Source organism: Pseudomonas sp. MEJ086 (assembly GCF_030209025.1).
GTDB classification, from domain to species: Bacteria; Pseudomonadota; Gammaproteobacteria; order Pseudomonadales; family Pseudomonadaceae; genus Aquipseudomonas; species Aquipseudomonas fulva_A.
In genome coordinates this window covers 57490-169926 of record NZ_JARVSV010000003.1, presented here as the reverse complement: position 1 = coordinate 169926, position 112437 = coordinate 57490, and the positions used below count along the sequence as shown (strand labels likewise).

The 112437-nt window shown below is 62.9% G+C and carries 107 protein-coding genes, 1 tRNA gene, 1 pseudogene and 1 riboswitch (2 of these 110 cut by a window edge); of the genes and pseudogenes, 63 read left to right on the top strand and 46 right to left on the bottom strand.

All coding sequences use genetic code 11. From position 1 onward, the window contains the following. From QRN22_RS01715 to rpoS, 3 genes are all read left to right on the top strand, one after another. Window positions 1–785 carry the 3' portion of a polyprenyl-phosphate transporter gene (locus QRN22_RS01715; protein WP_042555200.1) on the top strand. 145 nt of this gene lie to the left of the window's left edge, so only the last 785 of its 930 coding nucleotides appear in the window; the start codon falls outside the window, past its left edge; it ends in the stop codon at window positions 783–785. 91 nt (window positions 786–876) lie between these two features. Further along, a complete protein-coding gene (locus QRN22_RS01710; RefSeq protein ID WP_082045847.1) occupies window positions 877–1695 on the top strand; it encodes a peptidoglycan DD-metalloendopeptidase family protein in 819 nt (272 codons plus the stop codon). A gap of 108 nt (window positions 1696–1803) precedes the next feature. Continuing rightward, window positions 1804–2814, top strand: a complete 1011-nt coding sequence (gene rpoS, locus QRN22_RS01705; RefSeq protein WP_042555202.1) for an RNA polymerase sigma factor RpoS — start codon at window positions 1804–1806, stop codon at window positions 2812–2814. 155 nt (window positions 2815–2969) lie between these two features. On the opposite strand, the gene mqo is transcribed toward rpoS, so the two are convergent. Beyond that, window positions 2970–4472, bottom strand: coding sequence for a malate dehydrogenase (quinone) (gene mqo, locus QRN22_RS01700; protein WP_042555203.1), 1503 nt, complete (start codon window positions 4470–4472; stop codon window positions 2970–2972). An 826-nt stretch (window positions 4473–5298) separates the two neighbouring features. Here mqo and QRN22_RS01695 point away from each other — a divergent pair. Next, on the top strand, window positions 5299–5883 hold the full coding sequence (locus QRN22_RS01695; RefSeq protein WP_042555205.1) for a YajG family lipoprotein: 585 nt from the start codon (window positions 5299–5301) through the stop codon (window positions 5881–5883). 73 nt (window positions 5884–5956) lie between these two features. Here the strand turns inward: QRN22_RS01695 and QRN22_RS01690 are convergent, their stop codons facing one another. Then, entirely contained in the window at window positions 5957–7123 is a 1167-nt protein-coding gene (locus tag QRN22_RS01690) for a 1-acyl-sn-glycerol-3-phosphate acyltransferase (RefSeq protein ID WP_042555206.1), read from the bottom strand. 149 nt (window positions 7124–7272) lie between these two features. On the opposite strand from QRN22_RS01690, the gene QRN22_RS01685 reads away from it, so the two are divergent. From QRN22_RS01685 to QRN22_RS01665, 5 genes are all read left to right on the top strand, one after another. Beyond that, window positions 7273–7455, top strand: coding sequence for a CPXCG motif-containing cysteine-rich protein (locus QRN22_RS01685; protein WP_042555207.1), 183 nt, complete (start codon window positions 7273–7275; stop codon window positions 7453–7455). Next, window positions 7455–7715: a putative signal transducing protein gene (locus tag QRN22_RS01680; RefSeq protein WP_042555208.1), complete on the top strand. Its 261-nt coding sequence runs from the start codon at window positions 7455–7457 to the stop codon at window positions 7713–7715. The genes QRN22_RS01685 and QRN22_RS01680 overlap by 1 nt, the downstream gene beginning before the upstream one ends. A 37-nt stretch (window positions 7716–7752) precedes the next feature. Next, window positions 7753–8370 carry an SOS response-associated peptidase gene (locus QRN22_RS01675; RefSeq protein ID WP_042555209.1) on the top strand — a complete coding sequence of 206 codons (618 nt, stop codon included), beginning with the start codon at window positions 7753–7755 and terminating at the stop codon, window positions 8368–8370. Window positions 8371–8437: 67 nt separating this feature from the next. Next, entirely contained in the window at window positions 8438–9253 is an 816-nt protein-coding gene (locus QRN22_RS01670; RefSeq protein ID WP_042555210.1) for a M48 family metallopeptidase, read from the top strand. Between the two features lie 60 nt (window positions 9254–9313). Beyond that, window positions 9314–10312, top strand: a complete 999-nt coding sequence (locus QRN22_RS01665) for an NAD-dependent epimerase/dehydratase family protein (RefSeq protein WP_042555211.1) — start codon at window positions 9314–9316, stop codon at window positions 10310–10312. A gap of 53 nt (window positions 10313–10365) precedes the next feature. Here QRN22_RS01665 and QRN22_RS01660 read toward each other — a convergent pair whose 3' ends face one another. The 3 genes from QRN22_RS01660 to QRN22_RS01650 form a co-directional block, all read right to left on the bottom strand. Beyond that, window positions 10366–10953, bottom strand: a complete 588-nt coding sequence (locus QRN22_RS01660) for a TMEM165/GDT1 family protein (protein WP_179540002.1) — start codon at window positions 10951–10953, stop codon at window positions 10366–10368. A gap of 90 nt (window positions 10954–11043) precedes the next feature. Beyond that, window positions 11044–11198, bottom strand: a riboswitch (yybP-ykoY riboswitch). 61 nt (window positions 11199–11259) lie between these two features. Further along, window positions 11260–12258, bottom strand: a complete 999-nt coding sequence (locus QRN22_RS01655) for a methyltransferase (RefSeq protein ID WP_042555213.1) — start codon at window positions 12256–12258, stop codon at window positions 11260–11262. Between the two features lie 84 nt (window positions 12259–12342). Next, window positions 12343–13308: a 2-hydroxyacid dehydrogenase gene (locus tag QRN22_RS01650; RefSeq protein ID WP_042555214.1), complete on the bottom strand. Its 966-nt coding sequence runs from the start codon at window positions 13306–13308 to the stop codon at window positions 12343–12345. Between the two features lie 143 nt (window positions 13309–13451). On the opposite strand from QRN22_RS01650, the gene QRN22_RS01645 reads away from it, so the two are divergent. Continuing rightward, window positions 13452–14081, top strand: a complete 630-nt coding sequence (locus QRN22_RS01645; protein ID WP_042555215.1) for a LysE family transporter — start codon at window positions 13452–13454, stop codon at window positions 14079–14081. A gap of 32 nt (window positions 14082–14113) precedes the next feature. Here the strand turns inward: QRN22_RS01645 and QRN22_RS01640 are convergent, their stop codons facing one another. Beyond that, window positions 14114–15289, bottom strand: a complete 1176-nt coding sequence (locus tag QRN22_RS01640; RefSeq protein WP_042555216.1) for an acetyl-CoA C-acyltransferase — start codon at window positions 15287–15289, stop codon at window positions 14114–14116. A gap of 168 nt (window positions 15290–15457) precedes the next feature. Here QRN22_RS01640 and QRN22_RS01635 point away from each other — a divergent pair, with 168 nt between their 5' ends. The 7 genes from QRN22_RS01635 to QRN22_RS01605 all read left to right on the top strand — a co-directional run bounded on the left by QRN22_RS01635 (window position 15458) and on the right by QRN22_RS01605 (window position 26676). Further along, window positions 15458–17140: a fatty acid--CoA ligase gene (locus QRN22_RS01635; RefSeq protein ID WP_042555217.1), complete on the top strand. Its 1683-nt coding sequence runs from the start codon at window positions 15458–15460 to the stop codon at window positions 17138–17140. Window positions 17141–17366: 226 nt separating this feature from the next. Continuing rightward, on the top strand, window positions 17367–19337 hold the full coding sequence (locus QRN22_RS01630) for a DUF1302 domain-containing protein (RefSeq protein ID WP_042555218.1): 1971 nt from the start codon (window positions 17367–17369) through the stop codon (window positions 19335–19337). 28 nt (window positions 19338–19365) lie between these two features. Next, the gene (locus QRN22_RS01625; protein ID WP_042555219.1) at window positions 19366–20733 is read left to right on the top strand and encodes a DUF1329 domain-containing protein; all 1368 of its coding nucleotides are present in this window, start codon (window positions 19366–19368) and stop codon (window positions 20731–20733) included. Between the two features lie 213 nt (window positions 20734–20946). Continuing rightward, the gene (locus QRN22_RS01620; RefSeq protein WP_052493832.1) at window positions 20947–23655 is read left to right on the top strand and encodes a winged helix-turn-helix domain-containing protein; all 2709 of its coding nucleotides are present in this window, start codon (window positions 20947–20949) and stop codon (window positions 23653–23655) included. Window positions 23656–23733: 78 nt separating this feature from the next. Further along, window positions 23734–24378, top strand: coding sequence for an MBL fold metallo-hydrolase (locus QRN22_RS01615; RefSeq protein ID WP_042555220.1), 645 nt, complete (start codon window positions 23734–23736; stop codon window positions 24376–24378). 126 nt (window positions 24379–24504) lie between these two features. Next, window positions 24505–25161: a YiaD family glycine zipper/OmpA-like lipoprotein gene (locus QRN22_RS01610; RefSeq protein ID WP_042555221.1), complete on the top strand. Its 657-nt coding sequence runs from the start codon at window positions 24505–24507 to the stop codon at window positions 25159–25161. Between the two features lie 192 nt (window positions 25162–25353). Beyond that, a complete protein-coding gene (locus QRN22_RS01605) occupies window positions 25354–26676 on the top strand; it encodes a GGDEF domain-containing response regulator (RefSeq protein WP_231570200.1) in 1323 nt (440 codons plus the stop codon). Window positions 26677–26680: 4 nt separating this feature from the next. Here the strand turns inward: QRN22_RS01605 and yihG are convergent, their stop codons facing one another. The 4 genes from yihG to QRN22_RS26505 form a co-directional block, all read right to left on the bottom strand. Continuing rightward, on the bottom strand, window positions 26681–27580 hold the full coding sequence (yihG, locus tag QRN22_RS01600; RefSeq protein ID WP_042555222.1) for a 1-acylglycerol-3-phosphate O-acyltransferase, YihG family: 900 nt from the start codon (window positions 27578–27580) through the stop codon (window positions 26681–26683). A 135-nt stretch (window positions 27581–27715) separates the two neighbouring features. Beyond that, complete coding sequence (gene pta, locus QRN22_RS01595; protein ID WP_042555223.1) at window positions 27716–29809, bottom strand: phosphate acetyltransferase; 2094 nt, start codon at window positions 29807–29809, stop codon at window positions 27716–27718. 13 nt (window positions 29810–29822) lie between these two features. Beyond that, window positions 29823–31007 (bottom strand): acetate kinase, encoded by a 1185-nt coding sequence (locus tag QRN22_RS01590; protein ID WP_042555224.1) that lies wholly within the window; start codon window positions 31005–31007, stop codon window positions 29823–29825. Next, window positions 31008–31172: a DUF3565 domain-containing protein gene (locus QRN22_RS26505; RefSeq protein WP_413694640.1), complete on the bottom strand. Its 165-nt coding sequence runs from the start codon at window positions 31170–31172 to the stop codon at window positions 31008–31010. A gap of 138 nt (window positions 31173–31310) precedes the next feature. Here QRN22_RS26505 and QRN22_RS01580 point away from each other — a divergent pair, with 138 nt between their 5' ends. Next, entirely contained in the window at window positions 31311–31796 is a 486-nt protein-coding gene (locus tag QRN22_RS01580; RefSeq protein WP_042555353.1) for an FKBP-type peptidyl-prolyl cis-trans isomerase, read from the top strand. A gap of 137 nt (window positions 31797–31933) precedes the next feature. Then, on the top strand, window positions 31934–32416 hold the full coding sequence (locus QRN22_RS01575; protein ID WP_042555225.1) for a glutathione peroxidase: 483 nt from the start codon (window positions 31934–31936) through the stop codon (window positions 32414–32416). A 58-nt stretch (window positions 32417–32474) separates the two neighbouring features. On the opposite strand, the gene QRN22_RS01570 is transcribed toward QRN22_RS01575, so the two are convergent. Continuing rightward, complete coding sequence (locus tag QRN22_RS01570) at window positions 32475–33680, bottom strand: glycosyltransferase family 4 protein (protein WP_042555354.1); 1206 nt, start codon at window positions 33678–33680, stop codon at window positions 32475–32477. Window positions 33681–33719: 39 nt separating this feature from the next. Beyond that, window positions 33720–34487, bottom strand: a complete 768-nt coding sequence (gene cysZ / locus QRN22_RS01565; RefSeq protein ID WP_042555226.1) for a sulfate transporter CysZ — start codon at window positions 34485–34487, stop codon at window positions 33720–33722. A gap of 243 nt (window positions 34488–34730) precedes the next feature. Between cysZ and trxB the strand changes: the two genes are divergently transcribed. After that, window positions 34731–35678: a thioredoxin-disulfide reductase gene (gene trxB, locus QRN22_RS01560; RefSeq protein ID WP_042555227.1), complete on the top strand. Its 948-nt coding sequence runs from the start codon at window positions 34731–34733 to the stop codon at window positions 35676–35678. A 95-nt stretch (window positions 35679–35773) separates the two neighbouring features. On the opposite strand, the gene QRN22_RS01555 is transcribed toward trxB, so the two are convergent. The 5 genes from QRN22_RS01555 to metG form a co-directional block, all read right to left on the bottom strand. Next, entirely contained in the window at window positions 35774–35953 is a 180-nt protein-coding gene (locus QRN22_RS01555) for a PA3496 family putative envelope integrity protein (RefSeq protein ID WP_042555228.1), read from the bottom strand. Between the two features lie 107 nt (window positions 35954–36060). After that, on the bottom strand, window positions 36061–36699 hold the full coding sequence (gene nth, locus QRN22_RS01550) for an endonuclease III (RefSeq protein ID WP_042555229.1): 639 nt from the start codon (window positions 36697–36699) through the stop codon (window positions 36061–36063). Between the two features lie 31 nt (window positions 36700–36730). Next, a complete protein-coding gene (locus QRN22_RS01545; protein WP_042555355.1) occupies window positions 36731–38071 on the bottom strand; it encodes an RnfABCDGE type electron transport complex subunit B in 1341 nt (446 codons plus the stop codon). A 166-nt stretch (window positions 38072–38237) separates the two neighbouring features. Beyond that, complete coding sequence (locus QRN22_RS01540; RefSeq protein ID WP_042555230.1) at window positions 38238–39041, bottom strand: DUF4349 domain-containing protein; 804 nt, start codon at window positions 39039–39041, stop codon at window positions 38238–38240. 244 nt (window positions 39042–39285) lie between these two features. Further along, complete coding sequence (gene metG / locus QRN22_RS01535) at window positions 39286–41328, bottom strand: methionine--tRNA ligase (RefSeq protein ID WP_042555231.1); 2043 nt, start codon at window positions 41326–41328, stop codon at window positions 39286–39288. Window positions 41329–41480: 152 nt separating this feature from the next. Between metG and QRN22_RS01530 the strand changes: the two genes are divergently transcribed. Both QRN22_RS01530 and apbC read left to right on the top strand, forming a co-directional pair. Next, window positions 41481–42173, top strand: a complete 693-nt coding sequence (locus tag QRN22_RS01530; RefSeq protein WP_042555232.1) for a YiaD family glycine zipper/OmpA-like lipoprotein — start codon at window positions 41481–41483, stop codon at window positions 42171–42173. A gap of 95 nt (window positions 42174–42268) precedes the next feature. Next, window positions 42269–43363: an iron-sulfur cluster carrier protein ApbC gene (gene apbC, locus QRN22_RS01525; RefSeq protein WP_042555233.1), complete on the top strand. Its 1095-nt coding sequence runs from the start codon at window positions 42269–42271 to the stop codon at window positions 43361–43363. 91 nt (window positions 43364–43454) lie between these two features. Here the strand turns inward: apbC and QRN22_RS01520 are convergent, their stop codons facing one another. Continuing rightward, entirely contained in the window at window positions 43455–43664 is a 210-nt protein-coding gene (locus QRN22_RS01520; protein WP_042555234.1) for a cold-shock protein, read from the bottom strand. A 328-nt stretch (window positions 43665–43992) separates the two neighbouring features. Here QRN22_RS01520 and dcd point away from each other — a divergent pair, with 328 nt between their 5' ends. Further along, window positions 43993–44559 carry a dCTP deaminase gene (gene dcd / locus QRN22_RS01515; RefSeq protein WP_042555235.1) on the top strand — a complete coding sequence of 189 codons (567 nt, stop codon included), beginning with the start codon at window positions 43993–43995 and terminating at the stop codon, window positions 44557–44559. A gap of 287 nt (window positions 44560–44846) precedes the next feature. Beyond that, window positions 44847–45074 (top strand): hypothetical protein, encoded by a 228-nt coding sequence (locus QRN22_RS01510; protein WP_042555236.1) that lies wholly within the window; start codon window positions 44847–44849, stop codon window positions 45072–45074. Between the two features lie 18 nt (window positions 45075–45092). On the opposite strand, the gene QRN22_RS01505 is transcribed toward QRN22_RS01510, so the two are convergent. The 12 genes from QRN22_RS01505 to QRN22_RS01450 all read right to left on the bottom strand — a co-directional run bounded on the left by QRN22_RS01505 (window position 45093) and on the right by QRN22_RS01450 (window position 59267). Further along, entirely contained in the window at window positions 45093–45947 is an 855-nt protein-coding gene (locus QRN22_RS01505) for an ABC transporter ATP-binding protein (protein ID WP_042555237.1), read from the bottom strand. A gap of 11 nt (window positions 45948–45958) precedes the next feature. Next, the gene (ntrB, locus tag QRN22_RS01500; RefSeq protein WP_042555238.1) at window positions 45959–46804 is read right to left on the bottom strand and encodes a nitrate ABC transporter permease; all 846 of its coding nucleotides are present in this window, start codon (window positions 46802–46804) and stop codon (window positions 45959–45961) included. Window positions 46805–46819: 15 nt separating this feature from the next. After that, window positions 46820–48151, bottom strand: coding sequence for a CmpA/NrtA family ABC transporter substrate-binding protein (locus QRN22_RS01495; protein ID WP_042555239.1), 1332 nt, complete (start codon window positions 48149–48151; stop codon window positions 46820–46822). Window positions 48152–48364: 213 nt separating this feature from the next. Further along, window positions 48365–48598, bottom strand: coding sequence for a hypothetical protein (locus QRN22_RS01490; RefSeq protein ID WP_156152755.1), 234 nt, complete (start codon window positions 48596–48598; stop codon window positions 48365–48367). A gap of 228 nt (window positions 48599–48826) precedes the next feature. After that, a complete protein-coding gene (locus QRN22_RS01485; protein ID WP_042555240.1) occupies window positions 48827–50134 on the bottom strand; it encodes a nitrate regulatory protein in 1308 nt (435 codons plus the stop codon). Window positions 50135–50215: 81 nt separating this feature from the next. Further along, window positions 50216–50962 carry a uroporphyrinogen-III C-methyltransferase gene (gene cobA / locus QRN22_RS01480; protein ID WP_042555241.1) on the bottom strand — a complete coding sequence of 249 codons (747 nt, stop codon included), beginning with the start codon at window positions 50960–50962 and terminating at the stop codon, window positions 50216–50218. Window positions 50963–51059: 97 nt separating this feature from the next. Then, window positions 51060–53813 (bottom strand): nitrate reductase, encoded by a 2754-nt coding sequence (locus QRN22_RS01475; RefSeq protein WP_042555242.1) that lies wholly within the window; start codon window positions 53811–53813, stop codon window positions 51060–51062. Beyond that, the gene (locus QRN22_RS01470) at window positions 53813–55078 is read right to left on the bottom strand and encodes an NAD(P)/FAD-dependent oxidoreductase (protein WP_156152756.1); all 1266 of its coding nucleotides are present in this window, start codon (window positions 55076–55078) and stop codon (window positions 53813–53815) included. Before QRN22_RS01470 ends, QRN22_RS01475 begins: the two co-directional genes overlap by 1 nt. A 375-nt stretch (window positions 55079–55453) precedes the next feature. After that, entirely contained in the window at window positions 55454–57985 is a 2532-nt protein-coding gene (locus QRN22_RS01465; protein ID WP_042555243.1) for a penicillin acylase family protein, read from the bottom strand. A 129-nt stretch (window positions 57986–58114) separates the two neighbouring features. Further along, complete coding sequence (locus tag QRN22_RS01460; protein ID WP_042555244.1) at window positions 58115–58567, bottom strand: DUF2489 domain-containing protein; 453 nt, start codon at window positions 58565–58567, stop codon at window positions 58115–58117. Beyond that, the gene (locus QRN22_RS01455; protein ID WP_042555245.1) at window positions 58557–58763 is read right to left on the bottom strand and encodes an SEC-C metal-binding domain-containing protein; all 207 of its coding nucleotides are present in this window, start codon (window positions 58761–58763) and stop codon (window positions 58557–58559) included. Before QRN22_RS01455 ends, QRN22_RS01460 begins: the two co-directional genes overlap by 11 nt. A gap of 6 nt (window positions 58764–58769) precedes the next feature. Further along, entirely contained in the window at window positions 58770–59267 is a 498-nt protein-coding gene (locus tag QRN22_RS01450) for an LEA/WHy family protein (RefSeq protein WP_042555246.1), read from the bottom strand. A 276-nt stretch (window positions 59268–59543) separates the two neighbouring features. Here QRN22_RS01450 and QRN22_RS01445 point away from each other — a divergent pair, with 276 nt between their 5' ends. Further along, window positions 59544–60089, top strand: coding sequence for a hypothetical protein (locus tag QRN22_RS01445; RefSeq protein ID WP_042555247.1), 546 nt, complete (start codon window positions 59544–59546; stop codon window positions 60087–60089). A gap of 8 nt (window positions 60090–60097) precedes the next feature. Here QRN22_RS01445 and QRN22_RS01440 read toward each other — a convergent pair whose 3' ends face one another. Together QRN22_RS01440 and QRN22_RS01435 are read right to left on the bottom strand one after the other, a co-directional pair. Next, on the bottom strand, window positions 60098–60580 hold the full coding sequence (locus QRN22_RS01440) for a YchJ family protein (protein ID WP_042555248.1): 483 nt from the start codon (window positions 60578–60580) through the stop codon (window positions 60098–60100). A gap of 2 nt (window positions 60581–60582) precedes the next feature. Then, a complete protein-coding gene (locus QRN22_RS01435) occupies window positions 60583–61080 on the bottom strand; it encodes a DUF6231 family protein (RefSeq protein ID WP_042555249.1) in 498 nt (165 codons plus the stop codon). A 442-nt stretch (window positions 61081–61522) separates the two neighbouring features. Here QRN22_RS01435 and QRN22_RS01430 point away from each other — a divergent pair. The 3 genes and pseudogenes from QRN22_RS01430 to QRN22_RS01420 all read left to right on the top strand — a co-directional run. Then, window positions 61523–61879 (top strand): annotated as a pseudogene (locus QRN22_RS01430) (OmpA family protein); the annotation flags it as partial. 152 nt (window positions 61880–62031) lie between these two features. After that, window positions 62032–62331 (top strand): DUF1145 domain-containing protein, encoded by a 300-nt coding sequence (locus tag QRN22_RS01425; RefSeq protein ID WP_042555251.1) that lies wholly within the window; start codon window positions 62032–62034, stop codon window positions 62329–62331. Beyond that, complete coding sequence (locus QRN22_RS01420) at window positions 62324–63088, top strand: hypothetical protein (RefSeq protein WP_042555252.1); 765 nt, start codon at window positions 62324–62326, stop codon at window positions 63086–63088. The genes QRN22_RS01425 and QRN22_RS01420 overlap by 8 nt, the downstream gene beginning before the upstream one ends. 7 nt (window positions 63089–63095) lie before the next feature. On the opposite strand, the gene QRN22_RS01415 is transcribed toward QRN22_RS01420, so the two are convergent. Then, a complete protein-coding gene (locus QRN22_RS01415) occupies window positions 63096–63560 on the bottom strand; it encodes a CopD family protein (RefSeq protein WP_042555253.1) in 465 nt (154 codons plus the stop codon). Window positions 63561–63834: 274 nt separating this feature from the next. Here QRN22_RS01415 and dinG point away from each other — a divergent pair, with 274 nt between their 5' ends. The 16 genes from dinG to QRN22_RS01335 all read left to right on the top strand — a co-directional run bounded on the left by dinG (window position 63835) and on the right by QRN22_RS01335 (window position 82830). Further along, window positions 63835–65979: an ATP-dependent DNA helicase DinG gene (dinG, locus tag QRN22_RS01410; RefSeq protein WP_042555254.1), complete on the top strand. Its 2145-nt coding sequence runs from the start codon at window positions 63835–63837 to the stop codon at window positions 65977–65979. A 312-nt stretch (window positions 65980–66291) separates the two neighbouring features. Further along, window positions 66292–68535, top strand: coding sequence for a hypothetical protein (locus QRN22_RS01405; protein WP_042555357.1), 2244 nt, complete (start codon window positions 66292–66294; stop codon window positions 68533–68535). A 48-nt stretch (window positions 68536–68583) separates the two neighbouring features. Further along, a complete protein-coding gene (locus tag QRN22_RS01400; protein ID WP_042555255.1) occupies window positions 68584–69729 on the top strand; it encodes an EstA family serine hydrolase in 1146 nt (381 codons plus the stop codon). A gap of 90 nt (window positions 69730–69819) precedes the next feature. Next, window positions 69820–70665 carry an OmpA family protein gene (locus QRN22_RS01395; protein ID WP_042555256.1) on the top strand — a complete coding sequence of 282 codons (846 nt, stop codon included), beginning with the start codon at window positions 69820–69822 and terminating at the stop codon, window positions 70663–70665. A gap of 48 nt (window positions 70666–70713) precedes the next feature. Continuing rightward, on the top strand, window positions 70714–71361 hold the full coding sequence (pdxH, locus tag QRN22_RS01390; protein WP_042555257.1) for a pyridoxamine 5'-phosphate oxidase: 648 nt from the start codon (window positions 70714–70716) through the stop codon (window positions 71359–71361). A gap of 95 nt (window positions 71362–71456) precedes the next feature. Next, window positions 71457–72563 carry a sugar diacid recognition domain-containing protein gene (locus QRN22_RS01385; RefSeq protein WP_042555258.1) on the top strand — a complete coding sequence of 369 codons (1107 nt, stop codon included), beginning with the start codon at window positions 71457–71459 and terminating at the stop codon, window positions 72561–72563. Between the two features lie 147 nt (window positions 72564–72710). Further along, the gene (locus tag QRN22_RS01380) at window positions 72711–74069 is read left to right on the top strand and encodes a GntP family permease (RefSeq protein WP_042555259.1); all 1359 of its coding nucleotides are present in this window, start codon (window positions 72711–72713) and stop codon (window positions 74067–74069) included. Between the two features lie 137 nt (window positions 74070–74206). Continuing rightward, on the top strand, window positions 74207–75349 hold the full coding sequence (locus tag QRN22_RS01375) for a glycerate kinase (protein ID WP_042555260.1): 1143 nt from the start codon (window positions 74207–74209) through the stop codon (window positions 75347–75349). A 197-nt stretch (window positions 75350–75546) separates the two neighbouring features. Continuing rightward, the gene (locus tag QRN22_RS01370) at window positions 75547–76011 is read left to right on the top strand and encodes an outer membrane lipoprotein (protein WP_042555261.1); all 465 of its coding nucleotides are present in this window, start codon (window positions 75547–75549) and stop codon (window positions 76009–76011) included. 497 nt (window positions 76012–76508) lie between these two features. Next, on the top strand, window positions 76509–79301 hold the full coding sequence (locus QRN22_RS01365) for a monovalent cation/H+ antiporter subunit A (protein ID WP_042555262.1): 2793 nt from the start codon (window positions 76509–76511) through the stop codon (window positions 79299–79301). Beyond that, window positions 79301–79627 carry a Na+/H+ antiporter subunit C gene (locus QRN22_RS01360; RefSeq protein ID WP_042555263.1) on the top strand — a complete coding sequence of 109 codons (327 nt, stop codon included), beginning with the start codon at window positions 79301–79303 and terminating at the stop codon, window positions 79625–79627. The genes QRN22_RS01365 and QRN22_RS01360 overlap by 1 nt, the downstream gene beginning before the upstream one ends. Next, window positions 79627–81129: a monovalent cation/H+ antiporter subunit D gene (locus tag QRN22_RS01355; RefSeq protein ID WP_042555264.1), complete on the top strand. Its 1503-nt coding sequence runs from the start codon at window positions 79627–79629 to the stop codon at window positions 81127–81129. The genes QRN22_RS01360 and QRN22_RS01355 overlap by 1 nt, the downstream gene beginning before the upstream one ends. After that, the gene (locus QRN22_RS01350) at window positions 81126–81629 is read left to right on the top strand and encodes a Na+/H+ antiporter subunit E (protein WP_042555265.1); all 504 of its coding nucleotides are present in this window, start codon (window positions 81126–81128) and stop codon (window positions 81627–81629) included. Before QRN22_RS01355 ends, QRN22_RS01350 begins: the two co-directional genes overlap by 4 nt. Continuing rightward, window positions 81614–81883: a K+/H+ antiporter subunit F gene (locus QRN22_RS01345; protein ID WP_042555266.1), complete on the top strand. Its 270-nt coding sequence runs from the start codon at window positions 81614–81616 to the stop codon at window positions 81881–81883. The genes QRN22_RS01350 and QRN22_RS01345 overlap by 16 nt, the downstream gene beginning before the upstream one ends. A 13-nt stretch (window positions 81884–81896) precedes the next feature. Further along, window positions 81897–82229: a Na+/H+ antiporter subunit G gene (locus QRN22_RS01340; protein ID WP_042555267.1), complete on the top strand. Its 333-nt coding sequence runs from the start codon at window positions 81897–81899 to the stop codon at window positions 82227–82229. 94 nt (window positions 82230–82323) lie between these two features. Continuing rightward, window positions 82324–82830, top strand: coding sequence for a GNAT family N-acetyltransferase (locus QRN22_RS01335; RefSeq protein ID WP_042555268.1), 507 nt, complete (start codon window positions 82324–82326; stop codon window positions 82828–82830). Here the strand turns inward: QRN22_RS01335 and QRN22_RS01330 are convergent. Continuing rightward, window positions 82827–84437, bottom strand: a complete 1611-nt coding sequence (locus QRN22_RS01330) for an NAD(P)/FAD-dependent oxidoreductase (protein ID WP_042555269.1) — start codon at window positions 84435–84437, stop codon at window positions 82827–82829. The genes QRN22_RS01335 and QRN22_RS01330 overlap by 4 nt on opposite strands. Before the next feature lie 289 nt (window positions 84438–84726). On the opposite strand from QRN22_RS01330, the gene QRN22_RS01325 reads away from it, so the two are divergent. Beyond that, entirely contained in the window at window positions 84727–85617 is an 891-nt protein-coding gene (locus QRN22_RS01325) for a universal stress protein (RefSeq protein WP_042555270.1), read from the top strand. Here the strand turns inward: QRN22_RS01325 and rlmF are convergent, their stop codons facing one another. Continuing rightward, window positions 85618–86595, bottom strand: a complete 978-nt coding sequence (gene rlmF, locus QRN22_RS01320; protein ID WP_042555271.1) for a 23S rRNA (adenine(1618)-N(6))-methyltransferase RlmF — start codon at window positions 86593–86595, stop codon at window positions 85618–85620. A 196-nt stretch (window positions 86596–86791) separates the two neighbouring features. Here rlmF and QRN22_RS01315 point away from each other — a divergent pair, with 196 nt between their 5' ends. Then, window positions 86792–87259 (top strand): bacteriohemerythrin, encoded by a 468-nt coding sequence (locus QRN22_RS01315; RefSeq protein ID WP_042555272.1) that lies wholly within the window; start codon window positions 86792–86794, stop codon window positions 87257–87259. A 148-nt stretch (window positions 87260–87407) separates the two neighbouring features. On the opposite strand, the gene QRN22_RS01310 is transcribed toward QRN22_RS01315, so the two are convergent. The 7 genes from QRN22_RS01310 to QRN22_RS01280 form a co-directional block, all read right to left on the bottom strand. Beyond that, a complete protein-coding gene (locus QRN22_RS01310) occupies window positions 87408–89237 on the bottom strand; it encodes an SLC13 family permease (RefSeq protein WP_042555273.1) in 1830 nt (609 codons plus the stop codon). 78 nt (window positions 89238–89315) lie between these two features. Further along, a complete protein-coding gene (locus QRN22_RS01305; RefSeq protein ID WP_042555358.1) occupies window positions 89316–89612 on the bottom strand; it encodes a winged helix-turn-helix domain-containing protein in 297 nt (98 codons plus the stop codon). Window positions 89613–89902: 290 nt separating this feature from the next. After that, window positions 89903–92734, bottom strand: a complete 2832-nt coding sequence (locus QRN22_RS01300; protein WP_042555274.1) for a valine--tRNA ligase — start codon at window positions 92732–92734, stop codon at window positions 89903–89905. A gap of 144 nt (window positions 92735–92878) precedes the next feature. Beyond that, window positions 92879–93295: a hypothetical protein gene (locus QRN22_RS01295; RefSeq protein ID WP_042555275.1), complete on the bottom strand. Its 417-nt coding sequence runs from the start codon at window positions 93293–93295 to the stop codon at window positions 92879–92881. Window positions 93296–93303: 8 nt separating this feature from the next. Next, window positions 93304–93723 (bottom strand): DNA polymerase III subunit chi, encoded by a 420-nt coding sequence (locus QRN22_RS01290; protein ID WP_042555276.1) that lies wholly within the window; start codon window positions 93721–93723, stop codon window positions 93304–93306. Between the two features lie 67 nt (window positions 93724–93790). Next, window positions 93791–95290, bottom strand: a complete 1500-nt coding sequence (locus tag QRN22_RS01285) for a leucyl aminopeptidase (RefSeq protein ID WP_042555277.1) — start codon at window positions 95288–95290, stop codon at window positions 93791–93793. Between the two features lie 280 nt (window positions 95291–95570). Beyond that, window positions 95571–95735 (bottom strand): hypothetical protein, encoded by a 165-nt coding sequence (locus QRN22_RS01280; RefSeq protein ID WP_156152757.1) that lies wholly within the window; start codon window positions 95733–95735, stop codon window positions 95571–95573. On the opposite strand from QRN22_RS01280, the gene QRN22_RS01275 reads away from it, so the two are divergent. The 3 genes from QRN22_RS01275 to lptG all read left to right on the top strand — a co-directional run bounded on the left by QRN22_RS01275 (window position 95734) and on the right by lptG (window position 98654). Beyond that, window positions 95734–96168: a GNAT family N-acetyltransferase gene (locus QRN22_RS01275; RefSeq protein WP_082045842.1), complete on the top strand. Its 435-nt coding sequence runs from the start codon at window positions 95734–95736 to the stop codon at window positions 96166–96168. The two genes, QRN22_RS01280 and QRN22_RS01275, sit on opposite strands and share 2 nt — an antisense overlap. Before the next feature lie 319 nt (window positions 96169–96487). After that, a complete protein-coding gene (gene lptF, locus QRN22_RS01270; protein WP_042555280.1) occupies window positions 96488–97600 on the top strand; it encodes an LPS export ABC transporter permease LptF in 1113 nt (370 codons plus the stop codon). Then, window positions 97593–98654, top strand: coding sequence for an LPS export ABC transporter permease LptG (gene lptG, locus QRN22_RS01265; protein ID WP_042555281.1), 1062 nt, complete (start codon window positions 97593–97595; stop codon window positions 98652–98654). The genes lptF and lptG overlap by 8 nt, the downstream gene beginning before the upstream one ends. A gap of 111 nt (window positions 98655–98765) precedes the next feature. Here the strand turns inward: lptG and QRN22_RS01260 are convergent, their stop codons facing one another. The 3 genes from QRN22_RS01260 to QRN22_RS01250 form a co-directional block, all read right to left on the bottom strand. Then, window positions 98766–99260, bottom strand: a complete 495-nt coding sequence (locus tag QRN22_RS01260; RefSeq protein ID WP_042555282.1) for an RDD family protein — start codon at window positions 99258–99260, stop codon at window positions 98766–98768. A gap of 91 nt (window positions 99261–99351) precedes the next feature. Further along, window positions 99352–99564 carry a cold-shock protein gene (locus tag QRN22_RS01255; protein ID WP_010486675.1) on the bottom strand — a complete coding sequence of 71 codons (213 nt, stop codon included), beginning with the start codon at window positions 99562–99564 and terminating at the stop codon, window positions 99352–99354. Between the two features lie 346 nt (window positions 99565–99910). Then, window positions 99911–99995, bottom strand: a tRNA-Leu gene (locus QRN22_RS01250). Between the two features lie 113 nt (window positions 99996–100108). On the opposite strand from QRN22_RS01250, the gene queA reads away from it, so the two are divergent. From queA to QRN22_RS01220, 6 genes are all read left to right on the top strand, one after another. Beyond that, window positions 100109–101158 (top strand): tRNA preQ1(34) S-adenosylmethionine ribosyltransferase-isomerase QueA, encoded by a 1050-nt coding sequence (gene queA, locus QRN22_RS01245; protein ID WP_042555359.1) that lies wholly within the window; start codon window positions 100109–100111, stop codon window positions 101156–101158. A gap of 14 nt (window positions 101159–101172) precedes the next feature. Continuing rightward, the gene (gene tgt, locus QRN22_RS01240; protein ID WP_197077041.1) at window positions 101173–102288 is read left to right on the top strand and encodes a tRNA guanosine(34) transglycosylase Tgt; all 1116 of its coding nucleotides are present in this window, start codon (window positions 101173–101175) and stop codon (window positions 102286–102288) included. 39 nt (window positions 102289–102327) lie between these two features. Continuing rightward, window positions 102328–102663 carry a preprotein translocase subunit YajC gene (gene yajC, locus QRN22_RS01235; protein WP_042555284.1) on the top strand — a complete coding sequence of 112 codons (336 nt, stop codon included), beginning with the start codon at window positions 102328–102330 and terminating at the stop codon, window positions 102661–102663. 213 nt (window positions 102664–102876) lie between these two features. Continuing rightward, a complete protein-coding gene (gene secD, locus QRN22_RS01230; protein WP_042555285.1) occupies window positions 102877–104745 on the top strand; it encodes a protein translocase subunit SecD in 1869 nt (622 codons plus the stop codon). Window positions 104746–104754: 9 nt separating this feature from the next. Continuing rightward, the gene (gene secF / locus QRN22_RS01225; protein ID WP_042555286.1) at window positions 104755–105675 is read left to right on the top strand and encodes a protein translocase subunit SecF; all 921 of its coding nucleotides are present in this window, start codon (window positions 104755–104757) and stop codon (window positions 105673–105675) included. A gap of 125 nt (window positions 105676–105800) precedes the next feature. Continuing rightward, window positions 105801–106346 carry a glycine zipper 2TM domain-containing protein gene (locus QRN22_RS01220; protein ID WP_042555287.1) on the top strand — a complete coding sequence of 182 codons (546 nt, stop codon included), beginning with the start codon at window positions 105801–105803 and terminating at the stop codon, window positions 106344–106346. 97 nt (window positions 106347–106443) lie between these two features. On the opposite strand, the gene suhB is transcribed toward QRN22_RS01220, so the two are convergent. Further along, window positions 106444–107259 carry a type III secretion system regulator SuhB gene (suhB, locus tag QRN22_RS01215; RefSeq protein ID WP_042555288.1) on the bottom strand — a complete coding sequence of 272 codons (816 nt, stop codon included), beginning with the start codon at window positions 107257–107259 and terminating at the stop codon, window positions 106444–106446. Window positions 107260–107387: 128 nt separating this feature from the next. Between suhB and trmJ the strand changes: the two genes are divergently transcribed. The 8 genes from trmJ to hscA form a co-directional block, all read left to right on the top strand. Continuing rightward, window positions 107388–108182: a tRNA (cytosine(32)/uridine(32)-2'-O)-methyltransferase TrmJ gene (gene trmJ, locus QRN22_RS01210; RefSeq protein ID WP_042555289.1), complete on the top strand. Its 795-nt coding sequence runs from the start codon at window positions 107388–107390 to the stop codon at window positions 108180–108182. Then, the gene (cysE, locus tag QRN22_RS01205) at window positions 108175–108954 is read left to right on the top strand and encodes a serine O-acetyltransferase (protein WP_042555290.1); all 780 of its coding nucleotides are present in this window, start codon (window positions 108175–108177) and stop codon (window positions 108952–108954) included. Before trmJ ends, cysE begins: the two co-directional genes overlap by 8 nt. Window positions 108955–109102: 148 nt before the next feature. Next, entirely contained in the window at window positions 109103–109600 is a 498-nt protein-coding gene (gene iscR / locus QRN22_RS01200; RefSeq protein WP_042555291.1) for a Fe-S cluster assembly transcriptional regulator IscR, read from the top strand. 43 nt (window positions 109601–109643) lie between these two features. Further along, window positions 109644–110858, top strand: coding sequence for an IscS subfamily cysteine desulfurase (locus tag QRN22_RS01195; RefSeq protein WP_042555292.1), 1215 nt, complete (start codon window positions 109644–109646; stop codon window positions 110856–110858). A gap of 42 nt (window positions 110859–110900) precedes the next feature. Next, window positions 110901–111287, top strand: a complete 387-nt coding sequence (iscU, locus tag QRN22_RS01190; protein WP_002552476.1) for a Fe-S cluster assembly scaffold IscU — start codon at window positions 110901–110903, stop codon at window positions 111285–111287. 12 nt (window positions 111288–111299) lie between these two features. Then, window positions 111300–111623 (top strand): iron-sulfur cluster assembly protein IscA, encoded by a 324-nt coding sequence (iscA, locus tag QRN22_RS01185; protein WP_042555293.1) that lies wholly within the window; start codon window positions 111300–111302, stop codon window positions 111621–111623. Continuing rightward, window positions 111623–112150: a co-chaperone HscB gene (gene hscB / locus QRN22_RS01180; RefSeq protein WP_042555294.1), complete on the top strand. Its 528-nt coding sequence runs from the start codon at window positions 111623–111625 to the stop codon at window positions 112148–112150. Before iscA ends, hscB begins: the two co-directional genes overlap by 1 nt. A gap of 54 nt (window positions 112151–112204) precedes the next feature. Next, a protein-coding gene (gene hscA, locus QRN22_RS01175; protein WP_042555295.1) for a Fe-S protein assembly chaperone HscA crosses the window boundary here: on the top strand, window positions 112205–112437 show its beginning. The gene runs 1633 nt beyond the window's last position; 233 of the gene's 1866 nt are visible here — the first part of the coding sequence; its start codon is at window positions 112205–112207; the stop codon falls past the right edge of the window.

The following is a 112437-nucleotide window of genomic DNA, read 5'->3' as shown; positions in this document are numbered from 1 at the left end:
TCCTGCTGTTCTTCCGCGGGCGCGTCAAGGATGCCTGGCAGGCTTGCAACGCCAGCTTTCTGCTGGTCGTCATGCTCGGTATCCTCAGCAGCATCTTCACCCTGGCACGGGCGATCAGTTTCCTGATGAGCGAGCACCCGGTACCGCTGTGGGCGTTCTTCTTCGGTCTTGTGCTGGTTTCCGTGTACCTGGTGGGGCGCGAAGTGAGTGCCTGGCGCGCCAATCGGCTGGTCGGTTTCGCAGTGGGGCTGGCGTTCGCGCTGTGGATCACGCTCGCTGTGCCCATGCAGCTCTCCGCTGACCCACTGATGCTGTTCATCGCCGGCGCCATCGCCATCAGCGCGATGATTCTGCCGGGCATCTCTGGGAGCTTCATCCTGGTGTTGCTGGGGCTTTACCCGGTGGTGCTGGGTGCCGTGAAGAATTTCGATCTGGCGGTACTGGCGATATTTTCTGCCGGTTGCGTGCTGGGCCTGCTGACCTTTTCCAAGGCACTGAGCTGGCTGCTGGCGCATATGCGCGACCTGACCATGGCGTTTCTCGCTGGCCTGATGCTGGGTTCGCTGGTCAAGGTATGGCCCTGGAAGCAGACGCTTACATGGCAAATCAACCGTCATGGTGAATCGTTTCCTCTGGAACAGGTCAATCTACTGCCGTGGCAGTTCTCTGATGTCAGTGGCGAAGACGCACAACTGCTGCTGGCCATTGCCCTGAGCTGTTTTGCCATCGTATTGGTGCTGGGTGTGGAATGGCTGGCGCGCCGCCGCCAGTTGCAAGAAGTCTGACGTTTCGGCGTTCGTTACGGGTCGCTCGAGGCCGTCTGCAAGGGAGATACGGGTGAGTTTCACAGCCAATCAAGGGCGCTTTTGCTCGGGCATGCTACGCAATGTGCTGGTTCTGGCCGTGTTGAGCACGGTACTGGCAGGTTGTGCCAGCTCGCACTCCGGTAATGTGCAGGTAGTGGACCGCAACAACGCTGCCGCGCAGCGCCAGCCGGTGACGTCTGGTCAATACCGCGTGCAACGAGGAGACACACTTTACTCCATCGCCTTTCGCTACGGCTGGGACTGGAAAGCGCTGGCCGCCCACAACGCCATCGCCGCTCCCTACATGATCCGGGTTGGCCAGGTTATTCGCTTCGGCTCAGGCAGTTCGAGCAGGCCGGTAGCGACCTCGTCCCCTTCTGCCAGCACACCTGTAGTGACTACGCCAAGTCGGCCAACCACGCCGGTTCAGGCGCCTCCGGCAAGAACCACCACACAGCCTTCGACGCCGGTCGTCGTGACCCCGGCAACCACGCCCGTGGAGCCTGTTCAGCGTTCGGCGACGGGGTGGGCATGGCCTGCCAGTGGTGCGATTATCGGACGTTTTTCCTCAAACGGTAGTTTGAATAAAGGCATTGATATCGCAGGTGAATTGGGACAGCCTGTCCTTGCTGCGTCTGGTGGATCCGTTGTCTACGCCGGGAGTGGGTTACGGGGCTACGGTGAATTGGTGATCATCAAACACAGCGATACCTACGTGAGTGCCTACGGTCACAACCGAAGGCTGTTGGTACGTGAGGGGCAGCAGGTCAAAGTCGGGCAACAGATTGCCGAGATGGGTTCCACAGGAACTGACCGGGTGAAGCTTCACTTCGAGATTCGCCGCCAGGGTAAGCCTGTAGATCCAATGCAATACCTGCCACGTCGTTGATCTGTCGCTCGTTCGCCCCTCATGTGGGATGGACGGGCTCGGATGTTGCCAAGGATAACGGCGCATCGGGGCTTGCTGGTCGAACTCAGCAAGGGACGGAAGAATAAAATGGCACTCAAGACCAAAGAAGCGCCGGAGTTTGACATCGACGATGAAGTGCTCCTGATGGAGCCCGACATCGATCTTGACGATGGGGCAGGCGAGCAGGCTGGTACCAAGACCACTGCGCGCGCCAAAGCCAAGCCATCCACCGGCAGCAAGCAACACAAGTACATCGACTACACCCGGGCGCTAGACGCCACTCAGCTTTACCTCAACGAAATCGGTTTTTCCCCCCTGCTTACCCCGGAAGAGGAAGTGTTCTTCGCGCGTCTGGCGCAGAAGGGCGATCCTGCCGGTCGTAAGCGCATGATCGAGAGCAACCTGCGGCTGGTGGTCAAGATCGCCAGGCGCTACGTCAACCGCGGGCTCTCGCTGCTGGACCTGATCGAAGAGGGCAACCTCGGTTTGATCAGGGCCGTCGAGAAATTCGATCCCGAGCGTGGTTTCCGTTTTTCCACCTACGCCACTTGGTGGATTCGGCAGACCATCGAACGGGCGATCATGAACCAGACCCGCACCATTCGCCTGCCCATTCATGTGGTCAAGGAGCTCAATGTCTACCTGCGCGCAGCGCGGGAATTGACCCAGAAGCTCGATCACGAACCGTCCCCCGAAGAAATCGCCAACCTGCTGGAAAAGCCGGTGGGCGAGGTCAAACGCATGCTCGGGCTGAATGAGCGGGTATCGTCCGTTGACGTGTCGCTTGGCCCAGACTCCGACAAGACGCTGCTCGATACGCTCACCGATGATCGGCCCACCGATCCCTGTGAGTTGCTGCAGGACGACGATTTGTCCCAAAGCATCGATCAATGGCTCTCGGAACTGACCGACAAGCAGCGTGAGGTGGTGGTGCGCCGTTTCGGTCTGCGTGGTCATGAGAGCTGTACGCTCGAGGAGGTAGGTCAGGAGATTGGCCTGACCCGTGAGCGCGTTCGGCAGATCCAGGTGGAGGCGCTGAAGCGCCTGCGCGAGATACTCGAGAAGAACGGCCTTTCCGCCGATTCTCTGTTCCAGTAAACCCCGGCCTGCCAGGCCTTGTGCCAGTCAGCTCTGCTGACTGGCTTTTTATTGGGCGCGTGATTCCGGCAAACCGGTTCGCAGCGCGTCCTGCTCGCTCGGTGAGCAAAAAAAACGGCGCCCATGTGGGCGCCGTCTCGCTTTCCTGTGTCCGATCAGAGCGGCTGCGTTTCCTTTAGCTGCAGCAGGGCATCCGAGTGCGATTGCACGGCACGATATTGCTCTGCATCGCTGCTCAGTACCGCAGAAGGTGCTGGGAACATCTCGTGCAGCTTGCTGCTCCACTCGGCTGATGCCGCCTTTTCGGGGAAGCAGCGGCGAATCAGGTCGAGCATGATCGAGACCGTTACCGAGGCGCCTGGCGAGGCACCCAGCAGGGCGGCGATGGAACCGTCCTTGGCTGCCACCAGCTCGGTACCGAACTGCAGAATGCCGCCTTTCTTGGTGTCCTTCTTGATGATCTGCACGCGCTGGCCGGCGATCTCCAGGCGCCAGTCACTGGCCTTGGCTTGCGGATAGAAGCCGCGCAGCGTATTGAGGCGCTGATCCTGGGATTGCATCACTTCCTTGACCAGATAACGGGTCAGGTCGAAGTTGTCGCGAGCCACTGCCAGCATCGGGCCGATGTTGTTGAGGCGTACCGACATGGGCAGGTCGAGGAACGAGCCCTTCTTCAGGAACTTGGTGGTGAAGCCGGCGTAAGGTCCGAACAGCAGGGATTTCTTGCCGTCGACGACGCGGGTATCCAGATGCGGCACCGACATGGGTGGCGAGCCCACTTCGGCCTGGCTGTACACCTTGGCCTGGTGCTGGTTGACCACTTCCGGGTTGTCGCAGCGCAGCCACTGGCCGCTGACCGGGAAGCCGCCAAAGCCCTTGCCTTCCGGAATGCCCGACATCTGCAGCAGGGGCAGGGCACCGCCCCCGGCACCGAGGAACACGAAGCGGGCCTGGATCTCGCGGTGATTACCGCTCTTCGGGTCCTTGGTGCTTACGCGCCAGCCGTGCTCGTTGCGGGTCAGGTCCGTGACGCGCTGGTTGCAGGTCACGCGAGCGTTGCTCTGCTGCACCAGGTAGTCCAGCAAGCTCTTGGTCAGCGCGCCGAAGTTGACGTCGGTACCGTTGGCCACGCGGGTCGCTGCAATCGGCTCGCCGGGATCGCGGCCTGGCATCATCAGTGGCATCCACTGGGCCATGGTGTCGCGGTCTTCGCTGTACACCATGTCTTCGAAGGCATGGTGCACACGCAGTGCCTCGAAGCGTTTCTTCAGGTAGTCGATGCCTTTCTGACCGCGAACGAAGCTGAGGTGTGGGACCGAGTTGATGAAGGTCTTCGGCGAGCCGAAGGTGCCTTTCTTGACCAGGTAAGCCCAGAACTGCTTGGATTCCTCGAACTGGGCGTTGATGCTCACCGCCTTCTTGATATCGATGGAACCGTCAGCCGACTCGGGGGTGTAGTTGAGCTCGCACAGGCCGGCGTGGCCAGTGCCTGCGTTATTCCAGGGGTTGGAGCTTTCAACTGCACCGGCGTCCATCGCTTCCACGACTTCCAGCTTGATGCCCGGATCGAGTTCCTTGAGCAGCACGGCCAGCGTCGCGCTCATGATGCCGGCTCCGACCAGCACTACATCTACAGCTTCGTAATCGTTCTGCGCCATTACCACATCTCCAAAAAATCAGCTTCCAATCGATGGCCTTCGGCCTGGGCGTAGATGCGCCTGTCAGCGGTTGCAGAGCTGTCCTGGGGATCCGGGTGACGGGAGGGGGTCGCCTTGTCCTGCCGCAAGATGATTCATATGTTCGCCACACTCTTGTGAAGTTATTGAAACCGTTTTTTCACGTTCTTTTGGAACGCGAACCTCAAAAGTTCATGTGCCTGTTGGGCCATCCTCGGCGGCAGATGTTCCGCGAAAACGCGGTAATCGCTGCATGGAGCGAGGAAGGCTGTCGATATCGAGCAGCACGAAGTGGGCGACTCTCTGTGGCGTTGCCGATGGCTCGAAGTGCATCAGCGGTACGGCGAGGCCGATCAGGAGGCGTCCTTATAATCGGGGCGCGATTATAAGGCGAAAGCGAGAGAATTGATCAGCTGCGTGTGACTTTTATTGAACGCGCAGTTCTGCCTGCAAACGCCCGGATGTGCGTTCAGCGGGAGGTGAAGGCGCTTTCCGGGAGCGCGGAGCCGAGCCAGGCGAGGCGTTGCTCGTTGACCTCGTGCCAGCTTGCAGGCCCCGGAGCATGGGCGCTCTGGCGAAATGCGCGGCATATGCCGTGTTCATCGACGCAGGCGAAAATCCGAGGGCGTGGTGGCAGTGCAGCCTTTTTCAGTAGTGCGCGCATCAAACAAACTTCCATCGTGCAAAGCGACCAAAGTCTTATACCGCTGGCATGTGACGAGCACATGACCGGAACCGCGTTCACCCATTGCAGGTCGATTCGTTATACTTCGCGACGCCTTATGCGCCCCTCCATGGAGAACCGAGTATGAATCGCCTGTTGTTTGGTCTGGTTGCCGCTCTCAGTCTGGCTCTTGTCGGTTGTGCCCACAGCCCGCAGCAAATCAGCCCGCAACCCAAGCTCATCGGATCATTGACCCCCGTTGGCCAGGGCCAGCCCGTGGTCGTACGCGTCGTTGACGGCCGTCCATCCCCGGTTCTGGGGACCCGTGGCGGTCTTTACCCGGAAACCAGCGCCATCAGCGTCGCTGGCCAGGACGTACTGCCCAAGCTGCAGGCTCAAGCCGAAGCCGCAGTGCGTTTGCTGGGCTTCACGCCTTCGGCCAACGCCTATAACGCGCCGCAACTGACCCTGACCCTGGCCGAGCTGAAGTATCAGTCGCCCAAGGAAGGTCTGTACGTCACCGAAGCCGACATGACCGCCACCTTCCGCGCCGACGTGCAGAACAGCAACCGCCGTTACAGCGGCCGCTACGGTGCTTCCCTGAACCAGCGCTTCGGCATGGCGCCGAATCAGGAAACCAACACCAAGCTGGTCAGTGACGTGTTGAGCGATGCCCTGACCCGCACCTTCAAGGATCCGACGCTGTCGCAGATTCTCAGCGGTCAGTAGATCGATCACGCAGTACGAAGAAGCCCCGACATGTCGGGGCTTCTTCATTTCTGAGCAAGCAGATTCCGCGTTATCAGAGTGGCAGGCCAGCCTTGATGCGGTACTGGTTGCGCACCGGCATGGCGTACTGCTGCACCAGATAGGGCTGCTGTTCGCTCGGGCATTTGCCCAGGCGCTGCTGCCATTGCTCCCTGGCGGCGGCCAGCTCGGCGGCGTCGAACAGCGTCTCGGCCGCGGGAACATCGAGTTGTGCATCGCGCTCGTTCCACATCGCATACGCCAGGTAGTGCACGGGAAACAGGCGATAGCCGGTGAGAATGTGCGCATCGGTGATGGCGGCCAACTGCTTGGCGTCTTCGAAGCCGCTGGTTAGCGGGTCGCCGAAATGCACGTGTACGCGCCCTTTGTAGCCGGTGATGCCCAAGGCGATGCTCTTGTCGTCTTCACCCGGCTGTTTGGTGTAGCTGCCGGTCGTCGCACGGGTATAGAGCTCACGGGCCTTGGCGAGGTCGCAGGGATCATATTCATAGCTGATCGACACCGGAGTCAGCTTGAGGCTGCCGATGACCTCGGCGAACGGCTCGTCCTTGCGGCTCATGTGAAACATCTTGAGGATCGCCGAATCGGTACGGTCGTCGCCGTCTTTCGCGCGACCTTCGGCCTGGGCGATCCAGATCGATTCGCCGTCGTGGCGAATCGAGTGGCTGATATAGGCCGACAGCAATTGGTAGGCTGCCAGCTTCTCGCGGCGGCCGCTGATCGAGCGGTGTACGATGAAGCTCTTGTTCAGGCGCATCAGATCGCTGACGAAGGGCTTCTGCAGCAGGTTGTCGCCGATGGCGATACGTGGCGTCTGCAGCCCGGCGTGATACACCGCGTAATTGACGAAGGCCGGATCCATGACGATGTCACGGTGGTTGGCCAGGAACAGATAGGCGCTGCCTGCCTTGAGGGTTTCCACCCCGGAGTAGGTCACGCCATCGGTGGCTTTCTCGACGGTGCGGTCGACGTAGGGCTCGATGGTGTCCTGCAGGGCTCTCACCGAATCGATGCCTCGCAACCGCGAACGCAGTCGGTGAGCTATAAGAGGTTTGAGCAGCCAGCCGAATGGCCCCGCAAGACGCGGGAAACGAAACTGGGTAAGGATGTCGAGGAACGCATCGTCGGCCAACAGGCGCGCCAGAACCGCTGGAATTTCCGCGTCGGCGTAGGGTCGGATGCTATCGAATTCGCCCATCATGATCTCTTGTGATTGTCGCTGCGATTGAGAGGTTGAGCGCCCCGTCGAGGAGAGCCGCCGCCGTTCGGGCCCGCGAGCACGACGACAGCCGACCCGAGAGGCAGCAATAGACCGCCCATTATACCCTGCAAGTCACATGGAGGCGCCCTATGCTGGAAACCCAGGACTATCAATGCCCGTATTGCGGTGAGCCGGTCGAGGCCGTGTTGGACCTGTCGGCCGGTGATCAGCAGTACATCGAGGACTGCCCAGTGTGCTGCCGGCCAATCGTGTTTTCGCTCAATACCGATGGTGTGGAGTGGCAACTGGACGTAAGGGGGGAGAATGACTGATGAAGCGGATCTACGAGCCCCAGGACCTTATGGAGGGTGAGTTGTTGAAAGGCATGCTCGCCAGCGAGGGCATTCAGGCGCATCTGGTCGGTGGCCACCTGGTTGGCGCGGTGGGCGAGCTGCCGGCCTGTGGTCTGCTGGGTATGCTGGTCGAGGATGATGATTGCGAGCGCGCCCGCCAGTTGATCGCCGAGTACAATGGTGCGCAACCGCTGCCCGGTGACGAGCCGGATAACTTCCAGGGTGTGTTGCTGTGCTGATGCAGTCGCGCGTCCCTCCTTCCTGATCGGGTCACCCATGAGTGGACGCTTCGCCCTGTTTCGCTGGACGCCTGCTTTTACGGCGCAGGCCGGTTTTCCCGCTGATCAACAGCCTCACTGGAATCTGGCGCCCGGCGCTCAGGTGCTCCTGCAGCGTGCCGATGGCGAGCAGCGTTCGCTGGCGCGGGCGCGCTGGGGGCTGACACCGCCCTGGTTCACCGACCTGTCGAAGACGCCAGCCCACGCGCGTGCCGAGACGCTGGTCGATCAGCCCATGTTTCGCGACGGCTTTCGCCTGCGGCGCGGGTTGATCCCGGCCAACGGTTTCTACGAGTGGCGCGGTGCCGCCCGCAAACGCCCCTACTGGTTGAGCGGCCAGGACTCACTTCTTTACTTCGCGGCCATCTGGGAAGCCTATCCGGTCGACGGGCATGTCTACCTCAGCACTGCCATGGTCACTCAGGCCGCTGCCACGCTGCGTCGCCCGCTGATTCTGAATGCGCAGGATCAGCAGCGCTGGCTGGCTGCGGATACACCGCTGGAGGAGCTGAAGGCGCTGCTCGTCGGGGCACCGCAGCCCCTGCGGGAACGGGTATTGAGCAACCTGGTCAATGATCCGAAGCTCGACGGGCCGGAGTGTCTGACCCCCGCCTGACCGCTCGGCTTGCGAGCACCTCTAACAGCCCCTAGCATACGTCGCTCAGTTCTCAGGGAGATCCAGCATGAAATCGTCGTTGTCTTTCACCACTCTGGCAGCGGCATTGCTGTTGGCAGGATGCCAGGCCGTCAATACCACCAGCGGTGGAGCGGTCGGCGTCGAGCGCAAACAGTACATGTTCAGTGCGCTGTCGACCGATGAAGTCAACCAGATGTATGCCCAGTCCTATCAGGCAACGCTCAAGGAAGCCTCCACCAAGGGCGTGCTGGACAAGAACAGCGCGGATGCCAAGCGCCTGCAGCGTATCGCCGACCGGTTGATCAAGCAGGCGCCACTGTTCCGGCCCGATGCCGCTCAGTGGCAGTGGGAGGTCAACCTGATCGACAGCCCGGAACTGAACGCCAACTGCGGCCCGGGCGGCAAGATCATTTTTTACACCGGCATCATCCAGAAACTGAAACTCACCGATGACGAAATCGCCGCGGTAATGGGCCACGAAATCGCCCACGCCCTGCGCGAGCATGGCCGTGAGGCGATGTCCAAGGCCTATGGTGTGAACCTGGCCAAGCAGGGAGCCGCTGCGCTGTTGGGTGTGACACCGGACAAGATGGCCCTGGCCGATGCCGCGGTGAACTACGGCATGACCCTGCCCAACAGCCGCAGCAACGAGAACGAAGCCGACCTGATCGGTCTGGAGCTCTCGGCACGTGGCGGTTTCAACCCGAATGCGGCGGTTACCCTGTGGGAGAAAATGGCCAAGGCCAGCGAGGGTTCGCCACCTGAGTTCATGAGCACTCACCCCGCGTCTTCGAGCCGCATCGCATCCCTGCAGGCCGCCATTCCGAAGGTGATGCCGCTGTATCAGCAAGCGAAGAAGTGATCTGGACAGCGTGCGTGATCGTCCTGGGCTAGCCGTTTTTCGGCTGCGCGGGAGTCGTTCGTGAAAATTGCCGTCGTCGGCGCGTCGGGCCTGCTCGGCCATCACGCGGCGCGCGCGGTCAAGGCTGCCGGGCATCAGCTGGTACTGGTCCATCGTCTGTCTTCGCGCATCGAGCGCCTGGCCTATCTCGGTGCAGAATGCCGGGCAGCCGAGCTGCTCGATCAGCGGGCTCTGACCAGGGCCCTGCAGGGCGTAGACGGCGTGATTTTCTGCGCTGGCTATTATCCGCAGCGGCCCCGCCACTGGCAGGACGAGGTCGCCAGCGCGCTCGATCAGACCCAGCGTTTCTACAACGCCTGCCAGGCTGCCGAGGTGACGCGCATCGTCTACGTCGGCTCGGCCATCGCGCTGCCTCGGCACCCATCGGGGCAGCCTGGGCATGAGGGGCTGTTCTACGACGAAATGCCGCGCTCGCGTAATGCCTACCTTTTGTCCAAATGGGCGCTGGACCAGCAGGCCCGTGAGCAGGCGCGTGCCGGGCTGCCGGTGGTGATCGCGATTCCCGGCCTGTGTATCGGTGAGCTGGATGCCGGGCCAAGCAGCGGGCGGCTGATCACTGCCATCGACAGCGGCGAGATGCGCGGCTACGTGCCGGGTCAACGCAATCTGATCGATGCCAGCGAAGCGGGGCGTGGCTTGCTGTTGGCTCTGGAGCATGGCCGTGTGGGGGAACGCTACCTGATCACCGGCGAGAACATTCCGATGGCCGATCTGGTCGGGCGTATCGCCGAGCGGCTGGGTGTCGCCGTGCCGGCAGAGTTGTCACTGAACAAGGCCAACGGTCTGGCGGCATGGGGCAGGTTGCGTCATCGCCTCACCGGCGCCTGGCCGTGGCTCGATGAGACGGCCATCGCGCTGATGTCCGGAAGCCAGTTCCTCGACGGGCGCAAGGCCCGTGAAGAACTGGGTTTCGTTGCCCGCCAGTCGGTGGACGATACCTTGCAGCGCAGCATTCAGTGGTTCGCCGAGAACGGCTATCTGCGCCGTCGCCCGGCTTAGGGGCTGTTGACCTTTCGGCGCCGCCGCGGTGAAGCGTCAGCAGGCCTCGGCGATCACTTGCCGACGAGGCCGCTCAGCAGTAGTGCCTGATAGGCCGCATAGAGCGCCAGCGCCGCGAAGGCGGTGGCGGCCAGCCGACGGATCAGGGTGAGGGGCAGGCGATCAGCGGCGAAGTTGCCAGCCAGTACCACCGGCACGTTGGCGATCAGCATGCCCAGGGTGGTGCCGATGACCACCATGATGAAGTGTGGGTACTGGGCGGCGAGCATCACGGTCGCTACCTGGGTCTTGTCGCCCATTTCGGCCAGGAAGAAGGCGATCAGGGTGGTCAGGAATGGGCCGTAGCGTCTCAGGTTGGAGCTTTCGTCATCGTCGAGCTTGTCCGGAATCAGCGTCCACAGCGCCACGATGATGAACGAGGCGGCGAGTATCCAGCTGAGCAGCGCGGGCGAGAGCAGCCCCGCTACCCAGTTACCGACCGCGCCAGCCACCAGGTGGTTGGCCAGCGTGGCAACCACCATGCCCCAGATGATCGGCCACGGCCTGCGGAAGCGCGCGGCCAGCAGCAACGCGAGCAGCTGCGTCTTATCGCCGATTTCCGCCAGGGCGACGATCAGGGTGGGAACGAAAAGAGATTCCAGCATCAGGTTTCCTAAAGGGGCGGGTAGACACGGCTATGACACGTACAACCTTCCCGCCCCGGGTAAGGTGTTCGTGTCATAGGTCTTGTCAAACCCTGCGCGGCACTCGTGCTTGCTGTGGCCGAGTTGCGCAGACCCGTCTTGGCGGGTCTTGGGTCGCACGCACCATGGTCAACCGACCAAGTATGTTGATGCATGCCGGGCGAGCTGGCGCTCGCGGGAGACTACTCCCCTAGGACGCGCGCATTCTGCCCAAGTGGGGCGCTTTGGGCAAGGCCTGCGCCGTTGTGCCGCAGGCCCGATGCGTCAGCGGCTGAGCGCCTGGTAGATGCGGAAGCCCTCGGCATCGGCCAGGGTGTGGCAGGTGCCGATATGCTGTTCGATCAGGGGCGGGTATTTGAGGAAACGGTTGGCCACCAGGCGAATCTGCCCACCCTTGCGCAGATGCTTGCCGGCCTGGCGCAACAAGTCCTCGCTGGCCTGATAGTGGGTGTGCACGCCCTGGTGGAAGGGCGGGTTGCTGAGGATCGCGCTCAACTCCGAGGGCGCCGCGGCGATGCCATCACCGCTGATGACGTCGGCTTCCAGGCCGTTCGCGGCAAGGGTCAGGCGGCTGCTGGCGACGGCGAACGCATCGACGTCCAGCAGGGTGACGTGGCTGTGCGGATAGCGGCGCTTGAGCACCGCGCCGAGTACGCCGGCGCCACAGCCGAAGTCCAGCAGATGACCGCTCGGCAGCTCCCCCAGATGGTCGAGCAGCAGGGCGCTGCCGATATCCAGCCGGCCGTGACTGAACACGCCTGGAAGGGTGATCACCTCGAGCGGGCCGTCATCGAGCGGCAGTGTGTAGCGCTGCGCCAGTGCGCAGAGGTCCGGGGTGGCAGGGGCCTGATCCACGCGCACTTGCCAGAGCTGGCAATGACGTGCGCTGTCGAGCTTGCGCGGCGTGCCATAAGCGGCCATCTGTTTGGCCGCACGCTCGACACCTGCGCGCTTCTCACCGACCAGATAGAGCACGCCGCCTGGCAGGCGGGCCGCCAGAGCGTCGAGCAGGTAACCGGTCAGCTCGCGGGACTTGGGCAGAAACAGCACGGCAGAGTCGAAGCTGGCCTGCGGCGGGGCCACGCCAAACGAGCTGCGTTCGGCGAAGCGCGCTTCGAGTCGGCCGTGGTCGCCGGCGTGCCAACTCCAGCCAAGGGCGTGTGGCAGTTGTCCGAGTAGGTCATCGGCCGGGAGCCCTGCGAGCAGCATCGGGCCGTTGAACAGCTCGGCCTGACGCAGCAGCACTTCACTTCGCGGATCCATGAGATCTCCCCCGGCAAAAGCGCGAAGGGTAGGGGCGCCAGCTTCAAGCTGCAAGCCCAAAGCCGACGGAGAACGGAAGAGCCCTCAGTTCACCTGACGTATTGCCTGGCCTGACAGAAAGCCTGCGGCATTTTCCGCCAGTTGCCCGACGATCCGCTGGCGCGCCTCGCGACTGCCCCAGGCGCTGTGCGGGGTGACGATCAGGCGAGGAATGTCGGCAGCCAGCAGCGGGTTGCCATCGCGGGGTGGTTCCTGGGTCAGCACATCGGTGGCCGCGCCGCCGAGCTTGCCGGCACGCAGGGCATCGGCCAGGGCCTGCTCGTCGATGAGGCCCCCACGCGCGGTATTGATCACGAAAGCGCCGGGCTTGAGCAGGCCCAGTTCGCGGGCGGTGATCAGGTTGCGGGTCTGCTCGGTCAGCGGGCAATGCAGGGTCAGTGCGTCGACCTGGGGCAGCAGCTCATCGAGCGGCAGGCGATCCGCCCGCGGTGGGCGGCCTGGCAGTTGCCCGTAGAGCACGCGCATGCCGAAGGCTTCGGCCAGCCGGGCGACGGCGCCCCCCAGTTCACCGTGGCCGAGCATACCCAGGGTCTTGCCTTCGAGCTCGACGATCGGGTGGTCGAGCAGGCAGAACATCGGCGATTGCTGCCAGCGACCGGCGCGGATGTCACGCTGGTACTCCGCCAGGCTGGTGGCCAGGGCGAGTAGCAGGGTGAGGGTGTGCTGCGCGACCGAGGGGGTGCCGTAGCCCTGGCAGTTGCAGACGGCGACGCCACGGCTGCGGGCGGCATCCAGGTCGACATTGTTGGTGCCGGTGGCGCTTACCAGTACCAGTTGGAGATCCGGGCAGGCGCCGAGCACCGAGGCGTCGATCACTGCCTTGTTGACGATGGCCACGCGGGCGCCCTGCAGTCGTTCGATGACCTGTTCCGAGGTACTCCGCTCGTGGAGCACCAGCTCGGCGAACTGCTCGTGCATTGGAGTCATGTCCAGATCGCCCAGATCGAGGGAGCGATAGTCGAGAAATACTGCGCGGCCGGTTTTACTCATCAGCTGTACCTTTCTGGCGTTCTTGTCGGGAGGTAAAGTGCAGCCTATCAGAACCTCTACGCCACTGGCGGCGGCTTGACCCCCGAGGGCCACGACTGGACCGCCGAGTGCCGAACACCGTTTGAAGCCGATGCGGAGCCGTTATGTACTGGATGGAATTCTTCACCGTTGCCCTGATCCACCTGCTGGCAGTGGCCAGCCCCGGGCCGGACTTCGCCATCGTGGTGCGCGAGAGCGTCGCGCACGGACGCCGCACGGGTGTGTTCTGCGCGCTGGGCGTGGGCATGGGGATCTTCGTTCACGTGGCATATTCGCTGCTGGGTATCGGCCTGATCGTTTCCCAGTCCATCGTACTGTTCAATGCCTTGAAGTGGCTGGCAGCCGCCTATCTGCTGTACATCGGCTTCAAGGCACTGCGCGCCAGGCCGGCCACTGCGGCTGCCGCCCGGAACCAGGCTCCAGCGCTTGCGCGCACGCGCCGCGGGGCCTTCGTCACGGGCTTCGTCACCAATGGCCTGAACCCCAAGGCAACGCTGTTCTTCCTGTCGCTGTTCACCGTGGTGATCAACCCCCACACGCCGCTGCTGGTTCAGGGCGGTTACGGCGTTTACCTGGCAGTGGCAACCGCATCGTGGTTCTGCCTGGTGGCCATGCTCTTCAGCCACCAGCGGGTGCGTGATGGTTTTGCCCGCATGGGGCACTGGTTCGATCGCCTGATGGGCGCGGTGCTGGTCGGCCTGGGTATCAAGCTGGCCTTCACCGAGCTGAAGTGAGGAGCACGGGAGTGCTCCTGCTTCACTGAGCGTCAGATGATTTCCACGGCGATTGCCGTCGCCTCGCCACCGCCAATGCACAGCGAGGCGATGCCACGCGTGCCGCCGGTCTGGCGCAGCGCGTTGATCAGCGTGATGATGATCCGCGAGCCGGTCGAACCCACCGGGTGACCCTGGGCGCAGGCGCCGCCGTATATGTTCACCTTGTCGTGATCGAGGCCGTGTTCGCGGATGGCCAGCATGCTGACCATGGCGAAGGCTTCGTTGATTTCGAACAGATCGACCTCATCCTTGCGCCAGCCGACCTTGCGCAGCAGGTTGCCGATGGCGCCGATCGGGGCAAGGGTGAACTCGCTGGGATCCTGGCTTTGCGTGGCGTGCGCGACGATTCGTGCCAGCGGTTTGAGGCCGCGCGCCGTGGCCTGTTCGGCACTCATCAGCAGCAGCGCGCTGGCACCATCGGAGATCGAACTGGCGTTGGCCGCGGTAATGCTGCCGTCCTTGCCAAAGGCTGGCTTAAGAGCAGGAATACGGTCGATCCTGGCACTCAGGGGCTGCTCGTCTTCACTCACCCGTACGTCGCCCTGGCGGGTGCTCAGGGTGACGGGCACGATCTCGTCGGCCAGCAGCCCTGTGGCCATGGCATGCTGCGCGCGGCGCAGCGATTCGATGGCATAGGCATCCATGGCTTCGCGGGTGATGCCATGGCTGTCTGCGGTTTCCTGAGCGAAAGAGCCCATCAGACGGCCCGTGCGGGCATCCTCCAGGCCATCGAAGAACATGTGATCCTTGACTTCGCCATGGCCCATGCGCAGGCCTCCACGGGCCTTCGGCAGGAGGTACGGGGCGTTGGACATGCTTTCCATGCCGCCGGCGATCATCACCTCGTTGCTGCCAGCCTTGATCAGATCGTGGGCCAGCATCACGGCTTTCATGCCCGAGCCACAAAGCTTGTTGAGGGTGGTGCAGCCTGTGGCACTGGGCAGCCCGGCGGCCAGGGATGCCTGGCGGGCCGGCCCCTGCTTGAGCCCCGCGGGCAGAACGCAGCCCATGATCACTTCCTGCACATCGGCCGGCGCTATACCTGCCTTGGCTACCGCGGCGCGAATCGCCGCAGCCCCCAGTTCAACGGCGCTGAGTGTCGACAGGCTGCCCTGAAAACCACCCATGGGCGTACGAGCGCCGCTGACGATGACGATCTCTGACATGCTCTACCTCGTTCTTGTTGGTTATGGCGAAACCTGCATGGCGGTTCCAGCATGACGGCAGAATCATCCTTTCGGCTGATTGAACGGGCGCGCGCCCGCGCTACCGTCGGCCAGAGTGCCAAGACACTCAGGCTTCGCTACCAACAATAGTCCAGAACAGGTGAGCCCATGCTGCAGACCCGCATCATTCCTCCCGCTGCCAATGCCCATCAATACCCACTGCTGATCAAGCACCTGCTGCTCTCCGGCTGTCGCTACGAGAAAACCCGCGAGATCGTCTACCGGGACACCCTGCGCTACAGCTACGCGACCTTCGCCGAGCGGGTGGCTCGCCTGGCCAACGTGCTTGCTCAGGCAGGGGTCAAGGCCGGGGACACGGTAGCGGTCATGGACTGGGACAGCCATCGTTATCTGGAGTGCATGTTCGCGGTGCCGATGATCGGTGCGGTGCTGCATACCATCAACATCCGTCTGTCACCCGAGCAGATCCTTTACACCATGAACCACGCCGATGACCGCTTCGTGCTGGTCAACAGTGATTTCGTGGCGCTTTATCAGGGCATTGCCGATCAGCTCACCGGTGTCACCGGTACGCTGCTGCTGACCGACGCTGACGATTGCCGTGCAGCGCTTCCCAACCTGCTCGGCGAGTACGAGAGCCTGCTCGCGGCAGCCAGCCCGATATACGAGTTCGCCGACTTCGACGAGAACTCCGTGGCCACAACCTTCTACACCACGGGGACCACCGGCAACCCCAAGGGCGTGTACTTCACCCATCGGCAACTGGTGCTGCACACCCTGTCCATGGCCTGCACGGTCGGCAGCCTGGACAGCATCCGCCTGATGGGCAGCGACGATGTCTACATGCCGATCACGCCGATGTTCCACGTGCATGCCTGGGGCGTGCCCTATGTCGCCACCCTGCTGGGGGTCAAGCAGGTCTATCCGGGTCGTTACGAGCCGGAAATGCTCTGCAAGCTGATCAAGGGCGAGCGGGTGACCTTCTCCCACTGCGTGCCGACCATCCTGCAGATGCTGCTCGGCGCCCCGGGTGCCCAGGGATACGATTTCAAGGGGTTGAAGATCATCATCGGGGGCAGCGCCCTGAATCGCACCCTCTACGATGCGGCCAAGGCCAGCGGCATCCAGCTCACGGCAGCCTATGGCATGTCGGAAACCTGCCCGCTGATTTCCTGTGGTTACCTCAACGAGGAGTTGCTGGCGGGCAGTGAGGACGAGCGCATCACCTACCGCATCAAGGCGGGTATTCCAGTCCCACTGGTCGAGGCGGCGATCATGGACGCCGACGGCCAGCAGTTACCAGCCGATGGCGAAACCCAGGGTGAACTGGTGTTGCGCTCCCCCTGGCTGACCCAGGGCTATTACCGCGAACCGGACAAGAGCGAGGAGCTGTGGGCTCATGGCTGGCTGCACACCGGCGATGTGGCGACTCTGGACGCCATGGGCTTCATCGAGATTCGTGACCGCATCAAGGATGTGATCAAGACCGGTGGCGAGTGGATATCTTCCCTGGAACTGGAAGACCTGATCAGCCGTCATCCCGCAGTGCGTGAAGTCGCGGTGGTTGGCGTGGCCGATCCGCAGTGGGGCGAGCGCCCGTTCGCGTTGGTGGTGGCGAAGGAGGGGCAGGAGATGGACGCGAGGATTCTCAAGGAGCACCTCAAGCCTTTCGTCGAGCAGGGCCACATCAACAAGTGGGCCATTCCCACTCAGATCGCCCTTGTTACCGAAGTTCCCAAGACCAGTGTGGGCAAGCTGGACAAAAAGCGCATTCGCGTCGACATCGCGCAGTGGCAGGCGGCAGGAAGTGGGTTTCTGTCGACCCTGTAAGGCACGAATTTCAACGGCGAAAATGTGACTGATCAGTCAAACAAGCGTTTGGCTTGCTAATTGCTGGATTCGAGCCATTCTTGGCTTGTCACGGATGGGACTGATCCGTCGAAACCTGCGAGCCAGAGTGTCTCGAGCACTGTAAATCACTCTTTCGGGTGATCACCCGGCAAGGCTCGCTGGCTATAGTCAATCAGCCATAACAAAAACAAATGGAGTAGCGTCGATGACCAACACAACAAGGCCGTTCTGGCGTCTGGCAAAACTGCCGCTGGCCGTCAGCCTCGCATCAGCTCTCGCCAGCCCGGCATTCGCCGTCAATTTCAATATCGGGGAGATCGAAGGACAATTCGATTCGTCGCTGTCGGTAGGGGCCAGTTGGTCGACGTCCAAAGCTGACAAGAATCTGATCGGTGTCAACAACGGTGGTTACGGGCTTTCGCAAACCACTGACGATGGCCGGTTGAACTTCAAGCGTGGCGAGACCTTCTCGAAGATCTTCAAAGGTATCCACGATCTCGAACTCAAGTATGGGGATACTGGTGTTTTCGTACGTGGCAAGTATTGGTACGACTTCGAACTCAAGGACGAGGGTCGCGAGTTCAAGGACATCAGTGATTCCAACCGCAAGGAAGGCGCCAAGTCTTCTGGCGGCGAGCTGCTCGATGCATTCGTCTACCACAATTACAGCATCGCCGATCAGCCCGGTACCGTGCGTCTGGGCAAGCAGGTAGTCAGCTGGGGCGAAAGTACCTTCATCCAGAACAGCATCAATGCGATCAACCCGGTAGACGTCGCTGCGTTCCGCCGTCCCGGTGCCGAGGTCAAGGAGGGGCTGATTCCGGTCAACATGTTCTACGTGTCGCAAAGCCTGACCGATAATCTGTCTGCGGAGTTCTTCTATCAGCTGGAGTGGGACCAGACCGTCGTCGACAACTGCGGCACCTTCTTCTCGCAGCCTGACGTTTACGCGGATGGCTGTAGCGACAACCTGGCCGTTCTCAGTCCTGCCCTCGGGGCGCTGTCAGGGTTCGGTGCCGCGGCTGGCGCAGGCTATCGCACCACCTCCGAAGGGGTGATCGTTCCTCGCGGTGCCGACAGAGATGCCCGTGACGATGGTCAGTTCGGCCTCGCGCTGCGTTGGTACGCGCAGGAGCTGGATACCGAGTTCGGTGCCTATTTCATGAATTATCACAGCCGTGCGCCGATCTTCAGCGGACAGGCAGCTTCCGCAGCAACAGTAGCTGCTGCACGGTCAGCGCCTACCGGGCTGGCTACTTCATTGATATCGGCCCGCTGTGCGACGCTCGGGGCTACATGCGCTACGCCAGGAGGGTTGGCCGCGGTCAGGAATGCCGTGCTTTCCAGCGCCCAATTCCAGACTGCCGCTACAGGTCTGGCGTCTGCTGCGATTGCGGGCAATAGCCGTTACTTCATCGAATATCCTGAAGATATCCGTCTTTATGGGTTGAGCTTCTCCACCACGTTGCCGACAGGCACCGCTTGGAGTGGTGAAATCAGTTACCGGCCGAATGCCCCCGTACAAATCAACTCGACCGACATTCTCTTTGGTGGTTTGACCCTTATCGACCCATCCGTGTCGCCGATCCAGGCAGTCGCGGGGCAGGACAGTCACGGTTACCGCCGCAAGGAAATCACCCAGCTGCAAACCACGTTCACTCACTTCTTCGACCAGGTCATGGGTGCAGCCCGTATGACCGTCGTCGGTGAAGTGGGCTGGACGCACGTCGGCGGCCTGGAGAGTGTTTCGGAAATCCGCTACGGCCGCGATCCCGTATTCGGCCCAGGCCCATTGGCGGGCGGGCGTTGCCAGTCGCTCAACGCTAGCACCATCGGTGCAGGCGATGCGCGGAACGTCAGCCGCTACTGCGAAAACGATGGTTTCACCACCTCCGATTCGTGGGGCTATCGCATGCGGGCCATCTGGGATTACAACGATGCATTCGCCGGCGTGAACCTCAAGCCCAACGTGGCCTGGTCCCATGACGTGAAGGGTTATTCCCCAGGCCCAGGTGCCAACTTCGAAGAAGGCCGCAAGGCCGTCAGCCTGGGCGTCGATGCCGAGTACCAGAACACCTACACGGCCAGCCTCGCCTACACCAACTTCTTCGGTGGTGACTATAGCGTGCAGGACGATCGCGACTTCGTCGCCCTCAGCTTCGGCATGAACTTCTAAGCGCCCGTATTCATAGGAAAATGCATTTATGAACACAACGAAAAGACTGTTGCAGACCGGCGCTCTGACCTTGTCGCTGCTGGCCTGCAGCGTGATGGCGGCGGTATCTTCGGATGAGGCCGCCAAGCTGGGTAATACCCTGACGCCGATTGGTGCGGAGAAAGCAGGCAATGCCGATGGCAGCATTCCCGCCTGGACCGGTGGTTTGCCGATCAATGCCGGGGCTGTGGATGGTGGTGGTTTCCTGGCCGATCCATTCCCCAACGAGAAGCCGCTGTTCACCATCACCGCGCAGAACGTCGAGCAGTACAAGGACAAGCTCACGCCGGGCCAGTACGCGATGTTCAAGCGTTACCCGGAAACCTACCGGATGCCGGTATTCCCAACCCACCGTACGGCGAATCTGCCGGATAACATCACCGCCGCAGCCAAACTCAATGCCACCAACACCAAGCTGATTCAGGGCGGTGAAGGTCTGGAGAATTTCCAGCTGGCCAACCCCTTCCCGATTCCCAAGGACGGCCTGGAAGCGATCTGGAACCACATCACCCGCTACCGTGGCGCCAGCGTTCGACGCCACGTCGTACAGGTGACGCCGCAGGCCAATGGCTCGTTCAGCCCGGTCAGCCTGGAAGAGGAGTTCGCCTTCCGCGGGATGATGAAGGACGTCGATACCAGCAAACCCAGCAATATCCTGTTCTACTTCAAGCAGCGGGTAACGGCGCCTTCGCGCCTGGCCGGCAACGTGCTGCTGGTGCATGAGACGATCGATCAGGTGAAGGAGCCGCGCATGGCGTGGTTGTACAACGCCGGTCAGCGCCGCGTGCGTCGTGCGCCGCAGGTGTCCTACGATGGCCCGGGTACCGCAGCCGATGGCCTGCGTACCTCGGATAACCTGGACATGTACAACGGTTCGCCGGATCGCTATGACTGGCAGTTGCTGGGCAAGAAGGAAATCTACATCCCCTACAACAGCTACCGCATCGATTCGCCGAAACTGAAGTACAGCGATATCGTCAAGGCTGGGCACTTGAACCCGGATCTGACCCGTTATGAGCTGCACCGCGTCTGGCACGTGACCGCTACCCTCAAGCAGGGCGAGCGTCACATCTATGCCAAGCGTGACTTCTATCTTGACGAGGATACCTGGCAGGCCTCTGCTATCGACCACTACGACGGTCGCGGTACCCTGTGGCGTGTAGCCGAAGCCCACGCGCAGTACTACTACGACAAGCAGGTACCTTGGTACGCGGTGGAAGTCATCCACGATCTGCTGTCCGGTCGTTACCTCGCTCTGGGTCTGAAGAACGAAGAGAAGCGTGCTTACGAGTTCGACTATCCGGCCAAGGAAAGCGATTACACCCCGGCAGCCCTGCGTCAGTCCGGCGTTCGCTGATCAGCGCATGCAGGAGAGAGAACCGGCCTCAGGGCCGGTTTTTTCTTGCCTGTAGAAACGCTCGATCGTATTCGGGGGAGACCTGCGAGCCTGTGCATGCCGGACGCATCCTGAATCATCCAGAGCGGTTATGGAGGCTTCTAAAGCGCCGGGTTACCGACTAGGCTCACCAGTCACTCTGCCCACTTCGCTGCGCCGTTCAAGATTCTGCTGATGATCGACCCTTCTCCTTCACTGCGTGCCGCTCCCATCGTCGTATCGGGCGAGGGCTGCGGGCATTTCTTTCGGCCACCTCTGCCGCAGGGCTACATAAAACGGCCACGTCTCTGTGAGCGGCTGCTACACGGCCTGGGCGGGCGTCTGCTGTTCATCGGCGCACCTGCCGGTTTCGGCAAGAGCTCCTTGGCCATCGAGTTCTGCGAAGGCCTGCCGGCAGGCTGGCAGAGCCTGTGGCTGGGGTTGGCCAGCCGCGACAGCGATCCTGGCCGCTTTCTGGAGCGGCTTCTGGCCGGGCTGCAATCCTGTTATCCCGGCCTGGCGAGCGAGGCTGCCGGCGTGCTCAAGCTGCGCCAACGTCACCAACCGTTCGCCTTCGAAGCCTGGCTGGGCGAGTTGCTCGACGAACTGGGTGAGCGCCTGGATACCGCCAGGCCGTTACTCGTCGTCCTCGACGACTACCACTTGGCGCAGGGCGCGGTACTCGACGGTTGCCTGCAGTTCCTGCTCAATCACTTGCCTGCTGGGTTGATACTTCTGGTCACCAGCCGTCAGCGCCCTGACTGGCATCTCGCGCGTCTTCGTTTGTCACGGCAACTGCTGGAACTGCAGGAGCAGGACTTGCGTCTCGACGAGCGAGAGGTCGAGACGCTGCTGCGTGAGCGGGGTGTGAGGCTGACTGCCGCCGAGCTGGCGGAATTGCGCCTGCGCAGCGAGGGCTGGGTGGCCGGTCTGCGTCTCTGGCTACTGGCGGCCGAAGAGGGTGGGGCGGTGCGTGGGCAGGCAGGTCTGCAGGGCGCTCAGGGGTTGATTCGCGACTATCTGCTCGAGGAGGTGATCGGCCGCCAGCCACAAGCGGTACAGGCATTTCTCTACGAGACGGCAGGCCAGGAACGTATCTGTGCAGAGCTGTGCGATGCCCTGCGCGATGCACGGGACAGCAGCGAAATTCTCCGTCACCTGCAGGCCCATCAGGTCTTTCTGGTGCCCCTCGACAGCCAGGGCCGCTGGTTTCGTTATCACCATCTTTTCTCCGATCTGTTGCGTGCCCGCTCTGAACCGGCCCTGGCCAATGGTCGACATCTGCGTGCCAGCAACTGGTTCGCTGCCCAGGGTTCGATCGGCGAGGCGGTCGAGCATGCCCTGCGTGCCGGGCAGCCAGGCGTTGCCGCACAACTGGTTCAGAACCTCTCCGAGGAACAACTGCTCGGTGAGCAGGACTTCGCCGCCTTGCTGCGCTGGAAAGCCAACCTGCCGGACAGCCTGCTGGTCAGTACGCCACGGTTGATAGCCCTGTACGGCTGGGCACTGGTGCTGGCCTGCCAGCTGGATGCCGCCGAAGATCTGATCGGGCAACTGCAGCGCTTTCTGCCAGCGCCCGATGCTGAACAGCAGCGCAACCTGATCGCGCAATGGCTGGCGCTCAGCGGGGTCATCGCGCGTGGGCGGGGTGACAGTGACAGGGCTCGACGTCACTGCGAGGCGGCTTTGCAGGATCTGCCCCTGGAACGTTATGGGCAGCGGCTGCTGTGCCTGTCCACGCTGGGCAATCTGGCCATTAGTCAGAACGACATCTGGCAGGCTCGAGCGATCAACCGCAACGCCCTGGAGCTGGCGCAGCGGGTCGGCAATCCATTGTTCGAGGCCCTGGTGCATCACGACCGGGCGCGCAGCCTGCAGGCCCGCGGCGAAGTGTCCCGGGCGCTTGGCGAAGTCGAGATCGGCCTTGCCAGGTTGCGCGGCTTGCCGGGGGATGCTTACGCCACCCGGGCACGTTTACGGCTTTATGGCGGGTATCTGCTGACCGTGCGCCTGCAGCCACAGGATGCTCGAGAGCAGTTGCGCGCCGGTATCAGCGAGGCGCGTGCCTGTCGTGACCTGGGCGTGCTGCTCGGGCATTGCTGCCTGGCCGCGCTGGACGGCCGAGAAGGCCGCTTCGCCGAAGCATTCGCCGAACTGGCCGAGGCCGAGCGGCTGATGCACATGTGGGATGTGCCGGCGGTGTATTACCTGGCGATCATCACCCTGAGCAAATGCGAACTCTGGCTGCTTCAGGGCCAGACCGAGCTGGCTGCGGTCTGGCTGCAGCGCCTGGCCGAAACCTACGGTGGAGAACAGGCTGCGGCAGCGCCGGAGTTCCAGCCTCAGTTGCACCTGCATATCGCCTTGCTGCAAGGCGTTCTGGCAACCACCCAGGGCCGTGCAGAGGCGGCCGAGCGATTCTTTTCCGGGCTGACGAAAACCGGCATCGATAGCCTGCCAGGGACGACGGCACGGGTGCAGATGATCCTGCTGTTGCGGCGTGCCGGCCGCGAGCATGAGGCACGCATGCAACTGCGAGGTTGTGTGCAGGCATTGGCAGGTGGTGCGCTGCTGCCGTTTCGGCAACTGCTGGAACAGGAACCGCAATGGCTTGGCGAGCGCCTGCGCGAGTACCCGAACTGCCCGCTGTGCCTGTCGCTGCTGGAGCAGTTGCCCGCTGCGGTGGTTCTGCCCACCGCGTGTTGCGAAGGGCTGAGCACTCGCGAGCTGGCGGTACTGCAACTGATCGCGCAGGGGTGTTCCAACCAGCAGATCAGCGAGCGGCTGTTCATTTCCCTGCACACGGTGAAAACCCACGCACGCCATATCAATGGCAAGCTCAACGTGCAGCGCCGCACCGAGGCCGTGGCCCGAGCACAGGTGCTGGGGCTGCTGAATTCCTGACCACCGGCTGCAAGCGTGAAGCCCCGCTTTACGGCTAGAATCCGCCCTTGGCCCGCCACCCGCTTTACAGGAACGCCCATGCAAGCTTCACGACCTAGCCTGATCCGCGAAACCTTCCCCGTCGGCCCGTTGCAGTGCAACTGCACGATCATCGGTGATCCTTTGACCGGCAAGGCCATAGTCGTCGATCCGGGCGGCAATCCGGAGTTGATCATGGCGCGCCTGGAAGTGCTGGGCCTGAAAGTGGTGAGCATCATCCATACCCATGCGCACCTCGATCACTTTCTCGCCTCCGGACAGATGAAAGAAAAGACCGGTGCAACCCTGCACCTGCACAAGGACGATCAGTTTCTCTGGGACAACCTGGAGATGCAGTGCCAGATGTTCGGCGTGCCCTACACGCCCGTACCTGCGCCTGACCAGTGGCTGGCCGATGACGAGGCGCTCGCCTGCGGCTGTGGCGTGGCGCTGCATACGCCGGGTCATACACCGGGTTCGATGAGCTTCTGGTTTCCGGAGGCCAAGTTGCTGATTGCCGGCGATACGCTGTTTCGCCGGGGCATCGGGCGGACCGATCTGTGGGGCGGTGACTATGCCACCATCGAACGCTCGATCAAGCAGCGATTGTATCGCCTGGACGAGGAGGCGACCGTGGTCACCGGCCATGGCGCGGACACCCGGCTGGGCGACGAGATGCGCGAGAACCCCTTCGTGCGGGCTTGAAAAACAAGTCGTTACAGATTTTTCCCTTTGCAGTTGTTAGGCTGCGTCAGGAACTTGGCGCTTTTCCGTGGTTCGAAGCCGCGGGCCAAGCCTGACATCTACACGCAACGACACAAGGGAATCATCATGAACAACTGCCGCTCTCTGATGGCTGCTATCGCTGTATTGGCCATTCTCTCCGGCTGTACGGCCAACCCCTATACCGGCGAAAGCCAGGCCGGCAAGGCTGGGATCTATGGCGGCGTTGGTGCCCTGGCAGGCGCTGCTGTCGGTGCCGCGACCTCGAGCAAGAAGGATCGCAAGAAAGGTGCGCTGATCGGAGCTGCCGTCGGTGGCGCGGCGGGCGGTGGCTACGGTTACTACGTCGATACTCAGGAAGCCAAGCTGCGTCAGCAGTTGCAAGGCACAGGCGTTCAGGTGCAGCGCAACGGCAACGACCTGACGCTGATCATGCCGGGCAATATCACGTTCGCCAGCAACTCGGCGGACATTTCCAGCAGCTTCTACCCGACGCTGAATTCGCTGGTGCTGACCTTCAAGGAATTCAACAAGAACGGCGTGAATATCGTCGGTCATACCGATAGCACCGGTTCTGCCGATCTCAACCAGAACCTGTCTACCCGCCGTGCCCAGAGCGTTGCCTCGTACCTGTCGGCCAATGGTGTCGACTCGTCGCGCATCTCCTCTTACGGAGCCGGCCCCAACCAGCCTATCGCCAGCAATGCCAATGAAGCTGGCCGCGCGCAGAATCGCCGGGTGGAGATCAATCTGCGTCCGCTGTAAGAACCCAAGGCTCATCAGAAACCCCGCCCCGGCGGGGTTTTTTGATGCCTGTGATTCTGCAGGCTGGCACGTGGCTATGTGGCCGGGCAAGGCTAGACTGGTGAGAGGAATGGTCGAACCCGGCGCGAGCTTGTCGATGCCGTCAGGCGTCGAAGCTCGCTGCGGGACGCAGTCATGGGCATGGAGGTAGGTGTGCAGGATCAGGATAAGACGCTGGGAATCCTCGTCGTCGATGACCGCTGGGACAACCTGGAGGACATGCAGGAGCTGCTGGAGGATATTGGCCGGCCGGTGCACTGCCTCGACTCCGGCGCCAAGGCCCTGGAATTTCTGGCACAGGGGCAGGTGGGGCTGGTGCTGCTCGATGTGCAGATGCCACGCATGGACGGTTTCGAGGTGGCTCGACGCATGCGCGATGATCCGCGTACGCGCTTCACGCCGATCATCTTCATCTCCGGGATGATCCAGACCGATGACGTCCTCAGTCAGGGCTACGGCGCCGGTGCGGTGGATTTCATTTCCAAGCCGGTGCAGCCGGCGATCCTGCTGCACAAGGTGCGCGCGCTGCTCGAGCGTGAGCAGTATCGCAGCGGCCTGTTGCGCCTCAGCCAGCAACTGGAGCGCGAGCGCGCCTTCAATGCTTCGATTCTCGACAACACCGCCGAAGGCATCATGGTGGTGGGCGACGATGGGCGCGTGCGCTTCGCTAACCCGGCGATCGCCAGAATGCTCGGTTGTCAGGACGCCGAGCTGGCCGGCAGCGAGCTGCTGACCTGGATCGATACGCCCCGCGAGGAACGCTGGCAAGCGTCGAGCTTCTACCAGCATTGGCTGCGTCGGGAGAACCTGCGTCTGCACGATGCCAACCTGCGTACCCGGGATGGACAGCGTGTGCCGGTAGCGCTGTCTTGCTCGCCGCTGCCCGATGAGCAGAACGCGATGATTCTGCTTGCGCTGGACATGTCGGTGGTTCGCGACCTGCATCAACAGCTCGAGTCGCTGGCCATCACGGATGCGCTGACGGGATTACTCAACCGGCGCGGTTTTCTTCAGGAGCTGCAGGCTGCGATCTCGCGCAACGAGCGCACCGGTCAGAAGGCCGCGTTGCTCTACCTCGATCTGGATGGCTTCAAGCACATCAACGACACCCTGGGGCACGAGATGGGCGATCAGGTACTGCGCTGGGTCAGTGTGCAGCTCAAGACCTGCCTGAGGCCCTACGACCATCTGGCGCGCATCGGGGGCGACGAGTTCACGGTGATCATCGACAGCCTGGGCAGTCCGGCCGATGCCGCGTCAGTGGCGGAGAAACTGATCGAGCAGGTCTCCAGTGAGCAGCGTTTCCAGGGCGAGTCGTTCAGTCTGGGCGTCAGCATCGGTATCGCCTTGCTGCCCGCCGATGGCAAGACCATCGAAGAGGTGCTGCGCGCCGCCGATACCGCGATGTACGCGGCCAAGCGCGGCGGGCGGCGGCAGTTCTGCTTTTACGGTGCCGAGCTGCAGCCGCTGAGCTGACGGCTCAGGGATGCTGCTGGTGCAGCCGTTCCAGCTGGACGTCCTTGTCGTGCCAGAGCGCGTTGATCCATTGCTGGAATTCCTTGCGATAGGCTTCGTCCTGATCATAGGCGCGACCGATGAAGTGCGTGGGGATCGGTAGCTGCTCGATGAGTACCACCACTTCTTCCAGCTGGCCACTCAGCAGCGCCCAGAATCCTGGGCTGCCCTTGGGATAATGCAGGGTGACGTTGATGATGCCGTGCAGTTGCTCGCCCATGGCATCGAGTACGAAGGCCAGGCCACCCGCCTTGGGCTTCAACAGATAACGGTAGGGGGACTGCTGTTCTCGGTGCTTGGCCGGCGTCAGCCGCGTGCCTTCGACGAAGTTGAAGATGCCGACAGGGTTGTGTCGGAATTTGGCGCAGGTACGCCGGGTGGTCTGCAGGTCCTTGCCTTTCTTCTCCGGGTGCCTGGCCAGGTATTCCTTGGAGTAGCGCTTCATGAACGGGAAACCCAGCGCCCACCAGCACAGCCCGATTACCGGTACCCAGATCAACTCCTGCTTGAGGAAGAACTTCAGCGGGCGGATTCGTCTGTTGAACAGGTACTGCAGCACCAGAATATCCACCCAGCTCTGATGGTTGCTGGTCACCAGGTAGGAGTGCTGATAGTCGAAGCCCTGTGCCCCCTGGACGTGCCAGCGGGTGTTGCCCAGCACCTGCATCCAGACCTTGTTGCAGCTGATCCAGCCTTCCTGGATGAAGGCCATCGACCGGTCGCAGGCCCGCTGCACGACAGCCAATGGCAGGAGGATGCGCAGCAGGGTGACGGCAAACAAAGGCCAGCACCAGAACAGTGTGTTGACGGCCAGCAGGACACTGCCCAGCAGACCGAGCAGGGGGGCAGGCAGAAAATGCAGCATGGATGCGCGGACCTCGTGCAGGTTGAGCCGCGGCCATGGCTCGGCGGCAATTGCCGCACAGGTTAACGATTGGTGATGGAACTGCAAGCCGATCCGAGCGCGAACCGCATTGGCTGCGCTCGAACTGGCGGAGCCTCACTGGCGCATGTTGGCGGCCTGAATCGCGGTGAGCGCGATGGTGAAGACGATATCGTCGACCAGCGCTCCGCGGGACAGGTCGTTCACCGGCTTGCGCAGGCCCTGCAGCATGGGGCCGACGCTGATGCAGTCGGCGCTGCGTTGAACGGCCTTGTAAGTGGTGTTGCCGGTATTCAGGTCCGGGAATATGAACACCGTGGCGCGGCCGGCCACCGGGCTGTTGGGCGCCTTCTGCCGGCCCACGCTTTCGATGGCGGCGGCGTCGTACTGCAAGGGGCCATCGAGGAGCAGATCCGGGTTGGCCTTGCGCGCCAGACGGGTCGCCTCGCGGACCTTCTCCACTTCCTCACCGCTGCCGGAGTCGCCGGTGGAGTAGCTGAGCATGGCCACGCGCGGTGGAATACCGAAGGCCTGTGCCGAACTGGCGCTCTGCAGGGCGATTTCGGCCAGTTGTTCTGCGTTGGGGTCCGGATTGACCGCGCAATCACCGTAGACCAGAACCTGATCAGGCAGCAGCATGAAGAACACCGAAGACACCAGGTTGTAGCCCGGTGCGGTCTTGATCAACTGCAGCGCCGGGCGGATGGTATTGGCCGTTGTGTGCACCGCGCCGGACACCAGGCCGTCGACCTCGTCCAGGGCCAGCATCATGGTACCCAGCACCACGGTGTCTTCGAGCTGAGCGCTGGCCATGGGGGCGTTGAGGCCCTTGCCCTTACGCAGCTCGACCATCGGCTCGACATAACGCTCGCGGATCAGATCCGGGTCGAGAATCTCCAGGCCCGGTGGCAGCTCGATGCCCTGAGCCTGCGCCACTGCATGCACTTCTTCGGGTTTGGCCAGCAGCACGCAGCGGGCGATGCCGCGTGCCTGACAGATGGCCGCGGCCTGCACGGTGCGCGGCTCGGCGCCTTCGGGCAGGACGATGCGCTTGTTGGCTGCCTTGGCCTGTTGCACCAGCTGGTAGCGAAACGCGGGGGGCGACAGGCGCAGTTCACGGGGGCTGCCGCAGCGGGCGGCAAGCCAGTCGTGGTCGAGGTGGCTGGCAACGAAGTCGGCGACCTTCTCGGCACGCTCCTTGTCGTCGACCGGAATTTCCTTGTTCAGCCGGTTGAGGTTGGTGGCGGTATCGTAGGAGCCGGTACTTACGGTCATCACCGGCAGGCCGCTCTGCAGCGCGCCACGGCATAGCTCCATGATGCGTGGGTCAGGGGCGAAGTCACTGCACAGCAACAGGCCGGCCAGCGGCATGCCGTTCATGGCCGCCAGGCTGGCCGCGAGAATGATGTCGTCACGATCGCCTGGCGTCACCACTAGCGTGCCGGGCTTGAGCAACTGCACGGTGTTGGCCACGGCGCGGGCGCAGAGCACGATTTTCAGCATGCGGCGCTGTTCGTAGTCACCGGCGTTCAGCACACGGGCGCCGAGCAGTTCGGCGATATCGCGGGTGCGCGGTGCATTCAATTCGTCGAGCCAGGGAATGCAGCCGAGCAGGCGGAATTCCGGATGACGCAGCAGCGAGGAGTGCTCGCGCAGGCGTGCAGCGAACGCTTCCAGACCGTCGTCACTGCGGATCTTGTTGAGGATCACCCCGAGTACTTTGGGGTCTTTCGGCCCGCCGAACTGCTGGGCCTGGATTTCCACGCGGTCGCACAGCTCGCTGAGGCTTTCCTGCTCTGGGGCGGAGACCAGAATCACGTCGGCATCCAGGCTCTTGGCCAGATGGAAGTTGACCCGTGCCGCGTAGCTGGCCTGGCGGGTTGGCACCATGCCTTCGACGATCACCACGTCCTTGTCCTTGGCGGCCTCCTGATAGAGGCTGATGATTTCCTCGAGCAACTCGTCCAGGTCGCCATCGCCCAGGCGGCGCTCGACGTGAGCGAGCGCCAGCGGCTTGGGCGAGTGCAGGCCATGGGTGCGAGCGACCAGTTCGCTGGAGCGCTCGGGACCGGCGTCGCCCTGGTGTGGCTGGGCGATCGGCTTGAAGAAACCGACCTTGAGACCGGCCCTTTCCAGGGCGCCTACCAGGCCCAGGCTGATGGAGGTGAGGCCGACCCCGAAGCCGGTCGGGGAAATGAAGAAGGTGTGCATGGGGTTCTCCGTGTCAGTCGAGCAGCGCCAGTGTGTCGAGGGCGATCTGTCGCTCTTCGTTGGTGGGCACCACCAGCACCCGAATATGGTCTTGCGCATGGATAGGCCCGCTGACGCCACGCAGGCAGCGCGCGTTGGCCGTGGCGTCCAGTTTCAGGCCGAGCAGGCTCAGGTGGGCGACCGTCTTGCTGCGGATCAGTGGCGAGTTTTCGCCGATGCCGCCGGTGAAGATCAGCCCGTCCAGACGCGGCAGGGCGCAGCTCATGGCCGCCAGGGACTTGGCCAGCCGGTAGCAGAACACCTCGATGGCCAGGGTCGCGCCGGCATGCCCTTCTTCACGGGCCTGTTCGAGGCTGCGCATGTCGTTGGAGAGGCCGGACAGACCGAGCAGGCCGCTGTCGTGGTTGAGCATGCGATCGATCTGCTCCAGGCTCCAGCCCAGGGTGCGCGAGAGGTGGCTGTGCAGGTTGGGGTCAACGTCACCGCTGCGGGTGCCCATCACCAGCCCCTCCAGTGGGGTCAGCCCCATGCTGGTATCGCGGCTCTGGCCGTTGACCACGGCGCAGGTCGAACAGCCATTGCCCAGGTGGGCGACCAGCCATGCGCTGTCGTCGATGGGCAGGCCGGTCAGCTCGGCAGCGCGGGCGCTGACGAAGCGGTGGCTGGTGCCGTGGAAACCGTAGCGGCGTACGCCGTGGTCGCGGTACAGATGTTCCGGCACGGCGTAGCGGTAGGCATGCTCGGGCAGGCTCTGGTGAAAGGCGGTGTCGAACACCGCGACCTGAGGCAGTTGTGGGTACAGCGCCAGCGCGGCTTCGATGCCTAGCAGGCCCGCAGGGTTGTGCAGTGGCGCCAGGGGTGCCACCGCACGGATCGCCGCGATCACTTCATCGTCCAAGCGCTGGGCGCTGGTGAAGTGTTCGCCACCATGCACCACCCGGTGGCCGATGCCATGCAGATGGCCGCCGGTGGCTTCCTGCACCCGCGCAAGCAGGTGGGCGAGGGCTGCACGGTGATCGTCACCGGCAATCGCCTGACTGTGCTTGATGCCATCGCGCTGCCAGTGCAGAACGGCATCTGCGCTACCGAGACGTTCGGCCAGGCCGCTGATGGCGAACTGGGTCTGGTCGGGATCGACCAGCGCGAACTTGATGGAGGAGCTACCGCAGTTGATCACCAGAATATTGCGTGCGGGCATTCAGAAGTCCTTAGGCGTTTCGGCTAGCGCTGCGACACACCAGCCACAGGTGAAGTTCGTGCCGATACGTGTGCGCCGTTGCACGGCATCGAGCACCCAGGCGCGATTTTGCCAGGGAGGCTGATGGCGCAGGTGTTGAGTATGGCCACAAGATAAGACAGCCACCCAGTGACCGTCATGATCCTGCTCAAAACCGACCAGGGTAATGCCCGATGCGGCCCGCCCGTCTGGGGTTGGGTCGCTTTCGCATCGTCCCTTGGTTACAATCTCACGTTCATTTTCCTCGAGCAAAAGGTTCGCCCCATGCAGATCGCCGCCAACAAGGCCGTTTCCATCGACTATACCCTGACCAACGATGCCGGTGAGGTAATCGATAGTTCCGCTGGCGGCGCGCCGCTGGTTTACCTGCACGGCGCTGGCAACATCATCGTCGGTCTCGAGAAGGCACTGGTCGGCAAGCAGGCCGGTGACGAAGTCAATGTCTCCGTCGAGCCTGAAGAAGCCTACGGCGAATACAGCGCTGAGCTGGTCGCCACCCTGAACCGCTCGATGTTCGAAGGCGTCGACGAACTGGAGGTCGGCATGCAGTTCCACGCATCCGGCCCGGACGGCGGCATGCAGATCGTCACCATCCGTGAGCTGGACGGCGACGACGTGATCGTCGACGGCAACCACCCGCTGGCCGGCCAGCGCCTGACCTTCGCGGTCAAGGTCGTCGACGTGCGTGATGCCAGCGCCGAAGAAGTCGCCCACGGTCACGTGCACGGCGAAGGTGGTCACCACCACTGATCCGTATGTCGGCAGTCGATCTTTCGCTGCTGGCCGCTGGTCACCCCTGACTGCTAAGCTGCAGTCACGAAAAGGCGCCTTTTTCGGCGCCTTTTTCGTCTCTTCTTCATCCGTATTAGCGTTACCCGGAGCACACCATGAGCGCCTTTCACGACCTGACACTGCACGCACTGGATGGCCAGGAGCTGCCTTTGGCTCCGCTCAAGGGCAAAGTCGTGCTGGTGGTCAATGTGGCCTCGAAGTGCGGGCTTACGCCGCAGTATGCGGGGCTGGAGCGCTTGCAGCAGGCGTATGCAGCCCAGGGTTTCAGTGTACTGGGTGTGCCGTGCAATCAGTTCGCGGGCCAGGAGCCGGACAGTGAGTCGGCGATCGCGCAGTTCTGCAGCCTGAACTACGGGGTCACCTTTCCGCTGAGCAGCAAGCTCGAAGTCAACGGCAGTAGCCGCCATCCTCTGTATCGACTGCTGGCCGGCGAGGGCGCCGAGTTTCCCGGTGACATCACCTGGAACTTCGAGAAGTTTCTGGTCGGCCAGGATGGTCGCGTGCTGGCGCGCTTCTCGCCGCGCACCGCTCCGGATGATCCTGCCCTGATCCAGGCCATCGAGAAAGCGCTGGCCTGAATGACACAGGCCGCCGATCAGGCGGCCTGTCTCGTATGCGGCCCCAGCTTGGGCTGGCTTAATGCGCCCGCTTCGTCTCGATCGCTACCGCGGCGGTACGCGCAGCGCTTTGCCTGTCGTCGCCATGGATCGCGCCGTGCAGGTGGTTTTCGAACTCTTCGATGATCGATGCCCAGCTCTGTCTGGCCGCGTGACGGCGCGCATTGAGACGTACCCGGCGCAGGTTCTCCCTGTCTTCGATCAACCAGTTGGCGGCTTCGATGAAGGTACGCTGGTCATCGGCGCTGGCCAGCATGCCGGAGTGGCCGTGCTCGACGTGTTGAGCGGCTGCCGCTTGATCGAAGGCGACTACCCCCAGCCCTGCTGCCATGGCCTCGAGCAACACATTGCCGAACGTCTCCGAGAGGCTGGGAAACAGGAACAGATCGCCGCTGGCGTAGTGCTCGGCCAGGGTTTCGCCACGCTGTATGCCGCAGAACAGCGCATCCGGCAGTTGCCGCTGCAGGCTGTCGCGCTGCGGGCCGTCACCCACCACGATCAGCTTGAGCCGCTGCCCTGCACGTTGTCGCTGCAGGGCCTGGAAGGTGCTCACCAGCAGATCCAGATTCTTTTCCGCAGCCAGCCGGCCGACGTGCAGCACGGCGATATCCTGCTCATCGAGGCCCCAACTGCGGCGTAATTCGTCACTGCGCCGGGCCGGGTTGAACAGGTGGGCATCGACGCCACGGGCAAGCAGTTCCAGGCGCTCGAAACCGCGACGCTGCAGTTCGCAGCGCTGGCTGAGGCTAGGCACCAGGGTCATGCGTGAGGCGTTGTGAAACCAGCGCAGGTAGTTGGTCAGCAGCCGGGTCAGCAAGGTGATGCCGTAATGCCCGGTGTATTGCTGAAAGTTGGTGTGAAAGCCGCTGATCACCGGGATGCGCAGGCGCCGAGCGGCTCTCAGGGCGGACAAGCCCAGCGGCCCTTCGGTGGCGATGTAGAGCACATCCGGGCGCTGCCTGCGCCACAGGCGCAGCAGCTTGTGACGTGCCGACTGGCCCCATTGCAGGCCCCGGTAGCCGGGTAGCGGCCAGCCGCGGGTGAGCAGCAGGTCGTCATCGTTGATCGCGGTTGCATCGGCGGCCTGTCGGGGCCGGATCAGTTGCAGGCGATGACCGCGCGCGCGCAACCCGGTGACCAGATGGCCGAGGGTATTGGCCACCCCATTGATTTCCGGGCTGAAGGTTTCGCTGACCAGGGCGATGAATAGCGGGGGAGTGCTCATGACAGCAGTCTGGGCCGCTGTCATGTAGCGTTTGTGACATCAGTGTGGCGTTTTCGTGACAGCCCGCGCGCCATCGCTGACGCCGCCCTCGCGCACCCAGAACAGGGTCGCGCCTGCAACGGCGGCGGGCATCATCAGGATATTGACGAAGGGAATCAGCAGCGCGGCATAGGTGATGCCGCCGAAACCCAGTGACTGCCAGCGTTTCTCACGCAGCCAGGCGAGCATGTCCTGCCAGCTCACCTTGTTGTTGTCCGCCGGGTAATCGATGTACTGGATGGCCATCATCCACACGCCGAACAGCAGCCACAGCGGCGCGGCCACCAAGTTGACCACCGGGATGAAGGAGAGGACCAGCAGGCCCAGCGCCCGGGGCAGGAAGTACGCCAGCTTGCGCGCCTCGCGGCCCAGGGTGCGCGGTACCATGGCAAGCAGCTCGGCCCAACTGAACGGCGGGAAATTGTCCTCGCCACGTACCACCACCTCGACCTTCTCGGCGAGAAAGCCATTGAACGGTGCCGCGACGATATTGGCCAGCATGGTGAAGGTGAAGAACACCATCAGCACCACCAGAACCACGAACAGCGGCCAGAGAATGTACTGCAGGAAGCTCAGCCAGTTGGGCAGGCTCGGCATGAAGGCGTCTACCCAGCCGCTGAACTGCTGAATGGCGAAGCCGATCATCAGGCTGAACAGGAGCAGGTTGATCGCCAGGGGCAGCAGCACGAACAGTCGCAGGCCGGGGCTCAATACCAGCTTCAGGCCCTCGCTGAGGTATTGCGGGCCGGACAGCACGGGGGCGCGCATGACAATGTCTCCAGAAAATGAACGTCGCGCGACCTTACCCATTTTGCCGCCCCTGGGAAAGCGCGACGGCGTTACCACCGGCGTCATAGGCCACGGCTATGCGCGGGATTGGCAAAGGACATTTCCGTCCCTGTCCAGGTGGCCCGTAGTCTTCTCGCATCCCTTTGCGGAGCCACTTCTGGCAGATTCCTGCCCGTTGCCGAAGGCTCCCTTTCCCGGCAGATGTGCCGTGAGGAGTTTGCGATGTCCAGTGTGCGCCATGCGCGTGTGATCATTCTCGGGTCCGGCCCTGCCGGTTACAGCGCGGCGGTGTATGCCGCCCGTGCCAATCTCAGGCCACTGCTGATCACCGGGTTGCAGGCCGGCGGCCAACTGACCACTACCACGGAAGTGGACAACTGGCCCGGCGATGCCCATGGCCTGACCGGTCCGGATCTGATGCAGCGCATGCAGATCCACGCCGAGCGGTTCGAGACCGAAGTCGTCTACGACCATATCCAGGCGGTTGATCTGGCTGCGCGACCTTTCACCCTGGTTGGCGACAGCGTGTCCTACATGTGCGATGCACTGATCATCGCTACGGGAGCGAGCGCCCGTTATCTGGGGCTGGCCAGCGAGCAGGCGTTCATGGGCAAGGGCGTATCCGCCTGTGCCACGTGCGACGGTTTCTTCTACCGCAATCGCGAGGTCGCGGTGGTTGGCGGTGGCAATACGGCCGTGGAGGAAGCGTTGTACCTGGCCAATATCGCCAGTCGGGTGACGCTGATTCACCGGCGCGATGGCTTCCGGGCGGAAAAGATCCTGCAGGACAAACTGCAGGCTCGGGTTGCCGAGGGGCGCATCGTGCTGGCACTGAATGCCGAGGTGGATGAGGTGCTCGGTGATGCGTCGGGCGTTACCGGGGTGCGCTTGCGCGAGCGCGAAGGTGGCACCCGGGACTTGCAGGTGGACGGGCTGTTCGTGGCCATAGGGCACACGCCGAACACCGCACTCTTCGACGGTCAGTTGGCGCTCCGAGAGGGGTATCTGCAGGTCAATGGCGGCCGTGACGGCAATGTCACCGCCACCAGCATCGCTGGGGTATTCGCCGCCGGTGACGTAGCGGACAGCGTTTACCGGCAGGCCATTACCTCGGCGGGGGCTGGTTGCATGGCGGCTCTGGACGTGGAACGCTATCTGGATGGGCTCTGATCGTCGAAACTAGGCCGCATCGCTCCGGACGAGCGCTGAACGAAAATGCCCGTATCGATCGATACGGGCATCTTTTATCCGGCTCCGATACGGGTTTACAGATCGAAATCGTATTCGGCCAACTGCTTGTGCAGGCGTCGCTCCTCGAGAAAGTTGTCGATGATGCGTCGCTTGGTCAGGTTGGTTTTCGCCACTTCCACGGGCGCTTCGCTGTTGTCCGTTTCGTCACTGACGAAGTCGTCTTCCAGTTCCAGGTCTTCTTTGCCGTTGCTCATGCGCTTCACTCCCGGCTACAGGGGCCATTTGCCGACCTTATAAGGGCAAACGTGAAGCGAGTAAAAAAGATTTTTTCAATCGACTCATACAAGAACTGTATGAAGCCTCAATCGTCGGAGGTTTTCAGTTTGTATTCGCACAGGTCCTCGATCCGGCAACTGCCGCAGCGCGGCTTGCGCGCCTGGCAAACGTAGCGTCCGTGCAGGATCAACCAGTGGTGGGCATCGAGGAGGAAATCCCTGGGTACGAACTTCAGCAGTTTCTTCTCCACCTCCACCACATTCTTGCCTGGAGCGATGCCGGTGCGATTGCTGACCCGGAAAATGTGCGTGTCCACCGCCATGGTCAACTGCCGAAAAGCGGTATTGAGCACCACGTTGGCGGTCTTGCGACCGACGCCTGGCAGCGCCTCCAGCGCTTCACGGGATTGCGGAACCTGGCTGCCGTGCAGCTCGACGAGCATGCGGCAGGTCTCGATGACGTTTTTGGCCTTGCTGTTGTACAGGCCGATGGTCTTGATGTATTCGCTGAGCCCTTCGACGCCCAGGGCCAGAATCGCTTCCGGGGTATTGGCCACCGGATAGAGTTTGGCGGTGGCCTTGTTGACCCCGACATCGGTGGCCTGAGCGGACAGAATCACCGCGATCAGCAGTTCGAAGGGTGTGCTGTAGGCCAGCTCGGTCTTCGGCTCCGGGTTGTCTTCGTGCAGGCGGCGGAAGATTTCAAGGCGTTTGGCGGCGTTCATCGTCAGGGCGGTTCACGGTAGTCGGCGCGCTCTAGGTGGCGCTGATATGCGCTTGCAGCCGGCGTTCGGCGACGGCAAGGCGTTCGAGTGCTGCATTCAGGGTGTCGCTTTCGGTGTCAGCGCTGCGTTGCAGTCTGCTCAGGTCGGCACGGGCGTAGGCCAGGTCGGTTTTCAGCTGGCGCAGTTCGGCGCTCACGCCGGCCTTGTCGACCAGTACGCGCTGGGGCGCGGGTTTGCCACAGCGCTGCTCGGCATCGTGCAGCGCCTGTTGCGCCGCGGCGTAGTCTGCCCGCAAGGTACTCAGCAGGGCGTCATCGACGCCTCGACGTTCGCCGGACTGCAGCGCTGCGCGGCGGTTGGCGACTTCGATCTTGGCCTGTTTCAGCGCCTGCTCCCCGGCATCGGATGTCTTGTCGGAGGGGGTGGGCAGTCGCTCGTCCAACTGCCGTTGTGCCTTCTCGGCTGCCTGGCGCAGTGTATCGAGCTGTCGTCGCTGGTGGGCATCGGGCGCTTCGCCAAAGGCCTTGAGTGCTTTCTGCAACTGCGCACGGCTCATCGCCGCATCGATCTTCGCCCGTTTCAACGCGCCATCGTCGCTGGCTGCCGCGACTGTGAGCGCTGATGGCACGGCGTGCTGAGCGACCTGGAGTGCCGCTGCGGCTTGCTCGCTGGCATGTTGCAGGGCATCGAGCTGCGCCGTGAACGGTGAGTCGGGGTGCATGGCCACCTGCTTGCGGATCTTCTCGTAGGCGACCTTGGCCATCGACGCTTCGATTTTCAGACGCTTGAGGCGTGCGGCCTGATCGTCATCGCTGGTGGCACGGCTAACCGCAGTTTCCGCCTGGGCGCGCGCGACCGGTGTGCTGCGTGCCGCGCGGCGGCGGGCATCGTCGCGGGCCTGGCGGGCCAGGCGTGCCTGATGGCGAGCACGAAACTGGTCGGCACGTTCGCGCTGAATGCTCGCCTGCGGCGCAGTCAGGGTGATCAGGTCGATGCAGTCCACCGGGCAGGGCGCGATGCACAGTTCGCAACCCGTGCATTCGTCGCTGATCACCGTATGCATCAGCTTGGCGGCGCCGACGATGGCATCCACCGGGCAGGCCTGGATGCATTTGGTGCAGCCGATGCACTCGGCTTCGCGGATCACCGCGATCTGCGCGGGTGTCGCCGGTAGCGCCAGTGGCAATTCCGGAACCTGCAGCAGGTTGGCCAGTGCGTGGATGGTGGCGGTGCCACCTGGCGGACACTTGTTGATCGCTTCGCCTGCAGCGATGCCCTCGGCATAAGGCTGGCAGCCCGGGTGGCCGCATTTACCGCATTGCGTCTGCGGTAGCAGGGCGTCTATGGCCGCGATGCGCAGGGCGTTGCTCATGGTCGAGGCACGCGGCGTCGCTCGCACGGGGTCGGCCCGTGGGAGCGCATGCAGGAAAGGTCGCGAGATTCGATCATGGGTGTTGCTGGTCTGGCTGAAACGTTGGCCGTGCATTATCCGGCATGCGCCGCGCCCGGTACAGCAGCACGGCGTCGCCTGGGCTCACTCAGACCTTGTTTCGGGCGCGGCTGGCCTTGCGCCACAGCCAGCGGACCAGCAGGGCCAGCGGGAACAGGATGATCACGAAGGGAATGCCGTAGCCGAGCAGCTTGAGGGCTTCCGTAGCGCCTTCGGTGGCGTTGTCGAGCATGCCGCCAGCGGCTTCGCCAATACGTGCCAGGCGGCCGATCGGTTCGCCCTCGGTACTGAAACTCAGGGTCAGCAGGTTGGTGGTAAGACGGCGCTGCTGCTGGGCAGACTGCTGGGCCGCGCCCGCCAGCTGCACCTCCACCTCGGCCAGTTCCCGGGCCAGGGCGAGCATGTCGCTGACGCTGAGGTCTCCACGGGCCTGATACTGCAGCAGGGTTTTCTGCTGGCGTTCCAGGCGCTGGCGTTGCTGCTCGGTATCGCTGACGGCCTGGGCGAGGTCCTCGGCACGGGTGTGACGGCTCTGCAGCTCGCCGCCTTCGCCGGCAAAACCAACCAGCGGCTCGACGCCCGCCGGAGCGATGCGCACGGTAATGCTGGCTGCCTGGTAGTGGCCCTGGCTCTGCTCGATGGCCAGCAGGTCGCACTGGCCGAAGCGCTGGCTGCTGCACGCTTCACGCACGGCCGCCAGGCGCGGTTCGACCTGCTCGACGGGGAGGCGAATGCCCACGCTGTGCTCGTAGGCGAGGAACGCGCCCAGCTGCGCGGTTTCACCCAATAGCGCCGCGCCAGCGGGCGAGCGGCTGTCGCCGGACGGCGAGCAACCGCCGAACAACAGCAGCGAGGCGAAGAGGGCGAGCAGTGGGGGACGATTGAGAAACATCCTTGTACCTCGAGAGCTGTTGACGGTGTTGCTCCGCGCCTGCCAGGGCAGCATCAAGGCGGAGGTGGGGCGCATTCCGATCGTTGCTCACGCTCTGCGTGGCAATGCCTCTCGGATGCACTATGTCCGATACTCAGTACATAAGGTGGATCGTGGCGCGTAGCTGAGGCTTTACCCAGCCACAATCTCGCGGTCAAAGCGGTGGATGAAAAGAGCGTCATCCACCCTACGGCCACTAATGCGCTTACTTGACGCGCTGACCCGGCTTGGCGCCGCTGTCCGGGCTGAGCAGGTAGATTTCTTCGCCGCCAGGGCCTGCAGCCAGCACCATGCCTTCCGACACGCCGAACTTCATCTTGCGTGCGGCCAGGTTGGCCACGTACAGCGTCAGGCGACCTTCGAGCTTGCTTGGGTCCGGATAAGCGCTCTTGATGCCGGAAAACACGTTGCGCTTCTCGTCACCGATATCCAGGGTGAGGCGCAGCAGCTTGTCGGCACCTTCCACGAACTCGCACTTCTCGATCAGCGCGATACGCAGGTCGACCGCCGCGAAGGCGTCGAAGGCGATTTCGGCGGCCAGCGGATCCTTCGTCAGTTCGCCATTGCCTCGGGGAGCGTCCTGCTGGGCGGCGGCGGCCAGGTCTTCCTTGGAGGCTTCGACCATGGCGTCGACCTTGGCCGCTTCGATGCGGCTGAGCAGTGGGGTGAACGGATTCAACTGATGATCGGCCAGTGGCGTGGCCAGGTCATCCCAGGCCAGCGGTGCGACGTTGAGGAAGGCTTCGGCATCGCGCGCCAAATGCGGCAGCACCGGCTTGAGGAAGATCACCAGTTGACGGAACAGGTTGACGCCCAAAGAACAGACCGCCTGCACCTCGTCGGCCTTGCCTTCCTGCTTGGCCAGCGACCATGGCGCCTTGTCGGCGATCCAGGCATTGGCCCGGTCGGCCAGGGCCATGATTTCACGCATGGCGCGAGCGAAGTCGCGGCTCTCGTAGGCTTCGGCGATGCTCGGTGCGGCGCTCTGGAAAGCATTCCACAGCTCAGGTTCGGGGTTGGCCGCCAGCAGCACGCCGGCATTGCCCTTGTGGATGAAACCGGCGCAACGGCTGGCGATGTTGACCACCTTGCCGACCAGGTCCGAATTGACCTTCTGGATGAAGTCCTCGAGGTTCAGGTCGAGGTCATCGACGCCACGCCCGAGCTTGGCCGCGTAGTAGTAGCGCAGATATTCCGGGTTGAGGTGATCCAGATAGGTGCGCGCCTTGATGAAGGTGCCGCGCGACTTGGACATCTTCTGTCCGTTCACGGTCAGGTAGCCGTGCACGTTGATGGCGGTCGGTTTGCGGTAGCCGGCACCTTCGAGCATGGCAGGCCAGAACAGGGCGTGGAAGTTGACGATGTCCTTGCCGATGAAGTGATACACCTCGGCGTTGGAATCCTTCTTCCAGAACGCGTCGAAATCCAGTTCCGGGCGACGTGCGCAGAGGTTCTTGAAGCTGGCCATGTAGCCGATCGGCGCATCCAGCCAGACGTAGAAATACTTGCCCGGCTCGTCGGGAATCTCGAAGCCGAAGTAGGGTGCATCACGGCTGATGTCCCACTCGTGCAGGCCGCCATCGAGCCATTCGGCGAGCTTGTTGGCGACCGAGTCCTGCAGCGTGCCGCTACGCGTCCATTTCTGCAGCATGTCCTGGAACTGCGGCAGCTTGAAGAAGAAATGCTTGGAGTCCTTGAGCACCGGCACCGCACCGGAAATAGCCGAACGCGGGTCTTTCAGTTCGGTGGGCTCGTAGGTGGCCCCGCATTTTTCGCAGTTGTCGCCGTACTGGTCGGGTGTCGCGCATTTCGGGCAGGTGCCCTTGATGAAGCGATCGGCCAGGAACATGCCTTTTTCCGGGTCGAAATACTGGGTCACCGAGCGAGTGGCAATGTGGCCATTGTCACGCAGCGCCTTGTAGATCGACTCCGACAGCTCGCGGTTTTCCGGCGAGTGGGTGGAGTGGAAGTTGTCGAACTCCACCAGAAAGTCGGCGAAGTCACCGCTGTGCTCGGCCTTGACGCCGTCGATCAGCTGTTCGGCGGTGATGCCTTCCTTTTCTGCACGCAGCATGATGGCCGAGCCGTGGGCATCGTCCGCGCAGACGTAGATGCACTGGTTGCCGCGCAGTTTCTGGTAGCGCACCCACATGTCGGTCTGGATGTACTCGAGCATGTGGCCAAGGTGGATCGAACCGTTGGCGTAGGGCAGGGCGCTGGTAACGAGAATCTGGCGAGCTTGGGACATTGTCAGGCTGTCATCGGGTGAAGGGAGGTCGGTCACTATAAAGTAACCGGGCGCGTTCCGGCCAGCGGGCAAATAGCGCTGACATCGACTTGAATTTAGAGGCGTAAGCGGGTTCCAACGGGAACCTTCCGCTCCCAGCAAGGAGATGAACCATGCCTGCAGTTTTACGTCCGCTCGCCTGTGCCACCGCTCTGGCCCTGTTGGTTGGCTGTGCCTCGAACAACCCCTACGACAACGCCGGTGGTGGCGCAGCCAGCGGCGGTGGCCACCGTACCGCCACCTACGGCGGCCTGGCGGCGCTTGCCGGTGCGGCGGTCGGCGCTGCAATCAGCCACGATGACCGCGGCAAGGGCGCGGCCATTGGTGCCGTACTCGCCGGTGCTGCGGGTGCCAGCTATGGCTACTACGCCGACCGTCAGGAAGCCGAACTGCGCCGCAGCATGGAGGGCACCGGTGTGGAGGTGCAGCGTCAGGGGGATGACATCAAGCTGATCATGCCCGGCAATATCACCTTCGCCACGGACTCCGCGGATATCGCGCCCAGCTTCTATGCACCGCTGAACAACCTGGCGACCTCGTTCCAGCAGTTCCAGAACAACAGCATCGAGATCGTCGGTTACACCGACAGCACCGGTTCACGTCAGCACAACATGGCGCTGTCCCAGCGTCGTGCGCAGAGCGTGACCAGCTACCTGACCGCCCAGGGCATCGACGGCAGCCGCCTGTCCAGCCGCGGTGCCGGCCCGGACCAGCCGATCGCCGACAACGCCACTGCCGATGGGCGTGCGCAGAACCGTCGCGTCGAGGCGAATCTCAAGCCGCTGCCCGGTCAGCCCGTGCAATGAGCATCGCAGGCTGGGGGCCTGCGGGTCTCCGGTCTGCATCTGGCTTGTAGCTCGGGTAGGATAGGCGTCTTTTCCTGCCATCTCCGGAGCCAAGCATGAGCGCTGATATCCGCGCCGCGGTCGAAGCCGTGTTGCGCCAGTACACCGATCCCCATCTCGATCAGGATCCGCTCAGCGCCGGTTGCGTGCGCGCCATCGACGTCATGGGCGACCAGGTCAGCGTGAAGCTCGAGCTGGGCTACGCTGCTGCGCTGTTCAAGCAGGGCTGGGCGCAGTTGCTGCAACTCGCCATCGAGAATATCGAAGGTGTACGCAGCGCCAGCGTAACGGTGAACTGCGTGATCGCCGCCCACAAGGCGCAGGCTCAGGTGCCGGCCCTGGCCAACGTCAAGAACGTCATCGCCGTGGCGTCCGGCAAGGGTGGGGTGGGCAAGTCCACCACCGCTGCCAACCTGGCCCTGGCATTGGCACGCGAGGGCGCACGGGTGGGCATTCTCGATGCGGATATCTATGGGCCCAGCCAGGGCATCATGTTCGGCATTGCCGAAGGCACGCGGCCTCAGGTCCGTGAGCAGAAGTGGTTCGTGCCGCTCGAAGCCCATGGCGTGCAGGTGATGTCCATGGCTTTTCTCACCGACGACAACACGCCCGTGGTGTGGCGCGGGCCGATGGTCTCTGGCGCGTTGCTGCAGTTGGTCACCCAGACAGCCTGGGATGACCTCGATTATCTGATCATCGACATGCCGCCCGGCACTGGAGATATCCACCTGACCCTGGCGCAGAAAGTCCCGGTGGCGGGGGCGGTCATCGTCACCACGCCGCAGGATCTGGCCCTGCTCGACGCCCGCAAGGGCGTCGAGATGTTCCGCAAGGTGAACATTCCGGTGCTGGGCGTCGTGGAGAACATGGCCGTGCACATCTGTTCCAGCTGCGGCCATGCCGAGCATCTGTTCGGTGAAGGGGGGGGCGAGAAGCTGGCTGCCCAGTTCGGCGTCGATCTGCTGGCCTCCATGCCACTGTCCATGGCCATTCGCATGCAGGCCGACGGCGGCAAACCGACGACCATCGCCGATCCGGAAAGCCAGATCGCCATGCTCTACCAGCAGGTAGCCCGTCAGGTCGGTGCGCGTATCGCCTCGAGTGCGGCGACGGCGCAGGTTATGCCGACCATCGTCATCGCTGACGATTGAAAACCGCTGCGCGCCCGCCTGGCGGTCGCGCAGGTAAATTGCAGACATAAAAAAACCCCGCCGAAGCGGGGTTTTTTATAGAAAGAGCAGGTTAGATAACCTGAACTTCCTCAGCTTGCATGCCTTTCTGACCACGGGTGGCCACGAAGGAAACTTGCTGGCCTTCTTTCAGGCTCTTGAAGCCATCGCTCTGGATAGCTTTGAAGTGTACGAACAGGTCGTCACCGGATTGCGGAGTGATGAAGCCGTAGCCTTTCTCATCGTTGAACCACTTAACGGTGCCATTCTGACGATTGGACATGTGATGTCTCCTAATATCTAAATAAATAACAGCCCTGGAATAGGACCAGGCCGGGACTGAGTGCAACGAGTACTAGGAGTCGGACGATGTTTGGATCGAAATCTAGGCATCATGTAGCGATTCGCGGTGACACATGCAGCACAGTGGGGTCACCATACCCGCTTTTTTCGGGAAGTGCGAATGGTCTGTAAGTCTTTCTGCGATTTCCTTGCATTCTCCTCGTTGGCTTATAGCCGAAACGCTGTGTCAAGAGGCTTTGAACCCGAACCTTCAGCCCGGTAAGATGCGCTCACTTTTTCACCGAACAGACCTTCAGGACGCCCCCGCCATGAGCATCAAATCAGACAAGTGGATTCGCCGCATGGCCCAGGAACACGGCATGATCGAGCCGTTCGTCGAGCGCCAGGTGCGTAGCGAAGGCGGTCAGCAACTGATCTCCTACGGTGTGTCGAGCTACGGCTACGACGTGCGCTGCGCCGATGAATTCAAGGTCTTCACGAATATCAACTCCGCCACAGTCGACCCGAAGAATTTCGATGAGAAAAGCTTCGTCGATATCAAGAGTGACGTGTGCATCATCCCGCCGAACTCGTTCGCCCTGGCTCGTACCGTGGAGTTCTTCCGTATTCCTCGCAACGTGCTGACCATCTGCCTGGGCAAGAGCACCTACGCGCGCTGCGGCATCATCGTCAACGTCACGCCGCTGGAGCCGGAATGGGAAGGGCACGTGACTCTGGAGTTTTCCAACACCACCACACTGCCCGCGAAGATCTATGCCAACGAGGGCGTTGCGCAGATGCTGTTCCTCGAGTCCGACGAGGCCTGTGAGGTGTCGTACAAGGACCGTGGCGGCAAGTATCAGGGGCAGCGCGGGGTCACCCTGCCCAGGGCCTGATACGGCCTCTGCGGCGCGCTGCCAAGAAACCGGGATTTTCCCGGTTTTTTTGTGCGCAGCGTTTACACGATGCTCAAGATCTTGACGGCGTGGGGTCAAATCGCAGGCAAAAAAATGGGCGCTTCATGCGCCCGGAGAAATCAATCGATGCCTAGTTTCTGAGTGGATGCGCCCTATGAAGTTCCAAAGGATTTATAGGGCGAACTGTTCACGGGTGGCAGGTCTACATGGTTATCAAGGCGCGCGACTTCGCGTGCCAGCAACAATGCCACCGCTGGAGACACACTATGAGTCAATGGAATATCGCCTACAGCAGAGATGAGGCGGCAGAAGTCCTCAAGGTCAAATCGAAAGACAAACCCAGTCTGGAACAAGCCGTGATCTGGCTGCTGGAGTGGGCCGAAGAGAATCTGGAGCGCCTCGAACCGAAGGAGCAGCCCCGTGAGGAGCAGACTCCCGCAGTTCGCCTGGAGGAGCGCTTCGGCATCACCATCACCGGCATCGCCCGAGACTGACGACCATGCGGCTCGGGCTCAGGCGCGAGCGCGCTCCTTGCTCGCCGGCTCTGCAACGGAGGCGGAGCGGCGTGCATTCATGGGTTCGACCTTGCGCTGCTTCTCGTGCAGGAAACTCAGCACCGCATGGCGATAGGCGTTGTAACGCGGATCGTCCGCCAGTGCGATGCGATCACGGGGCCGCGGCAGATCGATGGTGAGGATCTCGCCGATGGTCGCCGACGGGCCGTTGGTCATCATCACGATGCGATCGGAGAGCAGCACCGCCTCGTCGACGTCGTGGGTGATCATCATCACCGTATTGTGCAACTCGCTCTGGATACGCATCACCTCGTCCTGCAGATGGGCGCGGGTCAACGCATCGAGTGCGCCGAAGGGTTCATCGAGCAGCAACACCTTGGGTTCCATGGCCAGCGCGCGGGCGATGCCGACGCGCTGTTTCATGCCACCGGAAATTTCGTTGGGCCGCTTGTGTAGGGCGTGGCCCATGCTTACCAGTTCCAGGTGATGCAGCGTCCAGTCACGGCGCTCGGCCTTGCTCTTGGTGCGCTTGAAGACCTTGTCGACGGCCAGGGCGACGTTTTCCTGCACCGTCAGCCAGGGCAGCAGCGAGTGGTTCTGGAACACCAGGCTACGATCCGGGCCGGGGCCGCGAACTTCTCTGCCATCCAGAATCACCGCACCGCTGCTGGAGTCGGTCAGGCCGGCTACGATGTTCAGCACCGTCGACTTGCCGCAACCGGAGTGGCCGATGATGGAGATGTACTCGCCGCGCTCGACGTTGAGGTTGATCTGGTTCAGCACATGGGACGTGACGCCGTCACGCTCGAAGTACTTTTCCACGTTTTCGATGCTCAGGTAGTGCTTGCTCATATCCGTATTCCTCAGGCCGATGTGCCGCGGGTGATGCGATTGCCGACGAACAGCACCAGGCGATCAAGCAGGAAGCCGACCACGCCGACGTAGACCAGGGCGAGAATGATGTCGCTGATGCGCGAGGCGTTCCACGCGTCCCAGATGAAGAAGCCGATACCCACGCCCCCGATCAGCATCTCTGCAGCGATGATCGCCAGCCAGGACAGCCCCACGCCGATGCGCAGCCCGGAGAAGATGTAGGGCGCGGCGGCGGGCAACATGATCTTCTGGAAGTACTCCACGCCATTGAGGCGCAGCACCTTGGCGACGTTGCGGTAGTCCTCGGGGATATTGCGGATGCCCACCGAGGTGTTGATGATGATCGGCCAGATGGCGGTGATGAAAATCACGAACAGGGCCGACGGGTGACTGTCCTTGAAACCGGCCAGCGAAAGCGGCAACCAGGCCAGCGGCGGGACGGTACGCAGGATCTGGAACAGCGGATCGAGGCCGCGCATGGCCCAGGTCGACTGGCCGACCAGCACCCCCAGGGCGACGCCGACGACCACCGCCAGGGCATAGCCGTAGGCTACGCGCTCGAGGCTGGCGAGCAACTGCCAGGCCATGCCGACGTCGGTGCCGCCATTGTCATAGAACGGATTGACGATCAGCTCCCAGGTGTCTTCGATGACTTGGCTGGGCGGCGGCAGCGAAGCATTGGCGCCGCTGCATAGCAATTGCCAGATCAGCAGCAGTGCCGCGGTGATCACCAGAGGCGGCAGCACCGATTGCATCAGCGTGGTCGACAGCCGTTTCAGCCAGCTTGGAGCGATGACACCAGCCGGCAGGGCCAGCGATTTTACGGGCGCATTCATGGGGCGGTTCTCCGGTTAGGCCTTCAGGGACAGGCTGTCGAGATAGGCTTGCGGGTTCTGCGGGTCGAAGGTCTTGCCGTCGAAGAAGGTCTCGACGCCGCGCGATTTGGATGGCGGAATCTGCTCGGCAGGCACCGCGAGCTCGGCGGCAGCCTGGCGCCAGATGTCTTCGCGATTGACGGTGTCGACCAGTGCCTGGCTGTCGAAATCCTTCGGCAGGTAGCCCCAGCGTTTGTTTTCGGTCAGGAACCACAGGTCGTGGCTCTGGAAAGGATAGGAGGCGAACTCGCTCCAGAAGCGCATCACGTGCGGGCTGTTTTCCACCACGCGGCCGTTGCCGTAGTCGATGTTGCCTTGCAGGCGTGCCAGCAGATCCTTGGCAGGAGCGCCGATCCAGCGGCGCTTGGCACAGATCTCGGCGACCTGCTCCTTGTTCTCCGCCGCTTCGCAGAACATCTGCGCTTCCATCACCGCCTTGAGCAGCGCACGGGTAGCGTTGGGGTTGGCGTCGACGTAATCGGCGCGCAGCGACAGGGACTTTTCCGGGTGATTGGCCCACAGTTCGCCAGTGGTGACCGCGCTGTAGCCGATGCCCTGGTTGATCAGCTGCGCGTTCCAAGGCTCACCGACGCAGAAGGCGTCCATGCTGCCGACCTTCATGTTGGCGACCATTTGCGGTGGCGGGATCACCACCGTCGGCAGATCCTTGTTGGGCTCGATGCCGCCAGCGGCCATCCAGTAGCGCAACCACAGGTCGTGGGTGCCGCCGGGAAAGGTCATGGCCGCGGCGATTTTCTGGCCCTTGGCAAGTTTGGCGGCGACGGCCTGCTTGAAGGCGCTGGCGTCGGTGCCGAGTTTGAGCTCCTGGTATTCCTTGCTGATGGAAATGCCCTGACCGTTGAGGTTCAGGCGCGCCAGCACATACATCGGCAATGGGGTGTTGTTGGTGGTGACCTTGCCGGCGGCCATCAGATAGGGCATCGGCGTGAGGATATGGGCACCATCAATGCCACCACTGCCGGCGCCAAGCACCAGATTGTCGCGAGTGGTGCCCCACGACGATTGCTTGAGGACTTCCACGCCGGTCATCCCGTGCTTGGCGAACAGGCCCAGTTCATCGGCCACGAACAGCGGTGCGGCGTCGGTCAGGGCGATGAAGCCGAGCTTGGCCTTGGTGGTCTCCAGACCATCGCTGCCGGCAGCCCATACCGCGCTGCTCAGCCCCGCCGGCAGCAGGCTCATCAGCGCACCGCCACCAAGCAGACCCATGGACTGCTTGAGAAAGGTACGGCGCGGCTGGCTGGTGCTGTCGTCGATGCTCGGCAATGTACGTGGCTTGTCGTCCATATCGTTTTCCCCAAAAGGCACGCATAAAAAAACGGCGTCACTCTCATGGCAGCGCTCGGGCTGCAACGAGGGTGGACGCCGTTGTCCAGAATTCGGATTGTGGAGGGGCAGTGCCTGCCTCACTCATGATGGACTTAGCAGGTTGCATGCCAGACATCCTGTCGCCTGATTCGACGGCGAGGCGATCGCCGCCGTGCAGCATACATCGATGCGTTAACTGCTTGAGAAGGAAGGCTTTTCGAAGCGCGTCCGACACGCGTCGACCATCCGCGAGCCAAGCGGGCGACATTTGCCGCCGCACAGCAGCAGGGCGCGATGTCCCTTCAGTGCGCGCAGCAGGTGCATGGCGAGTTCGTTTTTGGGCATCGGGAGAATGCGGTCGAGCGAGGCGATACTGAGGGTGGAGTTCGAACTGGGTGCTGGCGGTTCAGCGACAACTGCTTTCACGGGCGGGAATCGCTGCGCTATCTCCGTGTATCAAAAAACGCTTGTTTCGATGGGTCGACATCAAAAGCAGACATTGTTGCCTTACCTGTGGGAACGGGCGTCCCCGCCCGCTCCCACAGAGACTGCACCGATGATCGCTGCAGCCATTGCACATGGCTGCAGCGTCGAAAGATCGTGAATAGATTCGAGCAGGGATGGCGAGCGATGCCTGGCAGGCAAGCGCTCCACTCAGCCGCGCTTGCCCTTGTCTGCGCGCGGATTTTCCTGGGCCTTGCGGGCGGCGAAGGCGAGCAGGCTCTGGGCCACGTCGACCAGCCGCATGCTGCGTTCCATGGCGGATTGGCGCAGGCGTGCGTAGGCATCTTCTTCACTGAGCCGGTAATCGTTCATCAGCAGCTTCTTGGCACGCTCGATCAGCTTGCGTTCGTTGAGGGTCTCGCGGGTTTCCTTGAGCTCGTCGCTGACCCGCTGCAGACGCTGGTTCTGCTCGTGCAGCAGGTCGAGCACCGAGCGGGCCAAGTGGTTGCCCACCGAATCCTGAGGCGCACTGTCCAGCGTGCTGCTGTGCACGCTGAACAGCAGCGCTTGATCGCTGCCGACATCCATCTGCGCCAGACGTTTGAGCAGCGTGCGATGGTTGTCCAGGTCTGCATGGGCCTCGGCGATACTGCTACGGCAATGCTCCAGCAGGCGATTGGCGAGGTGGTTTTCCACCTCCTTCATGGCATCGATGCGCCGGGTATTGAGTTCGAACCACAGCTCACAGAGGCTCGGATCCACCGTGGCATTGGCCGACGTACGCTTGGCGATGCCGCGCAGGCTGATCACCTGAGCGACGGTGTCGCCACCGTGAATCTGCTGCCAGAGCGCCACTGCTTCGGTATCGGCGAACTCGCCGAACACATCGAAGCAGCGCTCCTGGCCGTCTTCGAGATGCTGCAGGCGCTCCTGCAACTCGGCATCGAAATGCCCGCGCGAGAAGCCTTCGACGCCGGCGGCGCGCTCCTGGCCGGCCAGCTCCTTGCCCTGCATGAAGTTGAACATGGCTACCAGCAGCCGGGTGATGCCTGGATCGACAGCGGTATCGGCGGCTTCGAAGACCACGGCCAGCAAGCCGCCGATCAGCCGTGTGAAGGCCTGGGTGGCCAGGCGTGGCGTGGGCTCCAGTTCACGGATACGACGCCGCAATCCGGGCAGTTCGTCCAGGCCATGCAATACATAGGCGATGCGGTTGAACAGACGGGCACGGTCCGCGGCATTGGCCTGGGCGGTATCCATGGCCATGAAGCATTCGTGTACCTGGCGCTCTACGGCGGCTGATTCGGCACTGTGTGCATCAAGTTGGTGCAGGTAATGGCTCGACTGGTTGCCGAGATAGATGTTGGAGTAGCCCCGTTCCTTCTGCAGGTGGTGCACCAACTGGCTGATATGGGTCACCAGTTGGCAGGTGAAGGACAGGCTTTCCAGGCCCTGCAGCTCGCAACGGCGGGCGGCGAGCATGAAACGCAGGGCGGCAGGCATGGTGGTGTCAGGCATGAGGGCAGTCTTTCAGGCAGTACGGTTGAACTAAAACAGTGCAAATAGCAGTCCAGTTGCCTTTGCCGGACTGCTTTTGGCTCAGGCGCTGCGCATCTCCAGTTCTCTGGCGGCGTCCATGGCGGCGCCGACCACGTCGCCAATCACCAGAATGGCCGGGCTTTTCAGCCTGAACGCCAAGGCGGCGTCGGCCATCTCCAGCAGGGTGCTGCGGCATTCGCGTTGATCCGGCAGCGAGGCGTTCTCGATCATCGCCACGGCGGTATGCGCCGCCATGCCTGCCTCGAGCAGATGCTGGCGGGTATCGGCCAGGGTGGCGATGCCCATGTACACCACCAGCGTCGTGCCGCTGTCGGCCAGCGCCTGCCAGTTGGGCGAGCTGCCATCCTGAGTGTGTGCGGTCACCAGGGTGACGCCGCGGGCGACACCGCGCAGCGTCAGGGAGATACCGCAGCGGGTCGCCGCGGCCAGGCCGGCGGTGATGCCGTTGACGATCTCGCAGTGCACGCCGCGGGCGGCCAGCCAGTCGGCCTCTTCGCCACCACGACCGAAGATGCACGGGTCACCCCCCTTGAGGCGTGCGACCACCTTGCCCTGGCGGGCATAGCGCAGCATCAGGCGATGGATGAAGGCCTGGGGCGTTGAGCGGCAGCCTCCGCGCTTGCCCACGCGGATCACCCGGGCACCGGGGCAGTGCTCCAGCACCTGCGGGTTGACCAGGTCATCGATCAGCACCACGTCGGCCAGGCCGAGGGCACGCACCGCCTTGAGGGTGAGCAGTTCCGGGTCGCCTGGGCCGGCGCCGATCAGCCAAACGCTTGGGTTCATCACGGTAATCCTTCTCTGTAGGGGCTGTTGACGTTTCCGCACGGCAACGCGGCTCGCGCTGAAACGTCAACAGACCCTAGGTTCAACCCAGTCTTCGCTAGGCTTCGATGGTCTGTAGCGCCAGCAGACGCTTGATTTCAGGTACGCAGGAGCCGCACTGGGTGCCGCAGCCGAGATTCTGTTTGAGCGCGATCAGGTCGCAGCCGCGCTCGATGCCCTCGCGCACTGCCGCCTCGCTGACGTTCATGCAGGTGCACAGGGTCTTGCCGGTCTGCGGGCGAGTCTGGCCGGGCGGGCTCTGCATTGGCGCCAGCAGCCAGCGGCGCAGCCCCAGGCCGCTGTCGTCATCGAGCGAGGTCTGATTTTGCCAGAGGTCGCGCAGCCAGCCACGAGCCAGGGTTTCACCGCTCAGGGAGAAGCCTGTCAGGCGACCGCCGTCGATACGCACGCGCTTGTGAATGGGCTGGCGGCCAGGGTCGCCACGAGGGTCGTCGTAGCGGATCACCGGTCCTTCGGCCAGGCCCAGTTGTTCCTGAAGCAGCTCGAGCAGCCCGGCATCGGGCGCATGATGGTGGGCGACGCGCATCACCAGTGCCGAGGTCTCGCGGCCGGCCAGGCCGAAGCTGGCGTAGGCGAAGGTTTCGCACAGCGGGCGCAGGGCTTGCAGGCGTTGCTGAACATCACCTTCGATCAGCGCGTGGAAGCTCCAGGGCAGGTCGATGGGCTGCACGTCGATGCCGGCGTGTTTCAGCTCCGGCTGCTTCGATAGCGGATCGAACGCCGGCAGGGTCAGGACATTGACGCCCAGGCCCTTGAGAAAGCGATCTCCCCAGTGCATGGGCAGGAACGCCTGGCCCTGTTGCAGACTGGCGTCGGTCTGTACGCGCACCACCAGTGTGCCGCGGCGGCTGCGCACTTCGACCAGTTGGCCGTTCTGCAGGTGCCGTTGCGCCATGTCGTGCGGGTGCAGATCGAGCAACGGTTCCTCGACATGGGCGAATAGCCGTGCCGCGGTGCCGGTACGGCTCATGCCATGCCACTGATCGCGCAGGCGCCCGGTGTTGAGCGTCAGCGGGTAGTGCCTGTCGCGTTGCTCTTTGGCCGGCTGGTAGGCCTCGGCGATGAAACGTGCGCGGCCGTTGGCGCTCGGAAAACGGCCGTCGCCATAGAGGCGCGGCGTGCCGCTCTGCGCACCTTCGGGAAAGGGCCATTGCTGCGGGCCACGTGCTTCCAGCAGCGCGTAGTCGAGGCCGCAGAGATCCAGATCTCGACCGCGTGTCAGGACCTTGTATTCCTCGAACAGCTGCTCGCACTTCTCGAAGGCGAAATGCCCGGACGGCACGCCCGGCAGGCGGGTTTCCAGGCGCCTGGCGAAGTCGCAGGTGATCGACCAGTCGGCCCGCGCCTCACCAGGTGCCGGTACGGCACGGCGCACGCGACTGACGCGGCGCTCGGAGTTGGTCACCGTGCCCTCCTTCTCGCCCCAGCTGGCGGCCGGCAACAGCAGGTCGGCGTAGCGGCAGGTTTCGGTGGTGAAGAAAGCCTCCTGCACGACCACGAAAGGGCAGTCGCTCAGGGCCTTGTGAATGCTGTGCTGGTCCGGCATGGACTGGGCCGGGTTGGTGCAGGCGATCCACAGCGCCTTGATCTTGCCGCTGCCCACTGCCTCGAACAGCTCGATGGCGCTGAGGCCAGGGGTTTCCGGCAGAGCGTCGACGCCCCAGTAAGCGGCCACTTCGGCGCGGTGTTCCGGGTTGGCGGCTTCACGGTGACCGGGCAGCAGATTGGACAGGCTACCGGTTTCCCGACCGCCCATGGCATTGGGCTGGCCGGTAAGGGAAAAGGGCCCGCTGCCGATCTTGCCGATCTGCCCGGTGGCCAGGTGCAGGTTGATGATCGCGGCGTTCTTTGCGGTGCCGGCGGTGGACTGATTGACGCCCATGCACCACAGCGACAGAAAACGCGGCGAGCTGCCGATCCAGTCCGCACAGCGGCGCAAATCCGCTTCGCTGATTGCGCAGAGCTGGGCGACGCGCGCAGGCTCGTAGTCGGCGACCAACGCGTGTAGCGCCTCGAAGCCTTCGGTGTGCGCCTCGATGAAAGCGTGGTCGATACGCCCCTGTTCCAGCAGCAGGTGCAGCACGCCGTGCAGGAGCGCCACATCGCTGCCGGGCGCGATGGCCAGGTGCAGGTCGGCGAGGTCGCAGGTGTCGGTGCGCCGCGGGTCGACGACGATCACCTTCATCTGCGGGTTTGCTGCCTTGGCCGCCTCCAGACGGCGAAACAGGATCGGGTGGGCATAGGCCATGTTGCTGCCGATGATCAGTAGCGTGTCGGCCTGCTCGATGTCTTCGTACGAGCAGGGCGGCGCATCGGCACCCAGGCTGCGCTTGTAGCCGACCACGGCCGACGACATGCACAGGCGTGAATTGCTGTCGATATTGTTGGTGCCGACCAGCGCGCGGGCCAGCTTGTTGAAGGCGTAGTAGTCCTCGGTCAGCAACTGCCCGGAGATATAGAACGCGACGCTGTCCGGGCCGTGCTGGCGAATCGTTTCGGCGAACACATCGGCAGCATGATCGAGGGCGCTGTCCCAGTCGGTACGAACACGACCCAGCCCTTTGCCGAGGCGCAGTTCGGGGTACAGGGCGCGGGCGGCGAGATCGCCGGTCAGGTGCAGCGATGCGCCCTTGCTGCACAGCTTGCCGAAGTTCGCCGGGTGCGCGGGATCGCCGCTGACGCCAAGAATGCGCTCGCCGTCGTGCTCGATCAGCACGCCGCAGCCGACGCCGCAATAACAGCAGGTCGACGCGCTGGTGCGTGTCACGCCGCTGAGTTCCTGAACACCCATCAGGCCGCTCCCTGCAGGAGAATCGGATCGGTGCTGCAGGTGGATGACAGGCTGCTCACCGCATCCTCGCCGAACATCAGCATGTCGCGGATATCCGCCACCTGGCGACCTTCGCGGATCAGTTGCAGATACCAGGCGCCATCGGCGGTATCGCCATACAGGCAGGCGCCGACCAGCACGTCGTTCTTCAGCACCAGTTTGCGATAGCTGCCAGTGATCGGGTCGTCGAGAACGATACTCTGCGTCCCTGGGCCGCCAGCGAAGTCACCTGCGGAGAACAGGTCGATACCGGTGACCTTTAGCTTGGTGGCGGTCAGCGAGCCGAGATAGCGGCGAAAGCCCTGCATGGCCAGGTGGCTGGCACATACTCGCGCCTGTTCGAACAATGGTGCCACCAGGCCGTAGGCGACGCCGCGGTGGCTGACGCACTCGCCGACGGCGTAGACCCGGGGGTCGAAGCTCTGCAGCGTATCGTTGACCAGAATACCGCGCGCGCAGGGCAGGCCTGCGTGCTGGGCCAGTTCGATGTTGGGGCGAATACCGGCGGCCATCACCACCAGGTCGGCGGGCAGTTGTTCACCATCGCTGAAGCGCACGGCGCTGACCCGGCCGCTGTCGGTGCCGATCAGCTCGGCGGTCTGCTTGCCCAGGGCGAAGTGCAGGCCGCGTCGTTCCAAGGCGCTCTGCAGCAGCCTGCCAGCACGCTCGTCGAGCTGGCGTTCCAGCAGGGTAGCGCCGTTGTGTACCACGCTCACATCCATGCCACGCAGCTTGAGGCCATGTGCCGCCTCCAGACCGAGCAGGCCGCCGCCGATGACCACCGCACGACGGTGCAGGTTGGCGCTGTCGAGCATGCAGCGGGTGTCGGCGATATCCCGGTAGCCGATCACGCCTGCCAGACCATTGCCCGGTATCGGCAGGATGAATGGCCGCGAGCCGGTGGCGATCAACAGTCGGTCATAATCGGCACTGCTGCCATCATCGGCGATCACCCGGCGGTGCACCCGGTCGATTTCCACCACCTTGCGGCCCAGCAGCAGATGGATGCCGTGCTCGGTGTACCAGCTCAATTCGTTGAGCACGATGTCATCGAAGGTCTGTTCGCCCGCTAGCACCGGTGAGAGCAGGATGCGGTTGTAGTTGGGGTGCGGCTCGGCGCCGAACACGGTGATGTCGTAGAGGTCGGGAGCGATCTTGAGCAGTTCTTCCAGCGTGCGTACGCCGGCCATGCCATTGCCGATCATCACCAGTTTCAATCGTTTCATCCGCTACCTCCGTGGCCCTGAGTGAATCGCGGCAAACAAAAAAAGGCGTCCTGCACCGTAGTGCAAGGACGCCTTTGTCCGATCCCGATTCGTTTCGGGGAGCCCTGCCGGCTACCGGCGTGCTCTATGTCTGCAGGGACATGAGCAGGGAGTGTGCCAATTGCCCGGGAACGGCGCGGCAGAGTGGTACCGCAAGCAGGAAATGGCTCCGTGAGTCAGCGGCGCGAAGCCGCAACCCCGCGTCGCCCAGTTCCTGGCCGTGATTGGGCGGGGCAGGGCGCAGCCAGCATCCTGTCCCGCTGGCTACGCCTGATCGACCCTATGGTGAGGGCTATCTCTGCGCGTTGTTGGTGCGTTGCGCACCTGGTTTGTGCGTCAAGGCGTCAGCAGCAGGCGTTTGCTGCCGTAGGTCTTCTCCAGATTCTGCTGCTGCACGGGGAAACTCAGGTACTTGGCCCGCCGCCAGGCATCGATGCCGTCGGCATAGTGCGGGCTGGCCGGGTTGCCCGATTGCCCGGAGCTGTTCAGGCCGATCATCGGTTCCTCGCGACCGAAGTCGACGATCATCCGCATGCTCGGGATCAGCCAGGTATCGAAGTCCTGACCCCAGTTGTAGGCCGAGACGTTCAACGTGCTGTGATCACCGCCGGCCGGGTAGGGGCCGCGGTCCAGATAGCCCTTCAGGGAGCCGATGCTGGCGCGCTGACCGGCGCCGAGGTAGGGCGCCATCTGCGTGCTACCGCTCAGCCACTCGTAAGTGTGCAGCTTGCCCCATTGCCAGGCGGTGCGTTCAGCGCCCAGGCGCTGCTCGAGCAGCTCGATGCTGGCCGCCAGGCTGCGGGCGAGAATCGCCGGTTTGTCTTCCTTCTGCGGAGTACGCACGTCGTCCCAGAACGGGCTGTCTTCACGGCCGAGCAGGTGATCGGCCTGGGCCGAATAGGAGAGGTTGGCGGTATCGACCAGCGCCTTCCAGGCCTTCGAGGTTTCCGGGCCGAGTTCGTCGAGGAAGATCTGCCGCGCGCTTTCGTGCAGGAAGGCGCCATACACGGCTGCGTCCGCGGAGGTCGCGGAGAGCTTGCCGTCGAAGGCCATCAAGCGGCTCAGGGCTTCACGGGCCTTGCCACGCTGTGCCTCTGGCAGGCGGTCGATGGCCTGGCGCAGTGGTGCGGCCATGTTCTGCGCTTCGAACATGTTCTGCAGCTTGGCGACGAAAGGCGAGGTCTGATCGTATTGCATGGCAATCATGCTTTGCGTGTCATGGCGACCGCTGCCGGCCAACTGCGCGATGCGCTCGTAGCGCTCCGGGGCGTACCAGGAGTTGGAAAGCTGCATGCCATAACCGCGAGGCACGCTGCGCTGATTGGCGCTACCCAGCCAGCCTTGCTGCGGGTCCTGGTCGTAAGGATGGAGCATCGGGTCGGCGAAGCCATCCCACTCGTAGCGGCTGTCCCAGCCCGGCGATGGCACCAGGCCCTGGCCGCCGCGGCGGTTGGGGAAGCGCCCGGTGACCTGCCAGCCGATATGCTCGGCATCGGCGAACACCAGGTTCAGTGGCATGGCACGGATTTCCCGGGCTGCCTCGAAGGCCTGTTCCACCGACTGCGCGCGCGACAGATCGAAGAAGGCGTCGAGGCTGGCGTCGTCTTCGAACTGGGTGGTCTGCAGCGCCAGGCCGTAACCACTCTGCAACTGCAGGGGTTGCAGCGGATGCTTGCGCTCGCCCAGCACGCTGTTGAGCAGCGCGCCGTGACGGGTTTCGTAGAGTGTTTCGCGAATCGGTTTCTGACCCTTGATGAAGAAGGTTTCCTGGCGCTCCTGAGCTGGCTGCCATTTGCCATCGGCGAGATACAGAAGGCGATTGCCTTCACGCTTGACCTGTTCGAGGAACAGGTCCTGGTTGTCGCCCATCACCATGGTCATGCCCCAGGCGAGCTTGCCGTTGAAACCGGCAACCACGGCGGGTATGCCCGCGACCGTCACGCCCGATGCCTGGAATTTCGGCGCACGAATCTGCACGAAGCTCCATACCGAGGGCAGCTCGATCGGCAGATGGGTGTCGTTGGCCAGCAGGCTCTTGCCGCTGCGACTGCGCGAGGGCGCGATGGCCCAGTTGTTCGAGGCGGCGACGCCGAGCATGTGCCGCTCGGACACCTGAGCGGCAGCGCTCTTCACCGCCTGAAGGCCGGGAATGTTGCCGCCGAGAGCAAGGCCCTTGAGTTTTTCGGCTTCCTCGAACGGTAATGGCTCGTCCGGGTAGGTCGGCAGCAGCCAGGCCAGTTTGTCCGCGCCGACTTTCTGGGTCAGGGTCAGGGCCGCGATCTCTTCCTGCAGGTTCACCGAGAGGCCGAAGTTGAGCAGGCAGAAGATCATCACCGAATCTTCGGGCTTCCAGTAAGGCGGCCGGTAGCCGGCTTCGGCCAGGTCCATCGGCAGCTTGTCACGATAGCGGAACAGGTAGGCGTTGACGCCACGGGCATAGACTTCGAAGAACGCCTTCATCCGCGGCGAGGCATTCTTGTAGAGCACCTCGGCGCTCTTCTTGAGGTTCACCGCGCGCATGAAACGGTCCATTTCCAGCACGCCAGGGCCGGCCATTTCCGCCAGGCGACCCTCGGCCATCAGACGCAGACTGACCATCTGGCTGAGGCGATCGCTGGCGTGTACGTAGCCGAGGGTGAACAGGGCGTCGTGAAAGGTATGGGTCTCGATCAGCGGCATGCCCAGCGGGTTGCGGCGTACCGAGGCGGTTTGCGCCAGCCCCTGGACACGGAAGGAACCCTGATCCGGGTGCACGCTGTTGCGGTAGCGGCTATCGAGCAGAGACTGGCAGCCGCTCAGCGCGACCAGGCCGGTAACGAGGCCGGCGAGGCCAAAGGTGGCGAGAGGACGGAAAGCGCGCGGCAGCATGCGGCGGACTCCTGGCGGAAAATGGCGGTGGTGGGCGGGTGCCCGGATGCGAATGGCGCTAAAGGTAGAGAGCGGCATGGCGCCTGGCAAGTGGCGCCGTGATCGGAGCGACGGTCGTCGCCCCATGGGTTATGGGCGCGCGCTCAGTCCGTCGTCGAGCAGCCAGCGGGCAGCCTCTCGGGCTTGCTGGTCGTGAGCCTGGGCCAGCTCGGCGAAACGGCTCTCGTGCTGGCGCCGTTCGGCCCGACTCAGGGCTTTCCAGTCGGCGTGGGTGGGCACGTGTGCAGTCGCCTGGTAAAGCTGCTGAAAGACTTGGGTCTGGGGCGTCAGGCTCAGTGTGGAGTCGTAATTGTCGAGCAGCACCTTGATGCGAATCGCGCCTTCTATCAGCGGCACCTGCCCGTCGAGCAGACAACTGGCCAGCACCCGTAAATCATCGTGCAGACGCTGGCGCTGGGCGTGGCGAGCATCGCTCTGCAGGCGTTGCCTGGCCCAGACCCGACGCCACAGATGGGCGGCGTACAGCGTCAGGGCGACGACGATCAGCGTCGCGAACAGGATCAGCAGGTGATCAGGCCCCATGGCACTTCTTGAATTTCTTTTCGCTGCCGCACGGGCAGGGATCGTTGCGACCAACGTCCTTCAGGGTGTTGCGTACCGGCTCCTGAGGTGCGTGGTTGCAGTGCGGGCCGTGCACATGGCCGTGATGATCGTGGCCATGATCATGGTCGTGATCGTGGTTGCAGTCAGGGCCGTGGACGTGGGGTTGCTGGGTCATGCGAGGTTACTCCGGAAGATATTCACCGGGAATTATCTCGCCATTGCGTGCCATGTGCACGCGGCGCCCGAAGAATAATCCGGTTTTCACTTCACCCTGCAGGCGATAGCTGATGGGCTGGTCCGGCTGTTCGAGCAACTTGACCACCTGACGCACGTGGCGCCACAGGTTGGTACGTACGGGAACGTCGAATTCGGTATGACCATTGGCGGGCACGGTGAACCAGACTTCCGATTCACCCTCGGCGAGCTTCACGTCGTTGAGGTGCACCACGTAGTTGAGGCCACGCACTGGCAGGCTGACGTCGTTGGGGTTGTCGATCCGGAAGCGCAGGACGAAGCGCTGCTCCAGCAGCTTGGCCCTTACCACGTCGACATTCACGAGACGAACGTCGGGATCTTCGAAATCGTCCGAAAGCCAGGTCGAGCAACCGCTCAAGACCGAGCACAGACCAAGAAACACCAGTAGGCTAAGAATTCTTATCATTTGCGCCTGAGAAAACATTTCATACTCCGTTCGAGGCCTCAGTGTAACAAGAGACGGCTTGGCTGCCCTAGGGGCTGTTAACATTTCCGCGCAACCTGGGTGGCCCCAGGCCGAAGCGCCAAGCAGACGCTCGCCGCCGTCATCGCATTTCGAGCGCTTTGCCAGGAGCGCAGCGAGGAAATGCCGACGGACTCTCGTGTGCTCGCAAAAAGCTGCGTCATACTGGCCTGCATGCATTTAGGTTTTATTGCTGTGGCCAAAGCAGCACACGAAATGACAAAAAGGAGCGTGGTGATGGCGCGATACGAAGTCGCATTTTCCGGTGAGCTGGTGCCCGGTGCCCAGCTGGAAACCGTACAGGCCAACCTGGCCAAGCTGTTCCAGGCCGATGCCCAGCGTATCGCTCAGCTGTTTTCCGGGCGGCGGGTGGTGATCAAGAACAATCTGGACGAAGCCGCTGCCGAGAAGTACCGCAGTACCCTGGAGCGCGCCGGGGCGCGTGTCGAAGTGATCGATACCGAGCCGGAAATCATCGAAGAGATCGAACTGGCGCCGCCACCACCGGCCCAGCCGATCACTGCGCCAGCCAGTCAGCCGCAGCCGGGGCGCCTGCAGGTGGCGCCGCGTGATGAATACATGGCGGCCTTTGCCGATGTCGATGCGCCGGATTTCGGCGTTGCCGCGTTGGGTGCGGATCTACAGGATGCGCCAGTCGAGGTGGCCGAGCCCGTGCTGGACTTGTCACAATTCAGCCTCGCCCCGGTGGGCAGCGACATGGGCCAGGCGAAGGCTCAGCCCGCAGCAGCGGCGCCGGATACCTCGCACCTCAAGCTGGTGTGAAGTCGTAGCTATAGATAGCCCGCGCAGCACTTCTTGAACTTCTGCCCACTGGCGCATGGGCAGGGGTCGTTGCGCCCGGCCTGCAGGCCTACGGTCGGGTCGATGAAGTACCAGCGGCCCTGATTCTGCACGAAAGCGGAGCGTTCACGGTGGCTGTGCTCGCCGGCTGCGTCGTGCCAGCGGGCGATGAAGGTCACCCTGGCATGTTCGGGCTGACCACCCAGCAACTCCGAGTGCTCGACCTCCAGGCCCAGCCAGGTGCTTTGCAGGCTCCAGGCGCGGATGCCTTCGACGTCGAGTTTCGCCTGCTGGGCGGGCAGCGAAGTCGCCACCAGATAATCGATATTGCCAAGCACGTAAGCGCTGTAACGCGAGCGCATTAGGCTCTGCGCGCAGGGAGCAGGCACGCCGTCGTGATAACGGCCGCAGCAATCCAGCAGAGAGTCGCCGCTACCGCAGGGGCAGCCAGTTTGCGGGGCTCCGGTTTCCATACTTACCACCAGTACTTGCCGAAATTTTCCGGATTGGCCCAGAACTTGGCGTTCAGCCAGTCGGGTGCCTGTTTGTACTCGAGCAGGTCATAGGTGAACAGACTGAGAACCTGCTCTTCCCTCGCGAAGCGCTCGCTGACATGCAGGGCGAGGGCGAAGAAGTCGGTGTCTTTCCAGCCGCTGGCCTGCAGGTCGACCAGCACCGCCATGCGGCTGGCATTCAAATTGCGTATGCCACCGAGCAGTTGTAGGCCATCGCGTTTGGGCATGTGCTCAAGGCAATCGACGATGACGGCGAGATCGAAACGCTGTCCGGCCAGCTCCGCTGGCAGGGCGCCGGTGGCGGAATGGGCGATCAGGCTCTGGGGATGCGCTTGTCGAAAGGCATTCACGGCAGGTTGCTCGCTGGCACCGATCAGCAGCAGGCGTTCGGGCGCATAACGTTGAAGTAGAGCTGCCAGCGATTGTTGCGGCGTGCGTGTAGAAATGATGTGGCTCATCGAAAACCTCGAAGGAATCACAAAAGACTACCCCGCGCGGATGCAATCAACTAGAACTGTTCGTTCTGCTCGGCTGTCGTAACGCTGTCTGGCAGATTTTAAAACGGGCGTCTTTAATCCAGAGTGTCGGTTTTTGCACCGATTCCCATTAGGAGACTTGCATATGAGTATTACAAGGAAAGCGGTACCCCTGATCATTGCGTCCACCTTTCTGACGGGGTGCGCTGGCGTTCAGAAATCCGACTGGCCAACCTGTGCTGCGGTAGGCGGCGTCAGTGGCGCAGCGTTGGGCGCCATCGAAAGCTCGGCCTGGGCTGGTGGTGGTGCAGTGATCGGTGCTGGCTTCGCTGCCGCCTATTGCTGGGTGCACGGCGCTGATGGTCAGGAAGAGCTGGTGTTGGTCGAAGAAACCATCGTCGAAGAGCCGGTGGTCGCTGAGCCGGTTGCTGAAGCGGTACGTGTCGAGCTGGACGTGAAGTTCGATTTTGACAAGTCTCAAGTGAAGCAGGAAAGCCTTGGCGATATTCAGAGCCTGGCTGACTTCCTCAAGCAATATCCGCAAACCACCACTGTGGTTGAAGGCCATACCGACTCCGTCGGTACCGACGCCTACAACCAGGCCCTGTCCGAGCGCCGTGCAAATGCCGTGCGTGAAGTACTGGTCAATCAGTACGGTGTGGGTGGTACCCGCGTGAACGCAGTCGGCTATGGTGAAAGCCGTCCGGTTGCCGATAACGCCACCGAAGAAGGCCGTGCGATCAACCGTCGCGTGGAAGCGGAAGTCGAAGCACGGCCATAAGCCAGCCTCGACATTCGCGAGAATCCTGACCGGCTTCATGCCGGTCAGGAGCACGATGCCACGCAACGGGCATCGTTTTCGTTCGACCCTCTGGTTTCCTTACCCGCAAACACAGTAATGTGCCGCAAAATCATAAGCGGTCGGGGCGGGCAATGAAGACTATCGCGGGGCTGGGCAAACTCTTGGCGACACTGTTCTGGTGCGTTGTGCTTGCCAATCTGATCGACCCATACGCTCAACCTTTCGCTCAGTTGCTGACGCTCGCTGGCGCTGCCGTGCTGGCACTGCATGTCATCGAACTGGCGTTGTTCAATGGTCTGCTTCGCGGTCAGCCGCGCGTCGCGGTGGCGCGGGCTCAGGTGCTGGCTTTCGGCATCTTCCATCTGTGGACGCTTCCGGCTGTAGCCAGCACGGCTCTGCAGGTGAGCCCCGAGGAAACCGCCCATGCGTAAGCTGATTCTGCTGGCGGCACTGTGTTGCCCGTTGCTGGCACTGGGCGAGGCCGTCATCGAGGTCGACTCCCACAACTTCATGCGCCTGCCCGCGCAGGGCAGCGTGCTGCAATTGCAGCGCCTGACGATCGCAGACAACGGTACCTTGCTGGTGCCGGTCGGGGTCAGCGAGTTGCGTATCGACGAGCTATATCTGGGTCATAACGCGCAGATCGCCATCGCGCCGTCCAACGAAAGTCTGCATCTGGATATCGGCTCCGGCGAGATCGCCTCGGGCGCGCAGATCAGTGCGCCGGGTGCTCCGGGTACTGCCCAGCGTGCAGCAGTACCGGGGCGTACGCTGGTCATCCGTCTGCAGGCGGTGAATACCGATCAGTGGCTGCTCGATGCCCGTGGTGGTCGTGGCGCCCCCGGTTATGCCGGACTGGACGGCGCCGATGGCAAGGCCGGTGGTTGTGCCTGGGGGCAGGCCAGTGAAGGCCACAATGGCCAGAACGGTACCGATGGGCATCCCGGTGCGCCGGGTGGGCAGGTGCGTCTGGAGGTCCCGGCGGACTTCCCTGTCGAGCGTTTGCAGGCCCGGCTGGAAGGTGGCGCCGGTGGCCCTGCCGGTAGTGCGGGCATTGCCGGTACGGGTGGTGCGAGCAAGGGCTGCTGGATCTACAGCACCAGCGGTGCTCGCGATGGGCGGCCCGGCATGGCCGGCCAACCCGGTGCAGCCGGGCAGGACGGGCGCCTTGACGTGGTGCGTTTCTGATCAGCGCTTAAAGATTGGGGCGGGCTGCCGCGATCGCGACCACGACCAGCCCCAATGACAGGTTGATCGCGACCAGTCGGCGGATACGCCCCAGTACGACGCCACCTGCCAGCCAGTCCTGGGCTTGCACCGCGCGGCGCAATGCCGGCAGTTGCAAGGCCTGGATACGCAGGAACAGCGCCAGCATCGCCAGATAAAGGCCCATCATCACGTTCACGTAGCGGGGGGCGCCATCGAAGCCGCTGAAGCCCATGTGCAGCATGCCGACTCCGCTGATCGGCAACAGCAGCACCGCGATCCACACCCAGACGAAGAAGCGCCGGAACACGTCCAGCCATAGCGTCAGCCGCTCGGCGGGCTGCAGCGTGGCGCCTGTCGCGGGGCGCAGCACCATCCAGGCGAAGAACATGCCGCCGACCCAGACCAGCGCAGCGAGCAGGTGCAGGGTGTAGATCAAGGAATAAGGTTGCATTCATGTACTCCGGTTACAGCCCGGATCAGGCAGCATTGGCCGATGCGATCGCAGCCATGCCTGGCCGACGTTGCCGAAGTCCATTTCCTCGCCGTCGCTCGGGACGGCTCGATTGCCAGCAGCACTGCGCTGATCGGGTTTCAGAAAGTCTTGCCGCGCGCTGCTCTTCATCCGGTTTTGGCAAGCGAGTCAGCGCGCAGGCGATTGGCGCGCTATGATAGCGGCCGTTTGCAAACACTGAAAATATATCCAGCCTTTTTAGCCTAAGTTCTTCATGCTCAGTACCGAACTCAAGTCCCAGATCCAGGGCGCCTATTCCCGTTTTCTCGAGTCCAAGGGGCTCAAGCCGCGCTATGGGCAGCGTCTGATGATCGCTGAAATAGCCAAGGTGCTCGGGACCATCAAGACCGACGACGAGGAGCGTCGCCTGGGCGAGCCTGCCGTGGTCGCGGTGGAGGCTGGCACCGGTACCGGCAAGACCGTGGCCTACAGCATGGCGGCCATCCCTATCGCCAAGGCGGCCGGCAAGCGGCTGGTGATCGCCACGGCCACCGTGGCCCTGCAAGAGCAGATCGTGCACAAGGATCTTCCGGATCTGATGCGCAACAGCGGCCTCAGTTTCAGCTTCGCACTGGCCAAGGGCCGTGGGCGCTATCTGTGCCTGTCGAAACTCGACGTATTGCTGCAGGAAGGCCAGGCGCAGAGCTCCACCGCGCAGTTGTTCGAGGAAGAAGGCTTTCGTATCGACGTGGACGAGGCAGGGCAGAAGCTCTTCACCTCCATGATCGAGAAGCTCGCTGGCAATAAGTGGGATGGTGACCGTGACAGCTGGCCCGAGGAGCTGGAAGACAGCCGTTGGGCGCAACTGACCACCGATCACAGCCAATGCACCAGCCGGCACTGCCCCAACTTCGGACAATGCGCCTTCTACAAGGCCCGCGAAGGCATGGGCAAGGTCGATGTGATCGTCACCAACCATGACATGGTGCTGGCGGATCTCGCCCTCGGCGGCGGGGCGGTGCTGCCCGATCCGCGTGACACTCTGTATGTGTTCGACGAAGGCCATCACCTGCCGGACAAGGCCATCGGCCATTTCGCGCACTTCACCCGGCTGCGCTCCACCGCCGACTGGCTCGAGCAAATCGCCAAGAACCTCGCCAAGCTGCTGGCTCAGCATCCCCTGCCGGGTGACCTCGGTCGGCTGATCGAGCAGGTCCCGGAGCTGGCTCGCGAGCTCAAGACCCATCAGCAGTTCATGTTCAGCGCCTGTGAGCAGCTCGCTGATTTCAAGCCGGGCGAAGACATGGAGGGGCGTGAGCGGCCGCGCCATCGCTTCATCGGCGGCGTGGTGCCCGAACACCTGATCGAGCTGGGCCTGGAACTCAAGAAGGGTTTTTCCAAACTCACCGATCTGTTCACTGGCGTCACCGAAAAACTCAAGGAAGCCATGGATGGTGAGACCGGCAACGGCATCGCCAGCCACCAGGCCGAAGAGTGGTACCCGCTGTTCGGCAGTCTGCTGGCGCGGGCCAAGGGCACCTGGGAGCTGTGGCTGGCGTTCACCAGTGAAGACCCGGAAGACAGCCCACCGATGGCGCGCTGGCTGACCCTGGCCGAAAGTGGTGCGTTGTTCGATATCGAGGTCAATGCCAGCCCGATCCTGGCCGCCGAGACCCTGCGGCGCAACCTGTGGAATGTGGCCTATGGGGCCCTCGTGACCTCGGCGACACTCACCGCACTGGGAACCTTCGACCGCTATCGCATGCGCGCCGGGCTGCCGAAGGTGGCCGTCACGGCGGTGGTGCCGAGTCCGTTCCACCATGCCGATGCAGGCGTGTTGCGGGTCCCGGATCTGAAGGCCGACCCGCGCAATGCCGCCGAGCACACGGCCGCGATCATCCGCGATTTGCCTGGGCTGGTGCAGGGTTCGCGGGGAACCCTGGTGCTGTTTTCCTCGCGTCGACAGATGCAGGACGTGTTCGACGGCCTGGAGCGCGACTGGCGCAAGCGTGTGTTCATCCAGGGCAACCTGTCCAAGCAGGAAACCCTCAACAAGCACAAGGCTCGGGTCGACAGTGGCGAGGAGAGCGTGCTGTTCGGTCTCGCCAGCTTCGCCGAAGGTGTCGACTTGCCTGGCGCCTATTGCGAGCACGTGGTGATCGCCAAGATTCCTTTCGCGGTACCGGATGATCCTGTCGAGGCCGCGCTGGCGGAGTGGATCGAAGCCCGTGGCGGCAACCCGTTCATGGAGATATCCGTGCCCGATGCATCGCTGCGCCTGGTTCAGGCCTGCGGGCGCCTGCTACGTACCGAGGCGGATCGTGGCACCATCACCCTGTTGGATCGACGGGTGGTCACCCAGCGTTACGGCAAGGCGATTCTCAATGCGTTGCCGCCGTTTCGCCGAGAGATCTCCTGACTCCATCCCGGGGACGGCGAAAAAACAGGCACCAAAATCGTCCTTAATCGACATGCGGGCTTTGCGGTCAGGCCCCCATCTGGCGCACTATTGCCGCTTCGCGCGTGAAGCGCGGCATAGGGCTCGTGGCGGGACTGTCGCGGGTCATTTTTATCTGTCGAGTTGCGGGGAGAAGGGGTCTTGAAGGTCAACACCTGGCTACTGTCGGCCGATCGTTCGGTGCAGTGCGACGCGCACGTGCCCACCGAGGGTCTGGTTTCCAAAGTACGGTCACTGTGCATCGCTGCAGCCCGTCCTCGACAACCCCTGACGATGGGACGTCTGGTTCTGGTCGCGCTGCTCGGCCTGCCGACCACGGGCCATGCCGCAGATCAACAGGAGCTGTTCAACTTCGTCCGGCCGATGGACGCGGTACAGATCGGTGGCGAAAACGCCTACCTGCCCAGCGTTACTGCGGAAAGCGCTGCCCAGGGCGAAATCCTGCGCCGCGCTACCTTCAACCCAAGCGAACGCCCGACGCTGCGGCTGACTCCGCAGAGTGGCAACTGGGACTGGTCCGAGTTCAGTGCCATGAGTTTGCGAGTGCAGAACGCCATGGATTGGGCGCTGACTGTCGATGTCACCATCGAAAGTGCCGACGGCAAGCGCCTGACCACCCAGATCGCCCTGCCAGCCGGGCCCGCGCAGACACTGCTGGTGCCGCTGGGGGCTACCTCGCCGCGTGCTCAGGGTATGCGTGCCGGGGCCGTGATGCCGTGGCGTTACGATGGTCGTCTGCTGCTGTTGGCGGAGACCGTCAATGGTGAGATCGACCCGGCGAAGGTCACTGCGGTGACGCTCTCCATCCCCAATCCTCAGGCTGCCCAGCATCTGTTGCTGGGACGTTTCGGTGTGCGCGACAGCGCCGATCTGGAAGACGCCTACCGCGGTATCGTCGATACCTATGGTCAGTTCACTCGCCGCGATTGGCCGGGCAAGATCAAGAACGACGATCAACTGCGCCAGGGTGTCGCTCAGGAAGACAAGCAACTGCAGGCCTGGCAGGCCGATCGCCCCCGGCAGGACAACTACGGTGGCTGGATCGGCGGCCCGTCCTTCGAGGCCACTGGCTTTTTCCGCACCGAGAAGCGGGCAGGGCGCTGGTTCCTGATCACGCCCGAGGGCAACCCCTTCTATTCCCTGGGGGTGAACACGGTCATCGGCAGCGAGAGCCAGACCTATATCGAAGGCCGTGAAAAGATGTTCAGCGCGCTGCCCGCCGAGGGCGAGCCGCTGGCCGCGTTCTACGGCAGCAGCGACAACCAGTCCGATACCGGCGCCAACCGCGGCCGTGCCTTCGACAGTGGTCGTTGGTACGATTTCTACAGCGCCAACCTGCAGCGCACATACGGCGCTCAGGACCCCAAGGTCTGGCGCGAGCGGGCACAGAATCGTCTGCAGGCCTGGGGCTTCAACACCCTGGGTAACTGGAGCGAGAACGATTTCGCCGTCGACAAACGCATGCCCTACAGCATCCCGCTGTCGATCCATGGCGACTACGCGACCATCAGCACCGGTATCGATTGGTGGGGCGGCATGCCTGACCCGTTCGATCCACGATTCGCCATGGCCGCCGAGCGCGCCATCGCCATCGCCACCCGTGACCATCGTGACGACCCCTGGGTGATGGGCTATTACGCCGACAACGAACTGGCCTGGGCCGGTCCGGCGGACGATCCGCTATCGCGCTACGCCCTGGCATACGCGACCCTGCGCCTGACCACCGACGTGCCGGCCAAGCGTGCGTTTCTGAAACAGCTGCGCGACAAGTACCGCAACCAGGAAGGGCTGTCCAAGGCCTGGGGTATCGAGCTGCAGGCCTGGGAACTGATGGAAGACCCTGGCTTCAAGGCGCCGCCGATCAACCCGGCCTACCCGGCCATTGAAAACGACATGAAGCGTTTTCTGCGTCTGTTCGCCGACACCTATTTCAAGACCATCGCCGACTCGCTCGACTGGCACACGCCGAATCATCTACTGCTCGGTGGTCGTTTCTCGGCGAGCATTCCCGAGGCCGTGGAAGCCTGTGCTCAATACTGTGACGTGCTGAGCTTCAATTTCTACACCCGCGAGCCGCAGCACGGTTACGACTTCGAGGCACTGCGCAAGCTGGACAAGCCGATGCTGGTCACCGAGTTCCATTTCGGCTCTCGCGACCGCGGCCCGTTCTGGGGCGGCGTATCCGAGGTCTACAAGGAGGAGGAGCGCGGCCCGGCCTATGCGCATTTCCTCGAGAAGGCCCTCGAAGAACCGCAGATCGTCGGTGTGCACTGGTTCCAGTACCTCGATCAGCCGGTAACCGGGCGCCTGCTCGATGGCGAGAACGGGCACCTGGGGCTGGTGGCGATCACCGACAGGCCGTGGGACGGTTTCGTCCAGGCTGTTCGCAAGGCCAACCTGGCCGTGCCGTCCAAGGTGCTCGAGGAGGCAGCCAAGGAGCCGCCAGCCGCAGCCGCTCCGGCCAAGGACGCGGCGGCCGAGCCTGAAGCCAAGCCGAGCGAAGCGACCACGCCTTAATCACCGGGGCGCCGGGTGAGCCTGGCGCCTCCCTCGCAGGAGCAAGCAGTGCAGATTCAGGGTTACTTCGACCTCAAGTTCGAAGCAGTGAAAGACGCCTTCGCCGATTTCTTCGACGATCCGCAGGAACGCGGTGCAGCGCTCTGCGTTCAGGTGGGCGGTGAAACCGTGGTGGATATCTGGGCCGGGGTCGCCGACAAGGACGGCCAGCAGGCCTGGCACAGCGATACCATCCTCAACCTGTTTTCCTGCACCAAGCCCTTCACGGCGGTTACCGCGCTGCAGTTGGTCGGCGAAGGCAAGCTGGAACTGGACGCACCGGTAGCCCGCTATTGGCCGGAGTTCGCGGCAGCAGGCAAAGAGCGCATCACCCTGCGCCATCTGCTCAGCCATCAGGCCGGGTTGCCGGCGATACGTGAGAGCTTGCCAGCCGAAGCCCTTTACGACTGGCAGACCATGACCCGCGCGCTGGCGGCCGAGGCACCCTGGTGGGCCCTGGGCGAAGGCCACGGCTATGCGCCGATCACCTATGGCTGGCTGGTCGGAGAATTGTTACGGCGTATTGAAGGGCGTGGCCCGGGCGAGTCGATCGTTGCACGCACCGCCAAGCCGTTGGGCTTGGACTTTCATGTCGGCCTGGCCGATGAGGAATTCCACCGGGTGGCGACGATCAGCCGTGGCAAGGGCAATGTCGGCGATGCCGCGGCCCAGCGCCTGCTCAAGACCATGATGAGCGATGCCCAGGCCCTGACCACCCGGGCGTTCGCCAACCCTCCCTCGATCATGACCAGCACCAACAAGCCGGAGTGGCGGCGCATGCAGCAGCCCGCCGCCAATGGCCACGGCAATGCCCGTAGCCTCGCTGGTTTCTACAGCGGTCTGCTCGATGGCAGCCTGCTCGACAGCGAGCTGTTGGCCGAACTCACCCGTGAGCACAGTGTCGGTGAGGACAGGACCTTGCTGACGTCGACCCGTTTCGGCCTTGGTTGCATGCTCGATCAGCCCGCCCTGGCCAACGCCACCTACGGCATGGGGCCGGGCGCATTCGGCCATCCCGGCGCGGGAGGTTCGACCGGTTTCGCGGACCCGCAGCGCGATGTGGCCGTGGGTTTCGTTACGAATAACCTGGGGCCGTTCGTCTTAATGGATCCGCGGGCACAGAAACTTGCAGGTATCTTATGCAAGTGTTTTTAACAATCGCGGCTAAACTCTTGCGTAATATGGCTTTTAGCTGCTGACTCCGGTTTGGCCGGGTGACTTCGACCGATTAGATGTGGATGACCGATGCTTTCCTATAAGACTTGCGCGCTGGCGCTTTGCGTACTGTTGACAGGTTGCTCCCTGTTCGAGAAGAAGGAAGACCCCAAGCCGGCGCCGATGCCGCCGCCCGAGGTTACCCAGGCCTGGCTCGATGAGTACGAGCCGCTGGTGCGCGAAGCGATCAAGGGCAGCAACTTCGAAATCGAACGTCGCGAGAACCTGCTGGTGGTCACCGCCCCGGTCAAGGGTTCGTTCAACCCTGACCGTCCAGGCATGCTGCTGCCGGTCACCCTCGGGCCGATCACCCGCGTAGCCAAGGTGCTGGAGAAGGACAACAAGGTCGGCGTGCTGGTATTGGGGCATGCCGATAGCAGCGGCGCGCTGGAAACCAACCGTGAGCTCAGCCATGAGCGTGCACGTGCCTTCACCGCCATCTTCCGCCTCAGCGGCCTCAAGCAGGATCGCCTGATGGTTCAGGGCATGGGCCCGGACATGCCGCGTGCAGCCAACGACAGCGCCAATGGTCGTGAGTTGAACCGCCGCGTGGAAATCCTGTTGACCCGTCAGGACACCCTGCGCGCATTGATCGCCCAGTACAGCCGGCCAGCTCCGGCCCCGGCGGCTACCGATGCCACCGCTGTGGCCGTGGCCGACAAGCCGGCAGCCAAGGCTGACGCAAAACTTGCAGCCAAGGCGGCGAGCAAGCCTGCAGCCAAGGCGGTGGCCAAGTCATCGGCCAAACCTGCAGCCAAGCCGGCGGCCAAGCCTGCCGCGAAGGCAGTAGCCAAGGCAGCCGACAAGCCTGCGGCCAAGAACACCACCAAGTTGGCCGACGCCAAGAAAGTGGTTGCTTCAGATCAAGCCAAATAGGCGTTACGCCTTTAGACTAGGGTCTCTGTCGCTTCCGAGAATACGCTCATGACACAGACCCTGGCCGACATGCGCCGTGACTACACCCGTGACGGCTTGAGCGAGGAACAGGCTCCACTGGAGCCCTTCTCGCTGTTCAGAAGCTGGTTCGCCGACGCGGTGAAGACCGAGCAACTTCCTGTAGAACCCAATGCCATGTCCCTGGCGACCGTCGATGCCGATGGTCGTCCGCACTGCCGTGTGCTGCTGCTCAAGGGGCTCGACGAGCAGGGTTTCACCTTCTTCAGCAATTACCAGAGCGCCAAAGGCGAGCAGTTGCAGGCCAACCCCTTCGCGGCGATGACTTTCTTCTGGCCGACCCTGGAGCGTCAGGTGCGTATCGAAGGTCGGGTAGAGCGGGTTTCGCCTGCCGAGTCCGATGCCTACTTTCAGGTGCGTCCGCTGGGCAGCCGCCTGGGTGCCTGGGCGTCGCCACAGAGCCGGGTGATCCATGATCGTGCCGAGCTGGAGGGGCTGCTGGCGCAGACCGAACGCCGCTTCGCCGACCAGGCTCCCGAGTGCCCGCCGCACTGGGGCGGATACCGCCTGCTGCCGGAGCGCATCGAGTTCTGGCAGGGCCGTGCCAGCCGTCTGCACGATCGCCTCGACTATCGCCGCGAGGGCGACGCCTGGTTGCGTCGGCGCCTGGCACCCTGACGTAGCCCCATGCCTCGCCATCGCTGCGGCGCATGGCATGTCGCCGGGTCTTTCATTCTGCCTACAATGGCGGCTTCCTTCCCGGAGGCCGCACGATGCTCGAACTCGACTCCACCCTGGCCCAGCACATCGTTGATCGAGCCATGGCCATCCTGCCGTACAACATCAACGTGATGGATGCTCAGGGCATGATCATCGGCAGCGGTGATCCGCTGCGCCTGCATACCCGGCATGAGGGGGCACAGCTGGTGCTGGCCAACCGTCGCGTCGTGGAGATCGACGAGCAGGCCGCAACCTGCCTGCGTGGCGTGCGGCCCGGCGTCAATCTGCCCTTGCTGCACGCCGACGCGCTGATCGGCGTATTGGGTATCACCGGAGCGCCCGAGGTGGTGAGGCCCTATGCCGAGCTGGTGCGCATGGCCGCGGAGATGCTGGTCGAGCAACGCCAGGTACAGGCCGAGCGCCACTGGCAGCGGCATCAGCTGGATGCCTGGCTGCGTCAGCTGTTCGATCCGTCGGTTGCCCTGGGTACTTTGGCGGCTGATGCCGAGCGTCAGGGCCTGGCACTCGGCTGGCCGCGTCAGGTGTGTCTGCTGGAGTTGCAGGAGCAGGGCGAGCCCCTGGCGCAGCAGGCCCGCCTGCTCGGTGCGCTGAGCGGCAAGAGCGAGCACCTGTGCGCACCATTGGGAATGCGCGAATTGCTCTGGTGCCGCCCGTTGGCGGCGGGCCGTACCGACAGCCATTGGCTGGCAAGCGCCGACGAGCGTGACTGGGGCGTGGCTCGCCTGTTGGTCAGCGACCCGGTGCAGTCCCTCGGGCAATTGCGCCAGGCCTGTCTGGCCTTGCGCGATCTGCAGGCTTTCGCCCGGGCACGTTATCCGTCGCAGCGCCTGATCTGCCTGGAGGAGCATCGCCTGCCGACACTGCTCTACGCACAGCGCAACAGCTGGTTGCTGCAAGGCTGGCTGGCGCCGTTGAAGCAGGTGCTGGCCCAGGATGGCAGCGGCGCTCTTCGTGAGACGCTCGAGGCCTGGTGTGCCCATGACGGCCAGGTGCAGAGTTGTGCCGCTGCCCTGGGGATTCATCGCAATACCCTGCGTTATCGCCTCGAACGCATCGCCGAACTCAGCGGTGTCGAGCTGACCCGCCTGGATCGTCGCCTGCAGCTGTCACTGGGCCTGGGCCTTATCGAGCCAGGCTGAAGTTCCGCACGCAAATGATGCATCTGCACAGTAACTGACCTGCGCTTTGCCTTTCTCGTTGTGCGGGTGAACAGGGTGTCGCCCGCTGTTGCTGGGTGACAATGCACGGCACCTGGCAAATCACATAACAACAATGAGGAAACCGGCATGGCTCTGGTTCTGATCCTGGTCGCGCTCATCGCGTTTATCGTGGTGTCGACTACACGTCTCAAGCTGCATCCCTTTCTTGCCCTGCTGATCGCCGCGATAGTCGCCGGCTTCGCTTATCAACTGCCCCATCAGGACATTCTCAAGACTGTCGCCACCGGCTTTGGCGGCATCCTCGGCAACATCGGTGTGGTGATCGTGCTGGGGACCATCATCGGTGTGATTCTCGAGCGCAGCGGCGCCGCCATCACCCTGGCGGAAACCGTGATCAAGCTGCTCGGCGAACGCTTCCCCACGCTGACTATGTCGATCATCGGTTACATCGTGTCGATCCCCGTGTTCTGCGACTCCGGCTACATCATCCTCAACTCGCTGAAGAACGCCCTGGCCGCACGCATGAAGGTCTCCATGGTGGCGATGAGCGTCGCTCTGGCCACCGGCTTGTACGCCACGCATACCTTCGTGCCACCGACCCCCGGGCCGATCGCAGCTGCCGGCAACCTTGGTCTCGAATCGAGCCTGGGTCTGGTTATCGCCGTCGGTCTGTTCGTGGCCATGGTGTCCGCGCTGGCCGGCCTGCTCTGGGCCAACCGCTTCATCGGCAAGGACATCGCCCTCGAGGACGACGGCACGCCAATGCCGGGCGCCGAGGATTTCGAGGCGCTGAAGGCGCAGTACGGAAAACTGCCGAGCGCCACCCAGGCCTTCGCGCCGATCCTGGTGCCCATCGTGTTGATCTGTCTGGGATCGGTGTCGGTATTCCCCAGCCGCCCGCTGGGCGATGGCACGCTGCAGGCCGTGCTGAGCTTCCTCGGTCAGCCGGTGGTGGCATTGCTGGTCGGTCTGGTGCTGGCTTGTACCTTGCTCAGGGGCAACGGCAAGCGCCAGCAACTGCATGACCGGGTGACCGACGGCATTCTCTCCGCCGCGCCGATCATCCTCATCACCGGTGCTGGTGGCGCTTTCGGTGCGGTGCTCAGCGCTTCGCCGCTGGGCGCTTATCTGGGCAGCACCTTGTCCGCATTGGGTATCGGCCTGTTCATGCCATTTCTGGTCGCTGCAGCGCTGAAGACAGCACAGGGTTCCACCACCGTGGCCATGGTCACCACGTCGGCGATGGTCGCGCCACTGCTCGGGCAGATCGGCCTGGATAGCGAGATGGGCCGGGTGCTCACCGTACTGGCGATCGGTGCTGGCGGCATGACCGTTTCCCACGCCAACGACAGCTACTTCTGGGTAGTGACCCAGTTCAGCCGCATGCCGGTAGCCGTTGCCTACCGCGCGCAAACCATGGCTACGCTGATTCAAGGTGTGGTCGGTATCACCACGGTTTGGCTGCTGAGCCTGGTACTTCTCTAAGAACCTGCTCCATGTCTGCTGTGCGTCGGTACTGCGCTGTAGAAAAGGCATTGCCCTAGCTCGCCAGGCCTAGAGAAGGTTCTCAGCCGTTTTCATACGGGACGCCCCGCGGCGTCCCGCTGCATCGAGGTCTTGCCATGAAAATCGTCATCGCTCCTGATTCGTTCAAGGAGAGCCTGAGTGCGCCCGACGTGGCCCAGGCCATCGCCCGCGGCTGGCTCGCCGTTTACCCGGATGCCGAGATCGCGTTGTGCCCCATGGCCGACGGCGGCGAAGGAACGGTGGATGCCGTGCTCGCCGCCACTGGCGGCGAGCGTCGTGAGCTGCGCGTTCAGGGCCCCCTGGCCACACCGGTGCAGGCCCATTGGGGCTGGCTGGGCGATGGTACGGCGGTAATCGAGATGGCCGCTGCCAGCGGCCTGCACTGGGTGCCGAGTGCGCAACGTGATGCCCGAGTGACCAGCAGCTACGGCACCGGGGAGCTGATTCGTGCGGCGCTGGACGCCGGTGCCACGCGGATCATTCTCGGCCTCGGTGGCAGTGCCACCAACGACGGTGGCAGCGGACTGCTGCGTGCATTGGGTGCGCGCTTTCTCGATGCAGGTGGCAACGAATTGCGGCCGGGCGGGGCGGCACTGGCCACGCTGCAGCGCGTCGACCTCAGCGCACTGGATCCCCGTCTGCAGGATGTTCAGGTCGATGTTGCCGCAGACGTCGACAATCCTCTGTGCGGGCCTCATGGCGCGTCGGCTGTGTTCGGTCCGCAGAAGGGCGCCAGCCCGGAGCAGGTCAAGGAACTGGATGCCGCCCTGGCGCGTCTGGCCGAAGTGGTCGGTGAAGCGCTTGGCGAAGACTTCAGCGCTTTCCCCGGTGTCGGTGCTGCCGGTGGCCTCGGTTTCGCTGCCAAGGCGTTTTTCGGTGCGCGCTTTCGTCCGGGTATCGAACTGGTTGCCGAGCTGTCAGGCCTTGCCGAGGCGGTGAAGGGGGCCGACCTGGTGATCACCGGAGAGGGGCGTCTCGACGCCCAGAGCCTGCATGGCAAGACGCCGGTCGGCGTCGCGCGGGTTGCGCAGGCTCAGGGAGTTCCGGTGATCGCCCTGGCCGGCAGCCTGGGGGAGGGGTATCAACAGGTGCGCGAAGCCGGTATCGAAGCCGCCTTCAGCCTGGCGCCAGGGCCTATCACCCTGGAGCACGCCTGCGCCAATGCCGCGCAGGAGCTGCAAGCCCGGGCTGCCGATTTAGCCAGGTTCTGGCGCCTGGCTCAGGCTGCGCGACGCTGATCGGGAACCGATGATTGCGTAATGGCACGGTGACGAACGTAGCCGGCTGCTGTCTATACTCCTGTCAGGGGAGAGGCCCTGTTGCGTCGCCCATCCTGTACCGCTGCTGAACGGGTGATGCAATTTATGGGCATTCACAGTGACCGTCCTGGCGGCCGTGCTGTCATAGCGTTATCAGTCCAGTCTGGAGAATCGTCATGCATAAACCTGGTATTTTCGTTGTCCTGTTTGCCGCAGCGACTCTCACCCTTGGCGGCTGCGCATCGAGCCTGACCGGCGACAGCTATTCCCGCGATGAAGCGCGTGCCGTGCAGACCGTGCGCATGGGTACCATCGAATCCCTGCGTCCGGTGAAGATCGAAGGCACCAAAACGCCAATCGGTGGTGGTGCCGGCGCCGTCATCGGTGGCGTGGCAGGCAGCGGCGTTGGCGGTGGTCGTGGTTCGGCCGTGGCGGCGGTGATCGGTGCTGTAGCTGGTGGTCTGCTGGGTGCAGCTGCCGAAGAAGGCATCACCCGTACGCAAGGCGTTGAAATCACCGTGCGTGAAGACGACGGCAGCATGCGCGCCTACGTGCAGGCCGTTGAGGAAAACCAGATTTTCCGCGTTGGTGAGCGTGTCCGCATCATGACCGTCAACGGCACCAGCCGTGTGACCAACTGATGTTCGTCTGACGGCGCCATGTGCGCCGTCGGTACCATTGCACGAAAGCCGGACCGGCATGCCGATCCGGCTTTTTTCATGGGCGTTATTCGCTAAAAACCGCCATTTAGAGCGTTCGCAAGAGAGTCAGTCGGGCCACGCCGAAATCTCTCCGAGGATAGTTTTAGTAATAATTCTATCCATGACCTTGAGTCGATAGTTAAGCATAATCGAGCTCGCTTTCCTGGTTAGCGCGCTCGCAGCTCACGACTGGAAAAACAAGTCGAACGCCATGGGTGTTTCGCCAGTCAGTTAGAGCGACCGCGCATTATGCGCAGACTTGATCGAAACTGACTTGGCATGCTCCGAGTTGGACTGCTACAGGCGGTTTCTCCGCCTGCCGGGTTGGCATCACGCACACCATCGCAGGGATCGGCCGGACGCCAGGCGCCCGGTATTCTGGCACACACTAACTGGCCGTCTGGCTGCATGACGGGCTTGTACAAGGGGTTTAGTGTATGGCGCTTGCGCTGATCATCGCCTTACCATTTTTAGGCATCTTTCTACCGTTGCTGGCTGACCGCATGGGGCGCTCGCTCTGTGCGCTGGCAGCCGCGATCGGGCCTGCAGCGGCGCTCGTGCTGCTCTGGCTACAGCAGCCGGCGGTGTTCGCTGGCGAGGTACGGATCGTCCGCTATCCGTGGCTGTCGGACCTCGGCCTGGACCTGAGCCTGCGCCTCGACGGCCTGGGTTTCCTGTTCGCCCTGATGATTCTCGGCATCGGTTTGCTGGTGATCCTCTACGCCCGTTATTACCTGGGCAAGCAGGAGCCGATGGGGCGCTTCTTCGCCTATCTGCTGCTGTTCATGGGCGCCATGCTGGGCGTGGTGCTCTCGGAAAACATGCTGCTGATGATGGTGTTCTGGGAACTGACCAGCCTGTCGTCGTTCCTGCTGATCGGCTTCTGGAGTGGCAGTTCGGACGCACGTCGCGGCTCGCGCATGGCCCTGACCGTCACCGGCGGCGGTGGCCTGGCCCTGCTGGCAGGCATCCTGCTGCTTGGCAATATCGCTGGCAGCTTCGAGCTGACCCAGGTGCTGGCAGCTGGCGATGTGATCCGCAATCACGCCCTGTACCCGATTACCCTGATCCTGATTCTGCTGGGCGTCTTCACCAAGTCCGCGCAATTTCCCTTCCATTTCTGGCTGCCGCAGGCCATGTCGGCACCCACGCCGGTGTCGGCCTATCTGCACTCGGCGACCATGGTCAAGGCTGGCGTGTTCCTGCTGGCGCGCTTTTACCCGGTGCTGGCAGGCACGGAGTGGTGGTTCTATCTGGTCAGCGTGACCGGCATGGCGACGCTGCTGTTCGGCGCTGGCATGGCATTGTTCCAGCACGATCTCAAGGGGCTGCTGGCCTATTCGACCATCAGCCACCTGGGCCTGATCACCCTGCTGTTCGGCTTCAACTCTGATCTGTCCTCGGTCGCGGCGGTGTTCCATATCATCAACCATGCGACCTTCAAGGCTTCGCTGTTCATGGCCGCCGGTATCATCGACCATGAAACCGGAAGCCGCGACATGCGGCGTATCGCCGGGCTCTGGAAATACATGCCGCACACCGCCGTGCTGGCCATGGTCGCGGCCTCGGCAATGGCCGGGGTGCCACTGCTGAACGGCTTCCTGAGCAAGGAAATGTTCTTCACCGAGACGCTCAATCAGGATCTGCTCGGCATCTTCAGCTGGATGATTCCCGCCGCGGCTACGCTCGCCGGGGTGTTCTCGGTCGCTTACTCGTTGCGTTTCATTCACGACGTGTTCTTCAACGGCGAGCCGAAGGACCTGCCCAAGTATCCGCCCCACGAGCCGCCGCGCTACATGAAGATCCCGGTGGAAGTGCTGGTCTTCCTCTGTCTGCTGGTGGGCATGCTGCCGGCCTACACCGTGGCGCCGCTGCTGGCCTCGGCGGCCTCGGCGACCCTGGGGGGCGAAGTACCTTATTACAGCCTGTCGATCTGGCATGGCTTCAACCTGCCGCTGGGCATGAGCGTGATCGCCCTGGTGGGTGGGATCATCGTCTACGCCTGCCGCGAGCCGCTGTTCCGTTGGTACAACGGCATGCCGGAGGTGGACGCCAAGGAGATGTTCGAGCTGCTCAACAGCCGTCTGGTGAAGAGTGCGCGCTGGATCACCAGGCTGCTCGAGAGCGGTTCCCAGCAGCGTTACGTGGCGCTGCTGCTGATCAGTGCCCTGGTGCTGATCACCGTCGCGTTGTCGTCGATGGATTCGCTGGGCGGCGAGGTACCCTTATCGCCCCTCGACGGCATCACCGTGCTTGGCATGCTGGTGCTGTGCGTGATGGCCGTGCTCACCGTGGTGTTCCACCGCAACCGCCTCAAGGCGCTGATGACCCTGAGCTGTGCCGGGCTGATGGTGGCCCTGGCGTTCGCCCGTTATTCCGCGCCGGACCTGGCGCTGACCCAGCTATCCGTAGAGGTGGTGACCATCATCCTGCTGGTGCTGGCGCTGTTCTTCATGCCCGATCGCACGCCGATGGAGTCGAGCAGCCTGCGTGGCCTGCGTGACGTGCTGCTGGCCGGTGGTAGCGGGATCGCCGTCGCGCTGCTGGCTTACGCGGTGATGACGCGCCCCTACGACAGCATTGCCTCGTTCTTCCTCGAGAACAGCGTCAGTGGGGGGGGCGGTACCAACGTGGTCAACGTGATCCTGGTCGACTTCCGCGGTTTCGATACCCTGGGCGAGATCAGCGTGCTGGCCATCGCCGCGATCGGCATCTATGGCCTGCTCGCCGGGCTGCACCTGCCTCATCCGCTCACCGACCCGAATGGCAAGCCCTGGTCGCGCGACAGCCACCCGATGATCCTCGACAGCATCGCCCGGGTGCTGCTGCCCATGGCCCTGCTGGTGTCGGCGTTCATCTTCGTGCGCGGGCACAACCTGCCGGGTGGTGGCTTCATCGCCGGTCTGATCACCGCGATCGCCCTGATCCTGCAGTACGTGGCCCACGGCGTTGAATGGACGCAGCGGCGCATGCCCTGGAGTTACCACAGTATCGCCGGTCTTGGTGTGATGATCGCCGCGCTCACCGGCCTCGGCAGCCTGGCTTTCGGCGCGCCGTTCCTGACTTCGGCTTTCGACCATTTCCATCTGCCGGTGATCGGTGAGTTCGAGTTGGCGACCGCGCTGCTGTTCGACCTTGGTGTGTACCTGGCCGTGGTCGGCTCCACGTTGCTGATCCTGTCCAACATCGGTCACGTTAGTCAGGACGAATCGAGCAAGGAGGTACTCTGATGGAAGCGCTATTCGCCATTACTCTGGGCGTGCTGGCTGCCAGCGGTGTGTACCTGCTGATGCGCGCACGTATTTATCCGGTGGTCATGGGCCTTACCCTGATCTCCTACGCGGTCAACCTGTTCCTGTTCGCCATGGGCCGTCTCGGCACCGGCGTGCCTGCGGTGATCGGCAAGAGCAGCGAACACGGCGACCCGATTCCCCAGGCGCTGGTGCTCACCGCCATCGTCATCGGCTTCGCCATGACCGCCTTCGTCGTGGTGCTGTCGCTGCGTGCGCTGGGCGAGCTGCGTACCGACCATGTCGATGGTGAGGAGCCGCGCTGATGAATCATGCGTTGATCCTGCCCATCCTCATCCCGCTGTTCACCGGTAGCCTGCTGCTGATTCGCTCGCAGCTGTCGCTGACCGCCAAGCGCTGGATTTCCCTGCTGGCCACCTGGGCCCTGGTGCCACTGAGCGCCTGGCTGGTACTGCAGGCTGACTCCGGTGCCTTGCAGATCTATGCCTTGGGCAACTGGCAGCCGCCATTCGGCATCGTGCTGCTGCTCGACCGGCTGGCGGCAATGATGCTGCTGGTCACCGCCGTGCTGGCCAGCTTCGCCATGCTCTATGCGGTGCGCGGCGATGACGAGCGCGGGTCGAACTTCCACGCCCTGATGCAATTCCAGTTGCTGGGTATCAATGGTGCGTTTCTTACCGGCGATCTGTTCAACCTGTTCGTGTTCTTCGAGATCCTGCTGATCGCGTCCTACTCGCTGCTGGTCTACGGCGGTGGCCCGAAGCGGATCAAAGCCGGCATGCACTACGTGGTGCTCAACCTGGTGGCCTCGTCGTTCTTCCTGATCGGCGTGGGCATGCTCTATGGCCTGCTCGGCACGCTGAACATCGCCGACCTGGCACTCAAGGTGTCCGAAGCCGATGCCGACCGCCAGCCACTGCTCGCTGCTGCCGGTTACCTGCTGTTGATCGTGTTCGGCCTCAAGGGCGCCATCCTGCCGCTGTATTTCTGGTTGCCCAACGCCTATGCCGCGGCTACGGCGCCGGTGGCCGCTCTGTTCGCGATCATGACCAAGGTCGGTCTGTATGCGGTGATCCGCGTCTTTACCCTGGTGTTCGGCAGCGAGGCGGGCGAGCTGGCCCACCTGATCGACTACCTGCTCTGGCCGCTGGCGGCCCTGACCCTACTGGCCGGCGTTGTCGGCGCCCTGGCCGCACGCAGCCTCGGCCGCTTGATCGGCTACCTGGTGATCGTGTCGGTCGGCACTCTGCTGGCGGGTGTCGCCATGGGTACGGTGCAGAGCATCGGTGCCGCGCTCTACTACCTGATACACAGCACCTGGGTGTGTGGCGGTTTGTTCCTGCTCGCCGACCTGCTGGCCCGCCAACGCGGCGAGATCGGTTTGCGGCTACGCAAAGGGCCGCAGCTGCTGCAGCCGAAACTGCTCGGCGGGCTGTTCTTCATCGGTGCCATTTCAGTCGCCGGTCTGCCGCCTTTCTCCGGGTTCCTCGGTAAGCTGATGCTGTTGCGCTCGGTAGAAACCGGTATGCAGACGCTGGTGCTCTGGCCGGTCGTGCTGGTCGGTGGCTTGGGTATGGTGATCGCTCTGGTACGTGCAGGCAGCACGCTGTTCTGGCGCTGCACCGGCGAGACGGCACCGGCCGCCGAGTTCGACCGGATTCGCGCCCTGGCGGCCATCGGCCTTCTGGCTGGCGGCCCGCTGCTGGTGATCGCCGCGCAGCCGATCCATGAGTATGTCCTGGCCGTCGCCCAGCAGTTGCTGGATGTCGATAGCTACCTGCAGATCGTCCGCGGAGGTGATGCATGAGCCGATCCCGATGGTTGCCCCATCCCATGCTGACTGTGCTGCTGACGATCATCTGGTTGTTGATGGTCAACGCCCCCAGCTTCGGTCACTTGCTGCTTGGCGCCTTTCTTGGCTGGGGCATCGCTTTTCTGTGCCAGGGCTTCATGCTCGACGTGCCGCGCTTGCGCCGCCCGCTGCTGCTGTGCCGCTACCTGCTGATGGTGCTCTGGGACATCGTGGTCGCCAACCTGCACGTCGCGCGGCTGGTGCTGGGCCCGACGCGCAAATTGCGACCGGCATTCGTCGAGGTGCCGATGGCCATCGAAAACGAATTCATGCTGTCGGTGCTCGCTTGCATCCTGTCGCTGACGCCGGGAACCGTTTCCTCGGGCCTGAGCAACGATCACAAGACCCTGCTGCTGCATGGTCTTGATGTACCCGACGAGCAGGAGCTGATTACCGAGCTCAAGTCGCGCTACGAAGCCCCGCTGATGGAGATTTTCGAATGCTCGCGTACGTAATTCCCTTTTGCATGACCCTGATGGGCGTTGCCGTGACGCTCAACGTGATTCGCCTGGTGCGCGGCCCGGATATGCCGGATCGTGTGCTTGCTCTGGATACGCTGTACATCAATGCCCTGGCATTGATCGTGGTATTCGGTATCTGGCTGAAGTCGGATCTGTTTTTCGAGGCGGCGCTGCTGATCGCCGTCATGGGTTTCGTCGGTACCGTCGCGGTGGGCAAGCACCTGCTGCACGGCGAGATCATCGACTGAGGAGCGTATTGTCATGCCATTCTGGATCGAAGCATTGGTGGCGTTTTTTCTGTTGGTCGGCTGCTCGTTTGCGCTGATCGGCGCCATTGGCCTGTACCGCCTGCCGGACTTCTTCACTCGCCTGCACGGCCCGACCAAAGCCACCACGCTGGGCGTCGGCAGCATGGTGGTGGCGTCGATGATCTTCTTCGGTAGCCACGAAGAGGGACTGAGCTTCCACGAGCTGCTGATTACCCTGTTCCTGTTCATCACCGCCCCGGTCAGTGCGCACATGCTCGCCAAGGCGGCGATGCAGCAGAAGGTCAAACTGGTACGTCGCACCCGTGGGCGGCCCTGGGAGTCCTGAACTGGGCTGCCGGTTTGCCGCCTGACTGTGCCTGTCGGCGGCTCTGCATCACTTCTACACTGCGTTAGTCCTGATCCCGAACGAGGCCTGGCAGATGCAGTGGCAAATACGCGCGGCGACCGCCGCTGACATCCAAGCGCTTTGTGCGCTGATCTTCGAACACGGCCCCAACCCGTGGAATCACCTACCGCGCGCCGAAGTGACTGCCCATTTGCATGGCATCGCCGATGGCAGCACGCGCGCGCTGCTGGCGGAGGGCGAGGGTGGGTTGCTGGGGTTCGTCAGCCACGTGCGTACCACCTGGTTCCACGAGTATCAGCCCCTGGGCCGAGGCGATGACGAGCACGCTTATATCTGCGAGGCGGTGACCCACCGTGACATGGCCGGGCGCGGGCTGGGTTCGGCGTTACTGCGCCAGGTGGTGACGGATATCCGCAGCGAGGGCATCAGCGATATCTATATCGACCGCCATGAGGAGAACGCCGCTTCGGCGGGCATGATGCGCAAGGCCGGATTCGTCGAGATCACCCGTTACGATGATCCCGAGCGCCGGCCCAATGGCTCGCGGCGTACCAGCTTGTGCCGCTGGCAGCCGGATTAGCCGGCCAGTAGCGCCCGTGCCACGCCCTCGGCAACGCGGATACCGTCGACACCGGCGGAAAGAATGCCGCCGGCGTAACCGGCACCTTCGCCAGCCGGGAACAGGCCGCGCACGTTGAGGCTCTGCAGGTCTTCACCTCGGGTGATGCGCAGCGGCGACGAGGTACGGGTTTCGATGCCGGTAAGCACCGCATCGTGCAGGTCGAAGCCCCTGATCTGCTTGCCGAAGGCCGGCAGGGCCTCGCGGATCGCCTCGATGGCGAAGTCCGGCAGGGCCGCTGCCAGATCGCCCAGCTTGATCCCCGGCTTGTAGGACGGCTCGACGCTGCCCAGGGCTTCGCTCGGCTTGCCAGCGATGAAGTCGCCCACCAGCTGACCCGGTGCTTCGTAGTTGCTGCCGCCCAGCACGTAGGCATGGGACTCCAGACGCTCCTGCAGCTCGACCCCGGCCAGCGGGCCACCGGGGTAATCCTGCTCAGGGGTAATGCCCACCACAATGCCGGCGTTGGCATTGCGTTCGTTGCGCGAGTACTGGCTCATGCCGTTGGTCACCACGCGATGCGGCTCGCTGGTGGCGGCCACCACGGTGCCGCCCGGGCACATGCAGAAGCTGTACACCGAGCGGCCGTTCTTGGCGTGGTGCACCAGCTTGTAATCGGCAGCGCCGAGTTTCGGGTGACCGGCGTACTTGCCGAGGCGGGCGCGGTCGATCAGCGACTGGGGGTGTTCGATACGGAAACCTACCGAGAAGGGCTTGGCTTCCATGAACACGCCGCGCTTGTGCAGCGCGCGGAAGGTGTCCCGAGAACTGTGGCCGAGGGCCAGGATGACGTGGCGGCTGTGCACCTGTTCGCCGTTCTCCAGTTCCACGCCGACCAGTTGACCGTCTTCGATCAGCACATCACTGACACGTTGCTGGAAGCGTACTTCGCCGCCCAGCGCCTTGATCTCTTCGCGCATGGTGGCGACCACGCCGGTCAGGCGAAAGGTACCGATATGCGGCTTGCTGACATAGAGGATCTCCTCCGGCGCACCGGCCTTGACGAATTCCTCCAGCACCTTGCGGCCGTAGTGGTTCGGGTCCTTGATCTGGCTGTACAGCTTGCCGTCGGAAAAGGTCCCTGCGCCGCCTTCGCCGAACTGCACGTTGGACTCCGGGTCGAGGACCTTCTTGCGCCACAGGCCCCAGGTGTCCTTGGTGCGCTGACGCACTTCCTTGCCACGTTCGAGGACGATCGGCTTGAGGCCCATCTGTGCCAGCAGCAGGGCCGCGAAGATACCGCAAGGGCCGAAGCCGATCACCAGCGGGCGCTGTTGCGGTTGCTGCTCGGCAGGAATGCTCAGCGGTTTGTAACGCACGTCCGGGGCGATGCCGAGATTGCGGTCGTTGCTCAGGCGCGCCAGCAGCGCCGCTTCGTCGCGCACGCTGAAATCGAGGGTGTAGATGAACGGCATGTCGCCGGACTTCTTGCGCGCATCGTAGCTGCGCTTGAACACGCTGAACTCGAGCAGTTCGCTGTCTTCGATACCCAGCCGCTCGACCAGGGCTGGGCGCAGTGCGTCGTCGGCATGGTCGAGGGGCAGTTTCAGTTCGGTGATGCGCAGCATGTGGAGTCCACCTATCAGGGCCGGAGGTCACCCGGCAGCTTTTCGAGGGCGGCGATTATGGACGAAAAAAGCCAGTCAGGCTGCAGTTCGCGCGTCGCAGTCGACAGGGGGCAATTGCAAATGCACAGATAGCGAGCCTAGGGACGCTTGGCCGTGCGCCATGATGGTTCTGTAAGTGGAGCGGCTATTAGTCTCTTACTCGCGTTTGCTTACGATTTGCCGGTGTTGCCCGGCGCAGGGAGTTGTTAGGGTCTTGGCTCACCTTTCATAGGGATATCAAGGGGATAACATGAGCGAGCAACCCAGGAGCGACGCAGCTCCGGTCAGCGTTCTGCTGGCCACCGACCTGAGCGTGCGTTGCGATCGCGCACTGGATCGGGCCGCGCAACTGGCCGTTGAATGGCAGGCCATGCTGGTAGGTGTCAACGTACTGGAAACAGGCCAGGCGCCGGATCTGGTACTCGGTTGGGCCAGCGCTCGGGACGACGCGAGCCTGGCGCGCTTCGCCGAGCAGCGGTTGCAGGAGGATCTCGCCGGCCTCGACGTGCCTGTGCGGCTGCGTATCGAGCGTGGCGAACCGGTGCAGGCCATCGCCAAGGCGGCGCGGGAAACCGGCAGCGCACTGGTGGTGACCGGCGTTGCCAGCAACGAGCTATGGGGCCGGCTGTTGCTCGGCTCCACCGTCGAGTCACTGATCCGGCAACTGCCACAGCCCTTGCTGGTGGTTCGCCAGCGGCCGCGCGGCCGCTACCAGCGCATTCTGGTCGCCACCGACTTTTCCGATTCGTCGCGCCATGCATTGCATGCCGCTGCCCGCTACTTTCCGGACCGCGAGCTGGTGCTCTATCACGCCACCGAAGCGCCGATGTCCGACCGTCTGGAGCGAGTGATCGACGGGCAGACGCGTCAGCATATCGAAGAGGGCGATTACGCGGCCTTTCTTGCGGCCAGCGATCTGCCGGAGGGGGCGGGCACGCGTATCCGCATCGTCATCGAACAGGGTTCGTTGGGAGCTTCACTGAGCCACTACGTGCGTGAGCATGCGGTGGATCTGGTGGTGATGGGCACCCACGGCCGCAGCGGGCTGATGAACGTGTTGTTGGGCAGTGCGGCCAGCGAACTGCTGCAGTGGGTGCCGTGCGACACGCTGGTCGTGCGCGAGCCCCGCGCCGGCGAGTAGTTAGCGCGCTTGCAGCCAGCGCCGACGCTGCTCGGCATCGTGGAACGTCCAGGCCACGAAGCGGCTCTGCTTCTGGCCCTGGCTCATTTCCACGGTCCGCGTTTCCACGGCGCCGACTTTCTTCAGTGTGGCGTACACGCCAGGCAGGTTGCCGGATTTGGAGATCAGCGTGCTGAACCACAGCACCTGCTCGCGGTGATCGGCGCTTTCACGAATCAGCCGGGCGACGAATGCCGCTTCGCCGCCCGGACACCACAGCTCGGCAGCCTGGCCGCCGAAGTTCAGCACCGGCAGCTTGCGCTTGGGGTCGAGCTTGCCGAGGTTGCGCCATTTGCGCTTGCTGCCGCTGGCGGCTTCGTCCGCCGAGGCGTGGAAGGGCGGGTTGCACAGGGTCAGTTCGAAGCGCTCCTCAGGCTTTAGCAGGCCGCTGAACACATGCCCGGCATCGGGTTGCAGGCGCAGGTCGATCTGTTCGCTAAGGCCTTGATTCGACTGCACGATGGCCTTCGCCGAGGCGATGGCCTGAGAGGCGATATCGGCACCCAGAAAATGCCAGCCGTACTCGCGGTTGCCGAGTAGCGGGTAGATGCAGTTGGCGCCTACGCCGATATCCAGCGCCCGTATCGTCGCGCCTCTGGGGATCTCGCCGGTGTTGTCGGTCGCCAGTAGATCGGCCAGGTAATGCAGGTAATCCGCACGCCCGGGAATGGGCGGGCACAGGTAGTCCGCCGGAATGTCCCAGTGCGTGATGCCATAGAACTGCCGGAGCAGCGCGCGGTTGAACACCTTCACCGCCGCCGGGTTGGCGAAATCGATGCTCTCCTTGCCATATGGATTGATGATCACGAACGCCGCCAGCTCCGGGCTGGTCTTGATCAGCGCCGGAAAGTCATAACGCCCCTGATGGCGGTTGCGCGGATGCAACTGGCCCTTGTCGGCTGACGGGGCGGATGGTTTCGGTGGGCGTTTGGCGGACATGCTGATGGATCACGGCAGGGGTGGGGGCGCATTTTCCCACAGGTGATAGTGGTGTGCTTGCCGGCTTTCGCCGATCCCTGGAAAACCGCAGCGAGCTGCCCTCGGTTGTCGGGATGCGTACTGACTCAGGTCAAGGGGCTACTGCCTGCGCAGCCCTAGACTGGCTCCATCTAGGGGAATGACAGGGAGGCCGGACATGGCCTATCTCAGATGGAGCGATGACCTGAATACCGGAATCGCGGTGATCGACGGCCAGCACCGGCGTATCGTCGACATGATCAATGAGCTGTACGTCGCTCAGCAGGAGGGTGCGCGCGAGGGCGTGGCCCTGGTGATCGAGGAGCTGTTGGATTACACCACCTCGCACTTCGCCTTCGAAGAGGCGATGCTCGAGGAGGCCGGCTACGTCTTCACCAAGGCCCATAAGCGGGTGCACGACATTTTCATCAAGCGGGTCGACGACTACCGCACGCGATTCAAGCAGGGCGAAGACGTCTCCGACGAATTGCGCAGCCTGCTCGGCCGCTGGCTGTTCGGGCATATCCGCAACGACGACCAGAACTACGTGGCCGCGGTCACCGAAAACCTCCGCCGCCTGGCCGCCGACAAGACCGAAGAGGGGTGGTTGAGCCGCGCCAAGCGCCGCTTCTTCCACGCGGCGTAGCGGGCTGTTCCATGGTCGTGATCGTTCCTCACGCTCCGCCTTGGATGCGGCCGATGGGTGGGCTGAAGCGGATCGCCGCCCGGCTCACCCTACGATCCTGTGCGGGCTGTAGGGTGGGCTTCAGCCCACCAAATCGAAGGACCGCCCGCTAGAGCGGGAAGATCCACGGCACCATTACCACGCTGACGATCATCACCAGGATGGTGAACGGCACGCCGATACGCACGAAATCCCCGAAACGGTACTGCCCCGGCCCAAGCACCAGGGTATTCACCGGCGACGAGATCGGTGTCATGAAGGCAGCCGAGGCGGCCAGGGCGACCGTCATGGCGAAGGGCACGGGTGACGCTCCCAGTGCCTGGGCCGTGGCGATCGCCACCGGAGCCATCAGCACCGCCGTGGCGGTATTGGAGATGAACAGGCCGATGAGGGCGGTGACAGCGAACAGGCTGGCGAGGATCACCCGCGGCCCGGCTTCGCCGAGCGCACCGACCAGCCCGTTGACCGCCAGATCGATTCCTCCGGTTTTCTGCAGGGCCAGGGCGAACGGCAGCATGCCGACGATAAGAATCAGGCTCGGCCAGTGGATCGACCGGTAAGCGCTGGGCATGTCGACGCAGCGGAAGGCGCCCATCAGCAGGCAACCGATCAGTGCGGCCATGACATTGGGCACCAGGCCGCTGATCATCAGGCCGACCATCACCGCCAGGCTCAGCAGGGCATAGGGTGCCTGGCGCGCGGCGGGAGCCACTTCATCGACTTCGGCGGGCAGGCTGAGTACCAGAAAGTCGCGATTGAGGCTTTGCAGGTGATGGATCCGCTTCCAGCTGCCAGCCACCAGCAGGGTGTCGGCGTGGGTCAGCTTCTCGTCCACCAGCAGGCCTTCGAGCGCCTGACCATGACGGCGCAGGCCGACCACGTTGAGCTTGTAACGGCTGCGCAGACCGAGCTCCTGAATGCTTTTGCCCGGCAGGTGCGATTCCGGCGGCAACGCCACTTCGGCCAGCCCCAGTTCATGGGAGTGCACGCTGTAGTAGGAATTGCGCAGCGGCAACGCTTCCAGGCCCAGCTCCTGATAGGCGCCGAGCAGGGCGATGGCCGGGCTGGCCAGGTCGACCAGCAGCACGTCACCGGCCTGAAGTTGAGTATTGCCGGTCGCCATCAGCAGTAGAGTGCGGAACTGCCGCTGACGCTCCACGGCGATCACGTTGATGCCGTACTGCGAGCGCAGGTGCAGCTCGTCCAGCGCCTGGTTGGCAAGCGGCGAATCGGCGCGCACGCGCAGACGTCGTTCGCGCTCGTTGAGGCGGTAGCTGTTGGCCAGATCGCTCAGGGTCAGTCGCGGCGGTACAGAGGCGTCACCGTCGGCATCACGCTGCAACCAGCGACGTGTGGCAAGCATGTAGAGCACGCCCAGTACCAGCACGGCGAGCCCGATTGGGGTGAAACTGAAGAAGTCGAAGCCCGGCAGGCCAGCGCGAAGCAGCTCGCTGTGCACCACCATGTTCGGCGGCGTGGCCACCAGGGTCAGCATGCCGCTGATCAGGCCGGCGAACGCCAGTGGCATCATCAGCCGGCCCGGTGCGATCTTCAGGCGCGCCGCCACACCCAGCACCACCGGAATGAAGATCGCCACCACGCCGGTCGAACTCATCACCGAGCCGAGCCCGGCCACTGCCACCATCAGCAGGACCAGCAGGCGGGTTTCGCTGCTGCCGGCTTTGGCCACCAGCCAGTCGCCGAGACGGTAGGCGATACCGGTGCGCACCAGGCCTTCACCGATCACGAACAGCGCGGCAATCAGGATCACGCTGGGGTCGCTGAAGCCGGCCAGGGTTTCCTGGATGCTGAGCACGCCGGTCATCGGCAGGGCGACGATGATCATCAGTGCGACCACGTCCATGCGTGGCTTGTCGAGGACGAACAGCACCACTGCGGTGAACAGCAGGCCCAGCACCATGAAGAGGTCGAGGGTCATTCTGGCTCCTTGCCCGATCTCTTGCTCTGGCCGTTACTCAGGCCTTGGCGCGAGATCGTCTGAGTTTGCTGCAGTGTTTCAGGGGTAGCCGAGAACGGCCTTGACCTGCTGCAGATTGGCGGCGATCCAGCCTTTGTCGATGGCGCCCCAGTCGCGGATCACGTAGTGGCCTGCATTGTTGCGTTCGCCGTCCTGTTGCTGGAACTGGCAATCGATATCCAGCTCTTCCAGCGCGCTCAGGGTGTCCTGTGCGGTACGCCTGGGCATGCCCGTGGCGGCCATCAGCGCCGGCACGCTGTCGGCCGCGCCGCTGTCGATCAACCAGGCGACGTAGAGACGGCGGTAGAAACTGGTCTTGGTCTTGCTCACTTCCATTTGCAGGGGCCCGATCATGTGGGGAGTTTCGAGGATACTGCGTGCCGGGCCGGGATAACAAACCGCCTGACCACAAACGACAACGGCCTGCCGGGCTTTAGCCACGGCAGGCCGTTGTCAGTTGCGCACTGGATACAGGATGTTGAAAACGTAGGCGAGGTAGCCAGCGCAATACCGACGGCGGCCCCGCGAAGGTAGGCAAAAAAGCGCAGTGTACGAGTTGTACATGAGCATTTTTTGCCTGCCTTCAACGCTGCGAAGGCAACGCAGGTAGTTTTTCAGCCGCCTGGTTACAGGCTGGCGATCTTGCCGCGCTGCTCCACCAGATTGGCCAGCGCCTGCTCGGCTTCGGCCAGCTTGGCGCGTTCCTTCTCCAGTACTTCAGCCGGCGCCTTGGCGACGAAGCCCTCGTTGGCCAGCTTGCCGCCGACCCGCTTGGCTTCACCTTCCAGGCGCTGGATTTCCTTGTCCAGACGCGCCAGTTCGGCTTCCTTGTCGATCAGCCCGGCCATCGGCACCAGGACCTGCATGTCGCCGACCAGGGCAGTGGCGGACATCGGTGCCTCTTCGCCGGCTGCCAGTACCTTCACCGACTCGAACTTGGCCAGCTTGTTGAGCAGCGGGGCGTTGTCGTTCAGGCGGCGCAAGTCTTCGGCATTGGCGTTGGCGAGGATGACGTCGATGCGTTTGGCCATGGAGATCTTCATCTCGCCACGGATCTGCCGCACGCCGAGAATCAGTTGCTTGACCCACTCGATGTCGCCCTCGGCGGCCGCGTCGATGCGGCTTTCGTTGGCCACCGGCCAGGGTTGCAGCATCAGCGTTTCGCCGCTGACGCCGGCTTGGCCCTTGATGCGCTGCCAGATTTCTTCGGTGATGAACGGCATGAACGGGTGAGCCAGGCGCAGGATCACTTCCAGCACACGCACCAGCGTGCGGCGGGTACCGCGCTGGCGCTCGATGGGGGCGTTCTCGTCCCACAGCACCGGCTTGACCAGTTCCAGGTACCAGGCGCAGTACTCGTCCCAGACGAATTCGTACAGGGCCTGGGTGGCCAGGTCGAAGCGGAAGGCGTCGAGGTGGCGGGTCACGTCCTGCTCGCAACGCTGCAGGGCGGAGATGATCCAGCGATCGACCGGCGACAGATCCACGGCTTCATCATTGATGCCGGTGTCCTGGCCATCGGTGTTCTCGATGACGAAGTTGGCAGCGTTCCACAGTTTGTTGCAGAAGTTGCGATAGCCCTCGACGCGGCCCATGTCGAACTTCACGTCGCGGCCGGTGGTGGCCAGCGAGCAGAAGGTGAAACGCAGGGCGTCGGTGCCGTAGCTGGCGATGCCTTCCGGGAATTCTGCCTTGGTCTGCTTGGCGATCTTCTCGGCGAGCTTGGGCTGCATCATGCCGCTGGTGCGTTTGGCCAGCAGGGTTTCCAGATCGATGCCGTCGACGATATCCAGCGGATCGAGGACGTTGCCCTTGGACTTGGACATCTTCTGGCCCAGGCCGTCGCGCACCAGACCGTGAACGTAGACGGTCTTGAACGGGATCTGCTTGGTCAGGTGGGTGGACAGCATGATCATCCGGGCAACCCAGAAGAAGATGATGTCGAAACCGGTAACCAGCACGTCGGTCGGGTGGAAGGTCTTCAGGAAGTCGGTCTCTTCCGGCCAGCCGAGGGTGGAGAAGGTCCACAGGCCGGAGCTGAACCAGGTATCCAGTACGTCGTCGTCCTGGCGCAGCGGGATGTCGCCCAGGTTGTGCTTGGCGCGTACTTCCGCTTCGTCGCGGCCGACAAAGACATTGCCCGCCTGGTCGTACCAGGCCGGAATGCGGTGGCCCCACCACAGCTGACGGCTGATGCACCAGTCCTGGATGTCGCGCATCCAGCTGAAGTACATGTTCTCGTATTGCTTGGGCACGAACTGGATTTCACCGTTCTCGACCACTTCGATGGCCTTCTCGGCCAGCGGCTTGGTGGACACGTACCACTGATCGGTCAGCCACGGCTCGATGATGGTGCCGGAGCGGTCGCCCTTCGGCACTTTCAGGGCGTGGTCGTCGATCTTTTCCAGCAGGCCGAGGGCATCGAACGCGGCGACGATCCGCCTGCGTGCTTCGAAACGGTCCAGGCCAGCGTACTCGGCAGGCAGGCTGGCATCGAGCAGGGCGTTGACGCTGCCGTCGATGTTGAAGACCTGCGCACCCGGCAGCACGGCTGCGTCCTGGTCGAAGATGTTGATCAGCGGCAGGTTGTGGCGCTTGCCGACTTCATAGTCGTTGAAGTCGTGGGCCGGAGTGATCTTCACGCAGCCGGTGCCGAATTCCGGATCGCAGTAGTCGTCCGCGATGATCGGGATGCGGCGGCCAAGCAGCGGCAGTTCGACGTACTGGCCGATCAGAGCCTTGTAGCGTTCGTCTTCCGGGTTCACGGCGACGGCGGCGTCACCCAGCATGGTTTCCGGGCGCGTGGTGGCGACGATCAGGTAGTCGGCGCCTTCGGCGGTCTTGTTGCCGTCAGCCAGCGGGTAGCGCAGGTTCCACAGGTGGCCTTTCTCGTCGTGGCTTTCCACTTCCAGATCGGAAATGGCGGTGTGGAACTTGGTGTCCCAGTTGACCAGGCGCTTGCCGCGGTAGATCAGGCCATCCTCGTGCAGGCGCACGAAGGCTTCCTTGACCGCCTCGGACAGGCCGTCGTCCATGGTGAAACGCTCGCGCGACCAGTCCACGGACGAGCCCAGACGACGAATCTGCCGGGTGATGTTGCCACCGGACTCGGCTTTCCACTCCCAGACCTTGTCGAGGAATTTCTCGCGGCCCAGATCATGGCGATCGATACCCTGGGCGCCCAGTTGGCGTTCCACCACCATTTGCGTGGCGATGCCGGCGTGATCGGTGCCCGGCTGCCACAGGGTGTTGCGGCCCTGCATGCGGCGAAAGCGGATCAGGGCATCCATGATCGCGTTGTTGAACCCGTGGCCCATGTGCAGGCTGCCGGTCACGTTCGGTGGCGGGATCATGATGGTGTAAGGCTCACCGGAGCCCTGCGGGGCGAAGTAGCCCTTCGCCTCCCAGTTTTCGTACAGGGCGGTTTCGATTGCGTGGGGCTGGTAGGTCTTGTCCATGCGCGGCGGGACCCTTCTGGCGTCTGATCGGAAAAGCCGAACAGTATAACGCCTATGAGCGGCAAGCCATAAGCGGCTAGCGACAAGTTGAGCGCGAGTTTTTCTCTCGCGCTTCGATGCTTGCGGCTTGCCGCAGCTTTCGGGCTATTTGCGCGGTGGCAGCAGACGATGCAGGCGAGCCTGCAGGCGGCGTTTGAGCTCGGCTTCGATCTGCGGCACGAAGTCGTCGATCACGTCCTGCAGCAGCAACTGGGCGGCGGCGCGCAGTTCGCTGTCCAGACGGTTGATCTCGTTGTCCCGGCCAATGGCGCGTTGCACCGTCTGGCGCAGCTCGTCTTCCGAGGCCATGCCGGCAGTTCTGCCAGTGGCTGCCACTGGCTGCGAGCTGGGTGCAGGCGAATGCGCGGCAGCAGGAACCACATCGGAGAGCAGCGGAATATCGTCGGGATCGAATTTTTCGGTCAGCAAGGGCGGATCGAGGTCATCATCCAGCAGTTCGCGAATCGATTCGAGATCGGTCAGCAAGGCGCCGGGCTTGTGCGGTGGGTTCAGGTTGTCCATGGGGGAATTTACAGTTCGACACGTTTGGGATCATAGCCCCGTTGACGGTAGCTGCGGAAATTCTCCCGGCAGGCGGTCAGCAGGTCGGGTTCCTGGTTGACGATCTCGATCACTCGACTGAAATGCTCGATGTGTGGGCTGAGCGTACTGCCCAGGTTGATCAGCACGCCCTGAGTCGCCTCGGGCGCCTCGTCGACACCGATCACGATGGGCGATTTCGGGTCGTCCTGATGCAGATCGTGGGGAATGAAGCTTTCCTGGCGAGCCCGCCAGAGCAGCTCGTCGAGCTCGCTGCATTGGGCCGCGTCGCTGCCACGCAGGAACACCGGCAAGCCATGACGCCAGGCCTTGCCGGCAAGCTGACAGGCCGCGCGCAGGCGCTCGGCCGTGGTGCTCGACGACAGTACGTAGAATTCTATTCGGGGCATGTAAGGTATCCGCAGACAGCCATCAGGCCGTGCGCCGCCAGCCAGCGGCGCACGGCTCAGGCTGCTATCAGCGCTGCTCCTGCGGTACGCGATCGAGCAGGTACTGGGTCAGCAGGGGGACTGGGCGGCCAGTGGCGCCCTTGTCCTTGCCGCCACTGATCCAGGCCGTACCGGCGATGTCCAGGTGGGCCCAGCGGTAGCTCTTGGCGAAGCGCGACAGGAAGCAGCCCGCGGTGATGGTGCCGGCCTTGGGGCCGCCGATATTGGCGATGTCGGCAAACGGGCTGTCCAGTTGCTCCTGGTATTCGTCGTACAACGGCAACTGCCAGGCGCGATCATCGGCGTGGCGGCCTGCAGCGAGAATCTCGCCAACCAGGTCGTCATCGTTGCCCATCAGGCCGGACACATTGCTGCCCAGGGCGACGATGCAGGCGCCGGTGAGGGTGGCGATATCGATCACCGCCTGCGGCTTGAAGCGTTCCGCGTAGGTCAGTGTGTCGCACAGCACCAGACGGCCTTCGGCGTCGGTGTTGAGGATTTCCACGGTCTGCCCACTCATGGTGGTGACGATATCGCCAGGGCGGGTGGCACCGCCGCTGGGCATGTTCTCGGCACAGGCGAACAGGCATACCAGGTTGATCGGCAGCTGCAGCTCCAGCACGGCGCGCAGGGTACCGAACACGCTGGCGGCGCCGCACATGTCGTATTTCATCTCGTCCATGCTGGCGGCGGGTTTGATGCTGATGCCGCCGGTATCGAAGGTGATGCCTTTACCGACCAGTACGTAGGGCTTGTCGCCCTTCTTCGCGCCCTGATAATTGAGCACGATCATCCGCGGTGGCTGATCGCTGCCCTGGGCGACGGCGAGGAAAGCGCCCGCGCCGAGCGCCTGCAGCTTCTTCTCGTCGAGGATGTCGACCTTGAGGTTCTTGTGCGCCTTGACCAGTGCCTTGGCTTGCTCGGCCAGGTAGCTGGGGTGGCAGATGTTCGGCGGCAGATTGCCCAGGTCCTTGGTCAGCGCCATGCCGATGGCGATGGCGCGAGCCTCGGTGGTCGCGCGCTCGACGTCGGCGACACTGGCCTTGTCGGTGATCAGGGTGATTTTCTTCAGCGCGCCAGGCGTGGCCTTCTGGCTCTTGAAACGGTCGAACTGGTAGCCAGCGTCTGCCAGGCTTTCCACCAGCAGACGAGCCTTGCCGTAGGCGTCGCGGCTCTTCACCTGGACATCCTGCAGGGCGAACAGGGCGTCGCTGCCACCGAGGTTCTTCAGTACCCCGTAGACGGCCGCGATCAGTTTGCGCAACTGGCGGTCGGAGAGCTCGGCGTCCTTGCCGGTGCCGACCAGCAGCACCCGCTCTGCCTTGAGATTCGGCAGGCTGTGGGCCAGCAGCGTCTGGCCAGGCTTGCCAGCCAGGTCGCCGCGCTTGAGCAGGGCACTGATCGCGCCGCCGCTGGCAGCATCCACCGCTTTGGCAGTGGCACCGAGGATTGCACCTTCACCGACTGGAATGACCAGCGTGGCGGTTTTCAATGTTTCCGGGCGAGCGCTTTTGACAATAAATTCCATGCGTGGTGTCCCCAAGACAACGAGTCGCGAATGCAGGATGATTTACGGCGGTTCTGCTAACGGCCTCCGTTCAAAGGCGCGTTGGTGACCGACAGACTAGCTGTACCTGCCGTACCGATCGACAGCTTAGTCAGTTCTGACCAGCCCCCTTCATGATTGATCCATCGAGCCGAGGCGCCCCAGGCACCTCTGGCGTTGCCCGGCAGGTTCGTTTGCCGGGCAGGTAGTCGCTTGCATGCGTCGAGGTATCGTACAGGCGGCGCTGGCGGATGCCCAGCCTTCAGGGCTGCTCGATCGCCACCCGGTCGTGCCGCCCGGTCACGGTTGCCGGTACCCGTGGCAGGGTGAAAAGTGCCTGCGCGAGGCTATCGCTGGCGCCGGCCTTCACCTTTTTCATCGCCTTCGATAGCGTGTGAATCCAGCTCACTGCCCAGGTCAAATCCATGATCGCCATTCGACCCATGACAATCGCCGATCATGAGGCATTGATGCACCTCATGAAACATACGCCAGGGGTGTCGTTGCGAGACGCGGACTCACTCGAGGCAACGGCAAGGTATCTGCTGCGAAACCCCGGCCTGAGTTTCGTTGCCGAGCACGGGGCGGTCATCTGCGGGTGCGTCATGTGCGGACACGACGGGCGTCGTGGTTATCTCCAGCATCTGCTGGTAATTCCTGAGTACCGTCATCGGGGAATCGCCAGCAGGCTTGTGGAAAGCTGCATTCTCGGTCTCGAAAGCCTTGGCATACGCAAGTGTCATCTGGATGTATTGAAGGACAATGAGGCCGCAGCCGGCTATTGGGTCAGTCAGGGGTGGCAACTGCGCCGTGACATCGATCGATACTCCTTTACCCGGCCAGGGGATGAAAATGCCTGACGACAATGCTTTCGCGCTCTTCGCTCGCTGCCCATGACCTGCGCGTGCACCGTCTCCTGCGTTCGCGCCTGGCGGCGATGTTGATGGGGGTGTGAGCGTCGTTGCTCCGCGTTTCGTGCGTTGGGCAATGGGCGTATTCGAACGGATCGCACCCGCTTGCGGTCTAGAAATGGCGCGCCCATGTTCCTCAGTGACACGCCGATCCAATCGCAGGATAATGGCGACAATTTTTTCGCGGGTTCGCCTAATACGCGTACCGGCATGCAGTGCGGCGGGTTCGAGCGCCGCCGCCTGAGCCTGACAACCCTGGAGTGTCTGTTTGATCGTCTTCCGATATTTGTCCCGAGAGGTTCTGGTTACCTTGAGTGCGGTCAGTGCCGTGCTGCTGGTGATCATCATGAGTGGCCGCTTCATCAAGTACCTGGCCCAGGCGGCTCAGGGGATACTCGATCCGAGCGTGCTGTTCCTGATCATGGGCTTTCGTCTGCCCGGCTTTCTGCAACTGATTCTGCCGCTGGGGCTATTCCTCGGTTTCCTGCTCGCTTACGGGCGTCTGTACCTGGACAGCGAGATGACCGTGCTGTCGGCAACCGGCATGAGCCAGCAGCGGCTGTTCGTCTACAGCCTGGCACCGGCTACCGTGGTGGCGCTGCTGGTTGCCTGGTTGAGCATGGGGCTGGCGCCTCAGGGCGTTTCCCAGGTGGCCAAGATCTTCAACGAGCAGGACGCGCTGACCGAGTTCGATACGCTGGTGCCGGGGCGCTTCCAGTCCATGCGCAATGGTTCGCGGGTCACCTACACCCAGGAACTGTCGGAAGATCGCACCGAACTGGGTGGTATCTTCATCTCCGACAAGCGTTTGTCCCGCGCTGGTGACAAGGAGCGCGGCATCACCGTGCTGGTGGCCGAAAATGGTCGTCAGGAAGTGCAGAGCGACGGCAGCCGTTACCTGATTCTGGAAAATGGCTATCGCTATGACGGCAATCCGGGGCAGGCCGATTACCGCGTCGTGCAGTACGACACCTACGGTGTGCTGCTGCCCAAGCCTTCGGTGACCGCAGATATCAGCGAGCGCGAAGCCATACCGACCTCGCAGCTGTTCGGCAGCGACGAGCCGCGTCTGCAGTCCGAATTGCAGTGGCGCCTATCCATTCCATTGCTGGTGTTCATCGTCACCCTGATGGCGGTGCCGCTGTCTCGGGTCAATCCGCGTCAGGGTCGCTTCCTCAAGTTGCTCCCGGCGATTCTGTTGTACATGACCTACCTCGGTTTGCTGGTAGCGGCACGCAGTGCGCTGGACAAAGGGCGCATTCCGCCAGCAGTCGGCCTGTGGGGCGTGCACCTGTTGTTCCTGGTGATCGGTCTGGCCCTGCTGTATTGGGAGCCGATGCGCCTGAAGCTGGTAAGTCGTCGGGAGATCGCTCGTGGTTAAGCTGGATCGTTACATTGGCGCGCAGGTGCTGTTCGCCATTCTGGCTGTGCTCGGCATCATCGTCGGCCTGGCTCTGCTGTTCGCCTTCATCGACGAGCTGGGCGATATAGAAGGTAACTACAGCCTTGGCGATGCCCTGTGGTACGTCTTCCTCACGGCGCCGCGGCGTATCTACGACATGCTGCCCATGGCTGCACTGGTGGGCTGTCTGATCGGTCTGGGTACCCTGGCGAGCAACAGCGAACTGACCATCATGCGTGCCGCTGGCGTGTCCATCGGGCGCATCGTCTGGGGCGTGATGAAGCCGATGCTGGCGCTAATGCTGGTCGGCATCCTGATCGGTGAGTACGTCGCCCCCTGGAGCGAGAACCAGGCTCAGGCCGGTCGTGCCATGGCGCAAGGCGGTGGTGAGGCGCAAACGTCCAAGCGTGGCATGTGGCATCGCCAGGGCCAGGAGTTCGTGCATATCAACGCCGTACAGCCCGATGGCGTGTTGTTCGGTGTGACGCGCTACCGATTCGATGATCAGCGTCGCCTGGAGTCGTCCAGCTTCGCTCGTCGCGCAACCTATGAAGGCAGCTACTGGCAGCTGGAAGATGTGGCGACCACCCAGTTCCACGAGCGCAGGACCGAAGTGGTCAGCGTGCCGAGCGAGCGCTGGGATATCGAACTCAATCCGCAGTTGCTCGGCACCGTGGTGCTGGAGCCTGAGGCGCTGTCGGTCAGCGGCCTGTGGCGTTACATTCACTACCTGAAAGAGCAGGGGCTGAACAATGGCCAATACTGGCTGGCGTTCTGGACCAAGGTGCTGCAGCCGCTGGTGACCGCGGCGCTGGTGCTGATGGCGATTTCCTTCATCTTCGGGCCGCTGCGCTCGGTCACGCTCGGTCAGCGTGTGTTCACCGGTGTGCTGGTCGGCTTCGTGTTCCGTATCGCACAGGATCTGCTCGGTCCGTCGAGCCTGGTATTCGGCTTCTCGCCGCTGTTCGCGGTGCTGATCCCGGCTGGCATCTGCGCGGTGGCAGGCTTCTGGCTGCTGCGCCGCGCAGGCTGATCGGTCGCGTCTTCTCCCGGCTCGCGGGAGAGGGCGCGGTAGCACCCTTGGCGTTTGCTCTTCTCTTCAGGCAGGCATTCACGGTGGTGGAGGCCGGTCGTTCTGCTCTCGCTATTCGCGATGCGCGTTCTTCGGCAGTTGCACGGTAAGGCTGTCCGAATAGCGGTCGTGCCAGCTGAGTCTGCGTTTGTCGAAAAGTATCCACAGGTAGCCCAGCCCAAGGGTCAGCCCTGAAGCGATGGCGACCAGAAAGCGCAGCAATGCCTGCCACAGGCTGATCGCCGTGCCGTCTGCATTCTGTACACGTATACCCCAGACCTGCATGCCCAGCGTCTGGCCGTTGTGCGTCCAGAACTTGGCGAAGAAACCGAACAGGCTGAACAGCAACAGGGTGGATAGCAGGGGATCGCCGTCCAGCGCTCCGGCCTCTGACCATTGGCGTAACTGCGCTTCGCCATAGATGGCCATCTGAATCAGCTTGTAGATGAAGGTGACGACGATCAGCAGGGCAATGCACAGAAAACTGTCGTAAAGCACCGCAGCCAGGCGGCGGCCCAGGCCGGCTGCGGGGAAGTCACCTTGCGGGCGCAGTGCATGTTTCGGCATGGAGGGCTCGTGATGTGGGTAGGGCAGGGCATACTAAATTGCAGGCATAAAAAAACCCCTGATATGCATCAGGGGTTTTTCAGACAGCGGCTTATTCCTGGACTTGAACCTGGTCAGCCTGCATGCCTTTTTGACCTTGTACAGCGACGAAGCTAACTTTTTGGCCTTCTTTCAGGCTCTTGAAGCCGTTACCTTCGATAGCGCGGAAGTGTACGAACAGATCCGGACCGCTTTCTGGAGTGATAAAACCAAAACCTTTCTCGTCGTTAAACCACTTGACGGTACCGTTCTGACGATTCGACATGTCTCTTTTCCTTGGAACTAGAGTTGATGACAGCCTCCATGTGTAGAGGACTGAAGACTGGTTGCAAGGAGTGTTGGAAGTCGAACGGGATGTAGCGGATCTTGAGCGATCTACTGCATCAGGTCACGATTCTCGGCGACCCATGCAAACACAGTGACTGAACTCTACGCTAACTCTGAAGCAAATGCCAACCCCTCGGGCACGCATAATCCCACGCAAGATTCGTGAGGCTTTAAGGCGAGTTCCGAGTTGGTTTTTTATAATGGCTAATTGATTGCGCGAAGAGGAGTCACGCAGCACAGCTTTGGTGCGAACTGTCACAAGTAGGTAACAGTTGAAGGATATATGGTGCCCCGGGGGAGACTCGAACTCCCACTTCTTTCGAAAACGGATTTTGAATCCGCCGCGTCTACCGGTTCCGCCACCGGGGCACAATGGCGGCGCAGTATAGGGAGCAAGTTGCCATTGGTCAATGCACTTGCGTGGTCACCGTGTAGGAATTCCGGTAAGCTGCTCCGCCCTGCAAGACGACACCTTTTCCACCATGCGCGTTGCCGACTTTCATTTCGAACTGCCAGATGAGCAGATCGCCCGCCACCCCCTTGCCGAACGCCGTGCCAGCCGCCTGCTGATTCTCGACGGTGCCAGTGGCGCACTCGCGCATCGGCATTTCGCCGACCTGCTCGAGTACCTGCGCCCGGGTGACCTGATGGTGTTCAACAACACCCGCGTGATTCCGGCGCGGCTGTTCGGCCAGAAGGCGTCCGGTGGCAAGCTCGAGGTGCTGATCGAACGCGTGCTCGACGAGCATCGCGTGCTGGCCCATGTGCGTTCCAGCAAGTCGCCCAAGCCGGGCTCGACGATTGTCATCGAGGGTGGCGCTCAGGCGCAGATGGTCGCGCGTCACGATGCGCTGTTCGAACTGCGTTTCGACGAGGCGGTGTTGCCGCTGCTCGAGCGGGTCGGGCATATGCCGTTGCCTCCTTATATAGACAGGGCGGATGAAGATGCGGATCGCGAGCGCTATCAGACCGTCTATGCGCAGAAGGCCGGTGCCGTGGCGGCGCCTACCGCAGGCCTGCATTTCGACGACGAGTTGCTGGCGGCCTTGCGCGAGAGGGGCGTCGAGAGTGCCTTCGTCACGCTGCACGTCGGCGCAGGAACCTTTCAGCCGGTGCGTGTGGAGCGTATCGAAGATCATCACATGCACAGCGAGTGGCTGGAGGTCGGTCAGGACGTTGTCGACGCCGTCCAGGCGTGCCGCGCCCGCGGCGGTCGCGTCGTTGCCGTGGGCACGACCAGCGTCCGCTCGCTGGAAAGCGCAGCCCGCGATGGCGAGCTGAAACCCTTCAGTGGTGATACCGACATATTCATCTATCCTGGTCGGCCCTTCCACGTGGTCGATGCCCTGGTGACCAACTTCCATCTGCCCGAGTCGACCCTGCTGATGCTGGTATCGGCTTTCGCCGGCTATGCGGAAACTATGGCGGCCTACGCTCAGGCGGTGGCCGAGGGGTATCGCTTCTTCAGTTACGGTGATGCCATGTTCATCACCCGCAATCCCGCGCCACGCGGGCCCGAGGATCACCTATGACGCGCAGCTGCCGCATGTCCTTCGAACTGCTGGCCACCGATGGCAAGGCCCGTCGTGGTCGCCTGACTTTCCCCCGTGGCGTGGTCGAGACCCCGGCCTTCATGCCGGTTGGCACCTACGGCACGGTAAAAGGCATGTTGCCGCGCGATATCGAAGCCATCGGTGCGCAGATCATCCTCGGCAATACCTTTCACCTGTGGCTGCGCCCGGGTACCGAAGTCATCAAGCGTCATGGCGACCTGCATGACTTCATGCAGTGGCAGGGGCCGATCCTCACCGACTCGGGCGGCTTCCAGGTGTTCAGTCTGGGGGCGATGCGCAAGATCAAGGAGGAAGGCGTGACCTTCGCCTCGCCGGTCGACGGTTCCAAGGTGTTCATGGGTCCGGAAGAGTCGATGCAGGTGCAGCGCGATCTGGGGTCAGACATCGTGATGATCTTCGACGAGTGCACGCCGTATCCCGCCGAGTTCGATGTGGCCAAGACCTCAATGGAGCTGTCGCTGCGCTGGGCCAAGCGCTCCAAGCTCGCCCATGGTGACAGCACCGCGGCGCTGTTCGGTATCGTTCAGGGGGGCATGCACGAGTCGCTGCGCATGCGTTCGCTGGAGGGCTTGAGCGCGCTGGATTTCGACGGCCTGGCCATCGGCGGGTTGTCGGTCGGCGAGCCGAAGGAAGAGATGATCAAGGTGCTGGATTATCTGCCGGGGCAGATGCCCAGCGACAAGCCACGTTACCTGATGGGCGTCGGCAAGCCGGAAGATCTGGTCGAAGGCGTGCGCCGTGGTGTGGATATGTTCGACTGCGTGATGCCGACGCGCAATGCGCGCAACGGCCACCTTTTCATCGACACCGGCGTGCTGAAAATCCGCAATGCGTTTCACCGTCACGATGACTCGCCGCTGGATCCGACCTGCGACTGTTACACCTGCAAACACTTCTCGCGCGCCTATCTGCACCATTTGGATAAGTGCGGCGAAATGCTCGGCAGCATGTTGAATACAATCCACAACTTGCGTCATTACCAGCGCCTTATGGCTGGTTTGCGCGAGGCAATTCAACAGGGTACATTGGCCGCCTTTGTCGATGCCTTCTACGCCCGGCGCGGTCTGCCAACGCCGCCGCTGGATTGATGATTCGATGGCTAAAAGAACTTTTAACAGGAGTGTCAAATGAGCTTTTTTATTCCCGCTGCCTACGCTGATGCCGCTGGCGCAGCTGCCGGCCCGGCTGGTTCCGGTTTCGAGTGGATCTTCCTGGTCGGCTTCCTGGTCATCTTCTACCTGATGATCTGGCGCCCTCAGGCCAAACGTGCCAAAGAGCACAAGAACCTGCTCGGCAATCTGCAGAAGGGTGACGAGGTGGTGACCTCCGGTGGCATCGCCGGCAAGGTTTCCAAGGTCAGCGACGATTTCGTGGTGATCGAAGTGTCCGATACCGTCGAACTGAAGATCCAGAAAGGTGCCATCGCAGCAACCCTGCCTAAGGGCACGCTGAAAGCCATCTGATGACGGTTGAAAAACTACCTGCGTTGCCATCGCTGCGTTAAAACAAGCTCGGAATGCTCATGTACCAAAGTACGCTCCGCTTCCTCGCCGGTTTTTGCCTTGCGCTGGCTGCCTCGCCTACGTTTTTCAGCGGTTTGTTGACTATCTGTTCCAGTTTTATCCATCCCGCGGGGCGCAGATTGCGCCCCGCGTCATAAGCGGGCGGCGTCATTCATGCTCAACAAATACCCTCTGTGGAAATACCTGCTGATCGCAGCCGTACTCGGCATCAGCCTGATTTATTCCGCACCCAATCTCTACCCCGATGATCCGGCCATTCAGGTCAGCGGGGCCAGCTCGGCACAGACCATCGAGCAAGCCGATCTGGATCGCGTCAGCAAGGCGCTGACCGATGCCGGTATCGAGGTCAAGGCATCGAGCGTTGCCGAGCAGGGCCGTAGCGGCCTGCTGCGTCTGACCAAGCAGAGCGACCAGCTGCCGGCCAAGGATGTCGTGCGCAAGACGCTCGGCGACAACTATGTAGTGGCTCTCAACCTGGCTCAGACCACTCCCGACTGGCTGCGTAATCTGGGCGCGAGCCCGATGAAGCTCGGCCTCGACCTGTCCGGTGGTGTGCACTTCCTGCTCGAAGTCGACATGGACAAGGCGCTGGACGTGCGTCGCCAGGTCTATGAAGGCGAGCTCAAGAGCCTGCTGCGCAAGGAGCGCGTGCGCTATCGCAGCATGCCGCAGCAGGGTGGCGCCATCCAGCTTGGCTTCGCTGACAGCGAAACCCTGGAAAAGGCCCAGCAGCTGATCCGCAAGGATTTCAACGATTTCGAATTGAATGCCCAGGAACGTGGCGGCCAGCAAGTGCTGCGCGTAACCATGACGGCAGCCAAGATCGCCGAGATTCGCGAATACTCGATCCGCCAGAACCTGACCACCGTGCGTAACCGGGTCAACGAACTGGGCGTCGCCGAGCCGCTGGTCCAGCGTCAGGGTGCCAACCGCATCGTGGTCGAGCTGCCAGGCGTGCAGGACACTGCCGAAGCCAAGCGTATTCTCGGCAAGACCGCCAACCTCGAGTTCCGTCTCGCCGCCGATCCGAATGCGCCGCGTGGCACTACCGAGCAGTTCGGCTTCCGTGAGGAAGGCCGTCCGCCGGTGCAGCTCGAGCGTGAGCTGATCATCACCGGTGATCAGGTCACCGACGCCCAGGCCAGCTTCGACGAAAACGGCCGCCCGCAGGTGAATATCCGTCTGGATGGTCACGGCGGCGACCTGATGAACCGGGCTACCCGCAGCAACGTCGGGCGCAGCATGGCGGTGATCTTCATCGAGCAGCGTCCGCTGACCCGCTATGTGAAGCAGATGGTCGACGGCGTCGAGCAGGAAGTGCAGGTCGATTCCTTCAAGGAAGAGAAGCAGATCATCAGCCTGGCGACCATCCAGTCGCCGCTCGGTAGCCAGTTCCGCATCACCGGCCTGAACGGCCAGGGCGAGTCGTCCGAGCTGGCGCTGCTGCTGCGCGCCGGTGGTCTGGCTGCGCCGATGTACTTCGCTGAAGAGCGCACCATCGGCCCGAGCCTGGGGGCCGAGAACATCGTCAAGGGTATCGAGTCCACCGAGTGGGCCATGATCTTCGTGTCGCTGTTCATGATCGCCATCTACCGTTTCTTCGGTGTTCTGGCGACCGTGGCGCTGGCGTTCAACCTGGTGCTGCTGGTGGGGCTGATGTCGGTAATCGGCGCGACCCTGACCCTGCCGGGTATCGCCGGTATCGTGCTGACCCTGGGCATGGCGGTCGACGCCAACGTGTTGATCTACTCACGGATACGTGAGGAGCTGAACAACGGCCTGTCGGTACAGCGGGCGATCCACGAAGGTTTCGACCGTGCCTACTCGGCGATTCTCGACAGTAACCTGACCACGCTGCTGGTCGGTGCCATCCTGTTCGCGCTGGGTACCGGGCCGATCAAGGGCTTCGCCGTGACGCTGTCGATCGGGATCATCACCTCGATGTTCACCGCGATCATGTTCACCCGAGGGATGGTCAACCTGATCTTCGGTGGCCGTAACTTCAAGAAACTGTGGATCTGAGGTGAGGCTATGAGACTTCCATCCCGCATTCCGTTCATGGCGATACGCAACATCGCGTTCGCCGTAACCGTGGTCATCAGCCTTATTGGTCTTGGTAGCCTGTTCAAGCATGGCCTCAACTTTGGCCTGGATTTCACCGGCGGTACGCTGATCGAGCTGACCTACGAGCAGCCGGCCGACCTGGAACTGATCAAGCGCGAGCTGGGTCAGGCAGGTTACCCGGATGCCGTGGTGCAGAGCTTCGGTTCCACCACTGACGTGCTGGTGCGCATGGCTGGCGATTCGGCCGATCTTGGCAACGAAGTAGCTGCCGCGCTGCGCAAGATCGACGTCGATACCTCGTTCGAGGTCAAGCGCGTCGAGTTCGTCGGCCCGCAGGTGGGTGAGGAGCTGCGTGACCAGGGTGGCCTGGCCATGCTTCTGGCGCTTGGCGGCATCCTGCTGTACCTGGCCTTCCGCTTCCAGTGGAAGTTCGGTCTGGGTGCCGTGGCCTCGCTGGCCCATGACGTGATCGTTACCCTGGGCATCCTGGCGTTCTTCCAGGTGCCGTTCGACCTGACGGTGATGGCGGCCGTGCTGGCGATGCTGGGTTACTCGCTGAACGACACCATCATCATCTATGACCGTATCCGCGAGAACTTCCGGGTACTGCGCAAGGCCGACATCATCGAGAACATCGACGTGTCGGTTACCCAGACCCTGCTGCGCACCATCGCCACGTCGACATCGACCGCCATGGCGCTGGTCGCGCTGCTGGTGTTCGGTGGTGACAGCCTCGCAGGCTTCGCCCTGACGCTGCTGATCGGTGTGTTCGTGGGTACCTACTCCTCGATCTACATCAGTGCTCCGGTACTGATCTGGCTGAAGCTGTCCTCCGAGGATCTGATTCCTCCGGTGGCCACTGCAGAGGGTGCCGACGAGCGTCCCTGAGGTGTGATGCACTGCTCTGTTCGCAGTGGATAAAGGCGGGCGACAAGGGAACTTGTCGCCCGTTTTGCGTTTCCAAGGCAGGGAGTAAAGCGCAATGGCGCTGCAGTTGTGATCAGGAGGTTCGCATGAACAAGTCGTTGTTGGTTGGAGCTGTGTTAGGTGCTGTTGGTGTCACTGCAGGTGGCGCTGTCGCGACCTACAGTTTGGTCGGCGGCGGCCCTCAGTACGCCGAAGTCCTGGCGGTCAAGCCGGTGACTGAAACCATCAAGACCCCGCGTGAAGAGTGCAAGGACGTGGCCGTTACTCGCCAGCGCCCCGTTCAGGATCAGCATCAGATCGCAGGTACCGCCATCGGTGCCGTGGTCGGCGGTCTGCTCGGCAATCAGGTGGGTGGTGGCAATGGCAAGAAGATCGCTACCGTGGCCGGCGCCGTGGGTGGTGGTTACGCAGGCAACAAGGTGCAGGAAGGTATGCAGAGCCGCGATACCTATACCACCACCGAGACGCGCTGCAAGACCGTCACCGACTCCAGCGACAAGATCGTTGGCTATGACGTGAAATACGATCTGGATGGCAAGATCGGCAAGGTGCGCATGGATGAAGAGCCCGGTAGCAAGATCCCGGTGCGCGACGGCAAGCTGGTGCTGGCCGGTTCCGAGGCGGACGAATAGTTCGCATCGGCTAGATGCACGAAAGGCGCTCTCGGGAGCGCCTTTTTTATGGGCAATAAAAAACCGGCGCCAGGCCGGTTTTTCATGGGTGCAGCTATTAGCGCTTGAGCGATGCCGAAAGATGCGGCTGGATCGCGGTCAGCACTGCCTTGAAGCACTTGGTGTTGCCGGCGACGATCTGACCCTTCTCGAGGAATTCATGACCACCGCTGAAGTCGCTGACCAGGCCGCCTGCTTCCTGAATCAGCAGGGCGCCAGCTGCCATGTCCCACTCGGACAGGCCGAATTCCCAGAAGGCGTCGAAACGGCCCGCGGCTACATAGGCCAGGTCCAGGCTGGCAGCGCCGGCGCGGCGTACGCCTGCGGTCTGGCCGACCAGGCTGCGGAACATGCCCAGGTAGTTTTCCAGGTTGTCCAGCTGGCTGTCGCGGAACGGGAAGCCGGTGCCCAGCAGGGCGCCGTCCAGGCTCTTGCGATTGCTGACGCGCAGGCGGCGGCCGTTCAGGGCGGCGCCACGGCCACGGCTCGCGGTGAATTCCTCCTGGCGTACCGGATCGATGATCACGGCGTGCTCGAGGCGGCCGCGGTATTTGCAGGCCACGCTCACGGCGAAGTGCGGCACGCCGCGGATGAAGTTGGTGGTGCCGTCGAGTGGATCGATGATCCACTGATAGTCGGCGCCGTCACCGCTGCCTTCGAGCAGGCCGCCCTCTTCGCCGAGGAAGCTGTGGGTCGGGTACGCCTTGCGCAGGGCCTGGACGATCATCAGCTCGGCAGAGCGATCGATCTCGGTCACGTAGTCCTTGGCGTCCTTTTCATCTACGGAGATGACGTCCAGGCGTTCGATTGAGCGGAAGATCATTTCACCGGCGCTACGGGCTGCGCGCAGCGCGATATTCAGCATGGGCTGCATGGAAGTTCACCTGGGGTCGTAATAAAGCCGGCCATTCTAGCAGAAAAGCCTGTCGCTTGAAGTGCCGTCCGTGTCCTGCGTGGCATAAAGCAGGGGGCTTCTGTAAGATTTGTCACCTTATTTATCCGATGCGGGCGTCTCCCTTGCTGCAGAACATTCGAGTGGTACTGGTCAGCACCAGTCATCCCGGCAACATCGGTGGGGCGGCTCGCGCCATGAAGAACATGGGGCTGTCGCGGCTGGTGCTGGTCGAGCCGCGGCAGTTTCCGAGCGAAGAGGCGGTGGCCCGAGCGTCCGGCGCTACTGATATTCTCGATTCTGCCCTGGTGGTTTCGAGTCTCGAAGATGCCTTGGTCGGTTGCAGCCTGGTATTCGGCACCAGTGCCCGTGAGCGACGCATACCCTGGCCGCTGATCGATCCGCGCGAGTGTGGCGTGGCGGCTGTGGAAAAAGCTGCTGCCGGCGGCGAGGTGGCGCTGGTGTTCGGTCGCGAACACGCCGGCCTGACCAACGAAGAGCTGCAGCGCTGTCACTTTCACGTGCACATCCCGTCCGACCCCGCGTTCAGTTCGCTGAACCTGGCGGCCGCCGTGCAGGTGCTGACCTACGAGGCGCGCATGGCCGCCCTGGCGCTGGAAAATGCGCCCCTTGTGGCGCCTCGTCAGGAGGTTGCTGCCGATGAGGGTGAGCAACCGGTGACCGCTGACGAGATGGAGTCCTTCTATGGGCACCTCGAGAAATCGTTGGTGGAAATCGGTTTTTTGGACCCGGTCAATCCGCGCCATCTGATGAGTCGCCTGCGTCGTCTGTACGGCCGCAGTGGCGTGACCAGGCTGGAAATGAACATCTTGCGCGGCGTGTTGACGGAAACGCTCAAGGCGGCGCGCGGCGAGCACCATAAGCGGGGAAAGACTGATGTTTGAGCGCATGCGGGAAGATATCCAGGGTGTTTTTCATCGTGATCCGGCGGCGCGCAATGCGTTCGAAGTGGTCACCTGTTACCCCGGGTTGCATGCGGTTTGGCTGCATCGTGCCGCGCATGGGTTATGGGTGTCCGGTTGGAAATGGCTGGCGCGCAGTGTGTCGAACTTCAGTCGCTGGCTGACCGGTATCGAGATTCACCCGGGTGCGGTGATCGGCCGGCGTTTCTTCATCGATCACGGTATGGGCATCGTCATCGGTGAAACCGCGGAGATCGGGGACGACGTGACGCTCTATCAGGGCGTGACCCTGGGCGGCACCAGCTGGAACAAGGGCAAGCGCCACCCGACGCTCGAAGATGGCGTGGTGGTGGGCGCTGGCGCCAAGGTGCTCGGTCCGTTCACGGTCGGTGCCGGTGCCAAGATCGGTTCCAACGCAGTGGTCACCAAGGCGGTGCCGGCTGGTGCGACGGCGGTGGGTATCCCCGCCAAGATCATCGTCAAGGACGATGACGGGCTCGAGGCGCAGCGCCGGGCCATCGCCGACAAACTGGGTTTCGATGCCTACGGCGTCAGTCAGGACATGCCCGATCCGGTGGCGCGGGCGATCGCGCAGCTGCTCGATCACCTGCATGCGGTCGACAATCGCCTGGAAGGCATGTGTGAGGCGCTCGGTGCGCTGGGTAGTGACTACCGTGCCAAGGATCTGCCGGAACTGCGTGCCGAGGACTTCGACGGTGTCTGCAAGGGGCAGGGCGACAAGCCTGCCGCCTGATGCGTGGCGGGCGTAGCTTTGCTATGATCCGCCGCCATTCCGGGCGTGCAAGGCGCCTAAATCCGAGTGTTTTGGTAGGTCTTATAGTTGACTTAAATACTCGGGAATAGGATAATTGCGCCACATTGTGATTCCTTGGTAACCCTTCATGCGACTGACTACCAAAGGCCGATACGCCGTGACTGCCATGCTCGATCTCGCGCTGCATGCGCAGAACGGGCCGGTATCCCTCGCCGATATCTCCGAGCGCCAGGGTATTTCTCTCTCCTATCTCGAGCAGCTGTTCGCCAAGCTTCGCCGTGGGAGTCTGGTATCCAGCGTGCGTGGTCCGGGTGGCGGCTATCAGCTGTCGCGCAACATGCAGGGTATCCAGGTCGCTGAAGTGATCGACGCGGTCAACGAATCCGTCGACGCCACCCGTTGCCAGGGGCAGGGCGGTTGTCACTCCGGCGACATCTGCCTGACCCATCACCTGTGGTGTGATCTGAGCCAGCAGATCCACGAGTTCCTCAGCGGCATCAGCCTGGCCGATCTGGTCACGCGCCGCGAGGTGCAGGAAGTCGCCCAGCGCCAGGATCAGCGCCGCTGCAACAACAATGGCAGGGCACACCTTCTGGATAAGATTGAAGCGTCCACCGTCGATTGAGCACGCAAGGCGCCGGCCTGATACCTGATTAGGAGATACCGAAATGAAATTGCCGATCTACATGGACTACTCCGCGACAACGCCGGTCGATCCTCGCGTTGCGCAAAAAATGATCGAATGCCTGACCAACGAAGGCAACTTCGGCAACCCGGCTTCGCGCTCTCACGTGTTCGGCTGGAAAGCCGAAGAAGCGGTAGAGAATGCCCGCCGTCAGGTTGCCGAACTGGTCAACGCCGATCCTCGCGAGATCGTCTGGACCTCCGGTGCCACCGAGTCCGACAACCTCGCGATCAAGGGCGTGGCCAGCTTCTACGCAAGCAAGGGCAAGCACCTGATCACCTCGAAGATCGAGCACAAAGCGGTGCTCGACACCATGCGTCAGCTCGAGCGTGAAGGCTTCGAAGTCACCTACATCGAGCCCGGCGAAGATGGCCTGATCACCCCGGCCATGGTCGAGGCGGCGCTGCGTGAAGACACCATTCTGGTGTCGATCATGCACGTCAACAACGAAATCGGTACCGTCAACGACATCGCAGCGATCGGTGAGCTGCTGCGCGCCCGTGGCGTGTTCTTTCACGTCGATGCCGCCCAGTCGACCGGCAAGGTGGAAATCGACCTGCAAACGCTCAAGGTCGACTTGATGGCCTTCTCGGCGCACAAGACCTACGGTCCGAAAGGGGTCGGCGCGCTTTACGTACGCCGCAAGCCACGCATCCGTCTGGAAGCTCAGACCCACGGTGGCGGCCACGAACGCGGCATGCGTTCCGGCACCCTGGCGACCCACCAGTGCGTCGGCATGGGCGAAGCCTTCCGTATCGCCAAGGAAGAAATGGCTGCAGAGAACGCCAAGGTGCTGGCCCTGCGCGACCGTTTCTTCAAGCAGGTCGACGGCCTGGAAGAGCTGTACATCAATGGCAGCATGACTGCCCGTGTACCGCACAACCTGAATCTCAGTTTCAACTACGTCGAAGGCGAGTCGCTGATCATGGCCCTCAAGGACCTGGCGGTATCGTCCGGTTCGGCCTGTACCTCGGCCTCCCTGGAGCCTTCCTACGTGCTGCGCGCCCTGGGCCGTAACGACGAATTGGCACACAGCTCCATTCGATTCACCTTCGGTCGTTTCACCACCGAAGAAGAAGTCGATTACGCCGCGGAGAAAGTACGCGAGGCAGTCACCAAGCTGCGCGAACTGTCGCCGCTCTGGGATATGTTCAAAGAAGGTGTCGACATTTCCAAGGTGGAATGGGCAGCACACTAAAAGCTGCCGGTGAGCGGCGCCTGATGAAAGAGGATTGATAACATGGCTTACAGCGAAAAGGTCATCGACCACTACGAGAACCCGCGCAACGTCGGCAAGATGAACGCGGAAGATCCTGACGTCGGCACCGGCATGGTCGGCGCGCCGGCCTGCGGCGACGTGATGCGTCTGCAGATCAAGGTCAACGAGCAGGGCGTCATCGAAGACGCCAAGTTCAAGACCTACGGCTGTGGCTCCGCCATCGCCTCCAGCTCCCTGGCCACCGAGTGGATGAAGGGCAAGACGCTGGACGAGGCAGAGACCATCAAGAATACCCAGCTCGCCGAAGAGCTGGCTCTGCCACCCGTGAAGATTCACTGCTCGGTGCTCGCCGAGGACGCCATCAAGGCGGCCGTGCGCGACTACAAGCAGAAGAAAGGTTTGCTCTAAGGAGGTTTGTCGATGGCCATCAGCATGACTCAAGCCGCTGCCCAGCATATCCGTCGTTCGCTCGACGGTCGTGGCAAGGGTGAGGGTATCCGCCTGGGTGTACGCACCACCGGCTGTTCCGGTCTGGCTTACGTGTTGGAGTTCGTCGACGAAACCGCCGGCGAAGACCAGGTGTTCGAGAGCCATGGCGTGAAGGTGATCATCGATCCCAAAAGCCTGGTTTACCTCGACGGCACCGAGCTCGATTTCGTCAAGGAAGGGTTGAACGAAGGCTTCAAGTTCAACAACCCGAACGTCCGTGGCGAATGTGGCTGTGGCGAAAGCTTCAACATCTGATGAACAGTTCCGGTCCCTGCCATTTCGCCCTGTTCGAGTTGCAGCCGAGCTTTCGTCTGGATCTCGATCAGTTGGCGGCTCGTTACCGCGAGTTGGCTCGTAGCGTGCACCCCGATCGTTTCGCCGACGCTTCCGAGCGCGAGCAGCGCCTGGCGCTGGAACGCTCGGCGAGCCTCAACGAGGCCTACCGCACGCTCAAGAGCGACTCGCAGCGGGCTCGTTATCTGCTGGCGATGCGTGGCCCCGAGCTGCCGCTGGAAGTCACCGTGCAGGATCCCGATTTCCTGATGCAGCAGATGCAGTGGCGTGAAGAGCTCGAAGAGTTGCAGGACGAGGCCGACCTGGCTGGTGTTGCCGCTTTCAAGGGCCGCCTGAAGATCGCCCAGCAGGAGCTGAACGAACGTTTCGCCGAGGCTTGGGAGGACAATGCGCGCCGAGAAGAGGCTGAACGCCTGATGCGCCGCATGCAGTTCCTCGACAAGCTTTCCCACGAGGTGCGCCAGCTGGAAGAGCGCCTCGACGATTAATGCTCGTACGGCTGCCGTGGCCGTGCCTGATACCCAGATAAGCACCGACTACCTATGGCTTTATTGCAGATTGCTGAGCCCGGACAGAGCCCACAACCACACCAGCGTCGTCTGGCTGTAGGGATCGACCTGGGCACCACCAATTCCCTGGTCGCTGCCGTGCGCAGCGGCGTCAGCGAGCCGCTGCCGGACACTGAAGGGCGCCTGATTCTGCCCTCGGCCGTGCGTTATCACGCCGATCGCGTCGAGGTCGGTGAAACGGCCCGCCGTGACGCCGCCAGCGACCC

Excerpts from the sequence above, each read along its gene's own strand:
- QRN22_RS01280 (WP_156152757.1), bottom strand. The coding sequence starts at position 95,735 with ATGGATTTGACCTGGGCAGTGAGCTGGATTCACACGCTATCGAAGGCG.
- QRN22_RS01375 (WP_042555260.1), top strand. The coding sequence starts at position 74,207 with ATGAAAATCGTCATCGCTCCTGATTCGTTCAAGGAGAGCCTGAGTGCG.
- metG (WP_042555231.1), bottom strand. The coding sequence starts at position 41,328 with ATGTCCCAAGCTCGCCAGATTCTCGTTACCAGCGCCCTGCCCTACGCC.
- QRN22_RS01405 (WP_042555357.1), top strand. The coding sequence starts at position 66,292 with ATGGGACGTCTGGTTCTGGTCGCGCTGCTCGGCCTGCCGACCACGGGC.
- QRN22_RS01220 (WP_042555287.1), top strand. The coding sequence starts at position 105,801 with ATGAACAAGTCGTTGTTGGTTGGAGCTGTGTTAGGTGCTGTTGGTGTC.
- yihG (WP_042555222.1), bottom strand. The coding sequence starts at position 27,580 with ATGCTGCATTTTCTGCCTGCCCCCCTGCTCGGTCTGCTGGGCAGTGTC.
- QRN22_RS01635 (WP_042555217.1), top strand. The coding sequence starts at position 15,458 with ATGCTGCAGACCCGCATCATTCCTCCCGCTGCCAATGCCCATCAATAC.
- tgt (WP_197077041.1), top strand. The coding sequence starts at position 101,173 with ATGTCCTTCGAACTGCTGGCCACCGATGGCAAGGCCCGTCGTGGTCGC.
- QRN22_RS01455 (WP_042555245.1), bottom strand. The coding sequence starts at position 58,763 with ATGACCCAGCAACCCCACGTCCACGGCCCTGACTGCAACCACGATCAC.
- QRN22_RS01685 (WP_042555207.1), top strand. The coding sequence starts at position 7,273 with ATGCTGGAAACCCAGGACTATCAATGCCCGTATTGCGGTGAGCCGGTC.
- QRN22_RS01520 (WP_042555234.1), bottom strand. The coding sequence starts at position 43,664 with ATGTCCAATCGTCAGAATGGCACCGTTAAGTGGTTCAACGATGAGAAA.
- QRN22_RS01385 (WP_042555258.1), top strand. The coding sequence starts at position 71,457 with ATGCTCGAACTCGACTCCACCCTGGCCCAGCACATCGTTGATCGAGCC.
- QRN22_RS01590 (WP_042555224.1), bottom strand. The coding sequence starts at position 31,007 with ATGCCCGCACGCAATATTCTGGTGATCAACTGCGGTAGCTCCTCCATC.
- QRN22_RS01475 (WP_042555242.1), bottom strand. The coding sequence starts at position 53,813 with ATGGGTGTTCAGGAACTCAGCGGCGTGACACGCACCAGCGCGTCGACC.
- dcd (WP_042555235.1), top strand. The coding sequence starts at position 43,993 with ATGAGCATCAAATCAGACAAGTGGATTCGCCGCATGGCCCAGGAACAC.
- QRN22_RS01580 (WP_042555353.1), top strand. The coding sequence starts at position 31,311 with ATGCAGATCGCCGCCAACAAGGCCGTTTCCATCGACTATACCCTGACC.
- QRN22_RS01645 (WP_042555215.1), top strand. The coding sequence starts at position 13,452 with ATGTACTGGATGGAATTCTTCACCGTTGCCCTGATCCACCTGCTGGCA.
- pta (WP_042555223.1), bottom strand. The coding sequence starts at position 29,809 with ATGCACACCTTCTTCATTTCCCCGACCGGCTTCGGGGTCGGCCTCACC.
- QRN22_RS01435 (WP_042555249.1), bottom strand. The coding sequence starts at position 61,080 with ATGAGCCACATCATTTCTACACGCACGCCGCAACAATCGCTGGCAGCT.
- nth (WP_042555229.1), bottom strand. The coding sequence starts at position 36,699 with ATGAACGCCGCCAAACGCCTTGAAATCTTCCGCCGCCTGCACGAAGAC.
- QRN22_RS01510 (WP_042555236.1), top strand. The coding sequence starts at position 44,847 with ATGAGTCAATGGAATATCGCCTACAGCAGAGATGAGGCGGCAGAAGTC.
- rlmF (WP_042555271.1), bottom strand. The coding sequence starts at position 86,595 with ATGTCCGCCAAACGCCCACCGAAACCATCCGCCCCGTCAGCCGACAAG.
- QRN22_RS01540 (WP_042555230.1), bottom strand. The coding sequence starts at position 39,041 with ATGTTTCTCAATCGTCCCCCACTGCTCGCCCTCTTCGCCTCGCTGCTG.
- QRN22_RS01545 (WP_042555355.1), bottom strand. The coding sequence starts at position 38,071 with ATGAGCAACGCCCTGCGCATCGCGGCCATAGACGCCCTGCTACCGCAG.
- trmJ (WP_042555289.1), top strand. The coding sequence starts at position 107,388 with ATGCGGGCGTCTCCCTTGCTGCAGAACATTCGAGTGGTACTGGTCAGC.
- QRN22_RS01670 (WP_042555210.1), top strand. The coding sequence starts at position 8,438 with ATGAAATCGTCGTTGTCTTTCACCACTCTGGCAGCGGCATTGCTGTTG.
- QRN22_RS01415 (WP_042555253.1), bottom strand. The coding sequence starts at position 63,560 with ATGCAACCTTATTCCTTGATCTACACCCTGCACCTGCTCGCTGCGCTG.
- QRN22_RS01690 (WP_042555206.1), bottom strand. The coding sequence starts at position 7,123 with ATGATGGGCGAATTCGATAGCATCCGACCCTACGCCGACGCGGAAATT.
- QRN22_RS01575 (WP_042555225.1), top strand. The coding sequence starts at position 31,934 with ATGAGCGCCTTTCACGACCTGACACTGCACGCACTGGATGGCCAGGAG.
- apbC (WP_042555233.1), top strand. The coding sequence starts at position 42,269 with ATGAGCGCTGATATCCGCGCCGCGGTCGAAGCCGTGTTGCGCCAGTAC.
- QRN22_RS01305 (WP_042555358.1), bottom strand. The coding sequence starts at position 89,612 with ATGGAAGTGAGCAAGACCAAGACCAGTTTCTACCGCCGTCTCTACGTC.
- pdxH (WP_042555257.1), top strand. The coding sequence starts at position 70,714 with ATGACACAGACCCTGGCCGACATGCGCCGTGACTACACCCGTGACGGC.
- yajC (WP_042555284.1), top strand. The coding sequence starts at position 102,328 with ATGAGCTTTTTTATTCCCGCTGCCTACGCTGATGCCGCTGGCGCAGCT.
- QRN22_RS01570 (WP_042555354.1), bottom strand. The coding sequence starts at position 33,680 with ATGAGCACTCCCCCGCTATTCATCGCCCTGGTCAGCGAAACCTTCAGC.
- QRN22_RS01470 (WP_156152756.1), bottom strand. The coding sequence starts at position 55,078 with ATGAAACGATTGAAACTGGTGATGATCGGCAATGGCATGGCCGGCGTA.
- iscA (WP_042555293.1), top strand. The coding sequence starts at position 111,300 with ATGGCCATCAGCATGACTCAAGCCGCTGCCCAGCATATCCGTCGTTCG.
- QRN22_RS01625 (WP_042555219.1), top strand. The coding sequence starts at position 19,366 with ATGAACACAACGAAAAGACTGTTGCAGACCGGCGCTCTGACCTTGTCG.
- secF (WP_042555286.1), top strand. The coding sequence starts at position 104,755 with ATGAGACTTCCATCCCGCATTCCGTTCATGGCGATACGCAACATCGCG.
- QRN22_RS01450 (WP_042555246.1), bottom strand. The coding sequence starts at position 59,267 with ATGTTTTCTCAGGCGCAAATGATAAGAATTCTTAGCCTACTGGTGTTT.
- QRN22_RS01425 (WP_042555251.1), top strand. The coding sequence starts at position 62,032 with ATGAAGACTATCGCGGGGCTGGGCAAACTCTTGGCGACACTGTTCTGG.
- QRN22_RS01620 (WP_052493832.1), top strand. The coding sequence starts at position 20,947 with ATGATCGACCCTTCTCCTTCACTGCGTGCCGCTCCCATCGTCGTATCG.
- QRN22_RS01440 (WP_042555248.1), bottom strand. The coding sequence starts at position 60,580 with ATGGAAACCGGAGCCCCGCAAACTGGCTGCCCCTGCGGTAGCGGCGAC.
- QRN22_RS01445 (WP_042555247.1), top strand. The coding sequence starts at position 59,544 with ATGGCGCGATACGAAGTCGCATTTTCCGGTGAGCTGGTGCCCGGTGCC.
- QRN22_RS01395 (WP_042555256.1), top strand. The coding sequence starts at position 69,820 with ATGCTTTCCTATAAGACTTGCGCGCTGGCGCTTTGCGTACTGTTGACA.
- secD (WP_042555285.1), top strand. The coding sequence starts at position 102,877 with ATGCTCAACAAATACCCTCTGTGGAAATACCTGCTGATCGCAGCCGTA.
- QRN22_RS01610 (WP_042555221.1), top strand. The coding sequence starts at position 24,505 with ATGAACAACTGCCGCTCTCTGATGGCTGCTATCGCTGTATTGGCCATT.
- QRN22_RS01335 (WP_042555268.1), top strand. The coding sequence starts at position 82,324 with ATGCAGTGGCAAATACGCGCGGCGACCGCCGCTGACATCCAAGCGCTT.
- QRN22_RS01370 (WP_042555261.1), top strand. The coding sequence starts at position 75,547 with ATGCATAAACCTGGTATTTTCGTTGTCCTGTTTGCCGCAGCGACTCTC.
- QRN22_RS01275 (WP_082045842.1), top strand. The coding sequence starts at position 95,734 with ATGATCGCCATTCGACCCATGACAATCGCCGATCATGAGGCATTGATG.
- QRN22_RS01485 (WP_042555240.1), bottom strand. The coding sequence starts at position 50,134 with ATGCCTGACACCACCATGCCTGCCGCCCTGCGTTTCATGCTCGCCGCC.
- QRN22_RS01315 (WP_042555272.1), top strand. The coding sequence starts at position 86,792 with ATGGCCTATCTCAGATGGAGCGATGACCTGAATACCGGAATCGCGGTG.
- QRN22_RS01340 (WP_042555267.1), top strand. The coding sequence starts at position 81,897 with ATGCCATTCTGGATCGAAGCATTGGTGGCGTTTTTTCTGTTGGTCGGC.
- QRN22_RS01325 (WP_042555270.1), top strand. The coding sequence starts at position 84,727 with ATGAGCGAGCAACCCAGGAGCGACGCAGCTCCGGTCAGCGTTCTGCTG.
- QRN22_RS01630 (WP_042555218.1), top strand. The coding sequence starts at position 17,367 with ATGACCAACACAACAAGGCCGTTCTGGCGTCTGGCAAAACTGCCGCTG.
- QRN22_RS01360 (WP_042555263.1), top strand. The coding sequence starts at position 79,301 with ATGGAAGCGCTATTCGCCATTACTCTGGGCGTGCTGGCTGCCAGCGGT.
- queA (WP_042555359.1), top strand. The coding sequence starts at position 100,109 with ATGCGCGTTGCCGACTTTCATTTCGAACTGCCAGATGAGCAGATCGCC.
- hscB (WP_042555294.1), top strand. The coding sequence starts at position 111,623 with ATGAACAGTTCCGGTCCCTGCCATTTCGCCCTGTTCGAGTTGCAGCCG.
- QRN22_RS01330 (WP_042555269.1), bottom strand. The coding sequence starts at position 84,437 with ATGCTGCGCATCACCGAACTGAAACTGCCCCTCGACCATGCCGACGAC.
- QRN22_RS01300 (WP_042555274.1), bottom strand. The coding sequence starts at position 92,734 with ATGGACAAGACCTACCAGCCCCACGCAATCGAAACCGCCCTGTACGAA.
- QRN22_RS01365 (WP_042555262.1), top strand. The coding sequence starts at position 76,509 with ATGGCGCTTGCGCTGATCATCGCCTTACCATTTTTAGGCATCTTTCTA.
- QRN22_RS01650 (WP_042555214.1), bottom strand. The coding sequence starts at position 13,308 with ATGAGTAAAACCGGCCGCGCAGTATTTCTCGACTATCGCTCCCTCGAT.
- suhB (WP_042555288.1), bottom strand. The coding sequence starts at position 107,259 with ATGCAGCCCATGCTGAATATCGCGCTGCGCGCAGCCCGTAGCGCCGGT.
- QRN22_RS01290 (WP_042555276.1), bottom strand. The coding sequence starts at position 93,723 with ATGCCCCGAATAGAATTCTACGTACTGTCGTCGAGCACCACGGCCGAG.
- QRN22_RS01380 (WP_042555259.1), top strand. The coding sequence starts at position 72,711 with ATGGCTCTGGTTCTGATCCTGGTCGCGCTCATCGCGTTTATCGTGGTG.
- dinG (WP_042555254.1), top strand. The coding sequence starts at position 63,835 with ATGCTCAGTACCGAACTCAAGTCCCAGATCCAGGGCGCCTATTCCCGT.
- QRN22_RS01255 (WP_010486675.1), bottom strand. The coding sequence starts at position 99,564 with ATGTCGAATCGTCAGAACGGTACCGTCAAGTGGTTTAACGACGAGAAA.
- QRN22_RS01460 (WP_042555244.1), bottom strand. The coding sequence starts at position 58,567 with ATGGGGCCTGATCACCTGCTGATCCTGTTCGCGACGCTGATCGTCGTC.
- QRN22_RS01345 (WP_042555266.1), top strand. The coding sequence starts at position 81,614 with ATGCTCGCGTACGTAATTCCCTTTTGCATGACCCTGATGGGCGTTGCC.
- trxB (WP_042555227.1), top strand. The coding sequence starts at position 34,731 with ATGTCCAGTGTGCGCCATGCGCGTGTGATCATTCTCGGGTCCGGCCCT.
- QRN22_RS01710 (WP_082045847.1), top strand. The coding sequence starts at position 877 with ATGCTACGCAATGTGCTGGTTCTGGCCGTGTTGAGCACGGTACTGGCA.
- QRN22_RS01505 (WP_042555237.1), bottom strand. The coding sequence starts at position 45,947 with ATGAGCAAGCACTACCTGAGCATCGAAAACGTGGAAAAGTACTTCGAG.
- QRN22_RS01260 (WP_042555282.1), bottom strand. The coding sequence starts at position 99,260 with ATGCCGAAACATGCACTGCGCCCGCAAGGTGACTTCCCCGCAGCCGGC.
- QRN22_RS01420 (WP_042555252.1), top strand. The coding sequence starts at position 62,324 with ATGCGTAAGCTGATTCTGCTGGCGGCACTGTGTTGCCCGTTGCTGGCA.
- QRN22_RS01295 (WP_042555275.1), bottom strand. The coding sequence starts at position 93,295 with ATGGACAACCTGAACCCACCGCACAAGCCCGGCGCCTTGCTGACCGAT.
- QRN22_RS01695 (WP_042555205.1), top strand. The coding sequence starts at position 5,299 with ATGAATCGCCTGTTGTTTGGTCTGGTTGCCGCTCTCAGTCTGGCTCTT.
- QRN22_RS01655 (WP_042555213.1), bottom strand. The coding sequence starts at position 12,258 with ATGGATCCGCGAAGTGAAGTGCTGCTGCGTCAGGCCGAGCTGTTCAAC.
- QRN22_RS01680 (WP_042555208.1), top strand. The coding sequence starts at position 7,455 with ATGAAGCGGATCTACGAGCCCCAGGACCTTATGGAGGGTGAGTTGTTG.
- QRN22_RS01350 (WP_042555265.1), top strand. The coding sequence starts at position 81,126 with ATGAGCCGATCCCGATGGTTGCCCCATCCCATGCTGACTGTGCTGCTG.
- mqo (WP_042555203.1), bottom strand. The coding sequence starts at position 4,472 with ATGGCGCAGAACGATTACGAAGCTGTAGATGTAGTGCTGGTCGGAGCC.
- rpoS (WP_042555202.1), top strand. The coding sequence starts at position 1,804 with ATGGCACTCAAGACCAAAGAAGCGCCGGAGTTTGACATCGACGATGAA.
- ntrB (WP_042555238.1), bottom strand. The coding sequence starts at position 46,804 with ATGAATGCGCCCGTAAAATCGCTGGCCCTGCCGGCTGGTGTCATCGCT.
- cobA (WP_042555241.1), bottom strand. The coding sequence starts at position 50,962 with ATGAACCCAAGCGTTTGGCTGATCGGCGCCGGCCCAGGCGACCCGGAA.
- QRN22_RS01465 (WP_042555243.1), bottom strand. The coding sequence starts at position 57,985 with ATGCTGCCGCGCGCTTTCCGTCCTCTCGCCACCTTTGGCCTCGCCGGC.
- QRN22_RS01615 (WP_042555220.1), top strand. The coding sequence starts at position 23,734 with ATGCAAGCTTCACGACCTAGCCTGATCCGCGAAACCTTCCCCGTCGGC.
- QRN22_RS01310 (WP_042555273.1), bottom strand. The coding sequence starts at position 89,237 with ATGACCCTCGACCTCTTCATGGTGCTGGGCCTGCTGTTCACCGCAGTG.
- cysE (WP_042555290.1), top strand. The coding sequence starts at position 108,175 with ATGTTTGAGCGCATGCGGGAAGATATCCAGGGTGTTTTTCATCGTGAT.
- iscR (WP_042555291.1), top strand. The coding sequence starts at position 109,103 with ATGCGACTGACTACCAAAGGCCGATACGCCGTGACTGCCATGCTCGAT.
- QRN22_RS01195 (WP_042555292.1), top strand. The coding sequence starts at position 109,644 with ATGAAATTGCCGATCTACATGGACTACTCCGCGACAACGCCGGTCGAT.
- QRN22_RS01555 (WP_042555228.1), bottom strand. The coding sequence starts at position 35,953 with ATGAGCAACGGCAAAGAAGACCTGGAACTGGAAGACGACTTCGTCAGT.
- QRN22_RS01355 (WP_042555264.1), top strand. The coding sequence starts at position 79,627 with ATGAATCATGCGTTGATCCTGCCCATCCTCATCCCGCTGTTCACCGGT.
- cysZ (WP_042555226.1), bottom strand. The coding sequence starts at position 34,487 with ATGCGCGCCCCCGTGCTGTCCGGCCCGCAATACCTCAGCGAGGGCCTG.
- QRN22_RS01530 (WP_042555232.1), top strand. The coding sequence starts at position 41,481 with ATGCCTGCAGTTTTACGTCCGCTCGCCTGTGCCACCGCTCTGGCCCTG.
- iscU (WP_002552476.1), top strand. The coding sequence starts at position 110,901 with ATGGCTTACAGCGAAAAGGTCATCGACCACTACGAGAACCCGCGCAAC.
- QRN22_RS01495 (WP_042555239.1), bottom strand. The coding sequence starts at position 48,151 with ATGGACGACAAGCCACGTACATTGCCGAGCATCGACGACAGCACCAGC.
- QRN22_RS01640 (WP_042555216.1), bottom strand. The coding sequence starts at position 15,289 with ATGTCAGAGATCGTCATCGTCAGCGGCGCTCGTACGCCCATGGGTGGT.
- QRN22_RS01285 (WP_042555277.1), bottom strand. The coding sequence starts at position 95,290 with ATGGAATTTATTGTCAAAAGCGCTCGCCCGGAAACATTGAAAACCGCC.
- QRN22_RS01675 (WP_042555209.1), top strand. The coding sequence starts at position 7,753 with ATGAGTGGACGCTTCGCCCTGTTTCGCTGGACGCCTGCTTTTACGGCG.